This window comes from Bacillus sp. M6-12, from assembly GCF_002860285.1.
Lineage (GTDB): Bacteria > Bacillota > Bacilli > Bacillales > DSM-1321 > Peribacillus.
The window spans coordinates 1-115,343 of record NZ_PGVF01000009.1 but is presented as its reverse complement, the minus strand read 5'-3'; the positions used below and the strand labels follow the sequence as shown (position 1 = coordinate 115,343).

Here is a 115,343-nt window from a genome sequence, read left to right as displayed (position 1 = left end):
ACTCCCGCCTGTACCACTCCAGGATCTCCTACTATTAAGACTTTTGTGCCTCTAAGAGCTTTCACTTGTTCATGTAAAGTCTTTATTTTTCCAATGCCGAACTCCACAGCTGTTGGAATCTCGTAACGAAAGTATTTAATTAGGCTCATGTTTATGCCTCCTCTTTTATTTTGTTTTCTAATCGGTAAGAAGTCAGGTCCAGCTTGTAGCGTTTACCTATATCACTTAACTCTTCCTCCACCTTAGCAGGAAGATTTATTCCATTAACCTTTCTTTCTAACACTAGCCGATGTTCAATTTCTCCCGGAATAAAAATCTCCTTTACTCCTTTGGCTTTTGGTTCAGCTTTAATTTCACTTATGTATTGATCCATGCGGTCTTTAAATATCTGGAGAGGAATAAAACGGTTTATATCGATAGCAATAAAAAAGTGCCCGACATTTTGAGGTTCCTCCCAATTTTCATACATGTTATTGACATATCTCCCAAAACCCGCACCTGTTAGCACCCCAGCCAGGATATCGATAAACATCGAAATGGCATATCCTTTAGGGCCTCCGACTGGCAAGACGGAACCATCCAATCCTGCATGGGCATTTGTTGTCGGGTTTCCATCCTTATCAATTGCCCAACCTAGCGGTATTGGCTCATCCTTTTGTGCTGCGACAATCAGTTTTCCTCTTGCAACTACACTTGTTGCCATATCGAGAACAAATGGAAGCTGATTGCCTGCCGGAACTCCTATGGATAATGGATTGGTTCCAATAAAAGGCCGAATACCTCCAGTTGGCGGCATAGTTTGGGATGCATTTGACATAACGAGCAATATCATATTTTGTTCGATTGCCTTTAATGCATAATAAGCACCAGTTCCGAAATGGTTTGAAGCTTTTACACCAACTATAGCAGCTCCCTGTTTCTTCGCTTTCTCCAGAGCAATTCCCAGTGCTTTTGTACCAACAACGGAACCAAAATTATTGTTGCCGTTCACTAATACTGTTGCCTCGGTCTCCGATTCTATTTCAATTTCAGCGAAAGGATTTATCATATCTGATTCTATTCTTTTTAAGTAGATAGCTGTACGAACAACACCGTGGGAATCTACTCCCCTTAAATCTGCCTGAATTAAGGAATCCGCTACAATGGCTGCATTCTCATCTTGAACTCCAGCCCGCCGAAACACTTCATAACAAAATTCTCTTAAGCCTTCGGCACTATATCTGGTCGGCAGTGTCAATTATTTCACAACCTTTCTCTCTTAAAGAAGCATCAACCCAGCTTCTATCAACAGTTCCGTTTTCAATAGATTCCAGAATCTCAGATTCACGTATTTGCTGGGCTTTAACAAGCTGGAGAATTCTGTTTGCATCTTCAGCCGGAACAACAACAACCCCATCATCATCTCCGACAACAATATCTCCAGGTTTTACAATGGTGCCGCCAATCGAAATTGGAACATTTATTTCTCCGGGGCCATCTTTGTATGGTCCGCGATGGGTAACACCGACTGCAAATACCGGGAATACATCTTCTTTTATTGCTTCCAGATCTCTTATGGCACCATTAATGACAAATCCGTTAATGCCCTTCTTCTGGGCTATTCTCATCATGATTTCACCGACTATGGCATTAGTCGTTTCTCCTCCTGCATCTACGACGATTACGTCTCCAGGTTCAGCCATATCGATTGCTTTATGTACTAATAGATTATCGCCTGGTCTTGTTTTAACCGTCAAAGCAGTTCCAGTCAGTTTTCCACCCTTATGATACGGACGAAGTTCTGGCCCAATTGCACTTAGACGTGCCATGTTGTCACTAATATGCGGTGTGACAACGCTTTCAAATTCCTTAACAAGAACTTTATCTGGCCGATTTTCTACTGGCAGCACACGAAATCCTAAATTGGACATTTACATCTCTCCCCCATCATTCTTTGAACCACATGATTTTCTAATAATTAATTCTGGTTCCAGCAAGACTGTTTCAGGTTTTAACTTCCGCTTGGACTCAATAAGCTTGATCAGACGTTTTGCTGCAATTTCCCCCATTTCATAAGCAGGCTGTTTAACTGTAGTCAATGGCGGTTCAATATGCATCGACCAAACTGTTTCATCATATCCAAGCAAAGCAATATCATTTGGGACCCGAAGTCCTATCTGTTTAATTCCTTCTAATATTTCTAATGTCATCAGGTTGTTTGTAGAGAAAATAGCATCATAGTGTTTTGTACCGGATAATATTTCCTTTACCTTTTCTCTTGCCTTTCCCTTACCTTCACTAACTATTACAATATCATCTTCATATACTGGTATTCCTTTGCGTTCAAGAGCTTGTTTGTACCCATCAATCCTATGTAATCGCGGGCTAACACCTTCTACTGGATAAACCATTAATAGAATTGATCTTTTTCCTTGGTCAATTAAATGTTCTACGCCCTGTTTTGCTCCGCTTATGTTGTTCATTAATACCATATCAATCGGCAAGTCGAAAATGTCCCTATTGATCGACACTATTGGATAATCTTTCTCTAACAATGCCCCATATAGATTTTTGTTTTTAAGTGTCGCGTTTACTATAGTTCCATCTACCTGACGCTGTCTTAATCCTTTGATGTGGTCTTCTTCTAACTTTGCATTTTCATTGGAGTTGCAGATCATCAGACTATATCCATTACGATGGCAAACGTCTTCAACGCCTTCTAGAACTCTTATCCAAAAAGGATTTTTTAGATTAGATAGAACAATTCCTATTGTATTCGTTTTCATTTGTTTCAGCCCTTTAGCCAGTGCATTGGGCTGATAATCCAATTCTTTGATTACTTGAAGTACCTTTTCTCTGGTTTCTGCTTTGTTATGTCCAAAGTTTCCATTTAATATCCGGGAAACGGTAGTCTTAGAAACACCTGCCTTTTCAGCAACATCATCAATTGTCACTTTCATCTTTACACCTCATTAACCAAAACATTTTCAAAAATTGTATATTCAAATTGGAAACCGATTTAGGAAATCGTTTTTGGAAACCGATTTCTAAAAAGATCATAACAAGTCTTTTTTTAAATTGCAAGATAATTTTTAATTTTCATTAAGCCGTTTTAGTTAATATTTAAGTCGAAGAGTTTAGATATTAATAAATAAATAGACCAAGGACATCTCGAATGGATTATCCGAGATATCTTTGGTCTACAAAATGTGTAACTCTTTCTCAACTGTTATTCAAAAGGTTTTTGCCATTTCATATACCTTCACAGTCCATCCAAACGGATCTTCTACTTTTCCTGTCTGGATTCCTGTTAAGGTGTCGTACAATTTTTTGGACAGCTCACCCGTTTCACCATTGTTAATTAAAAGCTTTTCACCCTGCCAGAAAAGCTCGCCAACAGGAGAAATAACTGCAGCTGTCCCGGTTCCGAAAGCTTCCTCCAGAAATCCGGCTTTATAAGCCTCATAAAGCTCATCAATGGAGATTTTGCGTTCCACAACCGGTATATCCCAGTGCTGCAGCAGCTGAATGATAGAGCTTCTGGTAACGCCTTCTAGAATGCTGCCGTTTAATTCAGGCGTTACCACTTCTCCATTTATCTTAAAGAAGATATTCATGCTGCCTACTTCTTCAATGTTCTTATTTTCTTTTCCATCAAGCCATAGAACCTGGGAATAGCCCGCGGCTTCTGCAACTTCCTGTGCTTTTAGGCTGCCTGAATAGTTACCGCCTGTTTTCGCATTTCCAGTTCCGCCAACCGCAGCCCGGACAAACTGCCGTTCAACCGCAATTTTAACAGGGTTGATTCCTTCCTTATAATAGGCTCCTACTGGTGACAGGATGATGATAAACTGAAATTTCTTCGAAGGCGCTACCCCCAAATATGGCTGGGTTGCAATGATAAATGGCCTGATATAAAGGGAAGTGCCTTCAGCAGAAGGAATCCACTCTCTGTCAACCGTGATTAGCTCCTTCAATGCTTGCAAAGCAAATTCTTCATCGAGCTGCGGAATGCATAGCCGGTCATTGGAGCGGTTCAGCCTTTGGATATTTTTTTCAGGCCGGAATAAGAGAATCTCTTCATCCTTCGTCAAATAAGCTTTTAGCCCTTCAAAAACTGTCTGTCCGTAATGGAAAACAGCCGCAGCGGGATCAAGAGTAATCGGCTGGTATGGCACGATACGCGCATCATGCCAGCCAATGCCTGCTGTATAATCCATAATAAACATATGGTCTGTATAGATCTTCCCGAATTCCAGATTGTCATAAGACGGTTTTTGTTTTCTAGAAGTGCTTAGCTGATGTTCAATTTTCAAGATTTCCCCTGCTTTCTTGGCGTTAGTTAAGATTTATTATAATATTATCGGAATTTTTGCAGACTTATTTAATCAGCCAGTATTCCGCAGTCCGGCTGCAATTCCGTTAATGGTCAGAAGTACCTGGGTAACTAGTTCATGATCTGGTTCATCCACATTTCGAAGTTCCTTGATTAATTCTACCTGTAAAAAGTTCAGCGGATCCACGTAAGGATTTCTGCGGTACACGGAATCCTGGATATTCGGCGTATGATCCAGCAGCTCTTCGTCTCCAGTGATTTTAAGCAAAATATCTTTCGTCTTGTTATACTCTTCAACAATGTTGCCAAATATCCTCTCAGCAATAGCGGGATCTTCAACAAGGGAGGAATATTCCTTAGCTGTAGTAATATCAGCTTTCATTAAGGCCATCTGGAGATTGTCTATTGTTGAACGGAAAAAAGTCCATTCACTGTACATTTCCTGCAGTATTTTTAAGTTGCCTGCACTTTGGGACACAAAGCTCTCGAGTCCTGAACCGGCTGCATACCATGCTGGAAACAGCTGGCGGCTTTGGGTCCAGGCAAACACCCAAGGAATCGCCCTCAGGTTTTCAAACTTATCACTATTTTTTCGGGCCATCGGCCGGGAACCAATATTTAAATCAGCCAGCTCTTTTAAAGGGGTTGCCTGATTGAAATAGACCAGGAAATCCGGATCATTGAAAACGAGGGATTGGTACTTTGACAAAGCCACTTCCGAAACCTGCTCCATCGCCTCTGCCCAGCTTTCATCCCGAAGATGTCCATGCTCTGATTTTTTTAATATATGGGTGGCTGCCTTCAATAATGTGGAGGTTGCCTGTTCCAGACTTCGATAAGCAATGTCTTCCAGCAAATATCTTGATGAGAGCACTTCTCCCTGTTCAGTTATTTTCACACCATCACCTAGTGTTTCTACCGGCTGGGACAGCAGGCTCTTATGGAGCGGCCCGCCTCCCCGGCCAAGCGATCCGCCGCGGCCGTGGAAAAACTTCAAGGCAATTCCATAGTTCTTTGCCATTTCGCTGATTTCCAGCTGTGCACTGTACAGCTTCCAGTTTGCTGTTAATGTTCCTCCGTCTTTGCTTCCATCAGAATAACCAAGCATGATTTCCTGCTGCTCGCCATGTTTTTGCAAATGATTTCTGTATACAGGCATCCGGAAAAGTGTTTCCATAATCCGAGGCCCTGCCACCAAATCATCAATTGTTTCTAAAAGCGGGGCTACATTCAAATCCGTTTCAACGGATCCGTCTGCGTGTAGACGGTAAATTCCTGCCTCTTTCGCCAAAAGAAGCACCTCAAGAAGGTCACTTGCGGATCGGGTCATGGAAACAAGATAAACCGAGATGGAGCGTTTTCCAAATTTTTGATGAGCCTCTTTTATCAATTCAAACACTGCAAGGATTTCCTGAGTTTCAGCTGAATAATCTTCATGCATTAGCAGAAGCGGGCGCGGATCCTGCAGTAATTTTTCCAGCAAATTAAGTTTTTCATCTTCCGAAAGCGACGTGTAATTATTGGAAATTCCCACCTTGTGCAGAATTTCGGCAATCGCTGCCTCATGCTCTCCGCTGTGATTACGGATGTCCAGTGCAGCAAGATGGAATCCAAACAGCTTTACCTGGCGTATTAGTTTTTTAAGCAGCTTTAACTCATGATTTGCAGGATGATGCTGATAGGTACTGCGCTGTATCATGAGCAAGTCTTCCAGAAGCTCATCTGCGGAGCGATATCCTGCCTCGGTTTTTCCGACTTGTTTCAGGCGTTCCAGCATTATCGCCAATTTTCGCCGGTACACTTCTGTTTCTACTGTCCAAATTTTGTCCATTGGAAGGTATTTCATCTCCTCCGCATTAACGGAACGGATCAATTCTTCGCTTACAGAAACCCTTGTGGTTGAATGGCTGTGTCGTTTCATTAATTCTATTAAAACGGCTTTATATTTTTTCAAAACAAGCCTTTGCTGTTTGTGAAGAGTTTCCCATGTTACCTCAGTCGTAACATTCGGATTTCCATCTCGGTCTCCACCGATCCAGGAACCGAATCGAAGAAAATTCGGCACATTCCATGCCTGATCAGGATAATGCTCCGTCAGACAATCCTCCACTTCCTGATGAATTTCAGGCAGAACATCAAATAAAGTTTGATCAAAATAATACAAACCATTACGGACTTCATCAATAACGGTTGGCTTATGATGCCTTAACTCATCTGTCTGCCAGAGGGCAGTCACTTCATTAAACAGACTCTCTTCGAGCTTTTTGCGTTCTTTTTTTGAAAGCAAAGGGTTGTCCTGATTTTTTAAAATTGTGGCAATCCTTTTTTGAATCTCCAAAATCGAGCGCTTGGTAGCTTCGGTTGGATGAGCGGTAATGATTAACTCAAGTGATAACGAAGGTAAAACACTTTGAATAATTTCTGGTGTGATATTATTTTCTTTCAGTGACCCAATCGCGCTTTCAATTGAGCCCGGCTGAACATTTACTTCAGATTGAAGCTGATATTCCCGGCGGCGGCGAACGCGGTGATTTTGTTCTGCCGCATTGATTAAATGGAAATAAACCGAGAAAGCACGGATAATTTGTTTGCGAATGGGCGAACTAAGATTTGAAATCTCCTGCTTAAGCAGATGATATGTTTGTTTATCCTCTTCATTTCTTATCGTTTTGCACATCGCGCGGATTTTCTCTACCTTATCCAGCAGCTCGGTTCCCCCATGAAATACTAGAATTTCCCCCAGAATGTTACCAAGCATTTTTACATCCCGGCGAAGCGGAAGACTGCTGTCATTGATCTCCAAACCTGCTGTCATCGTGTCACCTTCCCTGATGTCTAAGTTCTTTGAATTTTTGAAAATAAATATATCATACTTTTAGGAAGAGTGGGTAGCAGAATCAACAATTTTAATAATATTTTTATAATTCTTATAAAAGAAGGGACGCTCCCTGCTATTTACTTGCTTTGAACCAGTTCCTTATTCACCAGGAATTTCGTAATCATATTGTTCAGTGCCTCCATTATATTTTCAGCAGCGAGCTCAGCCATCTGCAGTCTGGTCTTTATGCTTGCGCTTCCGATATGCGGGAGGGCGACGACATTAGGCAACGTAAGCAGCGGATGATTCAGATCAATAGGTTATTCCGCAAATACATCCAGTCGAGCGCCCCAAATGTCACCATTTTTAAGTGATTCGTATTAGGCTTGTTCATTTACAATGCCGCCCCGTGCAGTAATAATTAAAGTAGCATTCTTTTTCATCAGTGCAAGCTGTTCCCTGTCTATCAAATTAACTGTCTCCGGTGTGTAAGGCGTCATAACGCAAACAAAATCTGACTCTCTTAAAAGTGTTTCTAAATTGCAGTATTTGAGGCCAAGTGCTTCCTCTGCCTCCTGTTTTCTTGACCTGTTATAATAGAGAATGTCCATATCGAAACCTTCCGCCCGTTTCGCGACGGCTTCACCAATACGGCCAAGACCGATGATTCTCACGGTAGCTCCGAACACATCCTGTCCAGTCAGCTGCATAGGCGCCCACGTCTCCCACTTGCCGTTCCTTAAATAATTGGACGACTCAACAATCCGCCTTGATGCTGCGAGCATGAGGGCAAATGCCAAATCTGCTGTTGTTTCAGTCAGAACACCTGGTGTATTCGTTACCGCGATTCCCCGCTTGGAGGCTGCCCCCACATTAATATTGTTATAGCCAACCGCCATATTACTGACCACTCTCAGCTTCTTAGCTCGGTCTAGCAAGCTCTCATCAATGGTTTCCGTCAATAAACAAAACAATCCTTCTGCTTCCAAAATTTCTTTTTCCAAAACCTCTCTTGGCACCGGAACAGCCTCTTCCTGCCACATGTGTACTTCAAATTGTCCCTACAGTTTAGCTACTATTTGTTCAGGCAGTTTTCTCGTGATATATAGATCTTTGGCTTCAATTTGGAAACCTCTCCTAACTTTTCCGACTATTCAAAAAATTATTATTCATTCTATTATAATCATGATAGGAGCATAATAAAACCCTAAATACAAAATTTAGGGTTGATTGGGGTGTTATAAAACCGATGGATTTTCATCGGTCTCTTTCAATTTAGCCGCAGCTACTCACAGACTAATATTTGTCTTGAAAACACTCCTTTTTTGGCTACACAGCGATCTTTAATCACAAATCCAGCTTCTTCGATCATTTGATCCAATGTTTCAATGGTCACAACTACCACTCTACTGGCGAAACGGCGAGCATGCTGGAGAATAGAAAACTGATCTTCTGGTGTTGCATGGGTATATAAATTGTACGGCATATCAATTATTGCTACATCATACTCTTTTGAGACGTCTGATATAGGACCCAGTGTTACATTACCTTCGAGTCCAAAATGAGCAATATTCTCTCTGGACCCAGTTGTAACAAGAGGATTTATATCGCGGCCATCGATGTCAATTCCCATAGAAAGGGCTTCCACCAATACCGTACCAATCCCGCAGCATGGATCAATCGCCTGAATCCCCTCAGGTACAGGAACGGCGATATTAGCCACTGCTCTAGCTACCCTCGTACTAAGGGCGGTGGAATATTCACGCGGTTTTTTCAAATGATGAAGCCAAATTGGTTTGCTTTTACGGTATTTTCCGAAATACCACCGGCCTCCCAGGGTGACAATACCAAACACTCGTTCAGGATGCTGTACATCTGCTTCTCCATCAATATGCATCCCAATTTCACGCTCAATCAAACGCCGTTGGTCATATTCAATCTTATCTGTTTTATTCAGATCATTAATTTTGAGGAAGATGACTTTAAACGTTGAACCATTTAAATGAATTCGCTTCACTTGCTCGAAAATATCCTCTAAAGTGTCTCCTTCATACACAACGTCAATCCGCTCCTTTATGAACGGACTTCGGCTTGGATCAATTTTAATTGGGGTTTTCAAAATATTCTCTTCTGTTTCTTTTCCAAATAGCGAGCGCATCTCCATGTGACATAATGACAGTTCATCCGAACTACAGGCAAAAGTGTATATAAAAACCGGTCTTTGGCTATTAATCTCCAAACTTTCTCCATCCTTTACAACATAAATTTTGTCTATCGTTTTAGCTTGTATTTGTAATGTGAAGAAAGCAACACTACATTATTTACTGTCAGTTATGAATACCCTAAATTTTTTCATGTTTTGTAAACTTTAAATAATATAACATAATAAAGGCACTTGCATGTTTGACCACTCTATCATTATACCCTATCAAGCCAAAGACCTTATGATCATCATTCCTCTGTTAGTTGATTTTTTCACTCAAGAATTCTATAAAGAAATACAAGATAAAAAAACCTGGAAAAGGAGAGTTAAAGAAATTCTTATATTACATTGGAATAGGAACTTATAAGAACTTTGGAAAACTATTGAACGATTAAATCAACTCACACACGAAAAAAACACAAACATTTTAACATTTGTGGTCAAAGTTTATCGCCAATATCAAATGATCAAAAGCTTTTATTTACCTTCTGCCTCTTCAAAAAAAACGTACCCAGCCCCACGGCAACAAGCTGCTCATTATCATTAAAAATCCTGGATTCTGCCACAACTGTATTCTTTCCCATATGAAGGATTGCCGGCTTTGCAAAAAGCTTTTCACCTGAACCAGGTCTGACATAATTCATTTTCAGCTCTATGGTCGAAACCGAAGCATCCTCTGGCATTTCTCCCATATTGTATAACCGATCGCAATATCGGCGAACGTGTAGAGTGCTCCTCCTTGGACAACTCGCTGATAGTTAGCGTTTTGCATCCCTAGCTTCATGCTTATCTAATTTTCATCTGTAAGGTTGATTCCCAAGAACGTACCGTTATAGTGGAGGCCTCGTTCTGGATGCTTTATTGCGGATGACAGAGTTTGCAATGCATCCGTAATCTCTTTTAATATAGAATTCAAGCCGAACAAAACCTGCCTTCCATTGTTGATCATATGATGAGTTGCTCGTATTATGAATTTATTAAAAACTAATTTTCTCAGATTCTAAGTGTTTCCCAATGACTAATTTATTTTAAAGATAGAAGGGTAATTTAATAGAATTCTTTTTTATTCGACCGATTGGACTGATAATTTATCCGCTTTTCAATTTATTCGACCGATTTGACTGATAATTTATCCGGAGTCAGGTTTATTTAACCAACTTTCATTTTGCAATATTTTGATACCTCAATCAAGTTTGGTCAGGATCCCTGAAATCCACGGAGGTAATTGGCCACATAGCACCAGTCCTCGCCATTTGTCCTTTTTCTATTTTCACGCTGCACGTTTGTTAATAGTGCATAGTATTCCGAACACCAAGGCGTATCAACGCTTATCCCCGGATAGTTAATTTTTATCTGACAAAGAGGGCCGCTCCATTTCACAGGATCGGCCCTCTTTGCTATTTTAAGACACCGCCGCGGTTTTCTTTAATCTGCTGCAAATTTCGTCAGCCACTTCATCTGTAGTGTAAGTACCCCCAATATCCGGTGTTTTGAAACCGTCATTTGTTACGTCTTCCACGACATCCAGAAGCTTATTGCCCAGCTCGTATTCGCCAAAATGGTCGAGCATCATTTTGGCTGTCCAGATTTGTCCGATAGGATTGGCTTTGCCTGTGCCAACTATATCCGGTGCAGAACCATGAACCGGCTCGAACATCGATGGATATTTACCATAGATATTAATATTGGCGGCTGGGGCAATCCCAATACTGCCCATTATCGCTCCGCCGATATCCGTTAAAATATCGCCAAATAGATTACTGGCTACAATCACATCGAAAATCTGCGGTCTAGACACAAAGAATGCAGCTAATGCATCAATATGATAGGATGCAGTTTCCACTTGCGGATAATCCTGTTTGACTTCATTGAAAACATCATCCCAAAAGGGCATGGAATGAACGATACCGTTTGACTTAGTTGCCGAAGAAACATGCCCCTTTCTCTTTTTTGCCAGCTCAAACGCATATCTCATGGCCCGTTCTGTACCTTTTCTCGTAAAGATGGCATTCTGGATTGCAATTTGATCCTCGCCTTTATGAATTCGTCCGCCGGATTCGCTGTACTCCCCTTCACTGTTCTCTCTCACAACAATTAAATCAAAATCATTGGGGTTTACAAGCGGCGACTTTAAACCTTTAAAAAACTTAGCTGGACGTATATTAATAGATTGTTCAAATTCTCTTCTTATTTTAATCAATAGGCCCCACAGGGAAATATGATCTGCTACCAGCTTCGGGTTCCCCACTGCTCCAAGAAAAATAGAGTCAAAGTTTTGAAGAATTTGCATTCCGTCATCCGGCATCATCTTACCGTGTTCTAAATAATAATCGCAGCTCCATGGAAATTCTTTAAAGTTAAACTTCAGCCCGCCGTGTACATCAGCTACAGCGTTTAGCACCTTTGTTGCTGCCGGCACTACTTCTTTCCCAATTCCGTCTCCCGGTAAAACTGCCACTTCAAACTGTTTCATGATTATGTAACAACTCCTTACTATTTTGGTAGGTATTCATTTTAAAAATCTCGAGCAATCAAAGTCAGACAAAAACGAACTCAGCCGCTTACAAATCGAAATCTTTCACTAAAACTTAAGATTGCCCCAGTTTTAACTGATAATCCCGCCTGTTGAAATGCCTGATTGAGATTTCGGCGGAGCCTAAGAATTTTCTTTACCGTTTTTGTTCGATGATTTTTATAATATTTTCAAGGTCCTCCCGGGTATGTTCGGTTAATTTTAAAGAAGCTTCTTCCGGATCCCTGTTCTTTATAGCACGAAAAATTTCGGTATGGCCTTTTAATATAGTTTCTGCCCGATTAGGACCCTCAATATTTAAAACCCTGTAAAATTGTGTTAATGACTGTAGATCCTCAACCAGCTTTTTCAGTCTGGAATTTCCGCTGCACTCAATAATGCACTCATGAAACTCTACATTGCAGGCTACGATTCTTTCTTTATCTTCCATCTTAATAGCCTCTGCTGTATCCTTTAATATTTGTTCAAGGACCGAAAGCTGCTTATCTGTTGCCCTCTGCGCAGCCAATGTCACAGCTGTTGATTCCAGCGCTATTCGGCATTCATAAATCTCCTTAACGTCTTTCAATGATGGTTCATACACAACAATCTGCGATTTATCAACCATTATTAGCAGCCCTTCATTAATGAGTGCCCTAATGGCTTCTCTTACCGGGCTCCGGCTAATGGCAAATTCCCTGGCAATTTGAGCTTCAATCAGCCGTTCACCTGGCTTGTAATCCCCATAAGAGATTCTCTTTTTGAGCGTTTGCTGAAGCTGTTCATAATACGGTACAACCTTCTTTAAATAATTCTGTTCCATACTTTTTTCCACTCAATTCTCTTTTTTTCCATTATACTGTCGCCTGTCGACAGCCTTCAATTTTATATTAGTGCAATTATTCTGACATTTCAAATCTTTTTTATCATTTAATCTGGCAGATCGCCTGAAAAAGAAAAAATAACTCCAGAACAAAAACTGGAGTTACAAAACAAACATGCTTTTTTCCATTTCTGTTATAAATCACCGTTCTTCATCATGGACAGCAGCGGGCTTTTCGAGTGCTTGAGCTCTTCCTTTGCTTTTTCGCTAATCGAGTCAGCTGATTTTTGCATTTCTTTTATTGCTTGTTTTTCATCAACTGTTGTAATGGTCCGGTTAGTCATAATAAATTTCCCGTCAATCATAACTGATTCCACTTCACTTCCATTTGCTGAGTAAACCAGGTTTGGAACAATGTTCCGGACAGGTAAGGTAATGACCGGTGACATGCTTGGCACTTCTAAATCTATAATTAAAAGATCGGCCTTCTTCCCTGCAGCGAGTGATCCGATTTCATGCTCAAGTCCAATTGCCTTTGCCGATTCAATGGTTGCCAGTCTTAGCGCTTTCGTCGCTGTAAATGTTGCCGGATTTCTTGTTTTGACTTTATTGAGGATTGAAACAAATTTCATTTCATTAAACATGTTATTGCAATTGTTTCCGGGTGCCTGGTCTGAACCAAGGGCCGCCGTGCCATTCGCTTCCAAAAATTCGAGCAAGGGAGGAACGATGCCATCAATGATGCCAATGCTGCCAGCACAGTTAATCATGGATGCACCCTGTTTTGCCACTAATACCGTTTCTTCCTTTGTTGCCTCTGTAAGGTGGACAGCAAGCAATCTATTATTCAGATACCCTTTTTCGTTTAAAAAAGGGATAGAGCGTTTGCCGTAACGCTTTTCCATTTGCAGTATTTCCCTGTCACCCTGGGCTACATGCATATGAAGCTTCGTATCGTATTTTTCAGCCAGCGCCTTTATCTCAAGCAATAATTCTAGGCTCATCATATCGGGGCCATGCGGACCGAACATACATGTAATCCGCCCATTTTCGGTTTCGTGCCACCTATTTAGTAACTTGATATTATTCTGCAGCTTTCTTTCACCAATTTCTGAATAAAAAGGATAAAGCTCACCAACCGGCACATCCCCTATATCATCAGGAATTTCATTAACCAATTCGGCGACCCTTGCCCTGGCGCCGATTTTGCTATAATTAGTAACGATTTCGTTCATGTTTCTGTCATAATCACAAAAAGTCGTGGTACCAGCTTTGATGCCTTCGATAATATTGACCATGGACCCGGCAAGGCTGTCAGCTGGTGTTACAAACTTCATAAATGGCCATAATCCTTCCTGCATCCAGTTCGTCATATCCTGCGCAACACCTCTGACAATGGCCAATCCTGTATGTATATGTGCGTCTATAAGGCCGGGCATCACCAATTTATTATTTGCATCAATATATTCTTCAGCTGAGAATTGTGACAGTACCTCATCGGTTGTCCCTACAGCTGCAATCTTATTGCCTTTTATGGCAACTGCGCCATCCTCAATCATACCCACTCCAGGCCCTTCCATCGTTAAAACAAATGCATGAGAAATAATAAAATCCGCCTTCACGCTGTTTCCTCTTTTCTGTAGAATTTTTCCTTAAAAACATTAAAAATAGGCGGGAAAGTAATCCCCGCCTTCCTTCAATCAGACAGGCTCACGCTTTAAAAAAGCTGTCATGCAGTGAATCGCTCCCCAGCCGTTCATAATTTCATCCATTTCAGCTTCGATTACTTCAATCCCATGGGACTCAAGTAATGTTTTCGTGTAGGGATTACTGGATGGCATAACGACCTTACCTGGCTCAAGAGCAACGAAGTTCATGCCCATTCCCTGCTTTAATTCAGTGATATCCGCCAGCTCTATCAGTTCGATTCCCTGATCCATTAATTGTTTGGCGCAATCATAGGTTACATGCCATGGAAAAATCAGCAGTTTATTTTTATCAACCATATTCATATACCCGTCCAAGTGGATTGATCCAAATGGTATTTGGGTTCGGATGATATTTTTGACGCCAATATTTCTTAGTTCAGCTTCAACCTGCTTTGCTCCGGACTCATTTGTTCTGCTCCCTGTACCAATTATTACGGTTTCCCGATTGATCCACATGGCACTTGCACCTTCGAAATATCCATCCCCATTAATCGTTTTGATAATAGGCACACCAAGGGAGGCGAGTGTTTTCGCAACGGCTTTTTCTTCTCCGCGCCTTGAAGGAATTGCTGGGCGGCAAACGATAGCTCCTTCCGGGGTCATGAACATTAGATCACGCATAAACATCGCATTCGGCCTGTCAGTCCGCTGATTTTCAACATAATGCACCTGAACACCGTGCTGCCTGTATATATCTGCAAGACTATCCTGCTGGGCCCTTGCCCTTTCTGGGTTAATCGGCGCACGGAAGCGGTATTCAGCAAAATTCTCCTTTGTAATTCCTTCAATCTCTTTACCCGGACGATGCATCAAAACCGCTTGAAGCTTCCCTATTTCCGAATCACAATACCAGTCACCCCAGAGCTGCTGCATTTCTGCCGAAAAACTCGACTCACACGGAAACCAGCGCTCGCCCTGTACCTTTACCTGCTGAGTTATTTTGCTCATCATCTTACTCCTTAATGATTAAGTACTTTCGATAAAAAATCCTGTGCACGTGGAGATTCAGGATTAGTAAAAAATGTTGCCGGCGGGGCGACTTCAATGATACTTCCATCAGCCATAAAAACGATCTGGTCACACATTTCCCTCGCAAAGCCCATTTCATGAGTAACTACCATCATTGTCATTCCTGACTTGGCCAGCTTCCGGATCGCATCTAGTACTTCCTTGATCATTTCCGGGTCAAGTGCGGATGTCGGCTCATCGAATAACATCACCTTTGGATCCATAGCAAGTGCCCTTGCAATCGCAACACGCTGTTGCTGTCCTCCGGAGAGCTTTGAAGGATAAGAGTGAAACTTATCCTCCAAGCCTAAGGATGCAAGCAGTTCTTTCCCTTTTTCAATTGCTTCCGCTTTATTGGTTTTCTTGACATTGATGGACGCAATTGTTACGTTCTCAAGTGCAGTTAGGAAAGGATACAAATTAAAAGATTGAAAAACGAAGCCAATTTCAGTGCGTATTTTATTGATATTTGTTTTTTTATCGTGAATGGAGATTCCGTCAACAATGATTTCTCCGCTGTCAATTTCCTCAAGGGCATTTACTGCCCGGATAAGTGTACTTTTTCCCGCGCCGCTAGGTCCGATTATTGCGTATACATTTGATTGGGGGACTTCCAGGTTAATATTGTTAAGAACCTTTAAGTCTCCAAAACTCTTTTCAACATCTTTTATCCTTATCATTTTTAGCACCTCGTTAACGTTCTGAATCTATTAAATAAGAAGAAACTATTCGCGAAGCTTAAATTTACGTTCAAAAATCCGGATGACCTGGGACAGTGTAAAGGTAATAATAAAGTATAAAATCGCTACTGCCGTCCAGACTTCCAATGAACGAAACGAAGTTACGATAAGGTTCTTCGCCACTAGCGTCAAATCAGTGACTGATATCACAGATACTAGGGACGAATCCTTAATCAAAATGATGAATTGTGATGCTAACGGCGGCAGCATTTTTCTAAATGCTTGCGGCAGGATAATCAGGCGCATTGCCTGGAAATAGGTCATTCCCGAAGAACGGGCAGATTCCATTTGTCCTTTAGGAACCGATTCAATTCCTGCACGGATAATTTCAGCTACAAAGGCTCCTGAAAACGCTGCTAAACCAAGCACTGCTGACCAATATGGCCCTAGCTGCAGGAATTTTCCTAATACAAAGAAGATCCAAAAAAGCAGGACAAGGAGCGGAACCCCTCTTATAAACTCTATATAAGCTGTTGCCAGAAAAGATATGATTTTGTACTTGGAAATCCTGCAAAGTCCCAGGATTACCCCCACCGGGATACTAATGATTAAAGCCAAGGCTGAGATTTGAAGTGTCAGCAGGACCCCGTCCAGGAGAAGACCGATATTTTGCGGAATAACACTCCAGTCGGCTTGATACATGGATATTCCTCCAATGGGATTATTTTTTCGTTTCTACCTTGTCAAGCCAATCAGCATTTTCAAACCATTTTTTACGGGACTCCAGTTCAGCCGGACTGCCAATATAGGATTCCAGGAATGAATTAATCCATTGAATAGACTTCAGGTCGTCTTTACGGACAGCGATGCCCAAGTTCTCTGATGAAATCAGGTCGTATAATCCCCGGACACTATCAGGGTTCATCAATTCATAAGTGCGCACCCCTGGCTCATCATATATAATCCCGTCAGCCTGGCCCTGAATCATCGCCATTGAAGCAGATGGAAAATCCTCGAAATCAAGAACTTCAGCATTTTTATATAGCTGTTTTGCGAGTAAGGCACCGGTGGTCCCCAAAGAAACAGCAATCTTCTTGCCTGGCTTATCAAGGTCCTGCCAGGATTTTGTTGCGGTATCCTTTTTTGGCAGCATCATTACCTGTCCGGTTTTAAAGTAAGGATTTGCAAAGCTTACAGAGAGTGCTCGGTCGCCCCTTATTGTCATTCCGGCAACAACCATGTCAATTTCCCCAGTTTGAAGCGCAGGAATTAGTCCATCGAAGCCAAATTGCTTAAATTCAACATCTACCTTTAGCGATTCTGAGATCGCCTTAGCCGTATCGATATCGTAACCAATAAAATCTCCATTCAAGTCTTTCATTTCGAATGGAAAATATCCAGGAGCAGTACCGATGATTAGTTTTTTCTTCTTCAGCACGTTATCAATTGTAGAAGGATCGTTTCCTGCTTTCTTTGTATCAGAATCATTGCTGCACCCGGTTATGACCAAAGTAAAAAGAAGCAACAGTACAAAAATCAGCCTTTTTCTCATTTTCATTCCCCTTTTTTATATATGGTTTATTAAATTGGATCCCTTTTTAAAAAAGCAGTCATGCAATGCATAGCGCCCCATCCGTTCAGTATTTCACTCATATCTGCTTCAATAGCAGCAACACCGGCTTCCTCCAGCTTACTTTTCATTTCCTGACAGCCTGATGGCATGACAACTTTACCCGGCTCAAGTGCAACAAAATTAATACAGGCCCTGATTTTGATTTCTTCAACATTGGTAGCTTCTATAATTGTAAAATCTCGTTCCAGCAGGAATTTGACTACCTCAAATGGAACCTGCCATGGGAAAATCGCAGCAGTCTTTCGATCAGCAAAATTAATCAGTCCATCCAAATGGGCATGCCCATATGGGATCTCAAAATGGAGGATTTGGCTGACGCCGATATTTCTTAGCTCTGATTCTACTTGTTCAGCGCCTGACCGATTGGCCCGTGCACCTGTTCCAAGAATCACAGTTTCACGGTCAAGCCACATTGCGCACGCTCCATCAAACCATCCATCACCATTAATGGTCTTAATAATAGGGACACCCAGCTTCGCTAGAGCAGCCGCCGCATATCGTTCCTCTCCTCTGCGGGCTGATATGCCATTCCGGCACACAATCGCCCCCTCAGGAGTCATTACTACCTGGTCTCTTACAAATAATGCATTGGGCCTGTCTGCCCGCTGTGTCTCTACATAATGCACCTGCACACCATGTTCACGGTAAATATCCGCTAATCGATCATGCTGCTCACGTGCTTTAGCGGGAACCATCGGTGATTTCCAGCGAAACGATGAGTAATTAGAATCCTTCACTTGTTCAATTTCCTCTCCGGGCCTTCTCATCAGGACAGCACGTAATTTCCCTACTTCTGAATCACAATACCAGTTACCCCACACATCCTGTATCTCTTTTGAAAAGCTTATCTCTGATGGAAACCAGCGTTCCCCTTGTACGGTGACTTTCGGCACAGATTGTCCCCCTTTCTCAAACAAACTCTCGATATTTTTCAAAAAAACATTTGTAAAAACCTGTCTGCAGTTTTCAATCTATTTACATACATAACTATGACAAGCAATCCACTTTCATTATCGAATTTTAATAAAAATAATTACGGAAAGATGGCTTAGGGCTCTAGCCTTTTGGCAACAGTGTGTTTGCATATCATCCTGAGAAACCAAAAAAAGCAGCGGCAATCCCCATGCTTCATGGAAATTTCCTGAAAACAACTAAGTCATTTTCCTGTATTCGGTTTCAACAAGCTCCTGCTAAAACAGACAGAAATAATCTAGCAGTATATAATAAAAAGTCTGAATAACAAGATAAAAGGAGTGTTCCTCTTGTTCGAACATTTTGAAATAAATTTTTCAAGAACCGTGAGAGTATATTTGCCGAAAGATTAACAGCAAGGAAGGAATCATATCCAGTGTTATACAGGCATGATGGGCAAAATTTATTTGTTAATGAGGATTGCGGTTATAGAATTTCTTAGGGAATATCGGATTTCTCGAATGAAAACAATATGGGTGTCATTATTGTTGGGGTGGATTGTAATCGCCAAGCTCTGAAGCGTCTGGATGAATATGCACCATGAAAGAGCGTGGAAATGGCCAAAGTGTTTAACGCTAAGAGCGGTGATATAGGCGGAGAAGGAAAAGAGTATATTAATTATATTGTTCATAAACTAAAGCCTTTGATTGATAAAAAATACAGAACCATTCGAACCGATGCTTCTATAGCAGGAAGCTCAATGGGCGGGCTGATCTCCACTTATGCTGCCTTTGTTTATCCGCACATCTTTAAAATATGGCTTCTGTTTCATCCGCATATTGGTTTAATCAGCAAGAGAAAGAGTCTTTGATTCAAAAGAGCGACCTCTCTAATATAGAGAAATTTTATCTGGACGTGGGCACCGACGAAAGAACGGAGAATGTGGATAGTCAACTCTACATCCAATCCAGTGAAGCAGTTTACGGTTTGCTGCAAAATTAAGTAAAAAATAGCTGGTTTGATCTCATCCAAGATGCCCGTCAGAGCGAAGGTGCCTGGAGGAAAAGGGTTCCAAATATTTTCCGCTTCCTTTTAAGTAATGTAAAACGGTTGCGAATACTGACACAGTCAGTATAGCTATTATTTTTCGTGTTCGTTTGGTTATCAATTGCTGACACAGTATTTTATACATATCCTCTTTTGATGGACGGTAATATGAAACCTAAGCAGCTTATTTGGACCCTAACTCGTCGAAAGAATAATATAATTACTATTTCCTAAATTTAGGGGGCTGACAGTAAAAGGAGGGTACAAACGCCCCATTCACTGTCAGCCTCTGCTTATCACTTTTCAATTTCGACTTTACCATTATCTGCATACAGATTATACGTTTCAATTAACCTCATGCTTTTATCCATTTCCTCTTTTTCGAATCCTATTAATTGCTCTATTTCAAAGAAATTAAAATCCATTTAAATCGCCTCCCTTGTTTCTTAATGTAAATATTACTTCATCAAGAAACAGAAGCACATTCATCGTTGGATTGATAATTACTGCAACTTTGGACTGACTTTTCTATTCCAGATACTTTTGGTAAAGTCCTCGTTCTGCGTTTTGCAAAAGCTGGTATGCCAGATACGAAATTACAAAGATAAAAATCGTGATAGATGTATTCCAAACTAGATTATCTATAAGATGATTCAGTCCCAAATGGTTTCTGGCTAAGGTCACTAAATTAATGAAAAATACATGAATTACATAGATGCCCAGTGATTTGCCCCCAACCCTAGTAATGAACATGCCTTTGCCGAGGGTTTTACATTTCAGGACAAAGAGGAATAGCATCACTGTCAGGGGAATAGTCGAGATAAAATATTCCCCATGGCTGCCTCCGCGAATTTTATCGATAAAGTAGCTCTCTCCTGCTTGTAAAAGAAAAAATACAGCCAGCAGAGATACAATAGTTATGAAAGATAGCTTCCTTAGCCTCGTAAAACCAATTGCAAAGGTGAAGCCGAGGGTCGTATAAAATAAGCCAAAAAACATGGCATCCCTTGTGGTCTCCACTTCGAGCTGATAAAACTTTGAATACGACTGGCCAAAGAGACCCATAATATTCAAGCCTAAGCTTACTAAGAACAGTAAGTAAATAAGCTTTAGTCTATAAAAAGTAAAGATGGCCAATACGCTCCAAATTAGCGCCGGTAAAAACCATAACTGATAACCGCTTGTTCCCCGTCCGTAATACACTATATTGAGAAGGGTAAATTCTTTTAAATATTTACTCCATTCCTCTTGGAAATGTCCTTGAAAGTACATTAAAATAACGTCGTATATGAAATAAAAGGCGAACCAATACATATAGAGTTTCAGAATTTTAATCATATATTTTGAAAAATACTGATCTTTGCGGCTGGTAATTGTTATCTTGCTGCCGAATAAATAACCGGAAGCAGCAAAGAAAAACGGAACCGCAAATCTTGATAAATTATCCAAAATAAAATAACCGATTTCACCATTGGCTGGAAACGTATGAATGATAACGACCGCAAATATCGCAAAAAATTTAACCAAATCAATCGCATAATTTCTCTCCATCATGTTCACCTGCATTCCACTTCTTTTACCCTTATCATTATTGACCAAAAAATAAATAGCTAATGGCTTATCATTATTAAACTTCTCTCTAATGCTCATCAAAAAATAGTTTGGCGAGTATTTCCTTGATTTTGGCGAGTATTTCCTTATTTTGGCGAGTAAATGCCCATTTTCGGCGAGTAAATGCTGAATTTTAGCGAGTAACTACCCATTCTTGGAGTTTCATCCTTGGATTTTGGCAAAGTAAGTTACTCTTTTTGGTGATTAATCGCTGAATTTTCGATGGTAAATACTTTTTTGCCGAGTAATTCCCAGAGTTTGGCGATTTAACTAGGAATTTCGGTGAAAATTTTAACTTTCAAACTTTTCAGGTTCAGAACATACTAAAGGCCAGCCAGAAATCTCCGGCTGACCAGCTTTTAATATATAAACATTTGTCATAGCGGCTGAATCCAAAGCTTCCTGAAATCGGCATGGCCAAATAATTGAAAGCGGATATCCTGTATTAAAGGGTTAAAGGTTCGATTTCGGATAGGATGATGGGTATAAAAATAGATCATTTCATTTCCTAAGTATTTTTCTATTTTATCAATAATATCTTCTCGCTCTTGCTGGCCAGATGCCCTCTTAAATTCATCGAGCAGGGAATCTATTATGGCAAAACGCTCATTGTCTACAAATCTCCGAAGCACCAGGGCCCGGTTGTAAAAGAACCCTATAAATGATAAATGTGTATCTTCAGAAGCGATTTCCTCCATCAAAACCAGGTCTGCTTCTGCTTCGAGTCTTGGGGTGTAAATTTGATCAATTTCAAAAACCACATGACGCAAATTTATACCGTGAACTTTAGCTTCCGAAACAAGCCAGTCGCCTTCAGCTATCATTTCCCGGCTTGCAATCGTGTAGAGTGTCAGTTCTTCTCCTGAATACCCAGAATCGGCCAAAAGAGCGGCCACTCTTTCGGGATGCTTTTCTTGCTGTCTTGATTTTGACAGAAAATAGCTGGATGCCTCGCTAAGGTTTTTTCTTCCTAGATCGCGCAACATCTTCTTTACATCCATCAGATGGTATATGGCCTGCCGAAAACCGGGCTGTTGAACAATATGATCCTTGTTAAAGTTGAAGGATAGAAAACGAAAGCCAGGTTCCACTTCCTTAGACTCTACTGTTGAAATTTGTTCATTACCTGCTGCAACTTGATATTTGGCATCATACACAGTATCCTTCGATACCCGCCAAAACTCAATTTCATCAATAAATGGACGCTCAAGGAAATACCGATCAAATGCTTCGAGTACCATTTTCTTGTCAGTCCGCGCTTTAAGCATAAACGGTCCAGTACCGACCCATTGGAACTCATCGAATGGAACATCTTCCGGCAATATGGATAGGTTAGCTGAGCAAAGATACCGGGAAAAAAATGGATTCGGCTTTTTTAAGTGCAGCCTGACGATGTATTTTCCTGGGCACTCCATCGTTTCAATATCCTCAACCAGCCAGTAATACGGAAGCGTTTTGTCCTGGTTTCGGGCAATCGTATAAACAACATCATAACTTGTCATGATCCGCTGATGATGAAAATAAACACCTTTTCTTAAATAAAAGGTCCAAACCCTGTGGTCAGCTGAAACTGTCCAATGGTGCGCAAGATGCGGTCTGACGGTGTCCTGATCCCTGTCATAAACGAGCAGGGTGTCTCCAAGCTGCTGAATCAATGAACATTCAAAGGTAACAGAAGTTTGGAGAGGATCAAGTGTGGTAATATCTCGGGTCATGATCGTCCTTAGAGTCTCGCGGTCACTTTCATCTGTATGCAGGCCGAACAAAGATTGGACATCCTTGGAGATAGCAGTAAACCAATTCTTCGGAATAGGCAGATGCATCAGCTGGATAACTGAATCCAATTCCTGTGCTTCTACAAATAATTGAACAGTTTTCTGTACTTCTGACTGAAAAGGTTCGTGAAAAACGAGCCGGGATGGATTTCCCCTTCCAATGCCTGGCTCATAATGTAACAGCCCCTCTTCTGCAAATTTGTTAAGTTTTCGTTTTATATTTTTTTGAGTGCAAAACCAGAGCGGTTCAAGTTCCTTCAGTTTAAATTCGGCTGTTTGCTGCTGCTCCCTCTGATAAAGCAGCGCTCTTAATTGAAAATAAGAAAAATCTCTCATAATTTCCTCCCAAAAAGGGGACATTTTTCCATGGATTATACCCTTTTTATCTCCTTTTTTTCAATAGAAAATAATAAATAAGGAGGAATGCTATTATGTTTAAAGAATTGCATCCAAATATAAAAACCAGAATTTATACTTCTTTCTTAAGCCGAGTTATCGGATCCATGATATTTCCTTTTATGGCGATTTATTTTACAAAAGAAATAAACGCAACTGCAGCCGGCATTTTGTTAATGATCCAGCTGGCAGTACAATTTATAGCCAGCTTGTATGGGGGATATTTAGCTGACACGGTTGGGCGAAAACGGATGATGGTTGCCGGCGAATGGATGAAGGTGCTGGCACTTACCGGAATGCTGGCTGCCAATTCACCTTGGTTTGTCTCCCCATGGCTAACATTCTTCATGCTGCTGATTGTGAGTATTTCCGCAGGACTTGTCAATCCGGCTGCAGATGCGATGCTGATTGATGTCAGTACGAAGGAAACTCGTGCATTTATGTATTCTATCAATTACTGGGCTGTCAACATGTCAATCATGCTCGGCCTTATCGTTGGAGGCTGGCTTTTCCAAACACGCTTCTTTGAATTGCTGTTATCATTAATTGCAATGTCGTTCATAACGCTATGGATGACTGTTTCATTGATTAAGGAAACCTACCAGGTCAAATTTGAGGAAACCTCCAAGCCATTTGGACTCAAACCGATTTTTGACAGCTACAAAACGGTAATGAGCGATTGGCCATTTATCTTGTTTACGTTAGGCGGAATTGCGGTACTTACGATTGAGTATCAGCGGAACCACTTTATTTCTGTAAAATTGGCAGAAGAAATTATTCCGCAAACTATATCTTTTCTGTGGTTTTTCCCATTAAAGATTGATGGTGTAAGGCTGCTGAGTCTGTTAACAGTTGAAAATACAATTATGATTGTGTTATTCACTGCCATTGTATCCAAATGGATCCAAAATAAAGCAGAAAAGCCAATCATGTATATAGGATTTCTTTTGTTTGGCCTTGGCTATGCGATAATGGCTTTAAGCACTAATATAACTGTCCTCTTTATTTCTGTACTGATTATTTCGGTAGGAGAGCTGTTATATGTTCCTACAAGGCAATCATTGCTCGCTGATATCGTCGATGATTCCCGCCGGGGTGCTTATATGGCATTCAATGGATTTGTCTACCAGATCGGAAAAATGCTAGGGGCAATGGGAATAATCGTAGGAGGAGTAATAGGAGGAGCCGGTATGGCAATTCTTTATATGCTTTTTGTTTTTGCCGGCATCATTTTGTCCTCAATGGCAACGAAGAAATTTGAGAAAAAGGAGAACTCGGTTTCGTTGACATAACCACTTCCACTGAAAAGAAATTCCTGAACAAATTGTTTAGATTTCCAAACTGCCGAAGAACTGTTTGGGTGGGTATAAATGGGAAAAGAATATTCTTAACTACACCCTTAAACCGCCAAGCAATTGACGGTTTAGGGGTGTAGTTATTCCGCTACCAAGGGAAGTTTTGTTTAACAAGTAATATAGATAGTTTGTACAGGGCTAAGTCTTTATTTGTTGTAAGTAATTAGGTATAATTTTGTCAATAAATATATATTACTGGAGAAATATGAACACTAAAATAGCAAACATAACACGAGGATTTTCAGCAGCTCAAATAATTGTTTTTTATTATCTATTAGCAGTGGCTCTATCAACCATTTTATTATTGCTGCCTATAACTCAAAAGGCTAATGCAGAGTTAGCATTCATTGATGCAGTATTTATTTCTATTAGTGCGGTAACTGTAACAGGGTTATCTACACTGGACATAAGTCAGCTTCTTAGTGTCCCTGGGACGTTTATTTTTGCTGTCATTCTTCAGTTCGGAGGAATTGGAATCATGGCTTTCGGAACAATGCTATGGCTTTTATCCGGAAAGAAAATAGGGCTCAGGGAACGAATGCTCATGACAACAGAACAAAACCAGGCGACTGTATCCGGAATCGTTAGGCTGATACGAATGATTCTCTTTTTCTTTGTTGTGATTGAATTAATTGGAGCTGTGGTATTGGGTACATATTTCCTGAAATTTTTTCCGACCTGGCAAGAGGCTTATTTACAGGGCTTCTTTGCCTCTGTGTGTGCCACGACAAATGCTGGTTTTGATATTACGGGAAAATCGCTAATCCCGTTTGCAAAGGATTATTTTGTCCTGAGCTTTAATATGGTACTGTTTATGATCGGGGCACTTGGATTCCCGGTCCTGATGGAGGTGCGAGAACGGTTTAGCCATAGGGGAAATATACCGTTCAGGTTTACTTTGTTTACAAAAATCACAACCGTTACTTTTTTCCTGCTGATCGTAATAGGAACCATTTTTATCTATCTGTTTGAGTATAGTCATTACTATCAAGACAAGGCCTTGCACCATTCCTTCGTCCATTCTTTGTTCTATTCTATATCATCGAGAACTGGTGGAATGGCAATAAACGATGTCAGCGAATTTTCGGCACCCACACTTTTGTTTCTCAGTATCCTGATGTTTATCGGGGCATCCCCTAGCAGTGCCGGCGGTGGAATCAGGACAACCACGTTTGCAGTGATGCTGCTCACCATTTATTATTATGCGAATGGGAACAGGACGATAAAAGTATTCAAAAGGGAAATCGATGAAGTGGATATCATCAAGTCATTCGTCGTCTTCACAACAGCCATACTCCTCTGCTGTGTCGCAGTAATCATCCTTATGAACGTTGAGCCCGACTTTTCCTTAATGGAAATTATATTTGAAGTTTCATCCGCTTTTGGCACCGTGGGTCTTTCACTTGGGATCACTCCGGATCTAACCACTGCCGGGAAAGTCGTGATTATGATGTTGATGTTTATAGGAAAAATTGGGATGTTCACCTTCTTATTCTTTATGGGAGGAAAACCAATCAAAAACGCATATCACTACCCAAAAGAGCGAATCATTATCGGATAATGATAGAGAGTTAAAAGCTTTTTTAAAAAATAATGTTTCTCCAAAGACTGGAAAAATTCCTGAACAAATTGTTCAGGAATTGTTTTTTTTATCCTACATTGGGAAGCCAATTGGCATTTGCTGCCCAGGGAATTGCTGGGCAAGCAGCGCCCGGTAATGATATGCTCTAGCCTTATGCTCGCTTTCTTTTTCACCATAACTGAAATATGCCCTCGGATCCTCTGCGCATGTCTCTTACATTCTCTTAAATTCCTCTGAACATCCTAAATGGTACAAAAACTGATTGTAAAGCTCTTGATATCCCATGGTGTATCCTCCTCCAGAATTGCTAAGCTAACAAAATCAATGTATGAATGCAATATGGATGAAGTGCCTGGCAATTGAGAAGAGCGGAGGCGCCCTGGCTGGAGCTAGACATCTGTACTCGTTCAATAAGTTAATCTTTCTTATTTTGAAAATAAAAACACCCCAAATTGAGGCGTTTATTTGAAATAAGCTTATTAACCTTTAGCTCTGTAAACATTGGCAGGGTCATTATTTTCAATAAAAAAAGAGGTGATCACTGCAAAGAAACTACCAACAAACCCGAATAAAAATAAATGGTGCATTCCTGCCATAAAGTCTGTTCCGCCAGCTAATAACGCTCCCATAATCGTTACCCCAATGGCTGTTCCCATATTGCGGCAAAACATGAAGAACGAAGTGGAAATCCCCTTTTCATGTTCCCCGACCAGCTGCTGGCAGCCAATAACTCCAACCGTAGATAATAAACCAAACGCCAGTCCCTGTATTGTCATTATGAGCAATACATACCAAAAGCTGTAACTTTCATCTAATATCCACAGCAAAAGTCCTGAAATAAATAGTAAAAAATTTCCAACTACCAGCAATTTCCGGTAGCCGTATTGTATGATCCATTTGCCGGCAGGAACGGCAGCTGCCATCCAGCCTGCCGACATACCAAGAAGAACGACACCGCTTAAGAAAACAGAAAGTCCTGATATATCCTGAAGAAACAGCGGAATGAAGCTGGATGTGCCGAATAAGGCGGCTGTACCAATAAAGCCATTAATATTGATCCACGAAATCGTCCTGTTTTTAAACATAGAAAGCGGCACAATTGGGGACTCTTGTTTTCTTTCATAAAAATAGAAAACAGCTATCAATACAATTCCCAATAAGCTGTATAAAAGCTGATTTTCTTTTACAATAGTCACTAAGAGAAGGAAAGTAATACCCGCACCAAAAAGAATTGCTCCTATATAATCAACACTTGCCCCTTTTGGCTGATAGTCTTCCTTATATGGCATCAGTGTTATGAAAGCAATTGCGCAAACAGGCAAGTTAATGAAAAAGATCCATCTCCAGGTCATATACTCAACGAAGAATGCCCCCAGCATTGGGGCAATAATAGCGGAAATCCCCCACATCGCTGAAAATAAAGCCTGTATTTTCCCCCTTTTTTCAATTGGAAAAAGATCTCCGGCAATAATTGCAGGAAAAGGCATCATAAATCCGGCACCAATCCCTTGAATGGCCCGGAAAATTACCAGTTGAACCATATTCCCTGAAATCCCGCATAGAAGTGAACCTATTAAAAATAATATAATTCCTGAGGCGAAAACTTTTTTTCTCCCGAAAATGTCAGACAATCTGCCGGCCACCGGTGAAAGAATCGTAGTCGTAATCATATATGATGCAAACGACCAGGCATACAGGTCAAACCTGCCAAGCTCATCCGCAATAATTGGCATCGTTGTATTCATAATTGTTGAATCGATTGATGCCACCAGCATTGCAAGCACAATGCTTACCATTACCGAAGTTCTGCTTTTCATTTAAGTATCCCCTTTTTTTCAATCTGAACAAGGTATTATAACATGGCAAGTCCAATATTTGGTATTTCCCTGCTCAGGCTTTGCTAGAAAGTATGCGTTTTAGGCAAACATAATGCTCTTGCTTACTTATTTTAAAATAGAAAAGTATAATAAATAGACTACGACGCAAATAAAAAAGGGTGTTAATAATGAGGAGATTTATTATTGTTGGCGCAGGGATTCTTGGGGCTTCTACTGCTTATCAGCTATCTAAAAACGATGCCCAGGTTGTTATTGTTGACCGGAAAGACAAAGGACAGGCTACTGATGCAGCTGCAGGCATTGTCTGCCCATGGCTTTCACAGCGCCGAAACAAAGCATGGTATCAGCTGGCCAAGTCTGGAGCACGATTTTATCCTAACCTTATTGAAGAACTGGAAAAGGCTGGAGAAACGTCAACAGGTTATGCCCAGGTAGGTGCTATTAGCATACATAACGATCCCGAAAAACTAAACAAAATGAAAGAACGCGCTTCGCTCCGAAAGGAAGATGCTCCGGAAATTGGTATGGTAAGCCGTCTTTCCGCGGAAGCGACAAATTCGCTGTTTCCTCCGCTCACAGATGGCTATGCGTCTATCCATATCAGTGGTGCAGCCCGTGTCGACGGCAGAGCACTCCGGGATTCGCTCCTGCGCGCTGCCAAGAAAAACGGTGCCGTTCTTATCCAGGCCGACGCCACACTTCTCTTTGAAGGAAGCAAAGTAACGGGTGTTAAAGCAGGTGATCAGCAGTTTACTGCTGAGGCAGTGATAGTCTGTGCCGGTGCATGGGCAAATCAACTGTTGAAGCCGTTAGGCGTTCAATTTAATGTAAGCTATCAAAAAGCACAAATCGTCCATCTTGAGCTTCCAGAAACGGATACAAATAACTGGCCGGTTGTTATGCCTCCCCACGACCAATATCTCCTCGCCTTCGAGAATGGAAGAATCGTCATCGGAGCAACCCATGAAAATGACATTGAAGGATATGATACCCGGGTTACCGCAGGCGGCTTGCAGGAAGTCATTAATAAAGCACTGGACGTGGCACCCGGTTTGGCTTATGGCAGCTTTGTTGAAGCAAGGGTCGGGTTCCGCCCCTTCACTCCCGGATTCCTCCCTGTCATTGGCGGGCTCCCCGGCTGGAATGGAATTTTAGTGGCGAACGGTTTAGGAGCTTCAGGCTTGACAATGGGTCCCTTCATCGGATCACAGCTCGCAAAGCTGGCACTCGGTGAGCAATTGGAAATAGATTTAAATAACTATAATGTTAATGGAGCACTGGAGGATTGAATTTCCAGGTGCTTTTTAGTTCCCAGATTTCCTGCAATGTGCAGTTTCAATTTACAACAAGGGCTTATGTAAAAGCAATTTTAGGGGAACTTCGGATAAATACCCTAAGTTTCACTTATTCGCTCACCCCTATGCCTTGCTGAACTTTATTACATCTGTTACAGGAACTATTACTAAAATTTAAATATCTTTTATAAGAATAATTTCTTTGAATTCATAACCCTTTAAAAATGTAAGCGTTTTTAATTTATCAGAATTAAAAAAGTTATTTACATATTCAGAAAACTTATGTTAGGATAACAAAATCAACTAAGACCAGATCATAGGTTTTTGAAAGAAGGGTGAAGAAGAAATGAAAAAATATGTTGTAGACCGAATGTATAAAGCTTCCACCGGGATAGCAAATGCTGTTTTGGTTACTTTGGGAATTGGATTACTTTTTGAAACGTTCGGGAAATTTATCGGTTGGGAAGCTTTTATTGGAATCGGTTCTGCAGCAAAGGTTTTGCTTGCACCGGCAATAGGTGCAGGAATTGCTTATCAATTAGGCGGAAATACGCTGGTTATATATAGTGCGATGGCTTCCGCTGCAGTAGGCGGGAATGCGATACATCAAACTGCTGAAGGTTTGTTCACGATTGTCCCCGGCCAGCCGGTCAGTGCCGTTCTTGCTGCTGCCATAGCTACTTATGTAGGAAAAAGGCTAACTGGAAAAACAAAGCTGGACATGTTTGCGATTCCAGCTGCTGCCACCCTGGTTGGTGGTGTAGCCGGTGTAGGATTGGCTGCTGTTACAACGCCTTTGCTGCAATGGCTTAGCGGACAAATCACTTCATCGGTACAGGGTTCCCCTATCATTGCGTCCATGGTCATTTCATTGGTTTGGAGCATCTTGCTGATGACTCCCGCTTCATCCGCAGCCTTGGCAATAGCCTTACAAATGGATCCAGTCTCGAGCGCTGCTGCTCTAATTGGCTGTACAGTTCAATTTGCAGGTTTCACTGCAATGAGCCTGCGCCAGAATGACCTGGGCGGATTTTTGGCTCAATGCTTTATTACACCAAAGGTCCAGTTCCCGAATCTTATTAAAAATCCGAGGCTTGTAATACCGACTTTTGTGGCAGCAATTATCTGTGCACCCATTGCTACGATTGGATTTGACTTTCAGGTTTCATACGAGCTAGCCGGACTGGGGCTGAATTCCTTAATTGCTCCACTTAATATCTTAGCGACACAGGGCATTACAGGATTCTTAATTTATATCGCTGTAGGAGTAATTTTGCCGATTGCCATCACCCTTGGATTATACATGCTTATTAAAATGGCAGGCTGGGCTAAGACTGGTGATTTGCATATGAAGGTCCAATAAACTTTATAGCAGCTAGCCGTAAAAAGGCAGATAATTTCACCCAATTAAGAGATATATTGTCTGCATAAATAATAACAGATAAAAATGAAAGCCCGCCTCAAAATTCAGGCGGGCTTCACTTTTGTTTATCTAACCCCCATTTGTGCTTTTCTTATTAAAATCAGCGATTAGGATAACTACCCATTTAAACCTATTTAAAATGAAGTAAGAATTCTTCCAGACGTTTGGAACCCAGCCCCCTGCCTTCTAATCCCAAAATGGCTAATATTATAAAAAAATTAAGGAACTAAACGCTGCTGCGATCCCTCTCAAATTTTTTAATCAAATTATGTTACATAGATAACAATTTAGTAACAACTTTTAGAAATAAGTTTATACAGGTATAGGAAGGGAAAATTTTATCGCATTCACTTTTTTACTTTAACGGATGAAAGGAAGGTGTAAAAGGGTTATGCAAAGGTATTTAATTTTAGAATTTTAAAATAGGAGTGATGAATTTTATGAGAACGCTATTTTCTATGTTGGCAGTTATTACGCTTGTGTTAAGTCTTGGTTTTACTAATTCCGATGCAAAGGCTGCCCCGCTTGCTGAAGGTTCCAAAGGTGCAGAAGTAATCCATTTACAAACCATTCTGAAGAAAATGGGATATTTGCAAGCGGGAGCAACCGGATATTTCGGCCCTTTGACAACCAATGCAGTGAAACAATTTCAGCGGGATTTTAATATTGATGCAATCGGATTGGCTGGAACAAAAACGCTCAGCATGTTAAATAATGTGAATAAAATGGCCAACATCGTAAATGGAGAAGCCCGCGGAGAAAGCTATAAAGGCCAGGTCGCTGTTGCGGCCGTGATTCTCAACCGGGTCGATTCAAACAAGTTTCCCGACACTATACATAAAGTAATAACAAGAAAATGCTTTTACCGCCCTAAATGATGGACAATATTACTTGAAACCAAACACTTCGGCTTACCGCGCAGTTAAAGACGCCTTTCGTGGATGGGATCCTACCTACGGCTCGCTTTACTACTATAACCCAAAGCTGGCTACTGATGATTGGATTTTCACACGTGAGACATCAATACAAATTGGCAGCCATTATTTTGCCTACTAAGATTATTTATGGGCATCTTCTCAGGAGGATGCTTTTTAAGTATGTTCAAATAAGCAAGTCTGATCTAACTTAGCCATTGGAAGTGCCCTTTTTAGTCTAATTCCAATATATCCATTTTTTTTGATATAACAAAAATCACTTTTTTCTGGTATAATAGCAATATAGAAAAGGTGATGATTATGAATTATATTATCGTTGATGTGGAGAGAAATAGTTTTAACTATGCAACAGATAAACCAAGTGAAATAGTTGAAATAGGTGCCGTCAAAATCAATGATGATGGCAATATTATTGATACATTTTCCACTCTTGTCAAACCCTCCTGCCCTCTATCAAAGTTCACTATTAAGCTTACTCACATAACAGAAGAAATGATTTCAGAAGCACCGGCCTTTGAAGAAGCATATAAGAAATTCGTTCAATTTTTAGGAGACAGCTATGTATTTGTTTCCTGGGGTAAAGAGGATTACCGTTTTTTCCAATCAGATTGCCAGCTATTTGGACAAGATCTATTTCAGCCTGACAGATTATTGGATATCCAGGAAGTTTATATGTACGGTGTGTTAAAAGCCTTCAGTACACCAAGCCTTTCATCAGCACTTGAATATCTGGATATTGAAGAAAATGAGCACTCCCACCGCGCGCTTAGTGATGCAGAAAGCACTGCGAAAATATTCAGCAGGCTAAACAGCTTATTGGATATACACAGCGTCCAGAAACCTAAACGGTTCGCCCAGGAACTCTATTTTCTTAATGGAACAATTAATAACTCCGGGAAAAAGAAATTTTCCAAACTTATCAAAACGGTTATTAGCAAAACCGGCAACCTCCATATATCCTGGCAGGAGTTTAAATCTCATCCAAAATGGATGGAATACAAGGATGACTTTTCTGTCGATAATGTCCTCGAAAAGTTTTATGAAAAGCAATTCCCTAAATTTAAAACCAACGTTATAAACAACCTCATGCAAAAGACAAATGCAGTAAAGACTGTCTAGCTTGCATACTGAGTCGCAACTTGGCTGGTATTGCAGGCTTTTTGTTTTGAGAAAAACCTGCAAAGCCAAGCTTAACTGATCTCTGTCGCCTGATATCATTCTTTTTCATTATCCTTTTTGATTTTATTCCCTTCCGGATTATCACCCATTTGTTCATAAAAATCTTCCTTTTTTAAACCTTGGCTGCCGTTTTGTTTGGCATCCCGCGCAAAATCCTCACCAGGAGGATTCTTACCGTTTCCCTGCTTTGATTGGTTCAGACCTTTTCCATTATTGCTCATTAATTTCCCCTCCCTCTCGTTAAGCTTTCCATATTTACATAACCGATATTGAAAATAACTAAACAAAATATGATCCAAATTCATGTAAGTACTTTTATCAGCATCTTCCTGGGATTGGAGACCATGTTCCTGCCCTAGTCTAATATTCCCGAGATGAACAAGTAGCGGCGAATTCTCTGGCAATGTATACTCAAGTAAGATATCAAGCAGACTTATCTCAACTGCTAAAGCAAATACATAGATAGCTAAATCTAAACCGTTCATTTTCAAGGAGGAACAATTTATGTTTACGACCATTCCGCCAAAAGGAGATTACATCCTTTTTAGCGATGAAAGCGAATATATCTCCAAGCTCAAAGATTGGGGCCTTTTGTCAGCCAATGCGAAAACGCCTAAGCATGAATATCTGTATAAGCGGGACAATACCACTTATACTGTTACAATTACTGGCTATGAAGCTGCCGGCTCGCATGAAACAGCGGTAGTCTCATTTTCCAATGAGGCCATGCATTGTGTCCACCCTGCTTACCTAAAGGAAATGCAAAGCAGTTCTTTTGGTCGGGAGTCTGTTTTAGACTTGCCAGAATCCCCTTCAAATGAGGAACTGCCAGTAGCTGGCGAGACTCCGGAAATTAAAGTTGCGAATGAAAAAGGCGGCAAAAAAGCATCAAAGGAAAAACCCAAAAAAGCTGTTCTGGATTTACCTGAAGAGAAAGTTCCATTTGAAGCAGTTGTCAAAGAGTTTTCCACGAAATACAACCACTTCAACGAAACCGAAGAGGAAATCCTGATTTTTGAAAATGTTAAAATTACAGGAGAAAATCCGCTGGAAGTTGGAGAAGCCTGGTGCGGCTATAGCAAAACACTGAAAAAACTTGAGCTTGCGGCTGGAGATGCTATTGTGTTCGATGCGAAAATCGTCGATAGAAAGCTCAATAAAGATATACGGTATAAAATAAATAATCCTTCTAAACTCAAGAAACAATCCTAACCGCTGAGAAAAGAGTACATAAAAAAGGCTGATTTTTTAAACGGGATATATTTTGAAACAGTAACGTTGCCTCTCTTAGCCATTCACCTGCTTAAGGGAGGTTCCCTTTCTGTTACATTTCCATATTTGGTGTGTATGCAACCTCCAGCACATAACGGTCTGGATCACGAAAATCAATCGTGTAATAGCCTTGCGAATAGTTATCCGCATCAATTGGACCTCTTATGATTTCTGCATTCTGCTTTTTCAGATAAAGATATACCTCGTCCACGATGCTTCGCTCGACTGCCTGAAAACAAATATGCCTTGGTCCAGCTGTATCCTTTCTCGATACCTTTGCTTCCTTAAAATAAATCTCAATGGTGCCTGTACTAAATGCAGTTTTATTTAAGCGATTCCAGCCAATAGTTTCAAAAAACCCGCTGTAAAAGGCTAATGATTTTTCCAGATCTGAAACCCAGAATTCAATATGATTGATCCCCGGTTTCCACATATGTATCCTCCCCTTTTAGCTTTTACTTTTCATTCCTTTTTCAACAAGCTTCTCCCACATGTTCCAAGGCAAGATGTTCTTGAAAAAAATTCTCATTTTCACACCTTTTCCAATCGGATGTCGGAGCGGAACTCCTTTTTGCTCTGCAAGATCAGCTACTTTATTGGCTACATCCTGCGGATCCCCATACTGTGGCTCATTTTTTTGGAGATGGCCTTCAATTTTTTTCATATAATCATAGTACGGCGAGTCAGCTTGCAATGATTTCCCGGTTACCTGCTTGCCGCTTGACCAGATGTTCGTTCTGTACGAGCCGGGTTCAACTAAGGCAACCTCAATTCCAAATGGCTTTACTTCTAGTCGGAGGCACTCGCTCCAGCCCTCAACAGCATGCTTGGAAGCCACATAAGGCGATAAACCCGGAAATCCGATTTTGCCGCTGATGCTGCTGATATTAATGATCTTCCCTTTACGCTGCGTCCTCATATATGGCAGAACTGCCTGGGTTACTGCCATCAGGCCAAACACATTTGTATCAAACTGCCGCCTGTATTCTTCGATTGGAATCTCCTCTGCAAACCCGGCACCAGCATAGCCTGCATTATTCACTACCACATCAACACGGCCCAGATTATCAAGAAACACCCTAAATTTATCTAATGATTCTTCGGACACGACATCCAGCTGATGGATTTCAAGATTTTTCCTTACGCCAAAAACTTCGGCTTTTTCCAATAATTCAAATGCTCTTTCCCGGCTTCTCATGGTGGCTATAACCTGAAAGCCACGTTTGGCAAGCTCCAAAGAAATCAACAAACCAAATCCGCTTGATGATCCTGTCACGATAGCAATTTCTTTTTTCATTTATAATATTTTCTCCTCCATTCACTATTAAATTAGCAATTTCGCGAGCAAAATAACAGCAAACGCTAATGGTGCTTGCAAAATAAACACTGTGATGAAAAAAAAGATAAATTTCCCTGCAGTCAAAATACCTTCATTTCGCAATTTTCAATAGTAATAATTTCTTCAACGTCGTGAATGAAATAGACGATTGAGAACTACATTATCAGCATTTTTATTTTACACTCATTATTTTCTCCTTTTATTCTCACACAGAAGCAGTTTTCCATCTAATATATATTACTCCCCTGCGGCAAAAATCCTTTATATTACTTTCTTTACTTCTTACTAAAACCTGTTTAGATTTATAGAAACTACCTTGTCAGGAGCCATGGGCGTACATAAGGCAATGACAAAGCATGACATAAACAAAATCTGTAAGTAGTAGAGTTTCCAGCACTTCCAAGAGCGGGAGAAATATATTCAGGAAGCTATTCTACTCTGGTTAAGCAATAATAGAATTTTCCACGGCAAACATTAATAAAGTTACCCTAAAAATGAAGGCACTCTCCCAGGCTGCAAGAAAAATTGTTACATCAAAATGGTGGAGCAATATGTTAATTAGTAAATATACGGTCATAGGAACACAGTGCTTCGTTTTAGTACTGTGTTTCTTTGTACTGTTTACCTCAATTTCATTCAATTTTCTCTTCGGTGATTTTTTTACCGTTTTTTGGTCATAATTTTAATGATTCCAAAAAAAGAGGTGGCTACGTGAAACGTAAAGTCATTATTGCGCTTGCTATTGTTTTTGTATTATTTATGGCTGCTTTATTCTTTTATTTCCTTTCAAAGGGAGATTCTTCGCGCTGGCAGCTTGCGCTTGGTGGAGTGCTAGTTAGTGCCCTGCCTATTTTGCTTTTGTTTCCCAAAAAAAATCCTTTCAACATTCCCATCATTATCGGTTATTATATTGCGATCTTTTGTACAACGTTTTTAGGTTCAATCGCTAAATTTTACCTTCATCACTTGTGGTGGGACACGACAATCCATTTTTACAAAGGCGGACTGGTTGGATTTATAGCGATCGCACTTTATAAGCTTTTCATTCCTGGAAGGGAGCGGGAAGATGTCTCTAAGATGATCCTTTTTCTGTTCGTTCTATCACTTGCCGTTGTTTCCAGTGTGCTTTGGGAAATTTATGAATTCGTCGGGGACCTCTTCTTTACTCATACGATGCAGCTGGGTGGCAATAAGGATACTATGTATGATCTGCTCGCAGGAATGGCGGGCGGCCTGCTAATCGCGATTTATGCCTGTGTGAAAAAGGCAAAGATATAAAAACTGGAGGTGAAAATGTGAATCGTAAGCTGGTTTTAATACTGAGCTTGCTGTATGTACTGTTTATGGCAGGTCTCGCTGTCTTCTATTACACATCAGGTGAATCGTTTAAATCGCTGGTCGCCATAGGGGGTGCCGTTTGCGGTGCTATCCCTTTATTATTGGCGCTATTTACAAAACTTCAATTTAACCAGCCATTGATTTTTTCTTATCTAATATTTCTTTTTGCATCACAATATCTAGGTTCGATTCTAGGCTGGTACGGGCTTGGCTGGTGGGACACTTTTCTGCATGTGCTAAGCGGAGTGCTTCTCGCTTTTGCTGCTATAGCATTGTATGAACGCCTGGCCCACAGAAATGCAGGAGAACACATTTCACCTTGGTTCGTCTTTCTCTTTACATTTTCCTTCTCCGTACTGGGCGGAGTCATTTGGGAATTCTATGAATTCGGATCTGACCAATTATTCGGAATGACATTGCAAGGAGGTGGCAATAAGGACACGATGTCCGATTTAATAGCAGACAGTGCAGGCGGACTAATTGTAGCTATTTGGGCTGGGATTAGGACAAAAAGAAAATTGAATTCGCTATAGTTGACTCTTTCCGAATGGACGCAATAAAACGGCCTGCTATTTCAGGCCGTTTTATCGAATCAGGTATAAAAAGGATTTTTAATTCAAGATCGAGATTACATTTCTGACAGACTGGGCTGAGCGGTCCAAGGCCGTTTTTTCCTCGGCTGTCAACGGAATTTCGATTATGCTTTCAATACCGTCCCCACCTATGATAGTTGGTACCCCCAGATAAAGGTCATTGTATCCATATTCCCCTTCTAGGAATGCTATCGAAGGCAGTACCCTTTTCTTATCTTTAAGGATCGCTTCAGCCATTTGTACCATTGATGCTGCTGGTGCGTAATAGGCGCTTCCCTGGCCCAGCAAATTAACGATTTCTCCTCCGCCTTTTCGCGTCCGTTCTACAATCGCATCAATTCGTTCTTTTGGGAGGATTTTATCCAATGGTATTCCGCCTATATATGAATACCTTACTAAAGGAACCATATCATCTCCATGTCCCCCTAGTACAAAACCGCTTACATCCTCTATGGAAACGTTTAGTTCCTGTGCGACAAAAGTGTTGAAGCGCGCTGTATCCAATACTCCTGATTGGCCGATAACGCGATTTTTAGGAAATCCCGTAATCTTATAGCATACATATGTCATTGCATCAACAGGGTTACTCAATACGATAATATAACTATTTGGTGCATAGCGTTTAATATTTGCGGATACTTCTTCCATGATCTTTGCATTGGTTGCCACCAAGTCATCGCGGCTCATTCCCGGTTTCCGGGGCAGTCCGGCAGTAATCAGCACTAAATCAGCATCTTTAATATCCTCATAGCTGGATGTGCCAGTTATGTTTGCATTATATCTCTGGACAGGGCTTGCCTGAAGTATATCCAATGCTTTACCCTTTGCAGGGTTTGTCTGTGATGGAATATCGAATAATATGACATCCCCCAGTTCTTTCTGCGATAGCAGGAGGGCAGCTGTTGCACCGGTAAAGCCAGCTCCAACTACAACTATCTTGCGCCGTTTAAATGCCATTGCGTTGTCCTCCATTATTAAAAGCTTCCAGCCTCTTTTTACTCATTTTTTGAAGGCGGCTCCTCTTGCAGCGTGTTTGGGGTGTTAACATTACCTGTCTTATTTTTTGACTTTGCCTCTGGCTTTTTTACTGGCGGGGCAGGAGATGCCTTTTGATCTTTCAGCAGCATGTTTCCAATCCCCTCGTCCGGGTTTGGAATAACATGGAATGATACTAGTTCCCCAACTCTCTTGGCTGCTTCCTTTCCAGCGTCTACCGCTGCCTGTACAGCACCGACATCACCTTCTACCAGTACGGAAACTAAAGCTCCGTCAATTTTTTCCTGCTTTACCAATCGGACATCAGCTGACTTTACCATCGCATCTGCTGCCTCAATGGAACCGATAAGACCTCGTGTTTCAATCATTCCTAACGCTTTTGCCAACCAAATCACCTCTTCTCTGTGTCAATAGAGTCTATAATTCCGATAATGAGAGCATCAATGGGCAGGTTTTGCTCCGGCTCCATATTTGCAGCTGCACTTCCTGTGGTGACCATAACTTTATCGCCAACACCTGCACCAATTCGGTCCACCGCAATAAACGGTGTTCCTGCTGCAGTCTCATCGGGGAGTTCAGGCTGAACAATTAAGAACTTTAACCCCCGGAGATTCTCCTCTTTACGGGTTGCCCAGACATTTCCGATCACAGTACCAATTTGCATGTAACTACCGTCCTTCCTAATCAATCACCGAAATGGTTTTCCCCAAATCCCTTGCAGTGTCGCGCGCTAATGGTGTGACTATGGTTTTGGCAGAGATCTTAATGTCTTGTTCGGTGCTGGCCTGAACTTCCTTTTGGGATAACAACTTGCCTTCAAAAGAAAGAGCTTGCTCAGGCTGTTTAAGGTTCTGGCCGGCAGACTCCAAAAAATTTGTCAGGGATTCAATTTTCACCCCGTAAGTTTGAAGTCTTTCCTTATATTCCAACAGCTGGGCTGCATAAGCATTTTTGGTTATCTGATCATCAGCTAAGATGGCATTCTCCAGTAAAGTGTCAGGAATTAAGGTAACCTCGGACCCCTTCAAAAGATATTTAGCAAGTAAACTGCTTTGTGAAGTGTCGGCAATCCCCAATGCACCTTTCACCAACAGATCTTGATCAGCATTTAAAAAAAGAACTGCATGGACAGCTTCCTTTGGATCACTTGCACTTGTAAAAAGTACATTCCATTTAGATTCAAGCTGCTTCAGAGATGATATATCAATCTCCTTGTCACCTTTTACAACCATTAGATTAGGTTTGGAGTGCAAAAAATTCTCGGCTGATTCAGCCACATTCATTTTTGTTAAAACTTCAAAAACAATTTTCTCTATCAATTCCCGGCTAATCATGTTAATCCACCATATTTTGAAAGGATTCCTGTGGTACCGGATGCAATCAGGGCTGCATTGGCTTCATCGGTATCAATATGCATTTCAAGTCTATACCGCGGAGAAATCCGTATCAGGACTTTTTCCATTGTTATTGGGCGTTCTCCTTCAGTGGTTACTTTGACGTACTCACCATTTTCCACACCAAATCCGGCTGCGTCTTCTTCCGACATATGGATATGGGCCTGGGCTATGATTAGGCCTTCCCTTTTATATACACTTCCGTTAGGACCAACAAGGGTAATGGGAGCAGAAGCTTTTATATTCCCCGATTCCCTCAATGGCGGCCTGGCACCAAGCTTAATGGAATCTGTTTTACTTATTTCAACCTGTGTCAAATTTCGTGCAGGACCAAGAATCCTAACTTTTTCAATGCTTCCCCTGGGTCCGACAATTGTAATGGTTTCATTTGCGGCAAATTGTCCCGGCTGTGATAAGTCCGCCTTTTTTGTAAGTGTAAAGCCCTCACCGAAAAGTATTGCTAAATCTTCTTCATTAAGATGGCAATGCCTGGCAGAGACGGCTATCGGAATAGATTGATTGTCAGAGGCAATGCCAGTTAATCGCTGGATTACCTCTTCGACAACCTTTTGTATGGCTTGCTGATTCATTCGCTAAACCCCGATTATATTTCGATATCGAACTTTGGCAAAATGCTCTCCAGTTCGTTGTGAGGGCGTGGAATTACATGCACGGAAAGCAGTTCGCCAACGCGCTGTGCAGCCGCTCCACCTGCGTCAGTAGCTGCTTTTACAGCTCCAACATCACCGCGGACCAATACAGTTACGATACCGCCTCCAACATGGACCTTGCCTACCAGATGTACATTTGCTGCCTTTACCATTGCGTCTGCTGCTTCAATAGATGCCACTAATCCTTTTGTTTCAATCATACCTAATGCTGTTAATTCTCTTGCCATTTGAAATTCCTCCTAATTAGTTGGTTTGATATTTTTTGATTACTTGATTCACCATTTCAGCAATTGCTTTTGGATCAATATTGACCGAGGGCTGAATTTGTTTTACAACCCTGTCAACGATTTCATTTACGGAGTCGCCTGATTGGATGGAAGCAGCTGCAGACTCATTTTGAGAAGGTGCTGGAATGGACACATCCTTGATTCCGTATGCCATTCTTTTAATATTGATTAAATGTCTCGCTGTTACATTGTCTGAGGTGATATTACCGCCAAAGGACCCGCAGCCCAGTGTCAGGGAAGGCATCAAACCTGTAGTTGCCCCAACTGCACCAATGGACGACAGTGTATTAACCATCATTCTTGAAACAGGCATTTCTAGGGCAAACTCTCTGGCGATATTGTCATCACTGGTGTGCAGTGATAAACTGTGCCCTCTTCCACCCAAATTCAGCAGCTTCCAGCAAAGCTCTTTTGCTTCCTCATAAGTTTCTGCTGTATAGAGCGCGAAAATCGGTGAAAGCTTTTCAATTGAAAACGGAATATTTTTCCCAACCCTTGTTTCTTCTGCGACCAGAAGCCTTGTAGAAGAAGGAACATTTACACCTGCCATTTCAGCAATTTTTACAGCACTCTGGCCTACAATGTCAGGATTTAAATGCCCTGGTGACGGAGAAATAATTTTTTCAAGGCGATTTTTTTCTTCCTCATTCAAAAGGTATGCCCCATTGTTTTTCAGCTCTCTTAACGCCATTTGCTGAATATTTCGGTCAACAATGATTGACTGTTCAGTTGCACAAATCGTCCCATTATCAAACGTTTTGCTTTCAACTATCATTTTAACTGCCCGTGAAACATTTGCCGTCTTTTCTAAATAGACCGGAACATTTCCCGGACCTACCCCGTAGGCTGGCTTGCCGGAACTATATGCAGCACGAACAAGTCCCCCGCCCCCGGTTGCCAAAATTAAGTTTACATCTTTATGTTTCATCAATTCATTTGTTGCAGCCATCGATGGCTTTGATATCCACCCAATCAAACCTTCAGGCGCCCCGGCCTCAATGGCAGCCTCGAGACAGATCTTTAAGGCTTCCACAGTGCAATTAACAGCACGCGGGTGTGGGCTGACGACTATTGCATTCCTTGTTTTCAGTGCAATCAAAGCTTTAAAAATGGCTGTTGAAGTAGGATTTGTGGTCGGGATAATGCCCGCAATTATACCAAATGGCGCTGCTACCTCGACTATCTTTTTAACAGGGTCTTCGTTAATAATCCCTACTGTTTTTTCATTTTTAATAGATTCATAAACAGCACGGGAACCTACTTCATTCTTTATTTTTTTATGTTCCACAATACCCATTCTTGTTTCATCTACAGCTAATTTTGCCAGTTCAAGCGATTTGCTGAATGCAGCATCTGCAGCTCTTTTTACTATTGCATCCACTTGTTCCTGAGAATACGCCAGGTATTTCTGCTGTGCTTCTTTCGCCTTTTGAACCGCATCCCGCATTTCCTGGATCGATTGGAGATCTTGGTCAAACTGCAATTCTTTCACTCCTTCCCTCAACTTCTATATATTTAGAGCTTTTTTGGGTTTTGAGAGATACCCATTATGGCATCCCTGAATGCATCCGCTGCCGCCTGGCAGGCAGACTGAGAGCCAGTCAGGAGTCCTCCTCCGAAATTCGTTTCAGATGGCGGCCCAAAAAACTTAACTAGTTCAACATCAGCTGCCTTTAAAGCGGCATCCAGCCCATATACGGCCTCAAGCGGCGGAGCGATAAGGTAAGCAAGCGGATCACCCTGCCTGATTCCGGCTTCCTTTGAAAGATAGGTGCCTGTTCTCGCTACTACATGCGCATAGAGTGCATGGCTTTTATCCTCGTTCAGTGCTTCAAAATAGGCATCGGAAGCTACAGTCTGCAGCACTGCCTCTATTCCGCTTTTAACTTCATCAGGGTTTGGTCCAGCCAAGACGCCAATCATTTCACCTGATAACGGCCCGGAGGCATGCGCAGCACCGGCATAAAAAGAGCGGGCATACACTACGTCTACATCTGACCGTTTTGTGGCTTCGTCTAGAGCTGTATAGCCTACATCATCAATGTTTGATGTAAAAATCGCTAAACTCCGCTGATGTGGCTGCAAGTTAAATTGTGCAGCGAGAGCAGAATCAACATTAGGAATAATTCGGATAGCTAAGACCTCTGCATGAATCCTTGCTAATGACATTTAAAACACCTCCTACTTTTCTTTTTGGACTAATGATACTCCACTAGCTTGATAGTCAAGTATCTTTTGAATTAACGTCCCAAGGTAAGCACCGGCCTCAACAGGAGGTATACCGCCTCTATGGATATTGGAGACTACCATTCTGTCTGCTTCAATCGTCCCTTTTCTCGGCTTATAGCACAAATATGCACTCAATGACTCTGCGCTTACTAACCCAGGTCGCTCACCGATTAATAAAACAATAACTTCGGGCTTAAGCAGCTCTCCTACATCATCCATCACGGCTACTCTGCCTTTTTCTATATAAAAAGGAGTTCCTACTTCCAAGCCAAGGCTTTTCAAAGATTGCTGGAGAGATAGGTACACATCCTCCAGGTTTTCTTCAATTGCCGCTGAACTTAAACCATCTGACACAATAATCTGCACCACTGGAGATTTTTCACATCTCTCTTGTATCTTTGCAATGGCATCTTCGGAAAGTCTCCTGCCATAATCCGGACGGCGTATGTAGACTTCTTTATCGAGAACTTGTGTATTCACTGAAAAAAGCTTTAAACTGTTCAATAATTCTTCACTTACATCCCCATAAACAGCATCTACTGCAGCAGCATGATCAAATCTGAATTTTAGCCATGTATTTGTCTTTGGCCTTAGTCCCGCTCGCCCAACTCCGATTCGTGCCGGCGTTTGACTCTTCAGCCGGTCGAGTTCTTCTTTGTTGAGAGGGTCCTTAATACCTTCTTCTTCCGTTTTCTTTTCAAACTGATACGCTCTTTTATTAGGCTTCGTTGTTTGTTCCACTTGGTAAGTTACAGTAGATTGAACTTCATCATTATGTTTTCGAAAAGCCACATACCCATCTGGAGGATTATTTTCTGCTCTTTCCCCAGTAGCAGGCTGGAGGCCGCTGTAATTACCTGTAAACCTGACTATCTCATCAGAGGGATTTTTTGATTCTCCATTGGACTGAGATGCCAGTTTTTCAATTACCAATTTGGTGACTTTTTCTACTAACTCATGATTCATTGCGAACACCTCCTATCGGGTGAAAATAGTTGGATCCCCGGCTATCTTACTCAATTTCCCATTTTCATATATCCCCATTTTCTCTAACCATTTCTCAAACGCAGGTGCTGGCCGCCTATTCATAGTTTGTCTTAGTGTAGCCACGTCGTGGTAACTCATAGATTGATAGTTCAGCATGCAATCGTCCCCCATCGGGGTTGCAATAATAAAGTTCACCCCTGCTGCCGTGAGCAAAACCCCAAGGTCTTCAATGTCGTTTTGATCTGCTTTAATATGGTTGGTGTAGCAAATGTCTACACCCATCGGAATCCCGTGCATCTTGCCCATAAAGTGATCTTCCAGCCCTGCACGGATTACTTGTTTGTTATTGTATAAATACTCAGGTCCGATAAAGCCAACAACTGTATTTACAATATAAGGATCGTAATAGCGGGCAAAACCGTAATTTCTTGACTCTAATGTCATTTGGTCAATTCCAAAATGGGCTTCTGCTGAAAGCTCTGATCCCTGGCCTGTTTCAAAATACAGCCGCTGCGGACCCGTCCCAGTACCATAAGATTTGGCCATTTCATTCGCCTCTTCTAATAGCGAAGCCGAGATACCAAACGAACGGTTAGCCGCTTCCGTTCCAGCAATGCTTTGAAAAATCATGTCAGCAGGGGCACCCTGCTTAATGGCCTTCATCTGGGCAGTTACATGTGCTAATACGCAATTTTGCGTAGGGATCTGCCAGTCTTGAATGAAATCGTAGGTAGCATGCAAAAGCCGTTTTACACTTTCAACGGAATCATCGACAGGATTTATGCCAATAACCGCATCTCCAATGCCATAAGATAAACCTTCTTTTAAGGAAGCTATCATCCCTTCCACATTATCAGTTGGATGATTTGGCTGGAGCCTTGAAGCCAATACCCCTTTTTGCCCGATCGTAATATTGCATTTTGATAATATTTCAATCTTGTTTGCCGCATGCACCAAATCAAGATTTGACATAATTTTAGCAACAGCAGCAATCATTTCACTGTTTAACCCTCTGCCGAGCCGCTGCAGGTCTTCGCCTGACGTGCTATCGGATAAAATATATTCACGAAGCTCAGAGACGGACCAGTTTTTTATCGAATTATAGACTGGTATATTGAGCTCTCCTTCAATGATTCTTGAAACCTCATCATCTTCTGGGGATAGCAAAGGATTTTCTCTTATGTCAGATAATGTAATTTCACTTAATACTTGTTTTGCCGCTATACGCTCCTGAACCGTTTCCGCTGCAATCCCGGCCAGTCGGTCTCCGGATTTCTCTTCATTTGCTTTTGCCAGCAAATCCTTTAATGAAGTAAATTGATAAACAATACCTAAGTATTTTGTGCTTAATCTCAATTTGATCCCCCTCTCCTAGCTGTGGAAAGTCAATGTTTTGATAACCACAGGAACTACGCTGGTCTGCAATACGCTTCCAATATCTAAATAGTCGCCATTTTCTACCTTAATTTGGTCGATGCAGATCAAGTTTTGTTGTGGTGCAAGCAAATTTATCGTCTGGCCCAGTACTTTTGCGTAGTCACTTTCTAAAACGATTACAATGGGCTGTTCACTTTTTGGCCTTTTAGAGAACGCTTCAATTATGGAAGTTCCCAGCTCCTGAATTTCACGGAAACTTAAATAAGGCAGTTCCGTAATATACATCGCGAAATTTAGCCCTTCACCTTGTGGATCATAAATTTCCAACGCTTCCTTTACTGACGCGTTTAACTTTTTAATGCCCTTTGAAAAATCTTGTTCCAATCTGACCTGGAAAACTGGGAGGTTCTTCAGTGGAAGATCGTTTTTATTGACCTGTATGGTAGCTCCGCTGATTTCAGTTGTTTGTGTACCGGCTCCCAACACGGTTGCTCGAACGGTTTCATCTGGCTCGATCCATGGCCACAGAGATAATTGCAAATTGGATTTTAGGGATGCTGCCAGGGTATTGCCAATATCATCGTATTGAGCCACAATGTTTGATTGGTCTTCGTATTTATAGATGCATTCACTGATTCCGCCGGAAATCATAATCACATCAATGTTCTCTATCCAATTAGGCTCATGGCCTAGCAGCAGGACATGGTCTTCTTTTGTGAGCTTATGATCTAACATACGAGCCACCAAATCTGCCATATAATTCGTTATTAACTTAATAGTTTCCTCTTTATAATTATCACCTTCGGCCAGTGACCAGCCTTTTTGAGAAAGTAATCTTTTGACTGGAGGAGAAATGCTTTTCACTTTTCCCGCTGCAAATTCGATCAGTCTTCCACCGATATGTAATGTACAGGTACCGCACAGCTTGCCAGATTTATAAACGGCAACATTAGCAGTTCCACCGCCAATATCGATATTCGCAATGACTTTGCCTGTTTTTTGTGAGTATTGGAAAGCTCCGGATCCTTTAGCAGCTATAATGCCCTCAAGGTCAGGCCCTGCTGTTGCGACAAGAAATTCCCCGGCTTGGTCGGAAAGGTGATGAATCATTTCTTCCGCATTTTTCTTAGTAGCCGTTTCCCCTGTAATAATGACTGCACCCGTTTTTATTTCCCTGCTTTCAATCCCAGCCTTTTTATACTCATTGTTTACTAGCTGTTCAACTGACACGATATCTATATCTGTATCAGATAAAAGTGGTGTCCGATAAATAGGGCTCCGGTATATCACTTCCTTATCAATGATCTCGATACGCGGCATATGAGTTCCCCCTGCCATATTCATTAAAGAGAACCGGCTGATAACGACCTTCGTTGTACTGGTTCCGATATCAATGCCTGCACTGATAATTGCCTCTTTTTGCGGGCCATAACGACTCATTCTCACCACTCCTGTAAATATGCAAGCGCCTGTTAAATTCTGTATTTGTTTGAATTGCGTTATGGGAATAACCATACCCAAATTAAAATATTGGATGGCTGGAACAGAATTGACGCTTAGCTTAAAAGGAATATATTAACATAAAAAAATGGCACCTCAGCGAGCTATCTGTACCAAGATAGCTGGATGAGGCGCCATTGCCATTTCACATTCTTTTGTATATACAGAATATAAGTTATTTTCTGTTATTTGTAAAGGTTTTCACGCAAATATTATGTTAGCAGAATAGTTATTGTTTGCATACTCTTTCATTTCTTCTAATGAATTTAGCTGGACAAGCTCTCGAATCTCCTGTATCCCCTCATTTTTATAAGAAGAAGTGATTACGATTGGCCCCTTGGCGATAACCCGTTTTAACTGGGACACAGCAAGATTTACATCGGCACGTTCTGAATCACTTTTCGTAACAACTCCAATAGCCAGCTTGTTGAATCCAGAACTAAATCCGTGTGGGAAAATCAGCTTTTGATTCGTAGCATCCTGTAAATATAAAACATGTGTTACCTCGAGTGCTGTCGCCATGATATTTTTATAAAATAAAGGATTTTCCGTGTATTCCCCAGGCGTATCCACTATCCAGTCATAATAATTCAATGATTGGGTTTTTACTGCCTTCACTTCTCGACCCAGCAGCGAATTGGTCAAGGTTGATTTTCCAGCTCCAATTGATCCTATGAGCATTGCCTTATGTTTAGCCAACATAGAACCTCCTTATCTTTGCCAGTCAGCCAGCCTAGGATTTAGTAATTTTTGCAGGAGTGTATCCCAGTGTTTCCGATAGAAAGCGATTGATTTCAGACATCGCCATGTCCACTTCTGATACACTTCCGATAATAACTAGGCTTCCTGTAAATCGATCGAGAAAACCAATCCGTACGTTAGCCGCTTTAGTCGCCAGGTCGCCTGCAATGATAACTGTTTCACTCGGTGTTAATGTAAGGATTCCAAGGGCTCCTGTCTCTTGGATACCCAATTTTTCAAACATATCGGGGTCCGGATTAGCAATTAAATGGCTTAAGGTGACTTGTTTGCCCGGAACAAATTCTTGTATAAAACGTTTTTTTTCTTCAGTCATAGAAACAACCCTCTCATTTGATGCTTCCAGAATTAAATTGCCTTTGATTTTCTTCCTGCACCAATATCTGATGAGCTTAAGTATTCATCTTTGCCGATAATACCAGCTTCACGGTCTTTCTTTTCAAGCTCAAGTGCTTTTGGAACGGAAAGCCAATAGGCAAGGGCAATTCCAATTGCACCTGCACTCAATTTGCCAGCAATGATTGGAAGAATTAATGTCGGTTGGAAGTTAGCGGTAAAAGACAAATGATCCCCAAGCAGGAATGCTGCACAAACGGCAAATGAAATATTGATTACTTTGTCTTTAGGCGGCATCGTGCGCACAAGCTTAAACATTGCAAGGATATTGGCAATAGTAGCTAAAATACCGGCACTGCCTTCCTTGCTTAAACCTATCTTACTACCCGCAGCTTCAAGCGGCTTTCCGGCATATTTTTGCAGCAAGTATACCATCGGGAAAGCTCCCGCAAGCATTACCCCTATATATCCAGCAGTTTCTAAGGCTCGGAACTGGTCCTCTTTGTCCGCCATGATTGGATGGAATCCCCAGCTGCCAAAAACAGTTGAGAATAAGCCAGTAAAAATTTCTACAATTGAGAATACAAGTACAAGCTTAATACCGGCATCCATGATTCGGCCGAACCACATAAACCCTTTTATCATTAAATCCGGCATGAAGTATAATCCAAGGGCAATGACAATAACGAACAGCAATAATGGCGATAAATTTAACAATATCTTTCCATAACTGTATACAAATTCGTATGTTGAATCAGCTGTTGTTGAAATCTCGTCCCGAACCTTTGAATTAGTCATCAGGATTAAAACACTTGAAATGAATGCCCCAATCGGAATTGTTAAAACACCGCTCATGAATCCCAATGCCATGTATTTATGGTCACGTTTATCAAGCATGGCCAACCCCATTGGGATAGAGAATACAATCGTCGCTCCAGCCATAAATCCAACGATCATAGCCATAATCCAGCCTTCGTAGGATTCTTGCAGCACTTGTGCCAATTGATATCCACCCATATCTGTTGCTAGAATAGCAGTTGCTGCGATAGCAGGGTCTGCCCCAATGGCAGCAAAAAATGGTCCGCAAACCTTGTCTATGAACCATGATAAATACGGTATGGAAGCCATGATACCTGCTGCAGGTACAAAGATGTGCCCAATGGCATGTAAACCTTCCATAAATTGTTTTCCTAATCCTTCGTCACTGTTTCTGATAGCTGCAATAGCTCCAATAACTGCGCAAGTCATAATAATATAAATAACTATTTTTCCAACAAGAACCATGCCAACCCCTCCTATATATTTTTATAAAAAATATGAAAACGGAAGATATCCGAATCTCCAATGGGTAATTATCTACAAGATTTTCTATCTACCCCTAAAAAAACAGAAAGGTGCCCTGCAGTTTTATCGATGATAAAACTTTCTGAAGCACCTTTGCCCTTCTATTCACTTTTAGAATCTTGCCTATATTTTGAGATAATTTGTTTTGCGACCGTTTCAAGAGGCACTTGTTTGTTCATGCTTAGCTTCCGCATCCGATTATAGGCAGCATCTTCCGAAAGATCCAGCTTTTTCATCAACAGACCTTTGGCCTTCTCCACAAGTTTTCGGATTTTCAGCTCCATATGCATCTCATCGACTTTCTCTTTGTAGGCGCTTGCATTTTCCGCTTGTTTTAATGCGATTTCCACAGCAGGAATTAAACTTGCTTCTGATATCGGCTTTACTAAATAACCTAATATATTAGCCTGTTTTGCTTTATCAATATAATCGCGCTGGCTGTATGCTGTTACTAACAATATTGGAATATGAAATTTATTTGATATAATTTCACTTGCTTTAAGCCCGTTTAACTTTGGCATTTTGATATCCATAATGACAAGATCGGGTTTAAGCGTATATGCCAGTTCAACTGCTTTCTCGCCGTCACCTGCCTCTGCAACTACATCGTACCCGGCATCTTTTAACATCATTACAATATCTAACCTTACTATTGACTCATCCTCTACTACCATTAGCCTCTTCGTCAATGTAACGCCCCCTTTCCGTGAGGAAATCTAACGGACGCTATCGTGCCTATTTCAGCTCGCTGGATAGTGAATTCTCCTGATAAATCATGTTCGATCATCATTTTTACAATATCAAGACCTAATGATGGCTTGGCATCCGGTAAATATCCGTCTCCATCGTCTTTTACAAGCACTTCTATGTGGCTATCATTGTGAACAAAAGAAACGTCTATCCTTCCTTTCAAAACAGAACGAAAAGCATGTTTTATACAATTTTGAATCAATTCATTAATAACAAGTGCTAAAGAAACGGCAACATTAGACTTGATTTCAAGACGCGGACCTGAATATTCAATTGTAATTTCGGTGTTTTCATGGTCCTCACTGTAAACAAGCATATTGCCAATCTTTTCTGTTAAACTGCGAATCTCAACATCATCTACACTGGAGTTTGATAGGATAAGTTCATACACTGCAGCAATACTTAAAACACGATTGAGGCTTTCAATAAAATGTACCTTGCTTTCGTCGGGAACGCCTCTTCTCATTTGGAGCCGCAATAGACTGGCAACGGTTTGGAGGTTATTTTTTACTCTATGGTGTATCTCGCGAATGGCTACAGACTTTACAATCAATTCACGTTCCTTCTGACGAAGCTCTGTTATATCGCGAAAAATCAAAAACATTCCATTAGATTTCCCGTTCTGATCTAATCTTATCTTTTTCAATTGAAAAACTTTGTTATCCAGGCTTATCTCCCGCATCAGCAGTTCATCTTGATGGTCAATAATATCATCTAAACTGGAAAAGTATTCGTAAATGGAAGCGCCAACTCTGCACTCAGCGGAGCACAACTCAAATATAAGGTTAATGGCCGCCGGGTTAAAGTATAAAATAAGTTTTTCAGAGTTAATAAAGAATAATGACTCCTGCATGACCTCCGGGATAATCGGCCTGTCCTCAGTCATCCCAATCAGAATTTCACTCAATGTTTCAGTAGCTTCAGATAAAGCTTCAATCTTAAATTGATGCTGCAGTTTTTCACTTATATCCTTTTCCATAATTAATGCACCGATAATTCGATTTCCAGCACCTATTACAGGTACCACACTTTGCTCCACAGTCTTTCCTTCCTGTGTAAGAGCCCTGTTCTGAAGAATAGGCTTTGCAGTTTTCAAAGTAAAAAAAACAGCAGGTTCGAACGCTTCGTATGCAAACTTCCCTGCCACTTGTTTCTGATAAACTGATTTTGCGGTTGTTGGACTTGCTTCAGCCACAACAATAGCATGTTTTCCTTCTTTCGTAAGACAATCAATAAACATATTTGCCTGATTCAAATCTGCAATCAAAGGCAGATTTTCTGCAATAATTTTAATCTTTTCAATGTCTATTTCAGTTAGATTAGTATGTAATTTACATAACGAATCTATTGAACTCGTAGTTTCAATCATTGACTTACTCCCGGGTGAAAAATAGTGAATATAATGAATATTATATTTTTCTCTCCATTTTTTGTCAATGCCGTCACTACTATTATAATAGTGATAATAAACACACTTTAAAGCTCGGGTCTTAGTTAAACTTCTTTGAGTTGTGCAAATTTTACTCCGCTTGCTTTTAACTTTAATACATCAGCGATAATGTCTGCTAAATAAGCACCTGCTTCAACAGGCGGTATTCCGCCGTCATGAATATTGGAAATAACTGTACGGTCTGCCTCCACGGTATTTTCATTTGGACGATAGATTAAATAAGCACTGATACTTCTTGAAGTTGCTAAACCCGGCCGCTCCCCAATTAATGAAATGACGACATCACAATTTACTATCGAAGCTATTTCATCTTGGATCCATACACGGCTTCTTTTAATAAAAACAGGGTCACCAACCGAAAGATTTTTAACTCTTAAACCTTGTAAAAGTGCAGGAAGCATGTCGGGTATGTTAGCTTCAATTCCCGCTGAGCTTAGCCCATCAGAAATAACGATCTGTATTTGCTTATCTTTAGGCAGGTTTGCTGCTGCCCAAGCAGCTGACTCTTTCTTTAACTTTCGACCTGATTCCAGATTCATTAAGTACTCTTCCATCGTTTCCGCTCTTGAATGAAGGACAGGTAGATTCAATCCTTTGATAAACTCCTCAGAAACATCTTTAAAAACTGCATCCTGCGCAGCAGCGTGGTCAATTAGGAACTCGAGATAATTTTTAGTTTTCATCCTGGTGCCTGCCCTGCCTATACCAATTCTCGCCGGAGTTATTGCCTGTACTTGTTCAATCGTCTGAAGGTTTTGTGGGTTATCTACTGTGACTCTTTTTTCCTTTTTAAATGTAATTGAACGGATTCCTTCAGAAGAATTCTTTGTTACTGAAGTTAATTGCTGGCTGGAACCATGAGAAACCCGTCTCTCGTGTGGCTGCTTTTCTGCTTTCTCAAGCTCCTTTATGACTTGCTCAACAATAGAATTGATATCCAAATTGCAGAAGCCTCCTTTATTTAACTATATAAATTTTCTTTCGTTTTTATCTTTTTATCAAGTGTACTTAACCTAAGTGTGTACCGTACTGCAGCAAGGTCTTTGTGACCTTTAATCTTGCATCAATTAGCAGTGAAATTACAAGAATGCCTTAATGTAAATTCCCTAATCAAAAATAGATAAGTCTCCCGCATAATTTGTGAGACGCCCATTTTCCATAATGCCCATCTTTTCGAGCCAGATTTCAAATTCCCTTAATGGGCGCAATCCCAGCATTTCCCGCAAGCTGGCGTCGTCATGATAGCTTGTGTCCTGATAGCTTAGCATTACGTCATCCCCGCCAGGCACACCCATATAAAAATTTGCACCCGCGAGAGCGGTGAGCATACCGGCGATTTCCTGATCATTCTGGTCTGCCTGCATGTGGTTTGTATATGTAGGAGCGATTCCCATTGGAAGCCCATGGAGCTTACCCATAAATAAATCTTCTAAATCCGCCCTGATCACCTGTTTACCATCGTAAATCGTTTCAGGTCCAATAAAACCAGAAACATTATTAACCATATAAGGCTTCCAATGGCGGGCGTATCCATATGTCCGTGCTTCCAATGTCTGCATATCCACTCCATGATGTGCGTCAAGGGATACTTCTGAGCCTTGTCCTGTTTCAAAATACAACTGATTTGGACCTGCGGAGGTACCGTACTTTGCCATTAGTTCATATGCCTCGTCAATAATTTCTTTCGAAACTCCAAAATCGTTGTTGGCAGACTGAGTTCCAGCAAGACTTTGGAACATTAAGGCAATCGGGGCACCTTTTTTCAAAGCCTGCATTTGGGTAGTGATATGGGCCAGTACGCAATTCTGGGTAGGGATATTCCACTTTGTCATGAAGTCATTAGTCATATGGAGTATCCTTGACACGGACTCAACCGAATCATTATTGGGATTCACTCCAATGACGGCATCACCTGAGCCGTACGATAAGCCCTCTTTTAAAGAAGCAAGAATACCAACGGGATTGTCGGTTGGATGGTTCGGCTGACACCGAAAAGCAAGCCTGCCAGGCTCACCAATTGTTGTATTGCAGTGAGCAGTCGGCCTGATTTTCTGAGACGCCATTACCAAGTCTATACTTGACATAAGCTTAGCTACTGCTGCGATCATTTCACTTGTTAAACCTTTACTCAGGCGAAAAAGCTGGGAGGATTCTGTTGAATGGGACAAAATATAATTCCTTAACTCACCTACCGTCCAATTACTTACTTCCTTATATATGTATTCGTTTACATCATCATAGATAAGGCGGGTAACTTCGTCTTTCTCATAAGGGATAACAGGATTTTCATATATCTCTTTTAGAGGCATTTCACTTAATACCACCTTGGCTGCCATTCTTTCAAGGGCAGAATGAGCACTAATCCCGGCCATCTTGTCACCTGACTTCTCTTCGCTCGCTTTTGCCAGTATCTCCGTTACGGATTTAAACTGGTAATTTTGGTTTTTTAATTGACAGCTATATTTCATTTAAATGACTCCTTTCTATAAATGGCTGAAAAGTATAAGAATTGAATAAATAGGTAAGCGGTTACAGACCAGCAAACAAAAAACGAAACTGCAAATATTGGATGTTGCTTAAACATTTGTAGTCGAAATTATGATTAGCCGCTTATTAAGGCTCAGAGTTTGAGCAAATCCGCAAGTTTCTTATTTTGCTAAAATAAGAAACTTGAGTTTCCTTTTATTTCGGTTTAATAACAAGATAATGTTTCTTCTTAGTGCAATAATTTTTTGCAAGCAAAAAGGTGCCTGTGCAGAAGGAAGCTATTCGTTCCCCTGCATAGGCACCTTTACCTGCATATATTCACTTACAGAAAAGTATATCAAATAACTATCTGAATGGGTAGATTATTCTGATAAAATTACAGACCTTTTCTTTGCCAAACTTTTTGGAGGATGGGAGGTAATTGTTACAGAACGATTTGAATTTAAGTCAAACAGATAGCTCTAAATATATACCGAAATTCATTTATTTATCGGATTGGACTTCTCCATACTCACAAGGCATAACACAATGTGATTCAAATTTATACTTTCTATTAATACTTAATAAATTTATAAATAGATTTTAATTTTTTGAACAAAACCATAAATAATAAATAAACCCTTTACAGAAGATACTTAACAATGAGGTGATTACATGGATCTTAATCGTGTAAAAGAAATAATCGGATCTAAAGATGATATTGCAGTTCATTACCATGGAGTTCCAGTCTGGATTGAAGGAATCGATGATACTGGAAGCTTGGCAACAGTCAGTGCCAGAGGCAACCATGATGAAAGACGAGTAGTAGCAATAGACGTATTGGAAGAATAGCAAAAAAATAGCCAGTCCCCAATGCACTGCTGCGCCGGCGGACTGGCTCAATAACTTTTAAATTTTAAACTTGTTAATTGTATTTTTGAGGTCATGAGACATTTCACTCATTGATGTTGCAGACGCTGTTACTTCCTGCATCGATGCCAGCTGCTCTTCAGAAGATGCAGCAACTGTCTGGGTATTTAATAAGGTTTTTTGTGCATTCTCTGAAGCTTTTTTAAATGTATTTGCTACCTTTAGTGTAGTAGAAGAAATCTGAGATGTATATCCGGCAGACTCTTGAATTTTTCCATTCACTTGCTCAATTGCATCCTGGATTTTTTGGAAGGCATCTCCAGCTTCTTGGGCTACCCTCATTCCCATTTCTACTTCCGTTTTCCCCTTATTCATTGAAGTAATCGCAACTTTTGTATCGTTTTGAATTCTATTGATTAATCCTGCGATTTGCTGGCCGGATTCTTTGGACTGCTCTGCCAGCTTTCGTACCTCCTCCGCCACCACTGCGAAACCTTTTCCATGTTCCCCAGCCCTTGCAGCTTCAATGGAGGCATTTAGGGCAAGCAAATTTGTTTGTTCTGCAATATCTGTTATTACAGAAACAATCGCGCCAATTTCCTGTGAGCTTTTCCCAAGTTCATCAACAATTCCTGCTGTCTCAACAGTTGATTGATTAATAAAATTAATTTGGTGGACAGTTTTTTGGATGGTCATATTCCCTTCTTCAGCTTGTTTGGTAACGAGGCTTGCAGAGTCATAAATATGATTTGAGGAATCAACGATTTTTGAAATCCCCTTCTCCAATTCATTTACAGTTTCCTCATTTTCAATCGCAGCCTGCAATTGGCTTTCTGCCTCTTGTGCTACATCCTGGATTGAGTAGGTAACTTGTTCTGCCGCTGTGCTTGTTTCCGCGGCCCCAACCGTAAGCTGTTCAGACGTTACTGCAACTGTTTGGGAGGTAGCGGAGATTTGCTGCAAAACTGATTTAATATTTGTGATCATTTCATTAAAGTTTAGAGCCATCTGCCCGAATTCATCATTGGATTTCATATCTAATGTGTGGGTAAAATCACCTTTCGCCATAACGATAGATAAATCATTTACTTTTTTTACTTTCCTGGAAATAGAATTACCATATAAATAAATGACAATGGCCAGTACCAATAAACCAACCGCCCCAATAACTGCCATATTGATAAGCAGCGAGTCAACCGCACTTAGCAATTCTTTTTCGGGGAGAATGATCCCAAGCGTCCACCCAGTTTGGGGGATTTTATTCGTATATATGTACGCTTTCCCCTGCTTGCCGAGAGAAAATATGCTTTTGAATTGTTCTTTTTGTATAATTTGCTCTGCCAATGATGCCAAACTTTTATTAGAATCCTGTTTAATGTTTATCTTTAAAATCTTTTTTGAATCAGGCGTGGCAAGATAAGTCCCTGTTTGGTCAACAAGGAAGGCGGTACCTGTTTGTCCAACTTTTACTTTCTTAATTAACTCTTCCACCTGACTTATGCTAATGTCCCCGCCTATCATTCCCGCTAACTGATTACTGCTGTCATAAAAAGGCGCCATCGAACTGACCATTGTTTCATCGGAAGTTTTGTCATAGTAGGGGGCAGTATATACAAATGTATTTTTGGTACTTTCTCCGTCTTTCCACCACTGCTCGTTATGATAGTCTAAATTATTGAACTCTTCGGTAATATCCACCTTGCCATTATTTTTGAAAGCATACGTTGAAAATCTTTGAAGCTCCTTTTTATATTTTCCCGGTGCAAAAAAAAGCCCCAGAGCAAAGGTGCTTTCATTTGCTGTGACGTTTTTCTTAAGCAGATTCTGGTACTGTTCAAGCGGCACAGAAGCACCCATTGATTCTACTGTTTTCGCTGTCGCTTCGGCCAGTTTGCTATGGGCAGTCAAATCCCGGTCAATGCTGGTTGCTACAAAAGCTAATTGCTGGTGTGCCTTGTCTTCAATTTCTTTTTGCAATTCATCCTTTGACTTAAAATAGGAAAAAGCCATAAGAGCACCAAAGATGAGTATTGTGATTGGCAGGATAGTAAGAATTGTCTTGGCTTTTACTGTTGAAAACTTCAAAATTTCCCCTCTTTTCATTGTAATAATCTATATATCGACAGACAATTGCAAAAGTTTCCATTTAAATTTAAGTTAATGAGTCATTTGTTAATTTTTTTTAGTAAAAACAATCTATAGCTCTCACATCTACAGTGTAATAAATTGCTGATTTTTACATAGTTTTGAAGATATATAACATCTTTTAGGAGCTTTTGTCACCTGGCAGGAAAAAGGTAAAAGCTTTGCAGAATATACCCTTACATTGAATTTATTCTATTATAAAGGTAATGAAAGGAAGAGCTAAAATGGCTACTAATCAAATTCTGCGTGCCTATTCAATTAAAGATGTTTCCAAAAAAATTAATATTCCCACCGGAACTATCCGGCAGTGGGAAAAGGATTTACAGGGTTTGATTCACGTTCCCCGTTCAAAACAGGGTGCACGCTTCTATACCCAGACTGAAATCGCCCTTCTTGAAAAGGTAAAAGAAATGCGTGCGAACAACCTGAGTAAAGATATGATCCGCAAGCTGTTAGAAAAGCATAACTCTGAGTTGTCCGAAGCTGCTGCGGAATCTTCCAAAACCTCAATGCCAGCGGTTGCAAATAAAACGGCCGTGACTGTTGAACAGCCTGCTTCACCCGCCAGCCTGCCAAATGTCGAAGAAATCTTTGCGGCTATGGAGTCCTATCGGCAGCATATGCTTACAGAAATAAAAGATGTGATGCAGCACAATCGCAATGAGATTATCGAACAAGTAAAAAAAGAAATTACGCTAGGCAGCTTGCAAACGGTGCAAGGATTGTCTAAATCTATTCAAAGATCAAATGAAAAAACAAAGTCGGAGGTCCGGGAACTGGCGCACACGGTTGCGACTTCTTCGGAACGTACTTTCGAAACAATCGAAGCCCTTTCTGGAGACATTGCGAAAGCTTCAGAACGTACTTCCGAAACATTCGAAACCCTTTCAGCAGACATTGCGAAAGCTTCAGAACGCACTTCCGAAACATTCGAAACCCTTTCAGCAGAGATTGTGAAGGCTTCGGAACGCACTTCTGAAACATTCGAAACCCTTACGTCCGACATCGTCAAGGCCTCGGAGGCAACCTCTGATAAAATTACAAAACGGCTGAGCGAAAACTCTAAGACAACAACGAGAGATTACAAAAATTTAATGGCAAAGGTCTCCCAGGACGTTAAGTCTGCCCAGAAGGAACTCAATACTGTTGCTCGGGTTTTAAACCGCGATCAGGAAGCATTTGTGGATACTATGAATCAAAATCTCAAAGAATTAACCAGTGTTATCCGGGAAAGAGAAGAAGCATTCCATGGCATGGTCACAAGCTTCAGGGAAGCAGCAGCTGCAGCCAAGAACGAAAAGAAATGGTGGAAGCCTTGGTCTTAATAAATGGATGGCAGCGAACCAACAAAAAAAGCCGGTCACCAGTGACTGGCTTTTCTTCATGCTGTCAAAAGTATGAATTTATTGGCAGTCCTCTTTAAACCAACTCTTGCTGTTCCTAACGGTCCCCTCTTAAATTCTCTCTCCTATCTATGCCAGTTTTAAGAATTTCACGTAAAAAACGATTGTATAAATATTAATAGTGGAAGCTAAAACATTCCTGAGCTTGTTACTACACCAATGTCTAAAAGCGAGCATTTATCTTGTTTTATTAATTTGTATAGGAGTATGATTGTTTAGTTACTTACTCAAGGAGGCACACAATGAAACCACTTTCGCGAACAAATACAGCCTTACTTCTTACTTTTCTTGTGATTGTATGGGGGGTCAATTGGCCATTATCAAAGATGGCACTCAGCTATACTCCACCGTTATTATTTGCCGGTATTAGAACTTTCTTGGGCGGTCTTATTTTACTTATTTTTGCACTTCCGAAATATAAAAGCCTTCACTTTAAAGAAACATGGCATATTTACCTGATTTCTGCTTTTCTTAATATCATTCTGTTTTACGGTCTTCAAACAGTTGGTCTTGGTTATGCACCAGCAGGGCTGTTTTCTGCGATTGTATTCCTGGAGCCAGTTTTACTTGGGATTTTCTCTTGGATTTGGCTGGGAGAACCGATGTATGGGCTGAAAATTATTGGTTTAATCCTTGGCTTCGCAGGAGTAGCAATTATAAGTGCAAGCGGATTTACTGGTGACATTTCGGCTCTTGGCATTATTCTTGCTCTTGGCTCTGCATTATCCTGGGGATTGGGCACGGTTTATGTTAAAAAGACAGGTGACCGTGTTGATTCGATTTGGATGGTTACATCGCAGCTTATGATGGGCGGTCTTTTTTTAATAAGTGTAGGTTCCAGCGTTGAAAGCTGGTCTAATATCCAGTGGGAGATGCCGTTTATAACAAACCTTTTATTTATCTCTACATTTGTAATTGCATTCGGATGGCTGGCATTTTTTACACTTGTCGGCTCAGGAGAAGCAAGCAAAGTTGGCTCATTCACATTCCTCATTCCGCTTGTTGCAATCCTTTGCAGTTCTATTTTGTTAAAAGAGCATTTAACACTTAATTTATTAGCTGGTTTGATATTAATAGTAATTAGTATTTTGTTTGTTAACAGTAAGCAAAAATCACAGACGGTACCTGACTCAGTTTAAATGATTGCTAACCGTCATCGCAGCCAGCAGAATGGTTATCAGCAGCTGAATAAGGAGAAGGCCAGCCATTCGTATTTCGGATGGCCTTTTTATTTCATCAGTATAATCCGCTGATTGTTACTTCCTCTGCCCTTAAAGAATTAATCTCCCATTCTCGTTTATGCCTTTTTACTCTCCCCTTTTTTAAATCTCCTTCCTCTGAAAATATAAAAATCCAGCAGCGAAGAACATAATGAAGCTCCCAAGGATAACAATTAATAATGTTTCCAGGGATACATTCAATGCGCCGAAGCTTTGATCTGTCTGCGGCATCATTGTAAGAAAGGGCTGGCTCCACGGATAGTATGGTCCAAATCGCTCTGAGTTGGAGATGAGGATATTAGGCAATGTAAAAATGACATTAATCGCAAGCGGTGCTGCAAAACTTGACCATGCTACAGATACGATCATTTGGAGAGCCGCTACCGGCAGGCACGCAACCCATCCCCCAGCCAGGCTTTTCAGCACAATTTCCCAGGGAATTGGCTCACTAAATCCCTTCAGCTGTCCAATAAGAAGCAAACCCCCCAAAATCAGCAATTGAGATATTGCAATTAAACCCATTACAAGCATAAATTTCACCAAATATATATTTGATCGAGGAACAGGCAAGGATAATAACTGCTTCCAGCCGCCATTCAAATGTTCATATCGGCAAACAAAAGCAGAGAACACTCCTGTCAGCAAAGGCAAAAATAATAATGCGTGAACAAGGCCCATCAAGGACAGCGCAACAGCCCAAGTGTTCACCCCTTCTGCTCCAATATCCGTAAATCCAGTCATTGAAGCTAATATGGGGCTGACAAATACTAACTGCCAGATAGATGTTTTTCTAAGCTTTAGCCATTCCGCACGGAACAGGTTCCACATATTATTTCACTTCCTTTCTTGTAAAATCGGTAAGACCTGCAAGGTAAACTGCCAGCCCTAAAAGTACGCCAGCTATCACAGAATAAATTGGTCCGCCCCAGTGATTCTCCAGCAAAGGCCATTTGTACGGCACCCAATCAGGGAAACTAATCGAATATAATGATAGTACTGTCCCTAAAATACCGATGGTTAGCGCATTCGCCTGATTCTTGAATGTAATCGAAATCCAGGTTTGCAGTGCAATAAATGGCATGGCAGCCAGAAATGGATAATAAATTATTTTTAGCAAATTGACTAATGGAATATCTGTTCCATATTTAATAATCACACCGAATAGAATAGTTCCGACAAATAAAAGTGTACAGGAAACGAAGAGCAAGATGGATGCCAGCAGAAATTTGGATGTAAAGACCTTGAACTTGGTTATCGGCAAAGCAAGCAATTGTTTCCATGAGTTTGTTTGATGCTCTACATTGGCAATCATCGAAATGATAATCGTCAACCCAATCATTAATGCTGGGATACTTAAGAAACGAACCTCGCCAATCAAGCCACCCCATAAATCATTCTTGTATCTGTCCGTTAAGTACTCATAACGAAGTCCAAAATTTAAAGCTTCCAGGCCAATTACTCCGATAGGCCCCAAAAAGACGAGAAACCAAATCATTTTCCTTTTAATTTTCAAAAAATCAGATGACAGAATCTGAACCATTACAGACTCCCTCCCCCGCCTGTCAGTTCCAGGAAGATTTCTTCGAGCGACTTTTTATTTTCCTCAACCCGGTAAACAGAGAATTTATTCATTACAAGATCTTCAATAACGCCCGCCACCACATTGTCACTTGAACCATTCAGCAGTAAGCTGGATTTCTCAATCTCCGCCTGCACGCCTTTTGATAAAAGAAATCTCCAAGCCTTTTCAGCCTCGTTCACCCTAATGGCGATTTTGCTATGTGACCTTTTTCTTAATGTTTCTATGGAATCCTGAAAGATCATCGATCCTTTGGTTATGATCCCGACTTGTGTAGCCATTTGGTCTATTTCAGACAGTAAGTGGCTGGATACGAGAATTGTCATTCCGTTTTCAGATGGCATGCTTTTAATTAGCTCACGGATTTCCAATATACCGGAAGGATCAAGGCCGTTAGTCGGTTCATCCAAAATCAGCAGTTCAGGTTTGCCAAGCAGTGCTGCCGCAATTCCTAGCCGCTGCTTCATTCCCAGCGAAAATCCTTGCACTGGCCGGCTGGCATCTTTAGATAGCCTAACAATCGAAAGAACTTCCTCAATTCTCGATTTTGGCACATCCAATAAGCGGCGGATCGCCTCGAGATTCTCAATAGCTGTCAAATGTCCATAATAAGATGGATACTCTACCAGGGAACCTACCTTTTTTAAGATCGGCAGCTTTTCTTGTTTAAGGTCCTTGCCGAAAATTTCAACAGAGCCTTTTGTCGGTTTGGCAAGCCCCAAAAGCATTCGAATGGTTGTCGTTTTCCCTGCTCCATTTGGACCTAGAAAACCATATATCTCTCCTTTTTTAATCTTTAGATCCACATTATCTACGACTATGCTCTTTCCAAATTTTTTAGTTAATTGTTTTGTTTCAACAATCAATTCGCTCATCTTCCTTCACCTCGTTTACCATGTTATCCTCGGAAAATTAAATTCAAGGTTAAGGAACATTAAAATCAGCTTAAATTTGTTGTTCAGCTTTAAGGATGTATATGTTTTAAACAGAACAGGAAAAATAAGCCACAGCTAATAGGAACGCCTTGGAGAATGAAAAAAATCATTAATTGCTCAAAAATTTCAGGCACCTGCTAGTGTTTTTTTTACCGCTAACTAATTTGGATGGAGGAAGTCAATTGAAAAAAAAGGTTATCGTTTCAGTGGCTGCCACAGTGATCTCACTCTCAACCGTTATTCCATTGAATGTGACTAATCCGGCTCCCACAGAGGCACAGGAGACTCAGCAACAGCCACGTTATATGACACGGGCAGAAATTCCTGCTCAATATAAATGGAAGACTGACCATATTTATTCAAGCAAAGCAAGATGGGAAGCAGATATTAAAAAAGCAGAACTTTTATCTGGAGTATTCAAAAAGAACTATCAGGGGAAATTAGCGAAATCGGCTGCTATTTTAAAAAAGGCGCTGGAGGATTACAGCACTTTATCTCGGATACAGGATAAAGCCTTCGTATATGCCAATTTAAATGCAGACGTTAATTTAACCAATCCTGACCTCCAGGCGGCTCTTGACCGAGCTGAAAAAATGGCCACAGCTGTTTCCGAAAACACAGCCTGGTTCAGCCCAGAGGTAGTAGAAATCCCAACGAAACAAATGAATAAATATCTGCAGGATAAATCCCTTTCTGCTTATAAATATGTTTTGTCTGATATCATTCGGACCAAGTCACATACTTTATCACAGGATCAAGAAGAGCTTCTTGCAAAATTATCGCCGCTTTCATCGACAGGTTCTGACGTTTATTCCAGGCTTTCTACAGAGATAAAGTTCCCTAAAATAACAGATTCTGACGGCAAGGAAGTCCAGTTGACACAAACCAATTTTATTTCATTTATGGAGAGTAAGGACCGCAACGTCAGGAAGCAGGCATATGAAGCTTATTATGGAACACTAGAAAAGTTCAAGGGCAGCTTTGCCCAGTCGCTGAGCTCCCATGTACAATCCCATAATATCAGGGCAGATGTGAGAAATTATAAGTCAGCCCTTGAGGCAGCGCTGATTCCTAATGATATCCCTGTTAAGGTGTACGATCAGCTTATCCATTCCGTAAAAAAAGGCCTTCCTTTAATGCACCGCTATATGGATTTGAAAAAAAAGATGCTTGGTGTCGATGAACTGCATATGTATGATATCTATACACCTATCGTAGATGCAGAAGAAAAGTATATTTCATACGAAGAGGCCCAGAAACAAGTAATGGAAGGCTTAAAGCCTCTTGGCGATGATTATGCAAAAATACTTAAAGAAGCATTCGGTGGCGGATGGGTGGATGTTTATTCAACAGATGATAAAAAGAGCGGAGCGTACCAGTGGGGTGCCTATGATACTCATCCATACCTTTTACTGAACTACCAGGGCACAAAAGGAGATGTAGCCACCATTGCGCATGAGCTGGGTCATGCAGCCCATTCTTACTTATCTAAAAAGGAACAGCCTTATTTAACATCCGGTTATGCCACATTTACAGCAGAGGTAGCTTCTACGCTGAACGAAAACCTGCTTTGGAACAGCGAGTATAAAAAAGCAAAAACAAAAGCGGAAAAAATGCGCCTGTTAAATCAGAGGCTGGAAAACTTTCGGACCACTCTTTTCCGCCAAACTCAATTTGCGGAATTTGAAAAAGCCATCCATGAGCTCGAGCAAAAAGGTGAATCGATTAACGCTGCAACCCTGAAAAAGGTATATGGTGAGATTAATAAAAAGTATTATGGAAAGAGAATGGCGGCTGATGAAGAGATTGCAATGGAATGGGCACGCATTCCCCATTTTTATGACCATAAATTCTATGTATATCAGTATGCTACAAGCTTTGCAGCCTCTGCTGCCCTTTCCAAGCAGCTATTGCAGCAGGGTGCACCAGCAGTTAAAAGGATTAAAGAAAAATTCCTGGAGGCTGGCGGCTCATCTGACCCTATTAGCATCTTAAAAGGAGCGGGAGTTGATATGTCTTCATCCAAGCCTATCGACGAAGCGATGACAGTGTTTGAGGAAACCCTCAATGAACTGGAAAAGCTTATTAACGAGAAATAAACCCATATGAAAAGGATGTCCCAGGCTGAAGGGACATCCTTTTCATTTATATATAATATTCCGTGTTCCTTTTTCATCACTTTCGATGCTCCAATTGAGCTTCATTTCCTTTAGCATAAGAGAAATGATTGATAAGCCGACTCCCGCTCCCTTTCCCTCTGATTCTCCTGTCATGCCCGGTCCCTTATCTGCAATGGTTATGGCCTGTTTGTTAACATCGGCCATAATGGCAATGTATTTTCCATCCCTGGCATGGCGGTTAATATTTTGAAAAAGGTTGTCCAGAACCCGCTCCATCCACTGTAGATCGACTTCCCAATAAAGGGGATGCTCTGGTATATTCAGCTCAATTTGAAAGCCTTGATCTTCAAAAACAGGATACCATCCGGCAAAAGATGTTCTTAGAACTCTGACAATATCCGTATTTACCGGATTGTAAGGGTATTTCCCTGAAGTGAGCAGGGTATACGAAAGCAGGTTGTCAATCAGCTGATCAAGATAGCCTATCTTATTATCTATCAACTCCAATGAATGCTGCCCTTTTTTACTGATTATTTCATTTTTAAGCGCAAACGCATGGCCCCTGATAGCCGTAAGCGGCGTCCGTAAATCATGGGATAGATTGGCGATAAGCTGACGCCTTAATTCTTCCTCTTCTTTTTCCCTGCTTCGGCTTTCTTCAAGCTGAATAATCATACTATTAAATGCAGCCACAAGCCGTCCGATTTCATCCGGCTTATCCACTTCAATGGCGGGCGGGATACCGTTGGCCGACGTTTCTGTCATCGCTTCCTGAAGGCGAAGGAGCCGCTTTCTGATTTTAGAGAAGAAAATCCATGATATGAAAATGAAAAACAGCAGGATAAAAAGTACACCGAGGATCATTAAATACGAATAACGTTCGGCAACAGTTTCACCTGGAGCCTTCATCTCCGACCTTGGAACCTGAAAAACCATGAAGCCCTGATCCTGTTCATCACCAATTAAGGCGACAACTGTAAATGGGTCAGCCTTAAGCCCCCTGCTTTTTTTCATAAAATCAATCGTATAGGCTGGATTCCAGCTGTCCGGAACTCTTACATCATCCGGCTGTTTAAACATTGACTTTCCTGACTGGTCCACCCAAAATACGGTTGCTTTTTGATACTCTTGCTTTATCTGCATTAACCTTTTATTTATTTGTTCATTTGAGGCTCCCGTCAGCTTTTTGGCTTCGTTCTGCCACATCTCTTCAAGATCCGTTCCGTTCTGGTAGATGTTTGGACCTTCAATTGCGGGCATATAGAAAATAATAGAAAATACCGGCATGGAAGCTGGCACTAAAATAATGGCAATAAAGATAATCAGCAGGTATTTGGACAATAGTGAGTTTTTGAGCTTCATTGCTTTACCCGATACCCGATGCCGCGGATAGTTTCAATGATTTCCGGAGACCCTGGATCCAGTTCAAGCTTTTCACGCAGATACCGAATATGGACCATTAGTGTGTTTTTATCACCTTCGAAATAAGGGTTACCCCAAACCGCTTCATATATTTGCTCTTTTGTTAGGATCTGGTTAGGATGCCGCAGCAAATACATAAAGATCTGGTATTGTTTTCCTGTTAAGATGACTTCCCCGCCAGTGCGCACATCTATAATGCGATTTTCTTCCAGAATTACTTTTATATGCTTTAGTGTAATGGTGCTAACTGATGGCAGTCCAAACCTTCGCAGCAAAACCTCCACCCTGGCAGCCAGTTCCCGGGGATGGAACGGTTTTGTTAAATAATCGTCGGCAAATTTTAATCCCTGCAGCTTATCATCCACCGCTGTCCTTGCCGAAAGCATCAATATCGGTACCTCCGGAGCCTCTTGTTTTAGCCGCTGGCCAACTGTAAATCCATCCAGGCCAGGCAGCATTACGTCGAGGATAACCAAATCAAAATCCTTAACCACTTCAACAGCACCTTCACCGGACTGAAGCCACTCTATGCTAAATCCTTTTTCCCGCAAGTATTCCTTTGTTACAAGTCCAATATCATAATCATCTTCAATATATAAAATTCTTTTCATCCTGGCAATCACATCTCTTTTTAGTTTCTCTCACTATCTTAGGAAAAAAATACTAAAAAGGGAAGAAATGTTTACCTGATAACTTAATATTGCTAATCCTTTTTATCCGATATCGCTCCTATATTCATTTAAAAAATTTATTTGCTAAATTTCCCAGCAGATAGTCTTAATAACATTCATTGAAAGAATGAATATTTTGGATTATATTAATGAAAGTGTTGAGTAAATGATGTGAGGTGTAAAGGTGAAGGAAATCATTCTTATTTTATTGCTGCAGCTTCTGTATGTTCCCCTTTTAACACTGAGAACTATATTTTTGGTGAAGAATATTACAGTTTTAGCTTCGATTATCGGGATTTTTGAAATGCTGATTTATGTTTTTGGTCTATCGCTTGTATTCAGCGGAGATCAGAGCTTTCTGGCGATGATCGTGTATGCCGTAGGTTTTGGGATTGGCATTATTTTTGGAACGAAAATAGAACAAAAGCTTGCCATTGGCTATATCAATGTAGCGGTAAACACCCAGACAAAAAATGAAGAATTAATTTCAACCTTACGAACGAATGGCTTCGGTGTCACCCTTTATATTGGTGAAGGAAGAGATAGCGAGCGCTATCGTTTAGAAATATTAACAAAACGAAATCGTGAGGATGAACTGATTGCAACGGTTGAAAAATTTGAGCCGAAAGCGTTTATCATTTCCTACGAACCAAGACGCTTTAAGGGCGGTTTTTTGCTGGACCGGATGAAGAAGCAAAAAATCAAAGGTTAGCTGTATGTATGTCCAAACAGGACCACAAAAAGAGGATGCCCTCCGGGGAGCATCCTCTTTCCTTTATTTTATTAGACCTTTTTTCTTTAAAAACTCCCTCGCTACATCCCGGGGTTCTTCTTTATCAAGGTCTACCTTTGCGTTCATTTCTGCCATTTCTTCCTCGGATATTTTATCCCCCAGCTGGTTTACGACATCCTTCAGTTCCGAAAATTCCTCCAAGGCTTCCTTGCGGACAACCGGAGCCGCATAATACGGCGGGAAGAACTTTTTGTCGTCCTTTACGGTTTTAAGGTTAAAACGGACAATCCTGCCATCCGTCGTAAATGCTGGAATAGCATCAACTTCGCCTTCTTTTACTGCAGTGTACATTAGATTTGGATCAAGACTTCTTTTTTCATTAAATTGCAGATTATATGTTTTAGACAAACCGGGGAAGCCGTCTTCCCGTTCATAAAAATCTGTAGGCCCGCCAAATGTGATCTGAGAGGCAATGGGAGCCATTTCAGATATCGTCTTAACCCTCAATTGCTTGTATGTTTCAGGATTAAAGGCAAGGGCGTATGTGTTTTCAAATCCAAGCGGCTTCATCCATTCTAAGCCTAGCTCCTCGCTGTAGCCTTTTTTCACTTTCTCATAAATCGCATCCGGAGTATCATCCGGATTATATTTTTCCTTTAATATCGTCATCAAGCCTGTTCCAGTATATTCTACAAAAATATCAACATCACCGTTTTCCGCAGCCTGGGTCATGATTGGTGTCTCTCCAAGCCCTTCCCGAACCTCGACATTATAATCTGTTTTTTCCTTCACATATTCAGAGATTATGTAAGGCAGTATATACTGCTCGGTAAATTTTTTCCCTGCAACAACGACGGTGTTATCTTCAGCTCCTCCTCTAAGTCCAAAAAACAGCAATAGTGCTGCAACTGGGACTAATACAAGAGAAGCTTTTTTCCATGAGAACTTCTTCCCTGACCTGGGATCTGTTGCCACTTCAATCCGTTTTAAAATAAGATCAATCACTATAGCCAGAACAGCTGCCGGGATGGCACCTGCAAGCACAAGCTCATTTCTGGCAGTCGATAATCCCCTGTAAATAATATCACCCAGTCCGCCTGCACCGATAAAGGCTGCCAGCGTTGCTACCCCGATTGTCAGGACAGTAGCAGTGCGCAAGCCTGCCATTATAATTGGCAAGGCGAGCGGGATTTCAATCATCCTCAGAATTTGATTTTTAGTCATCCCCATACCGCGTCCAGCTTCGACAGCTGATTGTTCCACACCTGTAATACCGGTATAGGTGTTTCTCAAAATTGGCAGAAGGGCGTATATCGTTAGAGCAATAATAGCCGTGATATTCCCAATACCAAATAACGGGAGCAAAAATCCAAACAGCGCTAAGCTAGGAATTGTTTGAAAAATTGATGCTACACCTATGATTGGTTCTGCAAATTTCCTTCTTCTCGCAATAAAAATACCTAACGGAATAGCGATAAGCGTTGCGAGTACAATGGAAACAATCGATAAAAATAAGTGCTGCTGCAGCGCTTCCAGAATTTCGCCCCAGCGGGTTCTAAAAATATCAATTAACATAGTGAAAAAATTTTGATCATTCAATTGCAGCAGCTCCTTCCACAGGAACTGGCGGAGTTATTTTCATGCCTGCCAAGCCCCTCATCATAGTTGAACGGGTAATAAGCCCGACTAATTTTCCATTTTGAAGAACAGGAATAACCGAAGCACCGCGGGCAAAAATTTCTGCAACATCTGTATACGGACTTCCCGCTTCCACTGTTGGATAATCGGTTGCCATGATGTCAGCTAGGGTTTTCTCTTCTTCAGCATAATGGCGTTCGACATTCTCAATCGTTGCAATTCCAAGCAATTCATTATGCTGGTTCGTTACTAACAAGCTATCGACTTTATAATTATTCATTGTTTTTAAAGACTGAGCCAGTCCTCTTGTGGGCCTTGCAGTTATAACTCTCTTCAGCATTAATTCTTCTGCTATCGGGACAGCATTTTCACCTGACTCGAGTCTGTCTTCGCCAATAAACCCTTTGACAAACTCGTTCTTAGGGTGGCGCAGAATTCTTTCAGGAGTATCAAACTGGACGATTTCCCCATCCTTCATAATAGCAATCCGATCCGCAATTTTAATCGCTTCGTCCATATCATGGGTTACGAAGACAATGGTCTTCTTTATGCCTTCCTGCAAATTGACCAGTTCATCCTGGAGCTGCTCACGGCTTATCGGGTCAAGTGCGCTGAACGGCTCGTCCATAAGAATGATTGGCGGCTCTGCAGCCAATGCACGGATAACCCCAACACGCTGCTGCTGCCCTCCGCTCAATTCAGAGGGAAAACGAGATTTATATTCTTCAGGGTTTAAGCCTACTAAATTCAGCAGCTCATCGACCTTGCTTTCATATCGCTTAGGTTCCCAGCCCTTTAGTCTTGGAACAAGCGTTATATTCTCCTCTATTGTTAAATGCGGCAAAAGGCCAATTTGCTGGATAACATAGCCGATGTTCCTGCGTAACTGGACCTTGTCCATATTGGAGATATCCTCGCCCTTTATTAATATCTTCCCGCTGCTCGGCTCGATCAGCCGGTTAATCATTCGCATTGTAGTGGTTTTTCCGCAGCCGCTGGGACCAATTAATGCGACCAGCTCACCTTCTTTTATCTCAAAATCAATGTCTTTTAAAGCAACAAACCCATCTGGGTATTTTTTGCCGACATGCTGGAATGTGATCAAAAAAATCGCCTCGTTTCTATGTACTTGCTTACTAACATATAGTTTTATTATTCCCGCAAGTGAAATATTTACCTATAAAAAAATCATTGTGATAAGATTCACAATTTGTAATAATACTTAGAAAACACACATTTTTTTTTGTATAACCTGAATTATTTCAAAAAGTGTCATACATATAATTGCATAATTCTTTGCCAGGATATTAACTAAGGGAAAAATCAAGTTTTCATGATGCTGATTGAATTCATTTTTCCCTCCTCCTTTGTTGTAAATTAGCCAGTTAGCAAGCTATATATTGCTTACCCTTCTGATTTCTCTTTAAACATCCCATTTTTATGTAAAATCACATAAAAGCTCTTTTTAAAAGATTTTTGATCACTGTTTTCATCATTTACCCTATTAAATTCTTCCATTTGACTTTTTAATTGAATCATCGTATTCTTATTCAGGTAATTGTATAAAATCAGCTCAGGTGAGGTAGTGGTCCCGATCATGATGATTAGTTTGAAGGAGAGTCAGGGAACTTGATGATTTCAAATGAAAGGATTTATCGCCGAACCGCCGCAGTTCTCTGGCTGTGGCAGCTGGGACTGTCCAGATAGGTACTGGACTATCATGGCAGCTGCCATTGATGAACTATCCTTATTTTCTGATTCGGTTTTTAAGGGCACGCCGATTTTCTGCGTGTGTTTTTTTATGTGTTTTTTTGGAAATTATAAAGATAGTCTCCTATATTGAGCATCAAGAGGATAACTGGAAGGGAGAAATGAAAATATGGGTAATAGCAGTAAACTCGGTTTATGGATTTTAACTGCCTTGGTAGTTGGAAATATGGTCGGGTCTGGGATTTTTATGCTGCCGCGTTCTTTAGCTGAGGTTGCCAGTCCGGCGGGAGTAATGTCTGCATGGCTGGTAACAGGTTTCGGGGTCCTTATGATTGCACTTGTATTTGGAAATCTTGCTATAAGAAAGCCGAAGCTGACCGGGGGCCCTCAAATCTATGCCAAGGAATTATTTAAGCCCGGCAGCAATGCATCTATCCTATCGGGCTTCATGGCATCATGGGGTTATTGGATAGGAAATTTCGCGGGTAACATTGCAATTATAACAACTTTTGCCAGCTATTTAACAACTTTTTTCCCTGTATTAACAAATCAGGCTGGACTCTTTACAATTGGCGGATTTACTTTAAAAGCAGGGAATGCTCTGACATTCATTGTTTGTTCTGCACTGTTATGGAGCACACACTTTATCATTCTGAAGGGTATTGAAGGGGCTGGAAAACTTAATTTTGTTGCGACAGCAGCAAAGGTTATTGGATTCTTTTTGTTTATCATAATTGGTTTGTTTGCATTCCAAAAAGCAAATATAATTCCTTTTGTTGCGCCAAGATTCAATGAGGCCGGACAGGCTATTAGTTTTTACGGACAAATAAATAATGCTGCCGTTACTACACTTTGGGCTTTTGTCGGGATAGAATCAGCAGTGGTATTCGCTTCCCGTGCCAAAAAACAAGTGGATGTAAAAAGGGCAACCATTCTCGGATTACTCATTGCACTTGCCATCTACATTGGCATCAGTACATTAGTTATGGGCATGTTAAACCAGGAGGCGCTGATTGCTTCAGAAAAGCCGCTTATTGATGCCATCACTACCGTTCTTGGTCCAATCGGCGGAAAAATCCTTGCCTTAATTGGATTGATTAGTTTATTTGGATCAACTATCGGCTGGGTAATGCTGAGCGCAGAGGTTCCTTACCAGGCTGCCAAGCAGGGGCTGTTTTTACCTTCCTTTTTAAAGGTTAACAACCAAGGCACACCAGCCTTCTCGCTGGTATTAACTAATATCCTTGGCCAGTTATTTATATTTTCAACTATCTCTAATACAATTTCTGCGGCCTTTGATTTTATTATTTACATTGCAACACTTTCATACCTTGTTCCCTATTTCATTGCGTCAGCGTTTCAGCTTAAACTGGTTGTGACCGGAGAGTCTTATAAAAACTCCAGAAGCAGAATAGCTGATGGTATAATTGCAATCCTTGCAACGGTTTATTCCATTTGGGTCATTATTGCCGGAACAGCAGATATAAAGACCTTTATGTTTGGGGTAGTCCTGCTCGCCAGCGGAATCTTCTTTTACAGGCGTGTTAAACCATCTGCAATCAGCTAGCCAACGAATTAATTAAAGTATAATGAACCGGCATGAACTTTCATGCCGGCTTTTTCATTCAGAAATTCTTTGATAATCCTTATCTTGCTAAAGATTATATTGAATATGCTACATGATTAATTTACAGTTGTAATAGATTATAGGAGGGTAAACTTTATGAAAAAATATAAAAACTGCCAAAGCTGCGGAATGCCTTTATTAAAAGATAAAAAAGGCGGAGGAACAGAACATAACGGTCAAAAAAGCAACCTGTATTGCAGCCATTGTTATGTAAACGGTGAATTCGTCCAGCCCGCGCTTTCGGCAGCCGAAATGAAATTGATTGTAGAGAATAAAATATGTGAATCTGGTTTTCCAAATTTCGTTGCTAAACTTTTCACAAGGAACATACATAAACTTAAAAGATGGCAGGGGCACCAGCAAGGATAAAGCTGTTGGTTTCCCCCGTCCTCCCAAATAACATTAATGTACTAGCTCTCTCATTTCGAGATACCGTTCCAGCTTTCTTTTGATTCGCTGCAATGCGTTATCAATGGATTTCACATGCTTGTTTAACAATTCGGATATCTCTTGATAAGATTGGCCATCCATATATAACTTCAAGACACTTCTTTCTAAATCACTAAGCAATTCTGACATTTTCATTTCCATATCATCCGTTTTTTCGCGGTTTATAAGCAATGTGACGGGATCCGTTGCTCTGGTTCCGGAAATGATGTCTAATAGCGTAAAATCCGACTCCGCATCATAGATAGGCTTGTCCAGTGAAACATACGAATTAAGCGGTGTGTGTTTTTGCCTTGTAGCTGTTTTTATGGCCGTAATCATTTGTCTTGTTATGCAAAGCTCTGCAAACGCCTTAAATGATGTAAGCTTGTCTTCCCGATAATCCCGGATGGCTTTATATAGGCCAATCATGCCTTCCTGGATTATGTCCTCTTTATCCCCGCCGATTAAGAAATACCTACTAGCCTTCGCCCGGACAAAATTCCGATATTTATGGATTAAAACCTCTGAGGATTCAACATTTCCTTTTTGAAACATTTGCACTAAAATTTCGTCTTCCATTCCAGCATCATTGTCAATCAGTTTGACGCAGAAGTTTACATTCACTTTCATCCCTCCGCCAAATACAGTGGATTTTGTTGTTAATTGCAGATACTTTCCGTAAGCTTAATATTATGATAAAAAAAGCTTTCTGGAAATTAACAAATATCGACTATTGTTTACATCCACTAGCTTAAAAGATTCAGAACACAGTAATCACGTGATCGCTTTACGCACATCTTGTCGGAAAACAAAAAGATATGTCGAAATTTATTTCTGTGACACCCGCTTTTTCCGCATAAATACTCTTTGCCGGGTGAAACTACCATATGAAAATAATAGCGGAGGTGCAGACAATGAAAGAGATATTACAGGAGGTCAAGGATGTATTGGAAAGATCCTTTGATAATCCAAATGAAGAAGATTTGGATTTCTGCCTGGAAACTTTAATGAAGGCAAAGGAGTCTGCCGGCCAAAAAGAGAAAATGTTCGAAAATATTATAAATGCCGTCACACATGCAAAACATGCCCAGGCAGAACTTGAACATGCAGGGACTCCTTCTGCTTCCGCAGCTTACGGACAGGCATACCGTGCACTCGACAAAGGAATTGAATCATATATTGATCCGAATAATGATCCATTATAGTTACTTATTACGGTTTTCCGAGCTGGCTTCTGCAGCCAGCTCCCTTTACCATTTTAGGAGGTATAGCTTTATGGCAAAAGGAAAAAAAAAGGAGCCACAGTTCCAAAGCGGTGAACTCCTGGAAGAAAAGCTAAAAGGCCTTTACGCACTCGATCCTGAAACAAGTCTGCTTTCAGTGAACTTCGCTACAACCGAAAACCCATATCTTAATGAACATTATAATGAAGACAAATAAAAAAATAAAAGGCTGGACTTCAGGTTGAAGGCCAGCCTTTAATCTTAGTTTCATTTTTATCCAAAAAAACAGGCAATTCGTAATAGATTTCTTATTCTTTATGGTTTTTCTCTTGCTTACTTTAGTTTAAAGCCGGTTCATAAACGATTCGTATGATGTTCTGAAAAGCATTAGCTCCATTATAGGTAATGGGAGCAACCGTTGATTCAACGTTTATGGATTGATTATCAAGACGGATGATTCTCGTTTTTATAGGCTCTATTGGCTGGTGGTTTTGCTGAATCTGATTTAGCCGTTCTTTTACATCAGCAAGATTCTCAGGATGGATAAATTCCAGCAAAGATCTCCCGATTATCTGTTCATCCCGGTCTGCACCAACTAGCTTTACTCCCGCTTGATTAATATACTGTATTACTCCATCCTGATGGACCAGTATAGTGTCCGGAGCGATTTCAATTAACTGCCGGTATCTTTCTTCACTTTCCTGAAGCTTTTTTTCGACCTGCTTCCGTTCAGTTATATCCACACACGAGGCTACAACCTCCACTACCCGGCCCCCTGATTTAATGGGGCTTAAAGCCGCCAGATAATGGATCCCATTGTTTTCGCCCTCATATGTAACCCTTTCACCTTCCCAGGCTTTCTGATAATATTCATGCTTCTTTTGTGCCATATTGGCAGGCAAGACATCAAATATGGTTTTTCCAATCAGTACTTCCGGGGAAAGCCCAATTCGGTATAGGAGCTCCCCATCTGCTAGAGTATGGACGAATTTATCGTCCTGCTGCTTATATTTAAAGGTCATTCCCTGCTGCAGCTTTATTGTATCCTGCAGACTTTGTCGGGCAACCCTCAATGACTCCTCTATCCACAGCCTCTCATTTAAGGACTGTGGTACTCCCAGGTTTGCTAATGAATTTTTAATTCCTGGCAGTTTTTCCAGCAGACTTTCCAGGGGGAGCGGCTTGCAAATGAAGTAGCCCTGCACTTCATTGCAAAAATGCTGCTGTAATAACAGCAATTGATCCATTGTTTCAACGCCTTCTGCATTGACACGCAGCCCCATGTTTTTTGCCATCGCAATAATCGTTTGCACGATGGTCGCGTCATTTGAATCCTTTAATGATTCTCCGACAAAGGATTGGTCAATCTTTAATTTATCAATAGGAAACTTTTTGAGATAAGCAAGAGAACTATACCCAGTTCCAAAATCATCAATGCTGATCTTTACTCCCAGTTTTTTCAGCCCATTAAGAATTTTTATGGTCCTGCTTACATCCATCGTCATGCTTTCCGTTATTTCCAGTTCTAAATAACGGGCATCAAGCCCGCTCTCCTTCAATGCACCTTGGACGACTTCTACTAAATCATGCTGGTAAAATTGAAGTGCCGATAAATTCACGGCAACCGCCAGCCGCGGCAGTCCCATATCCTGCAGTTCTTTAGTTTGTTTGCATGCGGTATAGAGCACCCATTTGCCTATTGGGACGATCAATCCTGTTTCTTCTGCCAGAGGGATGAATTCTGCAGGTGAAACAAATCCCATTTGCGGATGATTCCATCGAAGCAGAGCTTCAATACCGGATACCTCTCCAATTTCCAGATCGATCTGCGGCTGATAATGAAGAGTAAATTCTTCACGTTCCAGGGCTTTATGTAACTTTGTTTCCATATCAATCAGAGAGTATGCCGCTGATCCAATTGATTCAGAATAAAATCTATAAGTGTGTTTGCCTTCCTGTTTTGCCTGATACATCGCCAAATCAGCTAATTTAATGTAATCTTCAGCAGTAGAACTCCTCCCGACATCACTAGACAAACAAATGCCAATACTGGCAGAAACATATATTTCATGCGGATTTAATTCAAATGGCGTATCTAAATGACGAATCAATTCCTGGGCTACCAGCTCAGCCTCTAGCCTGCCCGCATTAGGCAATAGCAGGATAAATTCATCTCCTGAATGGCGAAAAAGCATTCCACAAGCTAAATTCTGCACCAATCGCTGCACTACTTTTTGAAGCAGCAAATCTCCCAGCAAATGGCCCAGGGAATCATTGATGACTTTAAACCGGTCCAAATCTATGAAAAGGAGCGCAAAATGGTTTGGCTGAAGAATTTCATTATTCAAAGACTCGTAAAGATGCCTGCGGTTTGGCAGTCCTGTAAGTTCATCATGATAGGCTAAATGCTTAATGTTCCTCTCGGCCATTTTTCGCTCAGTAATATCCCGGCCAATAACAATCAGCCCATTGCGCTCCCCGTCATCATGAAAAAGCGGGACCTTAATGACATCAAATATCTTGCATGAGTTATCTGGCTGAGGAATGATTTCTTCCCCTCTTGAAACCTTGCCGGCTTCCCAAACCTTTTGATCCTCTTTTTCGCAAAATAACAGGGCATCCTTAAAGAAAGGTGAATAGACTGCTAATTCAGAATCTGTCTTCCCTCTATACGGAACATTTTCAAGCTGAAAAAGCCGCAGTGAAAAAGGATTGGTAAGCAGCCAGCGTCCTACCCCATCCTTAAAACAAATAAAATCGGGCATTTCTCGAATCAATGCTATCATTTGCTGTGTATGTTCTTCTATTTTAACCTGGTCCATAGCTGGTCTCCCTATTATCAATTGCTTTTTTACTTGTGTTTAAGTTATTTCACATTTCTAATATCGACCTCATGCTAATCTTTTAAAGTAAAAACAACCGCCATTTTAGACTATTATTTAACCGATTTCAGCTGCCTGCCCGATTACCCTTCTAGAGTGAATACAACTATATCCATTTCATTTTTACTTTACTGTTTTGAACTAAAAGAAACCATTACCTATTTATATTCCTAAAATTACAGCTTTTTCCTTTAATCACAAGGAAAATGTTTATTTAACTTCCATTACCAAATGAAAAAATGAAAAGGATAGCCGATTTGGTGAATAATTTTCGCAGTTTAATTATGTAGATAAATCGGGGGCTTTCTTAAGGAGGAATAAATCAATTCACACTCAAAATAAGCAAAAATAGAAATAATCACTAAAAAGGGGTTCGGAATAAGAGCATTCCGAATCCCTTTTATCGGATAAACGTTGCCCATCTTAATTTTCATTGTTCCTGAATTCTTTTTGTTGACACTCTTTTTTTGAATGATCTTCGACTATATGCTTTAGCATGGATAGTTTGTTATCCCAGAATTGGTCGAAGAAGGAGAGCCATTCTTTCAGCTCCAGCAGCGCTTCAGGCTGAATCCTGTATCTCGTTTCCCTGCCTTTTTTGGTGGCATCGACAAGCCTGCTTTCAGATAAAATGCGCAAATGCTTTGAAACGGCTGTACGGCTCATTGGAAAGTGCTTGCTAATTTCAGTTACTGGCATCTCTTGATTAGCCAGGAGCATAAGAACTTCTCGCCGGGTAGGATCGGCAATCGCCTGAAATACGTCATGCTTCTGTGCTTCGGCCATTAATCCTCAACAACTTTACGGAGCTTATTATGAACAAGCGGTTCCCAGCCATTTTCCATTGTGTTTCTGACATCGTTTTGTTTTTGTTCTGCTCCTGGAATAATCTCATCAGCAGCTCCCCATCCGGAATGAACCAGTGTAAATTCCGTTTTTCCATCAAATTCTTTTAGTTCAAACGAAACGTGCCATCCGAAAACGTCCCAGGAAAAAACAAGCTTGTTGGGCGGATCCATTTCAAGTACCTTACATGGTGATGGCCCAAACGGCCCCTGCAAATGAAATTCTGCGCCTTCTTCAGGCTGAAAATCGTTCGGCATAAACCACGCAGCAATTCCTTCGGAAGTAGCAACTGCATTCCACACCTTCTCGATCGAAGCATTAAAAATAGTTGTTTTCCTGATATCCGGAAGTGTTTCATTCATCTTCTCTTTCATTAAAGTGACCTCCATAACGGGTTTAAAATGAAACCAATTGGTTTCCTTATTTCAATATATACAACCAATTGGTTTCATGTCAAACTGTTTTTTAAAAGAATGTTTTAATATATAACCCGTTTGGTTTAGCAAATTGTTAGATGGGAATTAAAGAATCAAGCACAACAAAAGCAAAGGAGGCTTATTATGAAAAAACAGTTGAATAAAATCGTTGATAAGGCAAAAAAAACATACAATCAAGCAACGGCCAATATAAAAGAAAAGCTATATGACATTTCAGATACTCCTTACGCAACTGTTCAGCAATTGGCTCAATATGTTCGGCAGCACCCGGAAACGATAATTTCAGCCAAGGAATTTTTAGGAACAAGATTTTATTTTTATCAGCTCGAAACGGACCAAAATTTATATTATTTAGAAACTAAGGAAACAAAAATCTTACAGCTGGACGTCCTTACAGAGAAAGCAGTGGCCCTTTCCTATCGATCATATCGAGATAAATACACTATGAATACTCCGATAAAAATAACAGGTCTCATTTAATGATTTTGTCACGTTCAAACGCCAAATGTTTTTCACGGGATTGCTGTCCGTAATATTTTATTTTTCCCGGGAAAAAGTTTTATAGAAAAAGACCGGCCGCACTTTTAGTTTGCGGGCCGGTCTGTTTTCCGATTATTTTACAATGGGAATTGCAGGTTGGAACCTTTGGTTATCTCGATAAGTTAAGTACACAAATAAAAACATTGTGAAAGCAATTATGGTTGATAGCCAGTTATGTAAAAAATTAGTGTTTGAATTCATTTCAAATAAAATAAGTCCATCACCGGCATTTCCAGAAATTCCGAAAAATAACCCATAAACCACGTTTAACCCAAGATGAATCCCAGTGCTTACCCAAATAGAATCTGTTTTATAAAAAGCAAAGGTTATACTGAGTCCTAACGCGATTGAAAAGATAGTATTGTTGAAACTAAAGCCCTCATTCCATATATCATCAAGCGAATAAACGGCTACGGCAAATATCATGACAAAGATGAATGGCATTCTATCCTTGAAATAATATAATAGGAGCCCATTGACAATCATGTCATTTATAAGCGATCCGAGGCCAAAGCCGACAAATATCACAGCAACTGCCAACAAGCTTTCACTAAGCGGCTTCATTCCATTCCACTGAAAATCCCCCAGCAAAAAACGCAATGAAAAGAGCACCGCCCATGCAGAGAATCCTATTGCAAAACCTGTAAACAAATTCTTTTGCCATCCTTTAAAAAAGTGCAGTCCATACATTATTAACCCTTTTTGGTTTAATGATTTGGACACCAAATACGCAAAAGGAAAGAATACTAAAAGATGAAAAAATCTCACAATGTCATTCATTGAAAATATTACAGGCAGTAAATTAAAATATAAAGATAGAACAATATAAGAAAAAAGATACGAAATAGCAAGTTTCAAGTGTATACTTCCCCCTGCAGGTTTTGTTGATTCTAATGTTTAAAATCGCCGGTTAATTCAGGATACAAAAACTTAAAAACCTCAGGAACTCTTTGTCGAAAGAAATTATAATGATGTTCTGCATCCTCTATAATATCAAATCTGGTGTTTATTATTCTCTCCTTCAATAATTCGTATACCGCTTTATTGGAAGAAAGGAATTCATTATTAATATATGTATCTTCCCTTGCTTCTACAGTCCCGCAGTCAAGGTAGAATCTTTCAATGGACGATAGGTCTGAGCGCCTGATAAGGTTTTCTATGTCTTCCTGATTGCGCCAAAAGGCAGAAGAAAAGACTGCAACTTTCGCAAAAATTTCCGGATATTTGCAGGCAGCAAAACTAGTGATCAGGCCGCCTAACGAAATCCCAGCCATGGAGGTCTGATCTGGAAGTGTTCTGTACTGTTTGTCGATAAACGGCTTTAATTCATCTGTGATAAAATTCAGATATGCCTCACCCCTTCCGCCTAAAGTTCTGTCTCCTCCAAGTTTTGTACTATATTCACCGTTCTTCCAGGGGCAGTATTCGTTCACCCGCTCCTGGCCTGCAGTATTCAAATCAATGCCCACTACGATGATCTCCAGCTTGGTTTCATCAAGAAAATTTTCAAGTCCAAGAGAAACACCGCCTCCAACTGCACTTTCATCACGGAAAACATTTTGTCCGTCATGCATATATAATACAGGATAACGCTTTTCTGCTTCACGATAGTTTTGGGGCGTATAAACTCTGATAGTCCGATCTTGATTAAACTCTTTCATGTGGATAGGGAAAATTTCCAGCACACTGCTTCCGCCTTTCGCTTCTATGGATACCAATCTAGTAAAATAATAACATTTATCATCAAAATATGGGATTTCTTTTGCCATCGAAGATTGCGTTATTTGACTCAAATGAGCATCATAATAAGCTAGTTGACCGAACACCATAAAGATGTTGTACCTGTTCCACTCAAAATTAATTTCTGTGGAATACTAAATTATTTTTCCAAATTCAAATTTATTAGTCCAAACGGGCGTTTTATTTAGTGAAATGAAAATAGGGCGGAAAATCAAGATTTCTACCCGCCCTTTTAGTGAAGAATTCTGTTTATTAAGGAAAATGAAAAAAGGTATCCACAAGTTCAACTTGGGATACCCCTATCTTAAATCAATCGATTTCAGGCATAAACTGTTTTGTAAGATTACACTCCCCGTTTATTGCCCCACACAAATGTATGAAGCTGAGGGAGAACTTTGATATTTTTTAATTCATCATCCAGCATTGCCTTATCAATTAACCACTCGTATTTTGTAAGCAGCCTGCTGATCAGCATTTGGTCGTCAGCAGTTAAGCTGTCATCATTGCCGACCTGCAGGAACATTGGAACATCTGGATAACGCTGATGAACTCGTTTCGCAAATAGATAGTCCTCATCGTTGAATACCACTACCTTCAAAGAAACATTTTGATTCATAGAGCGTGACTTCAGATTGTCCAAGATTGTATTCAGAATGTCAAAGTTTGTGATCATTCCTGAGCTTGGCGGCTTGGGAGAAATCGTTAATTCATCAATCTCGTAAAACCAATCCTGCCATTTGCTTCCCTGTGTCTCCAGACAAACTTTGATATCGTTTTGCTTCAATATTTCTATTAGACTATCTAAGTTTTTCAAAAGCGCTGGGTTGCCGCCAGAAATGGTAACAAAGGAAAATGCGTTTCCTCCTAGGCGCTTTAGTTCTTCCCATATTTGTTCCGGCTCCATTTGAATGATACTGTCTTTTCCGGTGCCATCCCATGTAAAAGCCGAATCACACCATGAGCAGGAATAATCGCAGCCTGCCGTTCTGACAAACATCGTTTTTTGGCCAATAACCATTCCTTCTCCTTGAATGGTCGGGCCAAAAATTTCCATAACCGGCAATTTACTCACTTTCCATCCACTCCCGTCTGGCTTCCGCATAGGAGGTAGGCGTTTCATACAGGCGGACGAACTCAACTCTTGCTCCTGAGTAAGTCTGCTTTCTTTCTTCCTGCTGCAGCGCTTCATTCATTTTTTCATAAATCCAGACAACAATGTTTTCAGCTGTCGTATTCATTGCTGGCAATGTTTCATTGAGGTATCTATGATCAAGAAAAATTTCTATTTCTGATTTCCAAATTTCTTTAATATCTCCAAAATCGATCAGGAGGCCACGTTCATCAACAAACCCGCTCAGTCCAAATATGACACGGTATGTGTGCCCGTGAAGATTTTTGCATTTACCTTCATAACAATGCAGATGATGGGCAGCATCAAAGGTGAATTCCTTGCTGACAAGCACTCGCTTATTGTGATATTTTAATTGTTCTTTTTTAATATCTTCGTCCATCTTCTGTAGTTTATCTACGATGCGAAAGCCATACATATTCCTAGCACTCCCCTCGGTTTTTCAAGTAATCTTCCAATCCTTTTTGCCTTAGCTTGCAGGCTGGACACTCTCCGCATCCATCTGAAATCACGCCATTATAGCAGGTTAACGTTTTTTCGCGAACAAAGCTGAAAGCCCCAAGCTCATCCGCCAGCTTCCATGTCTCTGCTTTGTTGAGCCACATTAAAGGTGTGTGAATGACAAATGGTTCATCCATAGACAGGTTCAATGTAACATTCAATGATTTAATGAATATATCCCGGCAATCCGGATATCCGCTAAAATCCGTTTCACATACGCCAGTGACTATGTGCTTTGCACCTATCCCTTTGGCTAAGACACCTGCAAAGGACATGAATAACAAGTTTCTCCCAGGGACAAACGTAGAGGGCAGCTCTCCGTCTTCCCCATCCTTCACTTCAATGTCATCCCTTGTAAGCGCATTAGGGGCCAGTTGATTTAAAAGGGCCATATCAAGTATATGATGTTTTATTCCCAATTCCTTCGTTATATTTTTTGCACATTCAATTTCGGTAATATGCCGCTGATTATAATCAAAGGTTACAGCTTCAACCTCTGCAAAATTCTCTAACGCCCAAAATAAACATGTAGTGCTATCCTGGCCGCCGCTAAATACAACAACTGCTTTATCATTTTTCATGTAAGATTCTCCTTTAAATAAAAAAGTGCAAATGTCCGGTTTACGGGAATGAATTTTTTATTCACTGAATAAATTTTATTTTCACGGAATTAGTGCTCTTTTTCACGAAATTATCTTTTCCCGTACCCCATCCTAAAGCTTGAACAGCACTTTATGCTAAAAAAACAGCACAACTAAGAAGCAGTGCTGTTTTCTTAGTTTTTTAAAGAGGGTAGCTAAAAACCTCTTCAGTAAATATTTATCTGTTATCTACAGTTTCCGGATATAAATCATGGTTCATTAATCGGTAATCGGCCATTTTCTCATATTTCGTGCCCGGTTTCCCGTAATTGCAATATGGGTCGATGGAAATGCCGCCCCTCGGGGTAAATTTGCCCCACACCTCGATATAACGGGGATCCATTAATTCAATCAGGTCGTTCATAATGATATTGATGCAATCTTCATGGAAGTCTCCGTGATTTCTAAAAGAGAACAAATATAACTTTAATGATTTGCTTTCGACCATTTTTATTTCAGGTATATAGCTTATATAAATTGTCGCAAAATCAGGCTGCCCTGTTTGCGGGCAAAGACTTGTAAATTCCGGGCAATTGAATTTTACGAAGTAATCCCGATTTGGATGTTTGTTATCAAATGATTCCAGGACTTGCGGAGAGTATTCAAACAAATACTTTGTCCCCTGGTTCCCTAATAATGTTACTCCTTCTAGTTCTTCCGGTTTTCTTCCAGACATAATAAAAGCCTCCTATAATGAATCGTGTCATAAAGAAGGCTCATAGCAAACGGATGATCTTTGAAAAATAAAAACCATATCCAAGGCAGGATATGGTTGATAGCATTATCAAAGCCATAGTTTTTTATAGAGGGTATCTGCTATGAACCTCTTTTCGAATACAAGTTTTATTTAGTTATACATCCTTTTAACTATATTTAATTTTTCTTAAAGTGTCAACAACATCTTCTTTATTTTCCGTCTCTAAAAATTATTGAGCCGTTTAAGTACCTCATCGATCTTATCTGAGATGAGTTCGTACTTCCCCTCAAACATTGTTAACAGCTTAATCAATTCTCCTTCACGCATCTCCGCTTTCTTTTCGAGTCTTTCCATCTCTTCTAGATACTTCTTTTCAACCCTCTCAATTTCAGAGGTATGCCTAGCCTCCATATCCTTCATGTCTTGCTTAAATTCCTGTCTCATACTGGGTATATGCCAAATTAACAAATACAAGAAAAGAGCAAGAAAAACACCTTCTTTTGCATAATCAAAAAGAAATTGCTCCATTTTCTCCGCCCCCTTTTAAACTGCCTTCTGCCTGCAACGACTATACTATGTCTTGCATATTGTATGAATCATCTGGCAGATAAGCTTGTACAATAGACCAGCAAAAGGGGGAATCAGAATAGAATTTATTATATGGAAGCTCCTTTACAGAACGAATAATAAAGAGGCATTAAAGCAAAAAAACAGACCCGATTTCCGGGTCTGTCCGTAGGTTCTAAGGTTATGCTTTATTTACATTTGCCGCTTGCGGTCCGCGCTGGCCTTCTTCAACGTCAAATGTAACTTCCTGGCCTTCCTCTAAAGACTTATAGCCTTCACCCTGAATGGCTGAGAAATGTACGAAAACATCTTCTCCACCTTCCCGTTCGATGAATCCAAAGCCTTTTTCACTGTTGAACCATTTTACTTTTCCACGTTCCATTTTGTTGCCTCCTAGCATATCCAAAAGAATTGCAAAATTTATCTTGCTTGTATATTATTGCCCTTTTAAAGCATTTTAAAACCATTTTTTAATATTTTTTAATGGTTTAACAGCCAAAAACTAAACATTTCCTTTTAAGCAGTTATTTAAACCAGCCCTTTTCACGGGACTGGGAGATTGCTTCAATCCTGTTTTTAACCTCAAGCTTTTCAAGGATTGTGGAAATATAATTTCGCACCGTGCCCGTTTTTATATTAAGTTCGGCTGCTATTTCCTTTGTATTTTTCCCATTTGCCACAAGTTCTAGCACTTCTTTTTCCCGCTCGGTAAGAGGGTTTTCTTCGCTGTACACATCATCCATTAATTCGGGGGCATAAATCCGCCTTCCGGCCATTACACTGCGGATTGAGCTGGCTAGTTCGTCGCTTGGGCTATCCTTTAATAAATAGCCGCTGACACCAGCTTTTAAGGCACGCTGAAAGTATCCGGTACGGGCAAATGTTGTTAAAATAATTACTTTGCAGCCCTGGCCTTTTAATTGTTCTGCTGCCTCAAGCCCACTCATGCCCGGCATTTCAATATCCATGATACAGATATCCGGCTCATGCTGTTTAACCAGCTTAAGTGCAGCTTCGCCGTTACTGGCTTTCCCCACTACTTCCATATCTTCTTCCAGATTGAGAAGAGAACCCAGGGCTCCCAGAAGCATACCCTGATCTTCAGCAATTACAATCCGAATCATGATAGCCCCTCCTTAACTGTGTGCTTTACGGCATGAGGAACTCTGACTATTAAAGTGGTTCCTTCGTTTATATTAATATCAAGTGTTCCATTAACAAATTCCAAACGCTCCTTCATTCCAATTAATCCATGGCCCTTCACAAAGCTATCATTATCCACAGTCCCGATACCGTTATCCTTTACAATAATGACAATTTCTTTTCTCTTCTGTTCGATGCTGATATAGCAGCTCGTAGCCTTGCTGTGTCTGACTACATTATTGATAGCTTCCTTTAAACACATGCTTAAAATATTTTCTGTTAATGGAGGAATATTTGACACTGAAACGTCCCGTATTCCATTGAACTCTATTTGAGCCGCTTCCAATATTTGTTCAACGCGAATCATTTCATCTTTCAGCTTAACTCCCCGCATTTCTGAAACCATTTTTCTCACTTCATTTAATGCGGTCCTGGCAGTATGCTGAACATCAATCAGCTCGCTGCTTGCCTGTTCGGGGTCCTTATTAATTAATTTCCTCGCCAGGTCACTTTTCAGCCCGATCAAAGATAGCTTCTGGCCAAGCGTATCATGCAGATCACGTGCGATCCGCTGCCGCTCCTCATGCTTCACGAGCTCAGAGATCCGTTTATTTGCATCCTCTAGCTTTTCCTCCAGCTGTCCCATTTGCTTCCGGCTCCGGATAGTAAATGGAAGGAGGATTACACCGATCCAAACGATAATCACGATAGGAAGCTGCTTAATGAACATCGGCTCCTGAAGGACAATATTAAGGTTAATGGCAACGGTCGTTGTAACCAGATGAATGATGTAAAGAACCAAAAATGCTATCCGGTCTTTTATATTGCCATTCAAGTAAGCAATATAAAAGGCGAAATAAATGTAATTAAACAAACTTGCCGAAGAGACGGAAATGGCAATCAATAAGATTGTCCATACATAAACGGTCCATCCCTTGGAAAAGAAAGCAAATCGGTAGCAGATAAAGAACAGTACCGTCAGTATAATTCCAATTGTTATCTCAATCGTTGAGGATAATTGGAAAATAAAATAAAACGGAAGAATGCTCAGGATTGCCCAAATATAAGGGGATATCCCGGTACTTTTCAGCATTATCATATACCTTTTTATCATTTTACAACCTCTTTTTTCGGTATTTGATATAAGGTTCATCTGTTATTTTAACGTATATCAATAGGCCAGTAAAATCCCATATTCTTTACCGAAGAACCAGAACAGTTACTGAACTGAAATACTGCTTTTTTTACGTGTAATAGTTTTAACTTCATTGAAGCTGATAAAGTTTCTCTTTTTCTCGTCCCACAGCTTAAATTTAAGTGATTCCAGGCTTGCAGCGATTGTTAAAGTCGGCGCATGCTGCAGGGGCACGCTATTATTATGTGCCTCTTCCAGCTTGTAATTTGGTACCCTTGGACTTAAATGGTGAACATGGTGAAAACCAATATTCCCTGTCAGCCATTGAAGAACTTTCGGAAGCTTGTAGAACGAGCTTCCCTCTACCGCTGCTCTAACGTATTCCCATTCGTCATTTTTTTCATAATACGATTGCTCAAATGTATGCTGAACATAAAAAAGCCAAATGCCGGCAATACCGGAAATATAGAAAATTGGGCCTTGTACTAATAAAAAAGACTTCCATCCAAGCAAGTAGCTGAACAGCCCTATCATTACCACAATTAACAGGTTAGTAAGATACGTGTTCATACGTTCCTTGCTTCTTGCACCTTTCCTGTTAAAACGATTCGAAATAAGGAAAACATAAATAGGACCTAAACCAAACATAACAAAAGGATTACGGTATAGACGATAAACCATTTTAAGCCACAGCGGCGCTGTCAAATATTCATCTACCGTAAGAACCCAGATATCTCCTGTACCCCGTTTATCCAGGTTACTGCTTGTTGCATGGTGTACAGTATGCTCATGTGCCCATTTTGAATAAGGGAATAATGTAAGTACACCTGTTATGGTGCCAATAATTCTATTTGCTTTTCGGCTTTTAAAGAACGAGTGATGGCAGCAATCATGGAATATGATAAAAATCCGAACCAAAAATCCCGCTGCAATGATTGTCAAACCTAAAGTAAGGAAATAAGAAATTTCTAAGCTTTGATAGGCAAGAAACCATAAGAATAAAAAAGGAATGATAGTATTAAACAGCTGTTTTAAACTGTCTCCTGTAATGGAATGTTCATACGGCGACATTTCCTTGCGTAATGCTTTTGCGTTGTGTTTGGTCATATTACAAATTCCTTTCCTCTATTTAATTACATAAAGTATAGTGAATCAGAATCTAGCTTTGCAGACATACATGTCATATAGGGTATATGATAAATGTCATATAAGAGTAACGTCTGGCATATAAGGCGCTGCAGTTAGGCAGCTGCTAGTTAATAAAGTTTTACCATCCTAAAAATCAACATGAGTTTATACTTCCAACCTATCCATGGAAATAAACGAAAATAGTTTTCTCCAAATGCTAACACTATAAAGGCGGTGTAATCTAAGCTAAACGGTACAACTTCCTAAGAGAATTTTACATTTTAATTTAATTTATTTTTTACGCCGAACAATCGGCTTAGCTCCGGCAATTTTCCTAAAAAAAATGCTGTCTCATAGACAGCACCTCCTGGATTATTTAATTTTTAAAGGAACGGCCCTCCTATTTAATTCAGAAAGACTGTTCCTTTTTCAAGTTTTAAAGCTGTATTAGAATAGCAAAGGGGGAATTTTATTTGGCCCTGAGCCTATAATATTCAAATCCTGGTATATACTGGCTGAAACAGCGACATGTGGGACTTTAGCAATATCAGGGGATGATGCGGACTGCTCGGAACTGCTCGCAATTGTGCTATTTTCCCCGTTCTTTACTCCTTCGTTAAACATCCGCTGCATTTGCAGCAATATCTCTTGCTGAGGATAATCCTTGTATACGGACTGCATCAAGAGACCATCTATCATGGTCCAGAAAAGATCCGCATATATTTCCGGTTTAATATGAGAGGAAACCTCTCCTGACTGCTGTCCATCCTTCAAAATTCCAGCCACAAGGCTGATAAAATATTCATGGCGCCTTTTTGTTAGCAAATCATTAATATGTTTGTGCCTTGAAGAATAAAGCTTAAATTCAAAGCTTACCAGCATTTTTCTTACCTCTTCATCCCCTGCAGGAAAATTTGGAGCAAGGTAAAGCTGGAACAAATAATTGACTTTTTCAAAAGAGCTCTTAAGCTGGGCGACCTCTGAAGTGATTTTTTCAAAGGATTGCTTTGTCTGCCGGCTGATCATTTCAACGTATATATCTTCTTTGCTTTTAAAGTATATATATATGGATCCTTTGCTGATGCCTGAATGGGCGACAATATCATCAATTGTAGAATTTTCAAAGCCTTTATTGGCGAAGCATACAAGCGCACTATTTAAGATTTCTTCCTTCTTTTTTTCACGGTATGCTTCTGATACTACTGGCGGCATATGATCCCTCCGATATACAGGCTTTCAAAAAAGACCGGTTAGTTTATATGAAACATTACTTGACCCAATCTTTATTGCATGCTTCCTATGATCTATTCCATTAAATTTTAAAAAGCAGACATACATATTGGTTTTTCGTGATTGATAAAAATTTTATGCAGTGTGTGTGCATGATCCTTGCTGCTTATCTTTAATTTCCCGTAATTATATAATTTTTGGACATCCGCTGCCCCTATCAGCAGGGATGATAAATCGGCTACATTCAATTCAGCCTCAAAATCAGCGGTTTCCGAATCAGAAAGCCTTAACTGTCCGTTAACCAGCTTAACTGTAAAAGTCTGTTGGCCCTTCAGCATAAAGGAGTCTTCTATAGTAAGTTTAAAGGTGGCCGTCTGGCTGTTAAAATCAAAGCCTTCCATCTGGCTGAAAAACTTTTCTGCGTTAATAATCCGATACATAATTCCAACACCGGCTGAGAGGATTTCATGATAGACGCTTGGAATAATGTTGTTGGAGCCATTTCGGGGGTCACCGAGCAGATATTCCAGGGAATCATCCTGTGTTTGGAGTGTTACTCTTTGAATTTGATCCTGCTGGCTATGGAGAAACGCACATAGCTTTAGCAATGATTCGGGAGATTCATATATCATTTCCTTAATCACAATATTAGTCGTTAAAAAATTGCGTTCACTCATCTTTTTAAACGCAAACAGAAGATAGCCTTTAAGCTTTCCATTTTCGAAAAAACCGACAAGCTTATGATCAGGATTCTTAAACATCACATCCATATCATAACCTGTCTTAATAATCATTCCATGGACAGATTCTGCATACTGATTGTAGCAATCACGAATCTCATCCTTGTGGGAAGCATCCAAAAACACGAGGCCCTCCCTTGATACTTCGTTGGGAAAGCTTGCCAGCTCGGCATGGTATTGATTCATCTTAGTGCCATAACCAAATCCCATTTTTTTATAAAAATCAGGGCGGAATGGATACAGCATGACCAGTGAAACTCCTTTTTCCTTAAAATAAGCAATGAAATACCCGACAAGTTCCTTGGCTACTTTTTCTTTTTTGTGCAGAAGGTCTACAGCAACCTGCCCAATCCCGCCTGCATCGATTATTTTGGAAAATAAATTCATCTTAAAATAATGAATTCTCATCCCGCCAAGCAGTTTTCCGTCGCGGAACAAGCCAAAAAAATCAATTGTTTCTTCAGATTCTTGAATTTGAATTAAGTTTTTTGTGAATTTTTCCTTAAATTCGGGAGTATTTTGCGTCACACCAGGATAGGCATTGATAGCTATATCCGCAAATAATGGCATCTCTTCATTAGTCAGTTTCCTGATTATACTATTCATTGGCTGCACCGCCCAAAGAAATTTCTGATTTTTTGCATCATTATATCCGGCTGTTCGATTACGGTCCAGTGGCCGCATTCGCTAATGACTTCCAGCTGGGCATGTGGTATGTATTGCAGCAGCAGATCCTGCAGCATAGCCGGAGTGTTGATATCGTGTTCACCCTGAGCAACCATTATTGGTATCTCTTTCAATCTTTCTAACCTGTCTGTTAGATCATAATTCAGCCCAATATCGTTGCCCAAAATTGCATTTACTGCTTCATTGCTCTTGGTTGCAGTTTTCTTGCTAAGGTTTTCTCTGGAGTAAACATAGTACGGGTCAATTATGCTGAAAATTTCCTGTACATCTATTTCTTTATTATTCAGCTTTTCGACCATCATATCGAGAAGATGTTTGTCTTCTAAGGTTAACCTGTTTTCCAGTTCTTTTCCGAACCCAAGATATCCATCCTTTGTTGCTCCTACAGCTGCAGTCAAAAATAATTTATCTGCCTTTTTCGGATATTTGGCTGCATACAAAAGTCCCAGCATAGATCCCCAGGATTCACCTACCAGATTCAACTTCTCAATGCCCAGCTCCGCTCTCAATGCTTCAAGAGTTTCCACTTCTTCATCCATTGTATAGGTATCTTTGTCTTCAGGCTCCTGCGATTGGCCGCAGCCTCTTTGATCATAAAAAATCAGTTGGAATGTATTAGCCAGCTCCTCGAGATGCGGCAAAAAGTAACGGTGTTCGCCGCCCGGACCCCCGTGAAGGAAAACAAGCGGAGTCCCTGCTCCCAACATTTTCACATAAATATCCAGGCCTCTAACATTAAAAAACTTCTCCATATTACTACCCCCCCCGTACAAATTTTGTTATCTTCCACCGCTTCAAGCCACCCGTCTACTTCCCTCAGTACAGAGGCAATACTGCCCTCTTCAAAAGGCGAATCCAAGTTTACTAGTTTCATAAGCTCTGTGAACGATTTGCTTCCGCCAAGTTTGCATAGCAGCATATAATCTCTCCAGGCGTTTTCCTGATCTTCCCTGGAACGTTTCCAGAACTGCATCGCACAGATTTGGGCTAGAGCATAATCAATAAAATAGAAAGGATCGGTATAAATATGGATTTGACGCTGCCAGTATCCTCCGCTTTCCAGGTATTCATTGCCGTCAAAGTCAAGGTAAGGCAAGTAAGCTTTTTCGATATCCTTCCAGGCAGTTTTACGCTCGGATGGCGACCAATCCGGGTTTTCATAAACAGCATGCTGAAACTCATCGACTGCGCATCCATATGGGAGGAAAAACACCGATCTGTTTAGATGGGCAAATAAATACTTGTCGGCTTCTTCTTTAAAAAAGTTTTCCATCCATGGCCACGTAAGGTATTCCATACTCATAGAGTGAATTTCACTTGCTTCATATGTCGGCCAGTAATATTCTGGCTGCCCAAGATTTCTGCTTTGGTAGACCTGGAAGGCGTGCCCTGCTTCATGGGTGAGGACACGAATATCATCCGCACTGCCATTGAAATTAGCGAAAATAAAAGGAGATTGGAATTCAGGAAGATAGGTGCAATATCCACCTCCTGCTTTCCCTGCTTTTGCAGTTAGATCCATCAGCTCACGATCAAGCATGTGCTGAATAAATTCTCCTGTTTCAGCAGAAAGTTCCTGATACATTTTCTTCCCCTGCTCCACAATCCATTCTGATGATCCTTTAGGGACTGGATTTCCAGAGGAAAACATAATTTCATCATCAAAATATTTTAATTCATCAAGGCCCAGCCTCACCTGCTGCCTTTTCTTTAACCTTGTGGCCAAAGGCACAGCATGTTCCTTCACCTGCTGTCTGAATGAAGCCACCATTTCTGCACCATAATCTGTTCGGCCTAATCTCGCATAAGCAAGCTCCGTAAAGTTTTCAAAGCCTAGCTTTCTGGCAATAACCGTCCTGATTTTTACAAGCTTGTCATATATATCATCCAACTGCTCTTTATGCTCCTGATAAAAGCTAAACCGGGCTTCACTGGCTTCTTTCCGTATGTTCCTGTCTGCGGATAGTGTATAGGGGTAAATTTGAGAAATCGTTCTTTCTTTTCCATCAAAAAATATATTTGAAGAGGCTTCCAGCTGGGTGTACTCAGATACCAGCTTGTTTTCTTGCTGCAGGTCCTCAATCACATCGGCTGAAAAGGTCTTCAGCTTTGTTTCAGCCAGTGCAAATAGGTGTGCTCCAAATAATTGTTCCAGCTCCGAACGGAATCCTGATGCTAATAGTGTTTTGTAATAATCTGTTACCATGCCGGCAAAAAGCGGCGCTGCTTCATCCCAATAATCTTGTTCCTTCTTATAAAATTCATTAGCCGTGTCGCCCGTATGCCGTATTATACAGATTTGCATCATGGTCTCCACATGATTCCGGATCCCATTAATTTCTTTGATCGCTTCTCCCTGGGCTTTCGCTGTACTCGATTGATTAAATTCTTGCAGGGCATCTGAAATACGGGCTGCTATTTCATCTAAATCCGGCCGCTGATATGGATAGTTCTTGGATTTCATTTTGAATCACTCTTTCCAAGTTTATTGCTATGGATTTTTGCAAAGGAAGTTTCTAAAAAATTAAACTGCCTGATAAATTACCGAAGATTTCAATATCAATCGATACTATGATTTCCTTTGGAGCCAATGTTTTTTGATTACTGCCCGCCAAATAAAGACAATTACTAAGGATGGCAGTGCCTTATTATCCAGCTGTTTAAATACGGGAATTTAACTTCATTTTACAGATTCCTAAAATAGTTGATATGTTACTTACCCTTCTTAATTTCTTTTTATAGAATCTGCTATACTTGGCTGTTAACTTCCGGCTCCACTCAACATAGTGGCAAAATCAATAATCAGCATTAACACGGCCTTTTCATAAATACCTGGCTCGCAACGGATTTAAATCCTATTTCTTTTAAAATAGAATAAGTGGTTTTGCTGCTTGTAACCGGGAGATTAGGAATGATCCGGCTTATATCACCCTGAAAGTCTTCAAACACATAGCCTAGAAGACTCCGGGTTATTCCTTCAGCATCCATTCGCAAGGGATCGGCTTCACATTGGAATAATGTGGTGCCAATATGCCTGCCTTGTTCATTTACATTCTTGCGGAAATAGGCATAGCCGACTTCATTCCCTTTGCCATCAAAGGCCAGTATGGCTTCGCTGTCCTTAGCACTTCTCCATTGAGTCTGCCATGGATTTTCTGCTTTATAAAATGGCAGATTTGCTACATGCTGAACGTTTATTTCCTTAATTAAGTACTCACCTCGTTCTTTTGGAAAAAGACTTTCCTGCAGCATGCCTTTTAAAACAAGATGCTCCAAGCTATCGACGGCGGAAAAGCCGCAGCTTTCATACAGGGAAATGGCCTTCGCATTGTCACGTATGGCCTCAAGGGAAGCTGTAGCCACCCCTTCTTCTTGATATAAGGACAATGTGACATTCATTAGCTCCCTGGCAACACCCTGCTTTCGATATTGGGGTGCCACACCTGTTCCGCCATTCCATGCAAACTTCTTCCCGTTAATGACGCGTATACCGTTTAGCAGAATGCCGACCGGCTGATCGTCTATAAACGCTACCAGTGACAAACTTGGCGATAATCCTTCCAGTGCAAGCCGATTGACAAAAGCATCAGTACTCATAGTCATATCAAAGTAATATCCTTCAAATCCGCTGTTCCAAGCCTTTACTGCCTCCTGGAGAGTACATTCCTCCAGACGTTTTATTTTTGTCATTCCAAATCTCTCCTAGCTTCTTTTATAAAAAAACGACTGTTTAGTTTATTTTATGTTTAATTGTAAATTTTCACAACAATTAAATATTTATTCAGTTTAAACTTAGCTTCCCGCGGACGCAAAAACTCCGCAAGAACTCTATGCGGAGCCGGTTTTTCTTACTTTTCCTTCACTTCCATATAATTGATCCATAAATTATCATTGGATTCTTTGCCTGTTTTAAACGGCTTTACCTTTCCCTTATATAACACTTTGCCTGTTTTAAGATCGGCTACGATAAGAACTCCTGGCATTTGAGTACTTGAGTTCTCAGTGTGTATACTCTCTGCTGTAAAAATATAGATCCTATCATTCTTTATTATGTGATTTAAATCCTCCTGCTGTTTGGGGATTTCCATCGGAATTAGATAGCTTTTTACTGTTTTCTTGCTGTTTAGGTCATTCTGTTCAATCTGCAAACCATCATCTTTTCGGTGCAGGGTGTAGACCGTATTATCATCGTAATACGATGCATTTCCTGTACCTGATAAATCACTAACTGTTGTTATCGTGTCGGTTTCGTTCGTTTCGAGATTATAAAGATTAAGTTCACTGCTAAGTTGGTTTGACGACATTTCACCATTGCTGTCCGTCTTTTCCTTAACCGCATTTATATAATATAATACATATTTGTTTGGGCTTGTCGGGCTGACTTCCCGGACAAGTTGAACATAGTAACGAATATCATCGGCTTTTTTGTCATACACAAAGATGACATCGTCCGAAATTATTTCCTTTTTTGATAAATCGATGGTGTAAACATGTGCCTCCCTATTGTCATGATCAGTTTGTTTATAAAGGGATTGTTCAGTAACTATCTTCAATGTCCTTCCCACAAGCTGGACATCTATAACTGTCAGGTAGGAATAGCTCTCTTTTGCGGAGACTTTAATAGAAAAGCTATTTTGTTTGTCAGTTTGTTTTTCCAATAAAGCTATATTTATTTTAAAGTCATTCAAACCTCTTCTTGCTGCCCCATTTTCTTTTATAGCTGCATAGGCCAAAAAATCTTTATCTTCATAAAAAGAAGATGCACCTGCCTTCCCTCTCATAAAACCAGGATACTTTTTCTGAAGTTTTTCAATACCATAATTGTTTTCAACTATTTCACTAAAGAGAGCTATGAATGATTTGCTGCTCCCATATTCCGTTCCATGACTTGTAATACGGACGTCTTCCGGATTCGCCACATGACGCCCCATGCCAAGCTGACCCTTTAACATCACTGGATCCGCTTCTTTTTTATCCCCCTCCAGCCTGACAACCTTATACTCCGGCAGCTGGCTGGCAGACACTGCTCCATTAATGTAAAAGCCGCCGATACTCACTACTATTGCAATCAGGATGAACAATGTATAATGATACTTTTTCATAACTGCCTCCTTTACACAGAAACCTTTTTATTAAGCAAAAATTTGCTGACATATACGGATAATGCGGTAACCGCCAGGAATAGCGCCATTTCCAAAAGCAGCAGCTCCATAGGGTATAGCATAAATTCCATGCTGGGAATTGCCATAATCAACAGAGGGGACAAAAACAGGGCTGATGCAATTACAATATAGCCAATTCCCATAAATATCCCTTTTAGCCGATAGCTTCTTTCAAATAAAATCGCTGTAAAGAGAATAAAAATGCCTAGTACGCCGATTCCGTACGAAACCAGGAAAACGCTGAGTGTATCTGGAATAATAAGATTCAAAAACCAAAAGCTATTCAATATTTGGATATAATTGACCTGACTCAGCAAATCACTAGGTATCATATATTCCATGATTGCCTGCTCAAGCGGAAACAGTATAATCTGGAAGGCAACCAGACCAAGCACCAATAGGGCAATGGCAGTTGCTTTGGCAAAGAATATATTGGTTCTTTCTGTAGGCAGCATCAGAAGCCGATAAATAAAGGTGTTCTTGCCATACCAGTCACGGTACCAAATGAGGAAGCAATATAAGAGCATAGCTGCCGCACTTAATGCAATTGGGGCCAATATCCACATGCTGGTAATGATATCCAAAAAACTGAATACCCCATACCTTTGAATATATTCTGCAGGTGACACTGATAATTCTTTGCTTAAAGTTCCAGTTTCCTGCAAGTAGCTTCTTGATTTAATAATGACCCCTGCCACCTCGACTACAGCAATGATGACTAATAATCCTGCAAATAGTTTGATAGCCCGGTTGATTTCGAAGTTTACTAGCTTCAGATATCGTTTCACCCCAGATATACCTCCCTCATTACATCAACGACCGATTTACCCTCCTGCATACGGATTTCTTCTGTTTTGAATTCCTTTAGCACTTTTCCGTTATCCAATAACACAGCTTTATCGATCAAATGTTCAATATCATTAATTTCATGAGTAGTAATAATGACACCCCGCCCTTCAATCAAGTGGCTGGCAAAAACATCGGCAATTTGCTCCCGGCTGAACATATCGATGCCTGAGAAGGGCTCATCCATCAGCACATAGTCTACGTTTAATGATAATCCGAGCAGCAGATTAATTTTAGCTGCATTCCCCTTGGATAGCTCAGCGATCCTTGTCTTCTCATCCAGCCTGAAAAAGGACATTAGTTCTGCAGCTCTTACACTGTTCCAGTTCTGGTAGAAATCATCCATAAATAACAGACATTCCCCAATTGTCATCCCGGGCAACATTGTTACGGTATCGGGGATATAGGTAATCTTCTCATAGCTTTTTTTGCTCAATGGTTCCCCATCTATAAGGACCTTACCTCTATTTACTGGAGTCAGGCCCATGATTGCTTTGAGTGTTGTCGTTTTCCCAACCCCATTGATCCCGATTAAACATGTTATTTCACCTTTGTCCGCTTGAAAGGAGACTCCATCCAGAACTTTTTTCCTGCCAAATTTTTTGGTTATTCCGATTACTTCGATCACAATACAGCCTCCTTACTCCCCTTTTTCCATTACATATTTTTCTTTAATCAACATGAGCAGTTCTTCTACGGGCACATTAATAGGCTTAACAGACAGAATGAAAGCGTCAATTGCCTGAAAGATAAGTTCTTCCCTGACAGCGCTCAAAATCGTTTGGTCAGTCGTAATCCGACTTGGGAAATTGCGTTCTGTATGAATCAATCCCTGTTCCTCCATTTCTTTATATGCACGCTGGGCTGTATTTGGATTTATCTTCAATAGCGCTGCAATTTCCCGGCGTGAAGGAACCTCCTGCCCGGCTACGATGCCCCCAGTGGCAATTTGCTCCTTGAAGTAGCGGACAACCTGCAAGTACACCGGATCTCTGTTATTAAACGTGAGATTCATCAGAACATCTCCTATACACCGTCACCTGAATCATCCTTTATTGGTAAAATTAAGCGTATGTATTAAGTGATTCATACAGCTATAGATGTACTATACCCTTAATACACTTTGTGCGTCAATGCCTTTTTCATATATTTGGCAATAAATTTTCAAAACCCTGTATACTTACCGCAGCCTCTGCCAACCATAATGGAAAAAAGAAGCTGATCACATTATGAAATTGACATCACTTTCGCTTATTTTTTCAGTAATTGCTATTGTTTCGGAAATATACTTTGGGGTAAGAATAGCTCTTCTAAGCCCGTCCACTCCAATTCTTAATCCCCGGTTGTTTTTCTCTTTGGTCTGGATTCCAAGAATATTTTCAACTATTGCACTCCTGCTGGCCCTCATTAGCTATTTTCAGACGGGAAGAAGGCCTGCCTTTTGGGTGGCGCTTGTATTAAGCTTTTTAGCCATTTGCAGCTGGCTGATTTAAAGAATGTGTATCTCCTTTTTTTTTCAGCATGAAAATAGCCGGCAAACTAACTTTGGCCCGGCTATTTCAGTTATTAATATAAGTGTTTATGCTTGGGATGTTAACGGATGTTTAAATGCTTCAGGCATGACAATTTCACCTTTGGATTTAACAAATAAGACTTCACTGCCTTTGAAAGGCCTGGTTTCAGTTTTGAAATCAGGTGTAAAATGGAAGACAATCTTTTTTGTTTCAGCAAGAACTGTTTTTTTCAGCAGATTTTCAAACTCAAAGTTTTGATGACTGATTATATCGAATATGTGCATTTCTTCTCCATGATGCTGAAAAATAGCCAGGATGTCATGTTCCTTTATGTAATATACATCCTGATGAAATACATTAACACAATAAAACATCAATAGCTCCTGGGTGTTCATGGTGCCGAGTATATTAGAAACTGGCTGTCTGTCAGCAGCGAAATGATAAATGAAGTGTAAATCTTCTTCATTATAGCCATTTAACCTTCTAAGATCTTGCCCCTGCTTAAAGCCTCCCTTATATTCCATAGAAAATTGCGTTTCTTCTATTGCCCGAAACCCGAATTTAGGATAGAAATCCAATACTGATTGATTGGCAAAAAGATAAATTAAATCACATGTATCTTCGTATTCTTCAAAGACCAAATCTATTAGCTTTCGAGAAAGACCCTGGTTTCGATGTTCAGGATCTGTCATCACTGTACCGATCTGTATTGCCCGCTTCGTTTCCCCATTGATGACAAAGTCTATTTTGTTTACAGAGACGTTGGCAATTACCTTATCTTCTCTTATGTAAGAGAACGGGACATATTTATCAGTCCAATATCCTTTTTGGTACCATTCATCAAAGCTGATCCCAAATACATTGGACGCCAGTTCATTAAAACTATTCCGTAGTCGGATATCTTCCTGATAACCTTTTTTAAAAACTAAATCAGATATTTTACTGTGTTTACCGCTCACTTTCTTCTCCCTCACTTCTTTTTAACTGAATTACTTGATATAGCTTGCTTACCAAATCCCTAAATTGAATAACTTCATCAAGGGAAAAATGGGAGTAATATTTCTCTATTATCAAATTATCCACCCTGTCATACTCTTTGAACAGTTTCGTTCCCTTTTTATCAAGAGCAACCAAGACCTCTCTCCTATTTTGAGCATTGATGCTTCTTTTGACATACTGATCATTTTCCAGCCTTCCGAGAATTTGGCTGACTGAACTAGGAGAAAACGCTAACTTTTCAGATAATTGATTTACAGTTACCTCTTTTTCATCTCTAACAATCTGCAGTAATAGCATCTGTTTTGGAGTAAGATCATGGCTAAAAAGTGATTCGTGCTCCTTCACTATACTTGAGTTCACTTTTTCTAAAAGAGCGAATGCTTCTTTTACATATGAAGTAATCTCATTCATTTCTTTCATTACTCCTTTAAAATCAAATATATTTTATGCTCATAAAATATTAATACACATAAATATTTTTATTGTCAATAAATAAAAATATTAACAAAAAACTTTTACTTCCAGCCTTTGCATGGAAATAAGCATAAATAGTCAGCACATCTAAATAAATTAGGCGGTATGAGTAAAGCGTAACCATACAACTTCCTAATAATTTTAATAATCTTTTTCGCCGAACTGCGCCGCTCCGCCCCTTTTCCACAAAAAAAAGCTGTCGCTAGGACAACTTGTTTTGGCGGTTCTTAACCAGTGCAATTTATAATGTAAAATGGTCGCTATATCATTCCCCGTTTCAAGTTGTAACTCCAGCGGGGCAGCTTAATGTTCCAGCTGTTTCTTTTCGAGGAGAGTAATGAAGATGCCAGGGCCAACTTCTGCCTCCCTGACTTCAATAAAGTTAAAGCTTTTGTATAAATTCTTGGCCGGGGTATTCGCAGCTCCAGTACTAACAACTATGTTTCTTCCTTTACTTACCTCTGTTACAACGTGATTGACCAGGTGCCTTGCGATTCCTTTTCTAAAATGGTCCGGATGAACAACTAAACGGCAAATGTCCAGCTCATCTACCGTTTCAGTAAAAGATATAAATCCAGCCAATTCCTTATGCAAGAAGTATCCTATAAAGTTTTCCTGACAATTAACTATAGTTTCCAAGGTGTCACTTAATTGCGGGATGCCATAAAATCCTATAATTTCAGCTTCTACTTTATAGGCAGGAATTTGAACTTTAATGATTTCCTTTGCTGTTTCTCTATCTGCAGCATTCAGCTTTACCAGCATGTTTTTCCCCCTATTCCTCTATGATTTGGCAGGCAATTAATGAATTAGCTTAACCAGTTTTTCCAAACCGTCAAGCAGCCGAGGGGAAGGCCGGCAGTATAATTCTTCTTCAAGAATTAATATCCGGCTGTCATCTATGTTTGTCAGTTTTTCAAATCCGTCCCGTTTTATTACAACACTTTTCTGTACTTTCTTCTTCCTGACTCCAACCCAGGCAAGACAGATAAAGTCAGGCTGACGATGTAACACATCTTCCCAATCAGTCTGAACGCTTGCCAGCTCGACATCCGCAAACACATTACTGGCACCGGCCGCTTCCGATATTTCTGTCAGCCAATTGATTTTACCAGGTGTAAAAATAGGCTTAGGCCACCATTCCCAATATAACTTCGGCTTTTCAGCCATTATAGACCCGATTTCCTTCACAGCCTCCAGCCTGGAACGAAAAAGCTTTGCTGCCTCTATGCCGCGTTCATGTACATTTAGCGCATCTGCCGTTATTATCAGATCCTGCTCGATATCTGTTAAGCTTTGCGGATTGAGGACAATATGCGGGATTCCGCGTTCCCGAAGCTTTTCCACATTTTTTTCCATCCCCGGCACACTTAAAGAAGCCAAAACCAAGTCAGGCTTCAATTTCTCGAGCAAATCCATGTCAATTGATAAATCCGGGCCTAGCCGCGGCAAATTTGCAATAGCGTTCGGCCAGTCTGAAAAATCATCTACAGCAACCAGAAGATCTGTCAAACCGAGGTATTCCATCAATTCCGTATTACTGGGACAAATCGAAATGATTCTCATGAAATCACCCTTTCTGGAATTTACTCAATAACCGGCATTTTCCTTTTTTAGTATACCTTATCTGGAACATATCAGAAAACTAGATTTCCAAGCAGGAGGATATACATTTTTTATAGAATATTTAAGAGAATCATATTAAAGGAGGAAAAAGCAGATGAGCCAGGTTTGTGTAATTGGAGTTTATGTGCCCGATATCCAGGAAGCGGTAAATTTTTATACTGCTGTTTTAGGATTTAAGGTAAATAAACAATATACCCCTAAAATCGTGTCACTCCTCCATGGTGAAGTGCCGATCGTCCTTGAAGAGGCTGAAAGTGCATCCTTCAACCCCGGGGAAAATGTATCCGGTGTTGTACTAGCACTCAAAACTGAAGATATCCATCAAACTGTCAAAAAGTTAAGAGAACATAATGTAGAATTTGTAATGGAAGAACCAGCTGACTGCCCGCCAGGAAAATTTATCAGCTTCCGGGATCCGTTTGGAAATATCCTGGAGTACCTGCAGTTTATTCACTAAACGCCAATAAGCCCGGCTGGCATGCATGGGCTTATTTGAATTAATTTACAGAAAGGCTCATTGTAATACTGCGCTTTTTAAATCCCATTTTTTCATAAAGTTTAATGGCCTCATTATCCGCAAAGACACTTAGACGGATTTCAGGTTTCCCGGCATTTGTTAGGCTCTCAATGGCGCTTTTCATCAATTGCTTCGAAATTCCTTTTCCTCTGAAGCTCTCTTTTACATATAGCTCATAAATAAAGCCAATTTCGTTCCCGGTAAATTGGTCTTTGCTGAATCCAATTAATACCCAGCCCAATACGCTGCCTTCATCTGACGCGATGAGATAACTACATCCCTTTTCCAAAAGCGGTAAAACAAGCTGTTTAATATTTTCATCTGTCGGTTTGGCCCTTCCTATCGTACCTTCATATAAGGCTTGAGGTGATAGTTTAATAATTTCTTCTAATTCCTTGCTGGATGGTTTTCTAATTTCCAAATTGGTACCTCTCTTTCAGAATAACTTCATGAACAGCTTAACGGGATTGTTTCATCAGCGGAACCTGCAGCTCTTTATAGAACATCAGCATATCCAATGCTCTTATCCCGTTTTCATATATAGGCTGAGGATATTTTTTAAAGAAATCTTTTTTGATTTCATACATACGAAACCCAGCCTTTTGATAAAACGCAAGGTTATCAATGCTGGAGTTTGCCGTCCCCACAATCATTCTTTTATAATTTCTTTTTTTATAAATAGAAAACGCCTTCTCTATCACTAATTTACCTATTCCCTTTCCCGTTTCATTACACGAGATGGCAATATTTTTTAATTCAACCACATCATGTGTCTCAAAAGTAAACAATACCGCTCCTGCAGCTTTGCCATCAAGAATAATCGCAAAAAGATCTCCATCAAATAAATATTCTTTAACGACTTCCTCGCTTTCATCGGCCATTAGCAAGTAATCAAAATATTTAATCCTGTCGCTTTTTTCGATTTGTTCCAGGAGAACATAATTCAATTCAGACATAATTAACTCTCATTTCTATCAATGAATTGGATTCATTTTCATTTTATTGGCAACCCTACACGAAATATATATTTCCATTAAATATAAACCTGCGTTTTTTCCATTTAGAAAAATTATACATTTTCAGCAGCAGTATTACTATTAAAAAATTAACATTCTATTTGTGAGCTTGCTTATGACCATTTAGGTTGCTATCATTCAATTCCACAGAAAAAGCCCTCCCTGGATTTACAGAGAGGAACCTATTAGAATTTTAATTACTTCTAGCATCATTTACCAGCCCCAGATGCTGTTCATAAAATTCCTGGAGATAATTCTGGTGCTGGCGGGCTGCAGTTGGCTGGGCGTCAGAACTTTCGGCTTGTTCCTCTATTTTGAGTGCCTCAACAGCTGCCTGTGAGATCTCTATATCATGGTCTGTGTCCCCGCAGCAGGAACCAACGGCACCTACAATTTTCCCATTCATTAAAATCGGAATTCCGCCCCCCAAAATAACAACCCGGCCATTATTTGTTTTGTTTATTCCAAACAGTTCACCATTAGGGGCAGCCAGGCTCGCCAGCTCCGAAGTGGGCCTTTTCATTGCAACCGCTGTCCAAGCCTTATCCTGGGCATGTTCAATGCTGGCAATAGGCGAATCATCCATCCGGTGGCAGGCAGCCAAATGGCCGCCCTCATCCACAACGGCAATGACTGCTGACACACCAATCCTTTTTGCCCTCTGTTCGGCTTCATGTAATAACTTCTTCGCCACCGCTAGTGTAATAAAACCCATCTTTTTAAACTCCTTTCAGGCTATTGCGCCATACTGCATGCTTCAAAACTCTCCCATTCGTTTTCACAGGATCAGGAAACCCATTGTATTATATGGTCAATGGATTGGCCGCGATATCAATAAATAAGCCCTTATTACAGCAGTACTAAAACTTTCACTGCAAATGTTTATTAAATTAGGTATAATATACTTTGTGTTTAAAATTAATAAAAACCTAGAATTGGAGTTAGCAATGAAACAAATTATTTTAATTTTAATATCCCTGATTTTTGTGATGGCTGGCTGCTCTAAAGATGAAAAGCCGGCAGAAAATGATAAAGTACCTGAATTAATAGATGTAGTTATTAAAATGCCTGAAACACTCAAAGCGAATGTAAGTGTGAACATCCAAGCTGCTGTCACCCAGGGTAATGAAAAAGTTGATGATGCTGATGAAGTAAAATTTGAAATTGGAAAAGCAGGCCAGGAAGATACTGAAATGATTCCAGCAAAGCATCAAGGAAAAGGCGTGTATGCTATTAAATACACCTTTACAGAGGATGGAAAGTACACTGTTGTAGCCCACGTGACGGCCAGAAGCATGCATAATATGCCAAAGAAAGAGATATCGGTAGGTACAGGCGGGAATACTGCTGCAGGAAAGCAAATTCAGCAAAGTCAAAACACAGGACATTCCCATGGAGATGAAGGAACCCAACAACCTCAAGGGAATGATAGTACGGAGCACTCGCACGGTAATGAAAGCAGTGAACATTCGTATGGCCATGCCCACGGCAATACAGCGATTGACTTCCAGGCTGGCACTAGTATTAATGCCAATGAGGAAGCTGTCTTAACAGCGAGCATACAAAATGGCGGCCAGCCCCTAACTGGTGCAGATGTGAGATTTGAAATATGGCAAGAAGAACATGAGCCTCACGAATTTCTGCCTGCCCAAGAAGGAGAGAATGGAAAATATAGCTTGAATAAAACCTTCACGGCACAAGGTGTGTATACTATTAAAATCCACCTTGAAAAAGGGGAAATTCATGATCATCTAGAAGAGAAAATTGATGTAAAATAAGGACTGCTACAACGCACAAACCGGCATCTCCAAATGCCGGTTTGTGCGTTTAGTTATAAGCAGGAACTTCCTGGACTGCGGATACCATTTTCTTAATTCTCCTTTTCTGCATTGTATATATTAACTATAGAAAAGGTTTCAAATAGCATCCATAACTTACACTTACAATTTAAATTTCTAATTTACGTTTTGTCACTTGCGATCTTACTAACTAGGTAAGATCAACTTTTTCGAAGTGCTCCACTGTAGGGAATGGTTCATAAAAATGGTGAAGGAGTTTTTTCCATTCCTGATATTCTTTAGATTCCCGAAATCCGACTGTATGGTCTTCCAGGCTCTCCCACTGAACCAACAGCAAATACTTCCCCTCCATCTCCATACAGTGTTGAAGTTCATGGGATATATACCCGTTCATTGAAGAAATAATGCGGGAAGCCTTGGCAAATGCTTTTTCAAATTCACTCTTGCTTCCGGGCTTTGTTTGCAGCATGGCAACTTCCAATATCATCTTAATTTCCCCCTAGTTCTTGACTATATTATTTAATTGAAACTATTCAGACTTATAAACTTTTCAATAAAAACTGCCTCATTTTACTATTTAATTGAACCGCGGCCGCTTCAACTTCTTCTAAACTCAGTCCTGCCCAGTTCTGTTTAAGGAATACGGTAAGACTCCAAATTATCGTGATTTTTCCCCATGTTACGCCTCATAAACTAATATGTATTTATTTCTCCAATTTCTTTAAAAATACAAAGCTAGTTTTTTCATAATTCATTTTATGTTCATAAAAACGATGGGCTTCTGTCCTTTGTAATCCTGATGACAACGAAACGATATGGAAGCCGTGTTCGCCAGCCCACTTATGGACAAAGGTGAGCAGTTCTTCACCGTAATTTTTTGAGCGTTCGTTCTGGTCAGTTACTAAATCGCATACCCAGATAAACCGTCCATTGTATAGGGTTATCATCGGCATAAACCCTGTCACTGCAACAATACGGCCGTTGGCCACCAAACCAAACATCTTATAGTCTTCCTTTTCCTGTGCTTCCTTTACAAGATTGACGTAAGTGCTTTCGTCCAGATGTGTCCTGAGCTGCTTCATGACCGGAAAGGCTTCCATCCATAGCTTTTCGCACGTCAATTCTTTAATAATATTTTTGCTCATGTTTATTCCTCCAAAGTCTGTGTTAAGATTGCTATCATCATATCGACAATCTGGTGCCTTGTTAAGCATCAGTTTTGATATAATAAAAGGAACCAGTTTTTCGGAGGATAGTAGAATGCTTAAACTAACACCTATACTAGATCGAAAAAAAATCGAACCCCTTTACATACAGCTTTATGAATAGGCTGGGATAGGTCTATTAAAAGAAGCGTGGCTGCTGTAAAACAAAAATATTTTAGCACAGCATATGTTAAGAAATTAATTAAGAAGGCTAAAAAATTCAGAATTTTTTGTAAAAACATGTAATACAAAGAGGAAAAATGCCTTACTGAGTCAAAATAAACTAGTAGGCGAAGACATAAACACCTAAGATTTGCAAAACAAATATTAGGAGGTAGCTGATTTGAAAAAACCAACAAAACCAATGCTGGATTCAGTGAAACGGTTTATTTTTATTCAATTAGATTGCCTATTTCAAGCATCTGAATTGCAGGACAAAGACAAGATCACTAACAGTTTTTCCATGTTCGTTTCAAGCATTGATGATTTGCAGATCCTGAATGCTATTACAGATCAAATTTTTGATATTGATGACAATTGCCAGGACGGTTTGCTTCTGCTGGATGATATAATACAAGGCATTACAAAACAAACATTTTCAACAGTTTAATCATTCAAATCAATAGTTAAAGATAATCGAGTAGGAGGGGGTGACTAACCCCCGTCCTCTCACACCACCGTACATACCGATCGGTATACGGCGGTTCCATTAAGATTGACGCAGAGTTTCATAACGAGAATATAGACTTTTCAGCCCTCGATGACTCCAATAGGAGTTATCGAGGGTTTTGTGTAGGATTGGACTACATGCAATTCTCCAGTATTTCTTCCGGGAATTTCCCCATTCGTATGCTTTGGATTCCGGAGTTCCTAACCCAATAAGTTTTCTGACACGAGTCTTTGGTTTATTTGTTCCATTAACATTTTGTTAATCCTTTCTACGTGAATGAAGGTTCTATTTATTTCAGTTCCTGCTCCACCCTCCTGGAATCCCCCACGGGATTTCACCGTTTCCTCTTCCAGGCAAGTCCTTTTGGATTGTATGTGTTCAGCACAGGTCCTGTATTAGTAGGTTTCATTCTCTCTCAATAGTTCAGCCCTTCCCATGCCTTCTCGAGTTGGCAAGGTACTATGACCTCTGCTGACTTCTGATTGTTCAGCTGTCCATCTCTGGACAGGTTACCAAGGGGACTTGGCGTGCCAATCAGATCTCCCCGGGTAAGGATGCAGTCTTTCCCTCCACCTATCTGCTTCATTTACTCTGCATCACCTTCGGCAGTACGGACTTTGTCTTGTGTTGCAGACTCATCCAATGATGCCTAGCCTTATATGAAGTTCGTGTTCCTCAGACCGGAGGTTTGCCGCCCGCTTCCTTCAGATTCCATGTCACCATGGACACCCTTGCGTTAAGCTAACCATTACTACTGCCTTCATGGCTCGGGACTCACACCCTATAGACTGCACCCATGCCGGGCGCACAACCAAATTCAAAAAGGCACTGCTGAGTGCCTTTTTGAATGAAATTCCTGAAATTAGCCCCCGGTTTTACTTCAAGGAAAGTTTTAAGAGCGAAGCAATATTTTCAGCCGCTCTTTCTGTATATTCCTTAGCGTTAATAAGGGCATCGTCCAGTGAGATGGCACCCGGAACTATGCTAAACAATGCATTAATACCGTGTTCTTTAACAACCTCGCTATCCTTCGCTACGTAACCGGCAATTGCAATAACAGGAACACTGAAGCTTTTTGCCGTTTTCGCAACTCCAATCGGCGTTTTTCCGAAAATCGTCTGACTGTCGATTTTTCCTTCGCCTGTAATTACTAAATCCGCTCCCTCTATCTTCTTCCCAAGCTGGGAAGCTTCTAAAACTATATCAACTCCGCTTTTGAGTTCTGCATTTAGAAAAGCCATTAGGCCTGCACCCAGCCCTCCTGCTGCGCCGGCTCCTGGAATATCCTGAATTTTTTTTCCGATTGCTTCTTCAAGGATAGCCGCATAATGGGCAAGATTTTTGTCAAGCACCTGGACCATTTCAGCTGTGGCCCCTTTTTGCGGCCCAAAAATGGCAGATGCACCTGTTGGCCCTGTTAAAGGGTTATCCACGTCGCAGGCTGTTTCTATTTTCACTTTGGCAAGCCGGGGATCCATATTTATCAGGTCGATTGCAGCGAGATTTCCAAGCTCCCCGCCACCATCGCCGATTTCGTCTCCCTTTTGGTCCAGAAGTTTTATCCCAATTGCCTTAGCCATGCCAGCCCCACCGTCATTCGTCGCACTTCCGCCAATGCCGATAATTATATGCTCGGCACCTTAATCCAAAGCTGCCAGAATTAATTCTCCGGTTCCCTTTGTTGTGGTTTTCAACGGGTTCCTTTCTGCCATTTCCACCAAGTGAAGCCCAGAAGCGGCAGCCATTTCTATTACCGCTGTCTTACCATCGCCCAGCATTCCAAAAAAGGCCTCTGCCGGCTTGCCAAACGGGCCAGTAACTGAACAAGCTATAATCTTTCCACCAGTTGCATCTACCAGGGATTGTACCGTACCCTCCCCTCCGTCCGCCATAGGAACTTTAATAATTTCCGCATAAGGAAAAACCTTTTTCAAACCGCGTTCCACCGCATCACAGACCTCCATTGCGGTCATGCTTTCCTTAAAGGAGTCCGGTGCTAATACAAATTTCATCGTTTTATCTCCTGTTTGTGAAGGATTCAAATTAGTAACTTTTAAAACAAACGGCTAAGCTGTATCAATTGTTGGCATATACAGTGGAGGCAATCAAATTTAATGCTATCACATTATAAAGGAGTCGCGGTCTAATCCCTATCGTCAGCCTTTTGGAAGGCCCGGTGCTTTCTAGCAAAACAAGAAGTATCCTGTAAACAGTTCAGGCCTCCATGAACCATTTTTGTTTACCCGATTCCCAACGACTCCCGGAAAATATTTTTTAAAGTTGCATTTGAATAATAGTTCTATACATTTATTCAAAATCCTCTTGGAGTGAGCCATATATGCATATAAAAAAGGGAGCTCGAATGCCCCCTTTCAAGCGGCTATTAAGTTAGACAAAAAGATGATATTAATTAAAACCGTTTTTAAAAATAGCCATTTCTTTGTTTTTTAATGACTTACAACGTTTTGTACATTCTGCTTGCTTTCCCTGATTTTTCTAATATTTCCCCTGATCAGGATAGAAATGGCAAGGGCAGCCACAAAAGCACCAGCGAAGATATAAAGCGTAATAGAATAACTATTGGTTGCTTCGCGAATCCAGGAAGCAACAATTGGACCGACAAGCCCGGCAGCAGCCCACGCAGTCAAAATGTAGCCATGAATGGCACCTAGCTGCTTTGTTCCGAACAGATCACCGATATAAGCTGGAATGGAAGCGAAACCGCCTCCATAACAAGTTAAAATCAGAAAAATCAAAAGCTGAAACACAAAGGCATTAGTCACATTCGGCAGCAGCAGGAAGGCAATTGTCTGGATTACGAAGAAGGTTGTATAAACATTCGGCCGGCCGATATAATCCGAAACAGAAGCCCAGCCAATCCGGCCAAATCCATTAAACAATCCCATGATACCTACCATGGTGGCTGCAGAGGCAGCACTCAGGCCGGCGATATCCTGCGCCATAGGAGAAGCCACCGAAATGATTGCTATTCCGCATGTTACATTGATAAAAAGCATGGCCCAAAGCGCCCAAAAACGGACTGTTCTTACAGCTTCGTTTGCTGTCATCTGGGAAAGGTCTTCTGTTACTTTCTCCTTGCTTTCTTTCTTTTCAGCCATTCCTTCAGGGAGCCAGCCTTTTGGCGGAGGAGCAAGGTACAAGGATGAAAGGAACATGATTACAAAGTATACAGCACCAAGTAAAAAAAAGGTTTTGTCAATTCCAACTGACTTTATCAGGGAGGCTATAATTGGGCTGGCAATTAAGGATGCGAATCCAAATCCCATAATCGCTAAACCTGTTGCAAGGCCCCTTCTGTCGGGAAACCATTTTACGAGTGAGGATACAGGCGTAATATAACCTATCCCAAGGCCTATTCCTCCAAGCGCCCCATAAAAGAAGTATAAAAGATACAGAGAGCCAATGCTGTCGGCCAGCCCGGCGCCGAGCAGTCCTATACCAAAACAAATGGCAGAGATCATACCTGATTTTCTCGGGCCGTGCTTTTCAACAAAATGCCCCATAAAGGCTGCCGATAGCCCTAAAAACAAGATTGCAATACTGAAGGTAAGCGAAACTTCACTCAATCCCCAATTATGTTTTTTCATTAACGGATTTGTAAACACGCTCCATGAGTAGACAGAACCAATTGAAATATGGATACCAACAGCTGCAGCAGCGATTAGCCACCGATTTTTTTGTTTCGCCATCATCTTTCAGCTCCTATTATTATATGGTCAGGTATCATACTGAGATTTGGGCATGACGCTAAACAAATTACTATTTTCGGGCTGATCCATCCTTATGCTGTTTTTGGTTTTCAGGCAGCTGTGTAGTCCGTTCCAGTTCTTCTGTATCTTCTCCCATGCCTTTTAGAAAATCGATCAGCATCGAAACGGAACGGTTGATTTCCGGATCTTTAAGTGAACGCACAAAATCAAAGTAGCCCATTTCCTTTTCTGAATCTTTACGCTTGGCAACACGGGCTATTCCCGAATTAACCTTTAACAATAACGGTTCGAGCTGCTTTACATTTAAAGTGCCAAGCGTACCCATCATTAACAAAAGATTTCTGATTGTATTTGATGCTTCTGGCTTATCCGCTGCTTTGACCAGGACATTCATAACTTTGTCTCCCTGGCCAAAGAGTCCATTTAACAGGGAAAGAATTCCCCGTTCATGCATATTCTGCATAACCTTCAACGATTCTAAAATTGCCTCTTTGTTATCCAATAGTGCATTTTCGACTTCAAGAAGATCTTTTTTTCTCTGATCTTCCTCAGTTAACTGGATACGATGAATCGTATTAATTGCCTTAGCCATGCTGTTCACTCCTTTTCACCAAGTCTCCCGGAAAGACATAATCTTTGCGGGCCCACTTTTTCTGAACCTGTACACCTATTTGCGGCTGCGGATTCCCGTACCTGCTGTTAACTCTTGGCAGCGGACTGACTCCTTCTACACTTAAAATTTCCAGCTTGGCACTTACTTCTTTATAGGCTGGTGTGTCAGTATCCTTATCAGCAAAGCTGCTTGTTAAAAGATTGATGGCAGCTTCACCTGAATCGTTCATTGGCAGGTATACCTCCTTGCCTTTTACCCTGTTTGTGACGAGGCATTGGACTTTCACATTGCCATAAGGGGACGAAAGCCTGACAAGCGTACCGTCCTGAAGGCCGCGCTCTTCGGCAAGCTCAGGTGAGACTTCCAGGAATATTTGTGGAACCTTTTCCGTTAATCCTTTTGATTTATAGGTCATATTCCCTTCATGGAAATGCTCCAGCAAACGGCCATTATTAACGTGGATATCATATTCCTCACTAAATTCCAGCGGCGGCGTCCATGCAACAGGAACAAGGTTTGCCTTTCCATCCGGGAATGGGAAGCCCTCCGTATAAAGCAGGGGCTGGTCAGTGCCATCTTCAGCAACTGGCCACTGCAGGCTTTTATATCCTTCCAGCCTCTCATACGTTACACCGGCATAAATTGGTGAAAGAGCAGCTGCCTCGGCCATAATATCAGCGGGATGGCTGTAATTCCAGCCAGCACCAAGACGATTCGCGACCTCGATGATAATTTGCCAGTCTGGCTTTGATTCTCCCAGTGGTTCAAGGACTTGGTAAAGACGTTGTATCCGGCGCTCTGTATTGGTGAAGGTGCCTTCCTTTTCAAGGCTTGGGCTAGCTGGAAGGACCACGTCAGCAAACTGAGCTGTCCTTGAGAAGAAAATATCCTGGACAACAAAGAAATCAAGCTTTTGATAGGCTTCATGGACATAATTGATGTTTGAATCAACGATTCCCATTTCCTCGCCTTTGACGTACATGGCTTTCAAAGTGCCCGCATGGATACCCTCTACCATTTGGTGATTATTCAATCCAGGTTTTTCATGCATTGGTACTCCCCATACTTTTTCATACTTAGCGCGAACAGCCGGATCAGCTATCCTTTCGTATCCTGGCAGCCTATCAGGCATACTGCCAAAATCGCTTGCACCTTGTACATTGTTGTGTCCGCGCAAAGGATACGCCCCTGCCCCTGGCTTCATGTAATTCCCCGTCACAAGCAATAGATTGGAAATCGCCGTACTTGTATCGCTTCCGCCGCTGTGCTGGGTAACACCCATTGCCCAAAGGACCGAAACTGTTTTGGCATTATGGATCATTTCTGCTGTCTTTATTAATTCCGCTGCCGGGATGCCTGTTACTTGTTCGGCATATTCCATCGTATACAATTGAAGGCTTGCTGCAAACTCATCCCTGCCGTTTACATGCTCCCTCAAAAATTGTTCATCTGACCAGCCCTTGTCGAAAATATATTTAGTAACGGCTGAAAGCCAGACTAAATCTGTACCTGCCTTTGGCTGAATAAACACGTCTGCACGGTCCGCAATCTCGTGCCTCCTCAGGTCTGCTACGATTACTTTTTGACCCTTGAGCTTTTGGGAGCGCTTTACCCTAGTTCCTAATACCGGATGAGATTCTGTTGTGTTAGAGCCCACAACCAAAACAAGCTCTGACATCTCAATATCTTTTATAGAACCGGCATCGCCTCCATACCCTACTGTTCTGAAAAGTCCTACAGTTGCAGGTGTCTGGCAATAGCGCGAGCAATTATCAACATTGTTCGTGCCAATAACACCTCTCGCAAGCTTTTGCATCAAATAAGATTCTTCGTTTGTACATTTGGAAGAAGTAATAAAGCTTAAAGCATCCGGTCCATACTTTTGTTTTATTTCAGTAAATTTATTGGCAATTAGGCTAAGCGCTTCTTCCCATTCTGCTTCTCGGAAGACATCTCCTTCACGTATCAGCGGTTTAGTCAGCCGTTCTTCACTGTTAACGTAATCCCAGCCAAACTTTCCTTTTACACAGGTTGAAATGCCATTGGCCGGTGCTTCAACATTAGGCTCTACCTTCAGGATTTTCCTGTCTTTTGTCCATATATCAAAACTGCAGCCAACACCGCAATACGTACAAACGGTTTTTGTCCGTTTGATTCGTTCATCCCTCATGACCGATTCCATATCAGAAATAGCCAGAATGGAGCCATAGCCTGTTTCCACATTTTTCGTAAACTCGATCATTGGCCTTAACGTTTGTTTAGCAATACCAGTTAGAAAACCAGCCTCCCCCACCATTCCTTTTTCCATCATCGCATTACATGGACAGACTGTGGAACAATGCCCGCAAGATACACAAGACGATTCATTAATCGGAACATCATTGTCCCAAATAACTCGAGGCCGCTCCCGCTCCCAGTCGATTGTAAGTGTTTCCGTCACCTGAACATCCTGGCACGCTTCTACACAGCGGCCGCAAAGAATGCACTGGTCTGGGTCGTATCTGTAAAAAGGATGGGAATTATCCTCTTCATAAGGCTTTTGAGTAAAGGGAACGCTCTGATGATTTATTTTCATTTCTTTAACGGTGTTATGTATTTGACATCCCCCGTTATTGTAATCGCATACCGTACAGTAAAGTTCATGATTCACTAAAATTCGGTCCATCCCGATAACCTGTGCTTCCCTTACCTCCGGTGCAGCGGTATCAATGCGGTCACCGTTTTTCAGCTTCGTGGAACAAGATCTTACCAGCTCCCCATTTACACTGACAATGCAGGTATCACAGGTTTCTATAGGGCCTAAGCTAGGATGAAAGCATACCTGGGGAACCTCAATTGAACTTTCATTTAGGAACTCCAGAACCGAACGCTCCCCTTTTGTTTGCATCTCAACTCCATTAATTTTGATATTAATCAATTCAGACAATTCTACCGCTCCTTTCTGTTCTAACATTTTCACTACCCACCTGATATTTCCATTAAACCTAACCTTCCAAGGGATTTACGTCTCAAACGGCAATCAGACAACAACTGAATGTATAGAAGTATATGTTGGACACGATCAACAAATAATGAGCATATTGGAGAATAACTCATATCTTTTTTGGATCATATTTTTTTAATCGTAGTAGCTGCGTTTTTTCAGATGCAGGTTGGGTATTTTGTAAGAGAGGCAGGTGAAAAAAATGGAAAACCAAATAACAGATACAAGTGTGATATTCAAATATGATAATGGGATGATGTTAGAGCAATTTGATCAAATTGTTTCGGAATTTCCGGTCACAATTTTTCTTGGCGGAGAAGAGTTCGCAACTATGGTATGCACTCCTGATAATTTAGAAGAACTTATTTATGGATTTTTGGCGTCCGAGGGTGTAATCAGAGTATATGAAGATGTAAAAAGCCTGCAGATTGATGAGGCTAAAGGATACGCTTATGTAGAGTTAAAAAATAATCAATGTATAAGCAAAGAGTACCACTCCAAACGGTTTATCGGCTCATGCTGCGGAAAGAGCCGGCAATTTTACTTTCACAATGACGCCCGAACAGCAAAGACCTCTACCTCTCAGATTAAATTAACCCCAAACCAATGCATCACGCTGATGAAAGATCTCCAGAACTCCAGCATGGTATTCCAGGAAACTGGAGGAGTTCATAATGCCGGGCTGTTTAGCCAGGACGAAATGATCATAAACCGTGCTGACATTGGCAGGCATAATGCTTTGGATAAAATTCTTGGATACTGCGTCATAAATCGAATTCCCGTCCGGGATAAAATTATCGCATTTAGCGGAAGAATTTCTTCGGAAGTTCTGTTAAAAGCGGCGAAAATCGGGGTGGGGATCATTCTGTCCAAATCAGCACCCACTAATCTGGCCATTAAATTAGCCAATGATTTAAACATCACCGCTGTTGGTTTTATTCGAGGAAGCAGCTTTAACGTTTATTCCCATTGTTATCGAATAACAGAAAAATAAAAAAGGTTAATGGATGCTATTGGCAGCCGTTAACCTTTTTTATTGAAATCGAATTTTTGATCTATACATACCTTGAAAGGGTCGGGACGGCGTCTGCAAAGGGAATAACCTTTAACGATGAATCCTATTCTTTCCTGTAATCCCAAAGACTTTCCCCAATAGCCATCACCCGTAACGCTTCTTCATTCAGCTGAAGCCTTTTCCATTCGTTCAATAATCTGGAGAGAGCCTCAGGACCGGTATCATCCGCCAGCCGATAAGCTCCATAATGCATAGGGATAAATGTTTTTCCTTTGAGTTCCAAAAATGCTTTAATTGCGTCTTCCGGATTGATATGTGAAACTTCCATGAACCATTCAGGTTCGTATGCTCCTATTGGCATCAATACAATATTAAGATTAAATTTATCGGCAATATCTTTAAACCCTCTAAAATATCCAGTATCCCCTACAAAATAGACAGACGGTGTTTCTCTTGCTTCGATAACCCACCCGCCCCAATGCGAAGTGTTCATGTCGGTAATTGTTCTTCTAGTCCAATGCTGAGCAGGAACAAAAGAAAGCTTAATTCCTTTATCTGTAAAACTATCCCACCAATTTGCTTCCACTGCCTTCTTAAAGCCTCTGCGGGTGAAGGCCGATTTCAATCCAATTGGCACATAAAAAACAGGTGTTCCTTTTAACTTGCGTATTGAAGCAAAGTCAAGGTGATCATAATGACCATGGGAAATGACAACAATATCAATTTCCGGCAGATCGGCAATGGGAATGCCTGGTTCAGTTAATCGCTTCTGAAAACCCATTCTTTTTGCCCAAACGGGATCAGTCAGAATGTTGACCCCTTTTATCTGAATTAAAAAAGTTGAATGCCCAATCCAGGTAACAGAAAAATCCTTGCGGTTATGCTGAAGACGGTCTATCTCCGGATTTTCGAAATGGGGTGTATGTATAGTCAAATCCTTTTTTTTAGACCGGCGCTCCTTTGACCAGCGAAGCATTTCCCGAAAAGAATTTGTATTACGGACATTATCATAGTTTTCATAACGGACCCTTTTCATGTACGTTTCCTCTCTCGTTAAATAAACTTCCCTGCTAATTTTACCACGCTCACTAATAATGTTCCTATGTATATACGTCCACTAAATACAATAAATCTTAATAACAAAAAAAAACGACCAGCCTCAGCTGATCGTTCGTTTGCCTGGCAACGTCCTGCTCTCACAGGGGAATCCCCCAACTACCATCGGCGCTGAAGAGCTTAACTTCCGTGTTCGGGATGGGAACGGGTGT

111 protein-coding genes, 1 rRNA gene, 5 pseudogenes and 2 riboswitches (1 of these 119 running past the window's edge) are annotated in these 115,343 nt (G+C 40.7%); of the genes and pseudogenes, 24 read left to right on the top strand and 93 right to left on the bottom strand.

Features of this window, described 5'->3' with window-relative positions:
• The 18 genes and pseudogenes from CVD28_RS12310 to CVD28_RS12230 form a co-directional block, all read right to left on the bottom strand.
• Positions 1-149, bottom strand: partial view of an iron-containing alcohol dehydrogenase gene (locus CVD28_RS12310; protein WP_101592673.1) — the 5' end (the start) only. The gene continues 1,048 nt to the left of window position 1, outside the view; the window shows 149 of its 1,197 coding nt (coding positions 1-149); the start codon lies at positions 147-149; the stop codon falls past the left edge of the window.
• Positions 150-151: 2 nt separating this feature from the next.
• A complete protein-coding gene (locus CVD28_RS12305; protein ID WP_101592672.1) occupies positions 152-1,237 on the bottom strand; it encodes an Ldh family oxidoreductase in 1,086 nt (361 codons plus the stop codon).
• Entirely contained in the window at positions 1,215-1,910 is a 696-nt protein-coding gene (locus CVD28_RS12300; protein ID WP_101592671.1) for an RraA family protein, read from the bottom strand. Before CVD28_RS12300 ends, CVD28_RS12305 begins: the two co-directional genes overlap by 23 nt.
• Positions 1,911-2,939: a LacI family DNA-binding transcriptional regulator gene (locus CVD28_RS12295; RefSeq protein WP_101592670.1), complete on the bottom strand. Its 1,029-nt coding sequence runs from the start codon at positions 2,937-2,939 to the stop codon at positions 1,911-1,913.
• A gap of 273 nt (positions 2,940-3,212) precedes the next feature.
• A complete protein-coding gene (locus CVD28_RS12290; RefSeq protein WP_257985845.1) occupies positions 3,213-4,295 on the bottom strand; it encodes a branched-chain amino acid aminotransferase in 1,083 nt (360 codons plus the stop codon).
• A gap of 72 nt (positions 4,296-4,367) precedes the next feature.
• Positions 4,368-7,130 carry a phosphoenolpyruvate carboxylase gene (ppc, locus tag CVD28_RS12285; protein ID WP_101592668.1) on the bottom strand — a complete coding sequence of 921 codons (2,763 nt, stop codon included), beginning with the start codon at positions 7,128-7,130 and terminating at the stop codon, positions 4,368-4,370.
• Between the two features lie 383 nt (positions 7,131-7,513).
• Complete coding sequence (locus tag CVD28_RS12280) at positions 7,514-8,152, bottom strand: 2-hydroxyacid dehydrogenase (protein ID WP_374702521.1); 639 nt, start codon at positions 8,150-8,152, stop codon at positions 7,514-7,516.
• A 266-nt stretch (positions 8,153-8,418) separates the two neighbouring features.
• On the bottom strand, positions 8,419-9,372 hold the full coding sequence (locus CVD28_RS12275; RefSeq protein ID WP_101592667.1) for a TRM11 family SAM-dependent methyltransferase: 954 nt from the start codon (positions 9,370-9,372) through the stop codon (positions 8,419-8,421).
• Between the two features lie 431 nt (positions 9,373-9,803).
• Positions 9,804-10,043 (bottom strand): annotated as a pseudogene (locus CVD28_RS12270) (PaaI family thioesterase); the annotation flags it as partial.
• Between the two features lie 83 nt (positions 10,044-10,126).
• Complete coding sequence (locus CVD28_RS28070) at positions 10,127-10,285, bottom strand: hypothetical protein (protein ID WP_180954141.1); 159 nt, start codon at positions 10,283-10,285, stop codon at positions 10,127-10,129.
• A 453-nt stretch (positions 10,286-10,738) separates the two neighbouring features.
• A complete protein-coding gene (locus CVD28_RS12265; RefSeq protein WP_101592665.1) occupies positions 10,739-11,809 on the bottom strand; it encodes a tartrate dehydrogenase in 1,071 nt (356 codons plus the stop codon).
• 196 nt (positions 11,810-12,005) lie between these two features.
• Positions 12,006-12,671, bottom strand: coding sequence for a GntR family transcriptional regulator (locus CVD28_RS12260; protein ID WP_101592820.1), 666 nt, complete (start codon positions 12,669-12,671; stop codon positions 12,006-12,008).
• Between the two features lie 194 nt (positions 12,672-12,865).
• Positions 12,866-14,293: an amidohydrolase family protein gene (locus CVD28_RS12255; RefSeq protein ID WP_101592664.1), complete on the bottom strand. Its 1,428-nt coding sequence runs from the start codon at positions 14,291-14,293 to the stop codon at positions 12,866-12,868.
• A gap of 78 nt (positions 14,294-14,371) precedes the next feature.
• The gene (locus CVD28_RS12250; RefSeq protein ID WP_101592663.1) at positions 14,372-15,328 is read right to left on the bottom strand and encodes a dimethylarginine dimethylaminohydrolase family protein; all 957 of its coding nucleotides are present in this window, start codon (positions 15,326-15,328) and stop codon (positions 14,372-14,374) included.
• An 11-nt stretch (positions 15,329-15,339) separates the two neighbouring features.
• The gene (locus CVD28_RS12245; RefSeq protein WP_101592662.1) at positions 15,340-16,068 is read right to left on the bottom strand and encodes an amino acid ABC transporter ATP-binding protein; all 729 of its coding nucleotides are present in this window, start codon (positions 16,066-16,068) and stop codon (positions 15,340-15,342) included.
• 45 nt (positions 16,069-16,113) lie between these two features.
• Positions 16,114-16,770, bottom strand: coding sequence for an amino acid ABC transporter permease (locus tag CVD28_RS12240; protein ID WP_101592661.1), 657 nt, complete (start codon positions 16,768-16,770; stop codon positions 16,114-16,116).
• Positions 16,771-16,789: 19 nt separating this feature from the next.
• On the bottom strand, positions 16,790-17,620 hold the full coding sequence (locus CVD28_RS12235) for a transporter substrate-binding domain-containing protein (protein WP_101592660.1): 831 nt from the start codon (positions 17,618-17,620) through the stop codon (positions 16,790-16,792).
• Positions 17,621-17,649: 29 nt separating this feature from the next.
• Positions 17,650-18,594, bottom strand: coding sequence for a dimethylarginine dimethylaminohydrolase family protein (locus CVD28_RS12230; protein ID WP_101592659.1), 945 nt, complete (start codon positions 18,592-18,594; stop codon positions 17,650-17,652).
• Positions 18,595-19,229: 635 nt separating this feature from the next.
• On the opposite strand from CVD28_RS12230, the gene CVD28_RS12225 reads away from it, so the two are divergent.
• On the top strand, positions 19,230-19,484 hold the full coding sequence (locus CVD28_RS12225; RefSeq protein WP_101592658.1) for an alpha/beta hydrolase-fold protein: 255 nt from the start codon (positions 19,230-19,232) through the stop codon (positions 19,482-19,484).
• Between the two features lie 472 nt (positions 19,485-19,956).
• On the opposite strand, the gene CVD28_RS28760 is transcribed toward CVD28_RS12225, so the two are convergent.
• The 3 genes from CVD28_RS28760 to CVD28_RS12215 all read right to left on the bottom strand — a co-directional run bounded on the left by CVD28_RS28760 (position 19,957) and on the right by CVD28_RS12215 (position 23,382).
• The gene (locus CVD28_RS28760) at positions 19,957-20,085 is read right to left on the bottom strand and encodes a hypothetical protein (protein WP_257985844.1); all 129 of its coding nucleotides are present in this window, start codon (positions 20,083-20,085) and stop codon (positions 19,957-19,959) included.
• 103 nt (positions 20,086-20,188) lie between these two features.
• The gene (locus CVD28_RS12220) at positions 20,189-21,211 is read right to left on the bottom strand and encodes an acyltransferase (protein WP_219621194.1); all 1,023 of its coding nucleotides are present in this window, start codon (positions 21,209-21,211) and stop codon (positions 20,189-20,191) included.
• 437 nt (positions 21,212-21,648) lie between these two features.
• Positions 21,649-23,382: an ABC transporter substrate-binding protein gene (locus CVD28_RS12215; protein WP_180954139.1), complete on the bottom strand. Its 1,734-nt coding sequence runs from the start codon at positions 23,380-23,382 to the stop codon at positions 21,649-21,651.
• A gap of 95 nt (positions 23,383-23,477) precedes the next feature.
• Here CVD28_RS12215 and CVD28_RS12210 point away from each other — a divergent pair, with 95 nt between their 5' ends.
• Together CVD28_RS12210 and CVD28_RS12205 are read left to right on the top strand one after the other, a co-directional pair.
• Positions 23,478-24,734, top strand: coding sequence for an MDR family MFS transporter (locus tag CVD28_RS12210; RefSeq protein ID WP_101592655.1), 1,257 nt, complete (start codon positions 23,478-23,480; stop codon positions 24,732-24,734).
• Between the two features lie 268 nt (positions 24,735-25,002).
• Positions 25,003-26,358, top strand: a complete 1,356-nt coding sequence (locus CVD28_RS12205; RefSeq protein ID WP_101592654.1) for a TrkH family potassium uptake protein — start codon at positions 25,003-25,005, stop codon at positions 26,356-26,358.
• 500 nt (positions 26,359-26,858) lie between these two features.
• On the opposite strand, the gene CVD28_RS12200 is transcribed toward CVD28_RS12205, so the two are convergent.
• The gene (locus CVD28_RS12200; RefSeq protein WP_101592653.1) at positions 26,859-28,196 is read right to left on the bottom strand and encodes an MDR family MFS transporter; all 1,338 of its coding nucleotides are present in this window, start codon (positions 28,194-28,196) and stop codon (positions 26,859-26,861) included.
• 188 nt (positions 28,197-28,384) lie between these two features.
• Here CVD28_RS12200 and CVD28_RS12195 point away from each other — a divergent pair, with 188 nt between their 5' ends.
• From CVD28_RS12195 to CVD28_RS12180, 4 genes and pseudogenes are all read left to right on the top strand, one after another.
• Positions 28,385-29,506, top strand: coding sequence for an NAD(P)/FAD-dependent oxidoreductase (locus CVD28_RS12195; RefSeq protein ID WP_101592652.1), 1,122 nt, complete (start codon positions 28,385-28,387; stop codon positions 29,504-29,506).
• 352 nt (positions 29,507-29,858) lie between these two features.
• On the top strand, positions 29,859-30,875 hold the full coding sequence (locus CVD28_RS12190) for a PTS transporter subunit IIC (RefSeq protein WP_101592651.1): 1,017 nt from the start codon (positions 29,859-29,861) through the stop codon (positions 30,873-30,875).
• A gap of 491 nt (positions 30,876-31,366) precedes the next feature.
• A pseudogene (locus tag CVD28_RS29095) lies at positions 31,367-31,991 on the top strand (cell wall hydrolase).
• 179 nt (positions 31,992-32,170) lie between these two features.
• Positions 32,171-32,989: an exonuclease domain-containing protein gene (locus tag CVD28_RS12180; RefSeq protein WP_180954138.1), complete on the top strand. Its 819-nt coding sequence runs from the start codon at positions 32,171-32,173 to the stop codon at positions 32,987-32,989.
• A 95-nt stretch (positions 32,990-33,084) separates the two neighbouring features.
• Here the strand turns inward: CVD28_RS12180 and CVD28_RS27530 are convergent, their stop codons facing one another.
• Complete coding sequence (locus CVD28_RS27530) at positions 33,085-33,270, bottom strand: hypothetical protein (RefSeq protein WP_142384767.1); 186 nt, start codon at positions 33,268-33,270, stop codon at positions 33,085-33,087.
• 283 nt (positions 33,271-33,553) lie between these two features.
• On the opposite strand from CVD28_RS27530, the gene CVD28_RS12170 reads away from it, so the two are divergent.
• Complete coding sequence (locus CVD28_RS12170; protein ID WP_101592648.1) at positions 33,554-34,261, top strand: hypothetical protein; 708 nt, start codon at positions 33,554-33,556, stop codon at positions 34,259-34,261.
• A gap of 112 nt (positions 34,262-34,373) precedes the next feature.
• Here CVD28_RS12170 and CVD28_RS12165 read toward each other — a convergent pair whose 3' ends face one another.
• Both CVD28_RS12165 and CVD28_RS12160 read right to left on the bottom strand, forming a co-directional pair.
• Complete coding sequence (locus CVD28_RS12165; RefSeq protein ID WP_374702520.1) at positions 34,374-34,754, bottom strand: VOC family protein; 381 nt, start codon at positions 34,752-34,754, stop codon at positions 34,374-34,376.
• 15 nt (positions 34,755-34,769) lie between these two features.
• Entirely contained in the window at positions 34,770-35,618 is an 849-nt protein-coding gene (locus tag CVD28_RS12160) for an oxidoreductase (protein ID WP_101592646.1), read from the bottom strand.
• 753 nt (positions 35,619-36,371) lie between these two features.
• On the opposite strand from CVD28_RS12160, the gene CVD28_RS12155 reads away from it, so the two are divergent.
• Both CVD28_RS12155 and CVD28_RS12150 read left to right on the top strand, forming a co-directional pair.
• The gene (locus CVD28_RS12155; RefSeq protein ID WP_101592645.1) at positions 36,372-36,938 is read left to right on the top strand and encodes a membrane-spanning protein; all 567 of its coding nucleotides are present in this window, start codon (positions 36,372-36,374) and stop codon (positions 36,936-36,938) included.
• 17 nt (positions 36,939-36,955) lie between these two features.
• Complete coding sequence (locus CVD28_RS12150; RefSeq protein WP_101592644.1) at positions 36,956-37,531, top strand: hypothetical protein; 576 nt, start codon at positions 36,956-36,958, stop codon at positions 37,529-37,531.
• Positions 37,532-37,609: 78 nt separating this feature from the next.
• Here CVD28_RS12150 and mdh read toward each other — a convergent pair whose 3' ends face one another.
• The 18 genes from mdh to CVD28_RS12060 form a co-directional block, all read right to left on the bottom strand.
• Positions 37,610-38,548 (bottom strand): malate dehydrogenase, encoded by a 939-nt coding sequence (mdh, locus tag CVD28_RS12145; protein WP_101592643.1) that lies wholly within the window; start codon positions 38,546-38,548, stop codon positions 37,610-37,612.
• Positions 38,549-38,586: 38 nt separating this feature from the next.
• Positions 38,587-38,973, bottom strand: coding sequence for a BMC domain-containing protein (locus tag CVD28_RS12140; RefSeq protein ID WP_101592642.1), 387 nt, complete (start codon positions 38,971-38,973; stop codon positions 38,587-38,589).
• A gap of 5 nt (positions 38,974-38,978) precedes the next feature.
• On the bottom strand, positions 38,979-39,251 hold the full coding sequence (locus tag CVD28_RS12135; protein ID WP_101592641.1) for a EutN/CcmL family microcompartment protein: 273 nt from the start codon (positions 39,249-39,251) through the stop codon (positions 38,979-38,981).
• Between the two features lie 16 nt (positions 39,252-39,267).
• Entirely contained in the window at positions 39,268-39,921 is a 654-nt protein-coding gene (locus CVD28_RS12130) for a hypothetical protein (RefSeq protein ID WP_101592640.1), read from the bottom strand.
• A complete protein-coding gene (locus CVD28_RS12125) occupies positions 39,918-40,571 on the bottom strand; it encodes a phosphate propanoyltransferase (protein ID WP_101592639.1) in 654 nt (217 codons plus the stop codon). Before CVD28_RS12125 ends, CVD28_RS12130 begins: the two co-directional genes overlap by 4 nt.
• Positions 40,572-40,585: 14 nt before the next feature.
• Positions 40,586-40,879 (bottom strand): ethanolamine utilization microcompartment protein EutM, encoded by a 294-nt coding sequence (eutM, locus tag CVD28_RS12120; protein WP_101592638.1) that lies wholly within the window; start codon positions 40,877-40,879, stop codon positions 40,586-40,588.
• 16 nt (positions 40,880-40,895) lie between these two features.
• Positions 40,896-42,422, bottom strand: a complete 1,527-nt coding sequence (locus CVD28_RS12115; RefSeq protein ID WP_101592637.1) for an acetaldehyde dehydrogenase (acetylating) — start codon at positions 42,420-42,422, stop codon at positions 40,896-40,898.
• Positions 42,423-42,454: 32 nt separating this feature from the next.
• Positions 42,455-43,108: an ethanolamine utilization microcompartment protein EutL gene (gene eutL, locus CVD28_RS12110; protein WP_101592636.1), complete on the bottom strand. Its 654-nt coding sequence runs from the start codon at positions 43,106-43,108 to the stop codon at positions 42,455-42,457.
• Positions 43,109-43,120: 12 nt separating this feature from the next.
• Positions 43,121-44,134, bottom strand: coding sequence for an ethanolamine ammonia-lyase subunit EutC (gene eutC, locus CVD28_RS12105; RefSeq protein ID WP_101592635.1), 1,014 nt, complete (start codon positions 44,132-44,134; stop codon positions 43,121-43,123).
• A 12-nt stretch (positions 44,135-44,146) separates the two neighbouring features.
• Entirely contained in the window at positions 44,147-45,511 is a 1,365-nt protein-coding gene (locus tag CVD28_RS12100; RefSeq protein ID WP_101592634.1) for an ethanolamine ammonia-lyase subunit EutB, read from the bottom strand.
• Positions 45,512-45,526: 15 nt separating this feature from the next.
• Complete coding sequence (locus CVD28_RS12095; protein WP_101592633.1) at positions 45,527-46,972, bottom strand: ethanolamine ammonia-lyase reactivating factor EutA; 1,446 nt, start codon at positions 46,970-46,972, stop codon at positions 45,527-45,529.
• A gap of 261 nt (positions 46,973-47,233) precedes the next feature.
• A complete protein-coding gene (locus CVD28_RS12090) occupies positions 47,234-47,734 on the bottom strand; it encodes a EutP/PduV family microcompartment system protein (RefSeq protein ID WP_101592632.1) in 501 nt (166 codons plus the stop codon).
• 31 nt (positions 47,735-47,765) lie between these two features.
• Complete coding sequence (eutS, locus tag CVD28_RS12085) at positions 47,766-48,107, bottom strand: ethanolamine utilization microcompartment protein EutS (protein WP_101592631.1); 342 nt, start codon at positions 48,105-48,107, stop codon at positions 47,766-47,768.
• Positions 48,108-48,139: 32 nt separating this feature from the next.
• Entirely contained in the window at positions 48,140-49,411 is a 1,272-nt protein-coding gene (gene eutH / locus CVD28_RS12080; protein ID WP_101592630.1) for an ethanolamine utilization protein EutH, read from the bottom strand.
• A gap of 161 nt (positions 49,412-49,572) precedes the next feature.
• On the bottom strand, positions 49,573-50,160 hold the full coding sequence (locus CVD28_RS12075) for an ANTAR domain-containing response regulator (protein ID WP_101592629.1): 588 nt from the start codon (positions 50,158-50,160) through the stop codon (positions 49,573-49,575).
• The gene (locus tag CVD28_RS12070; protein ID WP_101592628.1) at positions 50,157-51,590 is read right to left on the bottom strand and encodes a sensor histidine kinase; all 1,434 of its coding nucleotides are present in this window, start codon (positions 51,588-51,590) and stop codon (positions 50,157-50,159) included. The genes CVD28_RS12075 and CVD28_RS12070 overlap by 4 nt, the downstream gene beginning before the upstream one ends.
• 125 nt (positions 51,591-51,715) lie before the next feature.
• Positions 51,716-52,612, bottom strand: a complete 897-nt coding sequence (gene eutC, locus CVD28_RS12065; protein ID WP_101592627.1) for an ethanolamine ammonia-lyase subunit EutC — start codon at positions 52,610-52,612, stop codon at positions 51,716-51,718.
• A gap of 165 nt (positions 52,613-52,777) precedes the next feature.
• Positions 52,778-54,139: an ethanolamine ammonia-lyase subunit EutB gene (locus CVD28_RS12060; protein ID WP_101592626.1), complete on the bottom strand. Its 1,362-nt coding sequence runs from the start codon at positions 54,137-54,139 to the stop codon at positions 52,778-52,780.
• A 673-nt stretch (positions 54,140-54,812) separates the two neighbouring features.
• Between CVD28_RS12060 and CVD28_RS12055 the strand changes: the two genes are divergently transcribed.
• On the top strand, positions 54,813-54,989 hold the full coding sequence (locus tag CVD28_RS12055; protein WP_101592625.1) for an H-type small acid-soluble spore protein: 177 nt from the start codon (positions 54,813-54,815) through the stop codon (positions 54,987-54,989).
• Positions 54,990-55,046: 57 nt separating this feature from the next.
• Here CVD28_RS12055 and CVD28_RS29445 read toward each other — a convergent pair whose 3' ends face one another.
• Together CVD28_RS29445 and CVD28_RS29440 are read right to left on the bottom strand one after the other, a co-directional pair.
• On the bottom strand, positions 55,047-55,994 hold the full coding sequence (locus CVD28_RS29445) for a methyl-accepting chemotaxis protein (protein ID WP_441296804.1): 948 nt from the start codon (positions 55,992-55,994) through the stop codon (positions 55,047-55,049).
• Positions 55,989-57,017, bottom strand: a pseudogene (locus CVD28_RS29440) (cache domain-containing protein); the annotation flags it as partial. The gene CVD28_RS29445 and the pseudogene CVD28_RS29440, both read right to left, overlap by 6 nt.
• 359 nt (positions 57,018-57,376) lie before the next feature.
• On the opposite strand from CVD28_RS29440, the gene CVD28_RS12045 reads away from it, so the two are divergent.
• A complete protein-coding gene (locus CVD28_RS12045; RefSeq protein ID WP_180954136.1) occupies positions 57,377-58,477 on the top strand; it encodes a MerR family transcriptional regulator in 1,101 nt (366 codons plus the stop codon).
• A gap of 320 nt (positions 58,478-58,797) precedes the next feature.
• Entirely contained in the window at positions 58,798-59,694 is an 897-nt protein-coding gene (locus tag CVD28_RS12040; protein WP_101592622.1) for a DMT family transporter, read from the top strand.
• A 183-nt stretch (positions 59,695-59,877) separates the two neighbouring features.
• Here the strand turns inward: CVD28_RS12040 and CVD28_RS12035 are convergent, their stop codons facing one another.
• The 3 genes from CVD28_RS12035 to CVD28_RS12025 are packed head-to-tail and all read right to left on the bottom strand — an operon-like array spanning position 59,878 to position 62,229.
• Positions 59,878-60,603, bottom strand: a complete 726-nt coding sequence (locus CVD28_RS12035; RefSeq protein WP_101592621.1) for an ABC transporter permease — start codon at positions 60,601-60,603, stop codon at positions 59,878-59,880.
• 1 nt (position 60,604) lies between these two features.
• Positions 60,605-61,315, bottom strand: coding sequence for an ABC transporter permease (locus CVD28_RS12030; protein WP_101592620.1), 711 nt, complete (start codon positions 61,313-61,315; stop codon positions 60,605-60,607).
• Complete coding sequence (locus tag CVD28_RS12025) at positions 61,315-62,229, bottom strand: ABC transporter ATP-binding protein (RefSeq protein WP_101592619.1); 915 nt, start codon at positions 62,227-62,229, stop codon at positions 61,315-61,317. Before CVD28_RS12025 ends, CVD28_RS12030 begins: the two co-directional genes overlap by 1 nt.
• A gap of 242 nt (positions 62,230-62,471) precedes the next feature.
• On the opposite strand from CVD28_RS12025, the gene pepF reads away from it, so the two are divergent.
• The gene (gene pepF, locus CVD28_RS12020; RefSeq protein WP_101592618.1) at positions 62,472-64,388 is read left to right on the top strand and encodes an oligoendopeptidase F; all 1,917 of its coding nucleotides are present in this window, start codon (positions 62,472-62,474) and stop codon (positions 64,386-64,388) included.
• A gap of 42 nt (positions 64,389-64,430) precedes the next feature.
• Here pepF and CVD28_RS12015 read toward each other — a convergent pair whose 3' ends face one another.
• Together CVD28_RS12015 and CVD28_RS12010 are read right to left on the bottom strand one after the other, a co-directional pair.
• Positions 64,431-65,771 (bottom strand): HAMP domain-containing sensor histidine kinase, encoded by a 1,341-nt coding sequence (locus CVD28_RS12015; protein ID WP_101592617.1) that lies wholly within the window; start codon positions 65,769-65,771, stop codon positions 64,431-64,433.
• Complete coding sequence (locus tag CVD28_RS12010) at positions 65,768-66,442, bottom strand: response regulator transcription factor (RefSeq protein ID WP_101592616.1); 675 nt, start codon at positions 66,440-66,442, stop codon at positions 65,768-65,770. The genes CVD28_RS12015 and CVD28_RS12010 overlap by 4 nt, the downstream gene beginning before the upstream one ends.
• 244 nt (positions 66,443-66,686) lie before the next feature.
• On the opposite strand from CVD28_RS12010, the gene CVD28_RS12005 reads away from it, so the two are divergent.
• The gene (locus CVD28_RS12005) at positions 66,687-67,214 is read left to right on the top strand and encodes a DUF2179 domain-containing protein (RefSeq protein WP_101592615.1); all 528 of its coding nucleotides are present in this window, start codon (positions 66,687-66,689) and stop codon (positions 67,212-67,214) included.
• A gap of 63 nt (positions 67,215-67,277) precedes the next feature.
• On the opposite strand, the gene CVD28_RS12000 is transcribed toward CVD28_RS12005, so the two are convergent.
• Both CVD28_RS12000 and CVD28_RS11995 read right to left on the bottom strand, forming a co-directional pair.
• Positions 67,278-68,834 (bottom strand): glycine betaine ABC transporter substrate-binding protein, encoded by a 1,557-nt coding sequence (locus CVD28_RS12000; RefSeq protein WP_101592614.1) that lies wholly within the window; start codon positions 68,832-68,834, stop codon positions 67,278-67,280.
• Complete coding sequence (locus CVD28_RS11995; RefSeq protein WP_101592613.1) at positions 68,827-69,978, bottom strand: ABC transporter ATP-binding protein; 1,152 nt, start codon at positions 69,976-69,978, stop codon at positions 68,827-68,829. The genes CVD28_RS12000 and CVD28_RS11995 overlap by 8 nt, the downstream gene beginning before the upstream one ends.
• A 470-nt stretch (positions 69,979-70,448) precedes the next feature.
• Positions 70,449-70,625: riboswitch (Lysine riboswitch) on the top strand.
• 127 nt (positions 70,626-70,752) lie between these two features.
• Between CVD28_RS11995 and CVD28_RS11990 the strand changes: the two genes are divergently transcribed.
• Positions 70,753-72,150: an amino acid permease gene (locus CVD28_RS11990; RefSeq protein WP_101592612.1), complete on the top strand. Its 1,398-nt coding sequence runs from the start codon at positions 70,753-70,755 to the stop codon at positions 72,148-72,150.
• Between the two features lie 156 nt (positions 72,151-72,306).
• Positions 72,307-72,579 (top strand): zinc ribbon domain-containing protein, encoded by a 273-nt coding sequence (locus CVD28_RS11985; protein ID WP_101592611.1) that lies wholly within the window; start codon positions 72,307-72,309, stop codon positions 72,577-72,579.
• Positions 72,580-72,612: 33 nt separating this feature from the next.
• Here the strand turns inward: CVD28_RS11985 and sigH are convergent, their stop codons facing one another.
• On the bottom strand, positions 72,613-73,269 hold the full coding sequence (sigH, locus tag CVD28_RS11980; RefSeq protein ID WP_101592610.1) for an RNA polymerase sporulation sigma factor SigH: 657 nt from the start codon (positions 73,267-73,269) through the stop codon (positions 72,613-72,615).
• A gap of 284 nt (positions 73,270-73,553) precedes the next feature.
• Between sigH and CVD28_RS11975 the strand changes: the two genes are divergently transcribed.
• Both CVD28_RS11975 and CVD28_RS28065 read left to right on the top strand, forming a co-directional pair.
• Positions 73,554-73,844, top strand: a complete 291-nt coding sequence (locus CVD28_RS11975) for a hypothetical protein (RefSeq protein ID WP_101592609.1) — start codon at positions 73,554-73,556, stop codon at positions 73,842-73,844.
• Positions 73,845-73,914: 70 nt separating this feature from the next.
• Entirely contained in the window at positions 73,915-74,079 is a 165-nt protein-coding gene (locus CVD28_RS28065) for a hypothetical protein (RefSeq protein ID WP_180954135.1), read from the top strand.
• Positions 74,080-74,200: 121 nt separating this feature from the next.
• On the opposite strand, the gene CVD28_RS11970 is transcribed toward CVD28_RS28065, so the two are convergent.
• The 3 genes from CVD28_RS11970 to CVD28_RS11960 all read right to left on the bottom strand — a co-directional run bounded on the left by CVD28_RS11970 (position 74,201) and on the right by CVD28_RS11960 (position 77,964).
• Positions 74,201-76,684 carry an EAL domain-containing protein gene (locus CVD28_RS11970; protein ID WP_101592608.1) on the bottom strand — a complete coding sequence of 828 codons (2,484 nt, stop codon included), beginning with the start codon at positions 76,682-76,684 and terminating at the stop codon, positions 74,201-74,203.
• A 483-nt stretch (positions 76,685-77,167) separates the two neighbouring features.
• Positions 77,168-77,530 carry an ArsR/SmtB family transcription factor gene (locus CVD28_RS11965; RefSeq protein ID WP_101592607.1) on the bottom strand — a complete coding sequence of 121 codons (363 nt, stop codon included), beginning with the start codon at positions 77,528-77,530 and terminating at the stop codon, positions 77,168-77,170.
• Complete coding sequence (locus CVD28_RS11960) at positions 77,530-77,964, bottom strand: SRPBCC family protein (RefSeq protein WP_101592606.1); 435 nt, start codon at positions 77,962-77,964, stop codon at positions 77,530-77,532. Before CVD28_RS11960 ends, CVD28_RS11965 begins: the two co-directional genes overlap by 1 nt.
• Before the next feature lie 186 nt (positions 77,965-78,150).
• Between CVD28_RS11960 and CVD28_RS11955 the strand changes: the two genes are divergently transcribed.
• A complete protein-coding gene (locus CVD28_RS11955) occupies positions 78,151-78,507 on the top strand; it encodes a hypothetical protein (protein ID WP_101592605.1) in 357 nt (118 codons plus the stop codon).
• A gap of 132 nt (positions 78,508-78,639) precedes the next feature.
• On the opposite strand, the gene CVD28_RS11950 is transcribed toward CVD28_RS11955, so the two are convergent.
• From CVD28_RS11950 to CVD28_RS11830, 25 genes are all read right to left on the bottom strand, one after another.
• Complete coding sequence (locus CVD28_RS11950; RefSeq protein ID WP_142384766.1) at positions 78,640-79,218, bottom strand: CPBP family glutamic-type intramembrane protease; 579 nt, start codon at positions 79,216-79,218, stop codon at positions 78,640-78,642.
• Between the two features lie 239 nt (positions 79,219-79,457).
• Positions 79,458-80,360, bottom strand: a complete 903-nt coding sequence (locus tag CVD28_RS11945) for an alpha/beta hydrolase (RefSeq protein WP_257985843.1) — start codon at positions 80,358-80,360, stop codon at positions 79,458-79,460.
• Positions 80,361-80,650: 290 nt separating this feature from the next.
• The gene (queE, locus tag CVD28_RS11940) at positions 80,651-81,379 is read right to left on the bottom strand and encodes a 7-carboxy-7-deazaguanine synthase QueE (RefSeq protein ID WP_101592603.1); all 729 of its coding nucleotides are present in this window, start codon (positions 81,377-81,379) and stop codon (positions 80,651-80,653) included.
• A complete protein-coding gene (gene queD / locus CVD28_RS11935; RefSeq protein ID WP_101592602.1) occupies positions 81,372-81,854 on the bottom strand; it encodes a 6-carboxytetrahydropterin synthase QueD in 483 nt (160 codons plus the stop codon). The genes queE and queD overlap by 8 nt, the downstream gene beginning before the upstream one ends.
• Positions 81,855-81,858: 4 nt before the next feature.
• Positions 81,859-82,518: a 7-cyano-7-deazaguanine synthase QueC gene (queC, locus tag CVD28_RS11930; protein ID WP_101592601.1), complete on the bottom strand. Its 660-nt coding sequence runs from the start codon at positions 82,516-82,518 to the stop codon at positions 81,859-81,861.
• Between the two features lie 188 nt (positions 82,519-82,706).
• Positions 82,707-82,750: riboswitch (PreQ1 riboswitch) on the bottom strand.
• A 6-nt stretch (positions 82,751-82,756) separates the two neighbouring features.
• Positions 82,757-83,254: a preQ(1) synthase gene (gene queF / locus CVD28_RS11925; RefSeq protein ID WP_101592600.1), complete on the bottom strand. Its 498-nt coding sequence runs from the start codon at positions 83,252-83,254 to the stop codon at positions 82,757-82,759.
• A 243-nt stretch (positions 83,255-83,497) separates the two neighbouring features.
• A complete protein-coding gene (locus CVD28_RS11920) occupies positions 83,498-83,803 on the bottom strand; it encodes a hypothetical protein (protein ID WP_101592599.1) in 306 nt (101 codons plus the stop codon).
• Between the two features lie 220 nt (positions 83,804-84,023).
• Positions 84,024-84,224 carry a cold-shock protein gene (locus tag CVD28_RS11915; RefSeq protein WP_101592598.1) on the bottom strand — a complete coding sequence of 67 codons (201 nt, stop codon included), beginning with the start codon at positions 84,222-84,224 and terminating at the stop codon, positions 84,024-84,026.
• A 142-nt stretch (positions 84,225-84,366) separates the two neighbouring features.
• Positions 84,367-84,966: a response regulator transcription factor gene (locus CVD28_RS11910; RefSeq protein ID WP_101592597.1), complete on the bottom strand. Its 600-nt coding sequence runs from the start codon at positions 84,964-84,966 to the stop codon at positions 84,367-84,369.
• Positions 84,963-86,099, bottom strand: coding sequence for a sensor histidine kinase (locus CVD28_RS11905; protein WP_101592596.1), 1,137 nt, complete (start codon positions 86,097-86,099; stop codon positions 84,963-84,965). Before CVD28_RS11905 ends, CVD28_RS11910 begins: the two co-directional genes overlap by 4 nt.
• 105 nt (positions 86,100-86,204) lie before the next feature.
• A complete protein-coding gene (locus CVD28_RS11900) occupies positions 86,205-87,227 on the bottom strand; it encodes a fatty acid desaturase (RefSeq protein ID WP_101592595.1) in 1,023 nt (340 codons plus the stop codon).
• Positions 87,228-87,695: 468 nt separating this feature from the next.
• Entirely contained in the window at positions 87,696-88,460 is a 765-nt protein-coding gene (locus CVD28_RS11895) for a TetR/AcrR family transcriptional regulator (RefSeq protein ID WP_101592594.1), read from the bottom strand.
• A gap of 107 nt (positions 88,461-88,567) precedes the next feature.
• Positions 88,568-89,824, bottom strand: a complete 1,257-nt coding sequence (locus CVD28_RS11890) for a GNAT family N-acetyltransferase (protein ID WP_180954134.1) — start codon at positions 89,822-89,824, stop codon at positions 88,568-88,570.
• Entirely contained in the window at positions 89,821-90,657 is an 837-nt protein-coding gene (locus CVD28_RS11885) for an alpha/beta fold hydrolase (RefSeq protein WP_101592818.1), read from the bottom strand. Before CVD28_RS11885 ends, CVD28_RS11890 begins: the two co-directional genes overlap by 4 nt.
• The gene (locus tag CVD28_RS11880) at positions 90,615-92,369 is read right to left on the bottom strand and encodes a M3 family oligoendopeptidase (protein WP_101592592.1); all 1,755 of its coding nucleotides are present in this window, start codon (positions 92,367-92,369) and stop codon (positions 90,615-90,617) included. The genes CVD28_RS11885 and CVD28_RS11880 overlap by 43 nt, the downstream gene beginning before the upstream one ends.
• A gap of 344 nt (positions 92,370-92,713) precedes the next feature.
• Positions 92,714-93,595 (bottom strand): GNAT family N-acetyltransferase, encoded by an 882-nt coding sequence (locus CVD28_RS11875; RefSeq protein WP_101592591.1) that lies wholly within the window; start codon positions 93,593-93,595, stop codon positions 92,714-92,716.
• Between the two features lie 158 nt (positions 93,596-93,753).
• Entirely contained in the window at positions 93,754-95,007 is a 1,254-nt protein-coding gene (locus CVD28_RS11870) for a hypothetical protein (protein ID WP_101592590.1), read from the bottom strand.
• A gap of 11 nt (positions 95,008-95,018) precedes the next feature.
• A complete protein-coding gene (locus CVD28_RS11865) occupies positions 95,019-95,855 on the bottom strand; it encodes a hypothetical protein (RefSeq protein WP_101592589.1) in 837 nt (278 codons plus the stop codon).
• Positions 95,852-96,541 (bottom strand): ABC transporter ATP-binding protein, encoded by a 690-nt coding sequence (locus CVD28_RS11860; protein WP_101592588.1) that lies wholly within the window; start codon positions 96,539-96,541, stop codon positions 95,852-95,854. Before CVD28_RS11860 ends, CVD28_RS11865 begins: the two co-directional genes overlap by 4 nt.
• Before the next feature lie 12 nt (positions 96,542-96,553).
• The gene (locus CVD28_RS11855; protein WP_101592587.1) at positions 96,554-96,928 is read right to left on the bottom strand and encodes a GntR family transcriptional regulator; all 375 of its coding nucleotides are present in this window, start codon (positions 96,926-96,928) and stop codon (positions 96,554-96,556) included.
• Positions 96,929-97,135: 207 nt separating this feature from the next.
• Positions 97,136-97,321 (bottom strand): hypothetical protein, encoded by a 186-nt coding sequence (locus CVD28_RS11850; RefSeq protein WP_101592586.1) that lies wholly within the window; start codon positions 97,319-97,321, stop codon positions 97,136-97,138.
• A gap of 171 nt (positions 97,322-97,492) precedes the next feature.
• Positions 97,493-98,386: a GNAT family N-acetyltransferase gene (locus CVD28_RS11845; RefSeq protein ID WP_180954133.1), complete on the bottom strand. Its 894-nt coding sequence runs from the start codon at positions 98,384-98,386 to the stop codon at positions 97,493-97,495.
• On the bottom strand, positions 98,376-98,837 hold the full coding sequence (locus tag CVD28_RS11840; RefSeq protein WP_180954132.1) for a MarR family winged helix-turn-helix transcriptional regulator: 462 nt from the start codon (positions 98,835-98,837) through the stop codon (positions 98,376-98,378). Before CVD28_RS11840 ends, CVD28_RS11845 begins: the two co-directional genes overlap by 11 nt.
• 366 nt (positions 98,838-99,203) lie before the next feature.
• A complete protein-coding gene (locus CVD28_RS11835) occupies positions 99,204-99,665 on the bottom strand; it encodes a GNAT family N-acetyltransferase (protein ID WP_101592583.1) in 462 nt (153 codons plus the stop codon).
• A gap of 36 nt (positions 99,666-99,701) precedes the next feature.
• Positions 99,702-100,466, bottom strand: coding sequence for a cobalamin-binding protein (locus CVD28_RS11830; RefSeq protein WP_101592582.1), 765 nt, complete (start codon positions 100,464-100,466; stop codon positions 99,702-99,704).
• A gap of 154 nt (positions 100,467-100,620) precedes the next feature.
• Here CVD28_RS11830 and CVD28_RS11825 point away from each other — a divergent pair, with 154 nt between their 5' ends.
• Positions 100,621-100,983 (top strand): VOC family protein, encoded by a 363-nt coding sequence (locus CVD28_RS11825; protein WP_101592581.1) that lies wholly within the window; start codon positions 100,621-100,623, stop codon positions 100,981-100,983.
• A 40-nt stretch (positions 100,984-101,023) separates the two neighbouring features.
• Here CVD28_RS11825 and CVD28_RS11820 read toward each other — a convergent pair whose 3' ends face one another.
• From CVD28_RS11820 to CVD28_RS11810, 3 genes are all read right to left on the bottom strand, one after another.
• Positions 101,024-101,464 carry a GNAT family N-acetyltransferase gene (locus CVD28_RS11820; RefSeq protein WP_101592580.1) on the bottom strand — a complete coding sequence of 147 codons (441 nt, stop codon included), beginning with the start codon at positions 101,462-101,464 and terminating at the stop codon, positions 101,024-101,026.
• Positions 101,465-101,501: 37 nt separating this feature from the next.
• Positions 101,502-101,999 carry a GNAT family N-acetyltransferase gene (locus CVD28_RS11815; RefSeq protein ID WP_101592579.1) on the bottom strand — a complete coding sequence of 166 codons (498 nt, stop codon included), beginning with the start codon at positions 101,997-101,999 and terminating at the stop codon, positions 101,502-101,504.
• Positions 102,000-102,252: 253 nt separating this feature from the next.
• Positions 102,253-102,774, bottom strand: coding sequence for a GlcG/HbpS family heme-binding protein (locus CVD28_RS11810; protein ID WP_101592578.1), 522 nt, complete (start codon positions 102,772-102,774; stop codon positions 102,253-102,255).
• A gap of 232 nt (positions 102,775-103,006) precedes the next feature.
• On the opposite strand from CVD28_RS11810, the gene CVD28_RS11805 reads away from it, so the two are divergent.
• The gene (locus CVD28_RS11805) at positions 103,007-103,837 is read left to right on the top strand and encodes a FixH family protein (protein WP_180954131.1); all 831 of its coding nucleotides are present in this window, start codon (positions 103,007-103,009) and stop codon (positions 103,835-103,837) included.
• A 211-nt stretch (positions 103,838-104,048) separates the two neighbouring features.
• Here CVD28_RS11805 and CVD28_RS11800 read toward each other — a convergent pair whose 3' ends face one another.
• Both CVD28_RS11800 and CVD28_RS11795 read right to left on the bottom strand, forming a co-directional pair.
• Positions 104,049-104,345, bottom strand: a complete 297-nt coding sequence (locus CVD28_RS11800; RefSeq protein ID WP_101592576.1) for an antibiotic biosynthesis monooxygenase family protein — start codon at positions 104,343-104,345, stop codon at positions 104,049-104,051.
• Between the two features lie 217 nt (positions 104,346-104,562).
• The gene (locus CVD28_RS11795) at positions 104,563-105,003 is read right to left on the bottom strand and encodes a GNAT family N-acetyltransferase (RefSeq protein WP_257985842.1); all 441 of its coding nucleotides are present in this window, start codon (positions 105,001-105,003) and stop codon (positions 104,563-104,565) included.
• 403 nt (positions 105,004-105,406) lie between these two features.
• On the opposite strand from CVD28_RS11795, the gene CVD28_RS11790 reads away from it, so the two are divergent.
• Positions 105,407-105,673: a hypothetical protein gene (locus CVD28_RS11790; RefSeq protein WP_101592575.1), complete on the top strand. Its 267-nt coding sequence runs from the start codon at positions 105,407-105,409 to the stop codon at positions 105,671-105,673.
• A 99-nt stretch (positions 105,674-105,772) separates the two neighbouring features.
• Here the strand turns inward: CVD28_RS11790 and CVD28_RS28755 are convergent.
• From CVD28_RS28755 to fdhF, 5 genes and pseudogenes are all read right to left on the bottom strand, one after another.
• Positions 105,773-105,967: pseudogene (locus CVD28_RS28755) on the bottom strand (group II intron reverse transcriptase/maturase); the annotation flags it as partial.
• 641 nt (positions 105,968-106,608) lie between these two features.
• Positions 106,609-107,745, bottom strand: a pseudogene (locus CVD28_RS11775) (glycerate kinase).
• A gap of 435 nt (positions 107,746-108,180) precedes the next feature.
• Entirely contained in the window at positions 108,181-109,443 is a 1,263-nt protein-coding gene (locus CVD28_RS11770; protein WP_101592816.1) for an L-lactate MFS transporter, read from the bottom strand.
• A gap of 70 nt (positions 109,444-109,513) precedes the next feature.
• Positions 109,514-110,056 (bottom strand): DUF1641 domain-containing protein, encoded by a 543-nt coding sequence (locus CVD28_RS11765; protein WP_101592574.1) that lies wholly within the window; start codon positions 110,054-110,056, stop codon positions 109,514-109,516.
• Positions 110,049-113,030 carry a formate dehydrogenase subunit alpha gene (gene fdhF / locus CVD28_RS11760; protein ID WP_101592573.1) on the bottom strand — a complete coding sequence of 994 codons (2,982 nt, stop codon included), beginning with the start codon at positions 113,028-113,030 and terminating at the stop codon, positions 110,049-110,051. The genes CVD28_RS11765 and fdhF overlap by 8 nt, the downstream gene beginning before the upstream one ends.
• A gap of 232 nt (positions 113,031-113,262) precedes the next feature.
• Here fdhF and fdhD point away from each other — a divergent pair, with 232 nt between their 5' ends.
• Complete coding sequence (gene fdhD, locus CVD28_RS11755) at positions 113,263-114,054, top strand: formate dehydrogenase accessory sulfurtransferase FdhD (protein ID WP_101592572.1); 792 nt, start codon at positions 113,263-113,265, stop codon at positions 114,052-114,054.
• A gap of 124 nt (positions 114,055-114,178) precedes the next feature.
• Here the strand turns inward: fdhD and CVD28_RS11750 are convergent, their stop codons facing one another.
• Positions 114,179-115,111 (bottom strand): MBL fold metallo-hydrolase, encoded by a 933-nt coding sequence (locus CVD28_RS11750; protein ID WP_101592571.1) that lies wholly within the window; start codon positions 115,109-115,111, stop codon positions 114,179-114,181.
• Between the two features lie 141 nt (positions 115,112-115,252).
• Positions 115,253-115,343: ribosomal RNA gene (gene rrf / locus CVD28_RS11745) — 5S ribosomal RNA — on the bottom strand; the annotation flags it as partial.

Bases quoted from the DNA above. Each gene is read 5' to 3' on its own strand.
- CVD28_RS12300 (WP_101592671.1), bottom strand. From the start codon at position 1,910: ATGTCCAATTTAGGATTTCGTGTGCTGCCAGTAGAAAATCGGCCAGAT.
- CVD28_RS12295 (WP_101592670.1), bottom strand. From the start codon at position 2,939: ATGAAAGTGACAATTGATGATGTTGCTGAAAAGGCAGGTGTTTCTAAG.
- ppc (WP_101592668.1), bottom strand. From the start codon at position 7,130: ATGACAGCAGGTTTGGAGATCAATGACAGCAGTCTTCCGCTTCGCCGG.
- CVD28_RS28070 (WP_180954141.1), bottom strand. From the start codon at position 10,285: ATGATCAACAATGGAAGGCAGGTTTTGTTCGGCTTGAATTCTATATTA.
- CVD28_RS12265 (WP_101592665.1), bottom strand. From the start codon at position 11,809: ATGAAACAGTTTGAAGTGGCAGTTTTACCGGGAGACGGAATTGGGAAA.
- CVD28_RS12260 (WP_101592820.1), bottom strand. From the start codon at position 12,671: ATGGAACAGAATTATTTAAAGAAGGTTGTACCGTATTATGAACAGCTT.
- CVD28_RS12250 (WP_101592663.1), bottom strand. From the start codon at position 15,328: ATGAGCAAAATAACTCAGCAGGTAAAGGTACAGGGCGAGCGCTGGTTT.
- CVD28_RS12245 (WP_101592662.1), bottom strand. From the start codon at position 16,068: ATGATAAGGATAAAAGATGTTGAAAAGAGTTTTGGAGACTTAAAGGTT.
- CVD28_RS12240 (WP_101592661.1), bottom strand. From the start codon at position 16,770: ATGTATCAAGCCGACTGGAGTGTTATTCCGCAAAATATCGGTCTTCTC.
- CVD28_RS12235 (WP_101592660.1), bottom strand. From the start codon at position 17,620: ATGAGAAAAAGGCTGATTTTTGTACTGTTGCTTCTTTTTACTTTGGTC.
- CVD28_RS12225 (WP_101592658.1), top strand. From the start codon at position 19,230: ATGGCCAAAGTGTTTAACGCTAAGAGCGGTGATATAGGCGGAGAAGGA.
- CVD28_RS28760 (WP_257985844.1), bottom strand. From the start codon at position 20,085: ATGGATTTTAATTTCTTTGAAATAGAGCAATTAATAGGATTCGAAAAA.
- CVD28_RS12220 (WP_219621194.1), bottom strand. From the start codon at position 21,211: ATGGAGAGAAATTATGCGATTGATTTGGTTAAATTTTTTGCGATATTT.
- CVD28_RS12215 (WP_180954139.1), bottom strand. From the start codon at position 23,382: ATGAGAGATTTTTCTTATTTTCAATTAAGAGCGCTGCTTTATCAGAGG.
- CVD28_RS12210 (WP_101592655.1), top strand. From the start codon at position 23,478: ATGTTTAAAGAATTGCATCCAAATATAAAAACCAGAATTTATACTTCT.
- CVD28_RS12205 (WP_101592654.1), top strand. From the start codon at position 25,003: ATGAACACTAAAATAGCAAACATAACACGAGGATTTTCAGCAGCTCAA.
- CVD28_RS12200 (WP_101592653.1), bottom strand. From the start codon at position 28,196: ATGAAAAGCAGAACTTCGGTAATGGTAAGCATTGTGCTTGCAATGCTG.
- CVD28_RS12195 (WP_101592652.1), top strand. From the start codon at position 28,385: ATGAGGAGATTTATTATTGTTGGCGCAGGGATTCTTGGGGCTTCTACT.
- CVD28_RS12190 (WP_101592651.1), top strand. From the start codon at position 29,859: ATGAAAAAATATGTTGTAGACCGAATGTATAAAGCTTCCACCGGGATA.
- CVD28_RS12180 (WP_180954138.1), top strand. From the start codon at position 32,171: ATGAATTATATTATCGTTGATGTGGAGAGAAATAGTTTTAACTATGCA.
- CVD28_RS27530 (WP_142384767.1), bottom strand. From the start codon at position 33,270: ATGAGCAATAATGGAAAAGGTCTGAACCAATCAAAGCAGGGAAACGGT.
- CVD28_RS12170 (WP_101592648.1), top strand. From the start codon at position 33,554: ATGTTTACGACCATTCCGCCAAAAGGAGATTACATCCTTTTTAGCGAT.
- CVD28_RS12165 (WP_374702520.1), bottom strand. From the start codon at position 34,754: ATGTGGAAACCGGGGATCAATCATATTGAATTCTGGGTTTCAGATCTG.
- CVD28_RS12160 (WP_101592646.1), bottom strand. From the start codon at position 35,618: ATGAAAAAAGAAATTGCTATCGTGACAGGATCATCAAGCGGATTTGGT.
- mdh (WP_101592643.1), bottom strand. From the start codon at position 38,548: ATGGCATTTAAACGGCGCAAGATAGTTGTAGTTGGAGCTGGCTTTACC.
- CVD28_RS12135 (WP_101592641.1), bottom strand. From the start codon at position 39,251: ATGCAAATTGGTACTGTGATCGGAAATGTCTGGGCAACCCGTAAAGAG.
- CVD28_RS12130 (WP_101592640.1), bottom strand. From the start codon at position 39,921: ATGATTAGCCGGGAATTGATAGAGAAAATTGTTTTTGAAGTTTTAACA.
- CVD28_RS12125 (WP_101592639.1), bottom strand. From the start codon at position 40,571: ATGAATCAGCAAGCCATACAAAAGGTTGTCGAAGAGGTAATCCAGCGA.
- eutM (WP_101592638.1), bottom strand. From the start codon at position 40,879: ATGGCAAGAGAATTAACAGCATTAGGTATGATTGAAACAAAAGGATTA.
- eutL (WP_101592636.1), bottom strand. From the start codon at position 43,108: ATGTCATTAGCAAGGATTCATGCAGAGGTCTTAGCTATCCGAATTATT.
- eutC (WP_101592635.1), bottom strand. From the start codon at position 44,134: ATGAATCATGAGTTAGTAGAAAAAGTCACCAAATTGGTAATTGAAAAA.
- CVD28_RS12095 (WP_101592633.1), bottom strand. From the start codon at position 46,972: ATGAGTCGTTATGGCCCGCAAAAAGAGGCAATTATCAGTGCAGGCATT.
- CVD28_RS12090 (WP_101592632.1), bottom strand. From the start codon at position 47,734: ATGTTGGCTAAACATAAGGCAATGCTCATAGGATCAATTGGAGCTGGA.
- eutS (WP_101592631.1), bottom strand. From the start codon at position 48,107: ATGACTGAAGAAAAAAAACGTTTTATACAAGAATTTGTTCCGGGCAAA.
- eutH (WP_101592630.1), bottom strand. From the start codon at position 49,411: ATGGTTCTTGTTGGAAAAATAGTTATTTATATTATTATGACTTGCGCA.
- CVD28_RS12070 (WP_101592628.1), bottom strand. From the start codon at position 51,590: ATGATTGAAACTACGAGTTCAATAGATTCGTTATGTAAATTACATACT.
- CVD28_RS12060 (WP_101592626.1), bottom strand. From the start codon at position 54,139: ATGAAATATAGCTGTCAATTAAAAAACCAAAATTACCAGTTTAAATCC.
- CVD28_RS12055 (WP_101592625.1), top strand. From the start codon at position 54,813: ATGGATCTTAATCGTGTAAAAGAAATAATCGGATCTAAAGATGATATT.
- CVD28_RS29445 (WP_441296804.1), bottom strand. From the start codon at position 55,994: ATGATCACAAATATTAAATCAGTTTTGCAGCAAATCTCCGCTACCTCC.
- CVD28_RS12045 (WP_180954136.1), top strand. From the start codon at position 57,377: ATGGCTACTAATCAAATTCTGCGTGCCTATTCAATTAAAGATGTTTCC.
- CVD28_RS12040 (WP_101592622.1), top strand. From the start codon at position 58,798: ATGAAACCACTTTCGCGAACAAATACAGCCTTACTTCTTACTTTTCTT.
- CVD28_RS12035 (WP_101592621.1), bottom strand. From the start codon at position 60,603: ATGTGGAACCTGTTCCGTGCGGAATGGCTAAAGCTTAGAAAAACATCT.
- CVD28_RS12030 (WP_101592620.1), bottom strand. From the start codon at position 61,315: ATGGTTCAGATTCTGTCATCTGATTTTTTGAAAATTAAAAGGAAAATG.
- CVD28_RS12025 (WP_101592619.1), bottom strand. From the start codon at position 62,229: ATGAGCGAATTGATTGTTGAAACAAAACAATTAACTAAAAAATTTGGA.
- CVD28_RS12015 (WP_101592617.1), bottom strand. From the start codon at position 65,771: ATGAAGCTCAAAAACTCACTATTGTCCAAATACCTGCTGATTATCTTT.
- CVD28_RS12010 (WP_101592616.1), bottom strand. From the start codon at position 66,442: ATGAAAAGAATTTTATATATTGAAGATGATTATGATATTGGACTTGTA.
- CVD28_RS11990 (WP_101592612.1), top strand. From the start codon at position 70,753: ATGGGTAATAGCAGTAAACTCGGTTTATGGATTTTAACTGCCTTGGTA.
- CVD28_RS11985 (WP_101592611.1), top strand. From the start codon at position 72,307: ATGAAAAAATATAAAAACTGCCAAAGCTGCGGAATGCCTTTATTAAAA.
- sigH (WP_101592610.1), bottom strand. From the start codon at position 73,269: ATGAAAGTGAATGTAAACTTCTGCGTCAAACTGATTGACAATGATGCT.
- CVD28_RS11975 (WP_101592609.1), top strand. From the start codon at position 73,554: ATGAAAGAGATATTACAGGAGGTCAAGGATGTATTGGAAAGATCCTTT.
- CVD28_RS28065 (WP_180954135.1), top strand. From the start codon at position 73,915: ATGGCAAAAGGAAAAAAAAAGGAGCCACAGTTCCAAAGCGGTGAACTC.
- CVD28_RS11970 (WP_101592608.1), bottom strand. From the start codon at position 76,684: ATGGACCAGGTTAAAATAGAAGAACATACACAGCAAATGATAGCATTG.
- CVD28_RS11965 (WP_101592607.1), bottom strand. From the start codon at position 77,530: ATGGCCGAAGCACAGAAGCATGACGTATTTCAGGCGATTGCCGATCCT.
- CVD28_RS11960 (WP_101592606.1), bottom strand. From the start codon at position 77,964: ATGAAAGAGAAGATGAATGAAACACTTCCGGATATCAGGAAAACAACT.
- CVD28_RS11955 (WP_101592605.1), top strand. From the start codon at position 78,151: ATGAAAAAACAGTTGAATAAAATCGTTGATAAGGCAAAAAAAACATAC.
- queD (WP_101592602.1), bottom strand. From the start codon at position 81,854: ATGTATGGCTTTCGCATCGTAGATAAACTACAGAAGATGGACGAAGAT.
- queC (WP_101592601.1), bottom strand. From the start codon at position 82,518: ATGAAAAATGATAAAGCAGTTGTTGTATTTAGCGGCGGCCAGGATAGC.
- queF (WP_101592600.1), bottom strand. From the start codon at position 83,254: ATGTCTGGAAGAAAACCGGAAGAACTAGAAGGAGTAACATTATTAGGG.
- CVD28_RS11920 (WP_101592599.1), bottom strand. From the start codon at position 83,803: ATGGAGCAATTTCTTTTTGATTATGCAAAAGAAGGTGTTTTTCTTGCT.
- CVD28_RS11915 (WP_101592598.1), bottom strand. From the start codon at position 84,224: ATGGAACGTGGAAAAGTAAAATGGTTCAACAGTGAAAAAGGCTTTGGA.
- CVD28_RS11910 (WP_101592597.1), bottom strand. From the start codon at position 84,966: ATGATTCGGATTGTAATTGCTGAAGATCAGGGTATGCTTCTGGGAGCC.
- CVD28_RS11905 (WP_101592596.1), bottom strand. From the start codon at position 86,099: ATGATAAAAAGGTATATGATAATGCTGAAAAGTACCGGGATATCCCCT.
- CVD28_RS11900 (WP_101592595.1), bottom strand. From the start codon at position 87,227: ATGACCAAACACAACGCAAAAGCATTACGCAAGGAAATGTCGCCGTAT.
- CVD28_RS11895 (WP_101592594.1), bottom strand. From the start codon at position 88,460: ATGCCGCCAGTAGTATCAGAAGCATACCGTGAAAAAAAGAAGGAAGAA.
- CVD28_RS11890 (WP_180954134.1), bottom strand. From the start codon at position 89,824: ATGAATAGTATAATCAGGAAACTGACTAATGAAGAGATGCCATTATTT.
- CVD28_RS11885 (WP_101592818.1), bottom strand. From the start codon at position 90,657: ATGGAGAAGTTTTTTAATGTTAGAGGCCTGGATATTTATGTGAAAATG.
- CVD28_RS11880 (WP_101592592.1), bottom strand. From the start codon at position 92,369: ATGAAATCCAAGAACTATCCATATCAGCGGCCGGATTTAGATGAAATA.
- CVD28_RS11875 (WP_101592591.1), bottom strand. From the start codon at position 93,595: ATGACAAAAATAAAACGTCTGGAGGAATGTACTCTCCAGGAGGCAGTA.
- CVD28_RS11870 (WP_101592590.1), bottom strand. From the start codon at position 95,007: ATGAAAAAGTATCATTATACATTGTTCATCCTGATTGCAATAGTAGTG.
- CVD28_RS11855 (WP_101592587.1), bottom strand. From the start codon at position 96,928: ATGAATCTCACGTTTAATAACAGAGATCCGGTGTACTTGCAGGTTGTC.
- CVD28_RS11850 (WP_101592586.1), bottom strand. From the start codon at position 97,321: ATGAGGGCCAGCAGGAGTGCAATAGTTGAAAATATTCTTGGAATCCAG.
- CVD28_RS11840 (WP_180954132.1), bottom strand. From the start codon at position 98,837: ATGAATGAGATTACTTCATATGTAAAAGAAGCATTCGCTCTTTTAGAA.
- CVD28_RS11835 (WP_101592583.1), bottom strand. From the start codon at position 99,665: ATGCTGGTAAAGCTGAATGCTGCAGATAGAGAAACAGCAAAGGAAATC.
- CVD28_RS11830 (WP_101592582.1), bottom strand. From the start codon at position 100,466: ATGAGAATCATTTCGATTTGTCCCAGTAATACGGAATTGATGGAATAC.
- CVD28_RS11825 (WP_101592581.1), top strand. From the start codon at position 100,621: ATGAGCCAGGTTTGTGTAATTGGAGTTTATGTGCCCGATATCCAGGAA.
- CVD28_RS11815 (WP_101592579.1), bottom strand. From the start codon at position 101,999: ATGTCTGAATTGAATTATGTTCTCCTGGAACAAATCGAAAAAAGCGAC.
- CVD28_RS11810 (WP_101592578.1), bottom strand. From the start codon at position 102,774: ATGGGTTTTATTACACTAGCGGTGGCGAAGAAGTTATTACATGAAGCC.
- CVD28_RS11805 (WP_180954131.1), top strand. From the start codon at position 103,007: ATGAAACAAATTATTTTAATTTTAATATCCCTGATTTTTGTGATGGCT.
- CVD28_RS11800 (WP_101592576.1), bottom strand. From the start codon at position 104,345: ATGATATTGGAAGTTGCCATGCTGCAAACAAAGCCCGGAAGCAAGAGT.
- CVD28_RS11795 (WP_257985842.1), bottom strand. From the start codon at position 105,003: ATGAGCAAAAATATTATTAAAGAATTGACGTGCGAAAAGCTATGGATG.
- CVD28_RS11770 (WP_101592816.1), bottom strand. From the start codon at position 109,443: ATGGCGAAACAAAAAAATCGGTGGCTAATCGCTGCTGCAGCTGTTGGT.
- CVD28_RS11765 (WP_101592574.1), bottom strand. From the start codon at position 110,056: ATGGCTAAGGCAATTAATACGATTCATCGTATCCAGTTAACTGAGGAA.
- fdhF (WP_101592573.1), bottom strand. From the start codon at position 113,030: ATGTTAGAACAGAAAGGAGCGGTAGAATTGTCTGAATTGATTAATATC.
- fdhD (WP_101592572.1), top strand. From the start codon at position 113,263: ATGGAAAACCAAATAACAGATACAAGTGTGATATTCAAATATGATAAT.
- CVD28_RS11750 (WP_101592571.1), bottom strand. From the start codon at position 115,111: ATGAAAAGGGTCCGTTATGAAAACTATGATAATGTCCGTAATACAAAT.